General features: G+C 64.0%; 76 protein-coding genes, 4 tRNA genes and 21 pseudogenes (1 of these 101 running past the window's edge). 52 read left to right on the top strand and 49 right to left on the bottom strand.

Annotated elements, in window-relative coordinates; genetic code table 11:
- From BAY1663_RS02055 to BAY1663_RS02000, 12 genes and pseudogenes are all read right to left on the bottom strand, one after another.
- Positions 1–1203, bottom strand: a pseudogene (locus BAY1663_RS02055) (hypothetical protein); it reaches 97 nt to the left of the window's first position.
- Positions 1097–2407, bottom strand: coding sequence for a glycosyltransferase family 4 protein (locus tag BAY1663_RS02050; RefSeq protein WP_037037595.1), 1311 nt, complete (start codon positions 2405–2407; stop codon positions 1097–1099). The pseudogene BAY1663_RS02055 and the gene BAY1663_RS02050 overlap by 107 nt, the downstream one beginning before the upstream one ends.
- 64 nt (positions 2408–2471) lie before the next feature.
- Positions 2472–2978 carry a transcription/translation regulatory transformer protein RfaH gene (rfaH, locus tag BAY1663_RS02045; RefSeq protein ID WP_037037593.1) on the bottom strand — a complete coding sequence of 169 codons (507 nt, stop codon included), beginning with the start codon at positions 2976–2978 and terminating at the stop codon, positions 2472–2474.
- 52 nt (positions 2979–3030) lie between these two features.
- Positions 3031–3774 carry a WbqC family protein gene (locus BAY1663_RS02040; protein ID WP_037037591.1) on the bottom strand — a complete coding sequence of 248 codons (744 nt, stop codon included), beginning with the start codon at positions 3772–3774 and terminating at the stop codon, positions 3031–3033.
- Positions 3775–3804: 30 nt separating this feature from the next.
- The gene (locus BAY1663_RS02035; RefSeq protein WP_037037589.1) at positions 3805–6015 is read right to left on the bottom strand and encodes a polysaccharide biosynthesis tyrosine autokinase; all 2211 of its coding nucleotides are present in this window, start codon (positions 6013–6015) and stop codon (positions 3805–3807) included.
- Between the two features lie 51 nt (positions 6016–6066).
- Positions 6067–6998: pseudogene (locus BAY1663_RS02030) on the bottom strand (glycosyltransferase).
- 3 nt (positions 6999–7001) lie between these two features.
- Positions 7002–8530, bottom strand: a pseudogene (locus BAY1663_RS02025) (lipopolysaccharide biosynthesis protein).
- A gap of 11 nt (positions 8531–8541) precedes the next feature.
- On the bottom strand, positions 8542–9735 hold the full coding sequence (locus tag BAY1663_RS02020; protein ID WP_037037588.1) for a DegT/DnrJ/EryC1/StrS aminotransferase family protein: 1194 nt from the start codon (positions 9733–9735) through the stop codon (positions 8542–8544).
- A gap of 66 nt (positions 9736–9801) precedes the next feature.
- Positions 9802–10518 carry a hypothetical protein gene (locus BAY1663_RS02015; RefSeq protein ID WP_051497053.1) on the bottom strand — a complete coding sequence of 239 codons (717 nt, stop codon included), beginning with the start codon at positions 10516–10518 and terminating at the stop codon, positions 9802–9804.
- A 970-nt stretch (positions 10519–11488) separates the two neighbouring features.
- Positions 11489–11565, bottom strand: a tRNA-Met gene (locus tag BAY1663_RS02010).
- A gap of 151 nt (positions 11566–11716) precedes the next feature.
- Positions 11717–11793 (bottom strand) — tRNA-Met (locus BAY1663_RS02005).
- 56 nt (positions 11794–11849) lie between these two features.
- Positions 11850–12029 carry a hypothetical protein gene (locus BAY1663_RS02000; protein ID WP_037037617.1) on the bottom strand — a complete coding sequence of 60 codons (180 nt, stop codon included), beginning with the start codon at positions 12027–12029 and terminating at the stop codon, positions 11850–11852.
- 166 nt (positions 12030–12195) lie between these two features.
- On the opposite strand from BAY1663_RS02000, the gene BAY1663_RS23225 reads away from it, so the two are divergent.
- Together BAY1663_RS23225 and BAY1663_RS01995 are read left to right on the top strand one after the other, a co-directional pair.
- Complete coding sequence (locus BAY1663_RS23225; protein ID WP_256206500.1) at positions 12196–12579, top strand: hypothetical protein; 384 nt, start codon at positions 12196–12198, stop codon at positions 12577–12579.
- A 58-nt stretch (positions 12580–12637) separates the two neighbouring features.
- Positions 12638–13612 (top strand): tRNA-dihydrouridine synthase, encoded by a 975-nt coding sequence (locus BAY1663_RS01995; protein WP_037037585.1) that lies wholly within the window; start codon positions 12638–12640, stop codon positions 13610–13612.
- A gap of 123 nt (positions 13613–13735) precedes the next feature.
- Here the strand turns inward: BAY1663_RS01995 and BAY1663_RS01990 are convergent, their stop codons facing one another.
- Positions 13736–14482, bottom strand: coding sequence for an SDR family oxidoreductase (locus BAY1663_RS01990; protein ID WP_037037583.1), 747 nt, complete (start codon positions 14480–14482; stop codon positions 13736–13738).
- 131 nt (positions 14483–14613) lie between these two features.
- Between BAY1663_RS01990 and BAY1663_RS01985 the strand changes: the two genes are divergently transcribed.
- Positions 14614–15060, top strand: a complete 447-nt coding sequence (locus tag BAY1663_RS01985) for an Hsp20 family protein (RefSeq protein ID WP_037037615.1) — start codon at positions 14614–14616, stop codon at positions 15058–15060.
- Between the two features lie 123 nt (positions 15061–15183).
- Here BAY1663_RS01985 and BAY1663_RS01980 read toward each other — a convergent pair.
- Together BAY1663_RS01980 and BAY1663_RS01975 are read right to left on the bottom strand one after the other, a co-directional pair.
- Positions 15184–18155 (bottom strand): annotated as a pseudogene (locus BAY1663_RS01980) (EAL domain-containing protein).
- Between the two features lie 52 nt (positions 18156–18207).
- Positions 18208–19089 carry a LysR family transcriptional regulator gene (locus tag BAY1663_RS01975; protein WP_037037614.1) on the bottom strand — a complete coding sequence of 294 codons (882 nt, stop codon included), beginning with the start codon at positions 19087–19089 and terminating at the stop codon, positions 18208–18210.
- Between the two features lie 147 nt (positions 19090–19236).
- Between BAY1663_RS01975 and leuC the strand changes: the two genes are divergently transcribed.
- The 14 genes and pseudogenes from leuC to BAY1663_RS01905 all read left to right on the top strand — a co-directional run bounded on the left by leuC (position 19237) and on the right by BAY1663_RS01905 (position 35716).
- Entirely contained in the window at positions 19237–20664 is a 1428-nt protein-coding gene (leuC, locus tag BAY1663_RS01970; RefSeq protein ID WP_037037582.1) for a 3-isopropylmalate dehydratase large subunit, read from the top strand.
- 11 nt (positions 20665–20675) lie between these two features.
- Positions 20676–21323 (top strand): 3-isopropylmalate dehydratase small subunit, encoded by a 648-nt coding sequence (gene leuD / locus BAY1663_RS01965; protein ID WP_037037580.1) that lies wholly within the window; start codon positions 20676–20678, stop codon positions 21321–21323.
- A gap of 94 nt (positions 21324–21417) precedes the next feature.
- A complete protein-coding gene (leuB, locus tag BAY1663_RS01960) occupies positions 21418–22500 on the top strand; it encodes a 3-isopropylmalate dehydrogenase (RefSeq protein ID WP_037037579.1) in 1083 nt (360 codons plus the stop codon).
- 53 nt (positions 22501–22553) lie between these two features.
- A complete protein-coding gene (gene asd / locus BAY1663_RS01955; protein WP_037037578.1) occupies positions 22554–23666 on the top strand; it encodes an aspartate-semialdehyde dehydrogenase in 1113 nt (370 codons plus the stop codon).
- A gap of 138 nt (positions 23667–23804) precedes the next feature.
- A complete protein-coding gene (locus tag BAY1663_RS01950) occupies positions 23805–24815 on the top strand; it encodes an aspartate-semialdehyde dehydrogenase (protein ID WP_037037576.1) in 1011 nt (336 codons plus the stop codon).
- Between the two features lie 144 nt (positions 24816–24959).
- A pseudogene (locus tag BAY1663_RS01945) lies at positions 24960–27700 on the top strand (FimV/HubP family polar landmark protein).
- Between the two features lie 2 nt (positions 27701–27702).
- Positions 27703–28566: a tRNA pseudouridine(38-40) synthase TruA gene (truA, locus tag BAY1663_RS01940; protein WP_037037574.1), complete on the top strand. Its 864-nt coding sequence runs from the start codon at positions 27703–27705 to the stop codon at positions 28564–28566.
- A 91-nt stretch (positions 28567–28657) separates the two neighbouring features.
- Positions 28658–29281 carry a phosphoribosylanthranilate isomerase gene (locus BAY1663_RS01935; protein WP_037037572.1) on the top strand — a complete coding sequence of 208 codons (624 nt, stop codon included), beginning with the start codon at positions 28658–28660 and terminating at the stop codon, positions 29279–29281.
- 214 nt (positions 29282–29495) lie between these two features.
- Positions 29496–30388 (top strand): annotated as a pseudogene (gene accD, locus BAY1663_RS01930) (acetyl-CoA carboxylase, carboxyltransferase subunit beta).
- Positions 30385–31683: a bifunctional tetrahydrofolate synthase/dihydrofolate synthase gene (gene folC, locus BAY1663_RS01925; RefSeq protein WP_037037570.1), complete on the top strand. Its 1299-nt coding sequence runs from the start codon at positions 30385–30387 to the stop codon at positions 31681–31683. Before accD ends, folC begins: the two are co-directional and overlap by 4 nt.
- Entirely contained in the window at positions 31667–32275 is a 609-nt protein-coding gene (locus BAY1663_RS01920) for an SPOR domain-containing protein (RefSeq protein WP_037037569.1), read from the top strand. Before folC ends, BAY1663_RS01920 begins: the two co-directional genes overlap by 17 nt.
- A 120-nt stretch (positions 32276–32395) precedes the next feature.
- Complete coding sequence (locus BAY1663_RS01915) at positions 32396–32908, top strand: CvpA family protein (protein WP_037037567.1); 513 nt, start codon at positions 32396–32398, stop codon at positions 32906–32908.
- 67 nt (positions 32909–32975) lie between these two features.
- Complete coding sequence (gene purF / locus BAY1663_RS01910) at positions 32976–34481, top strand: amidophosphoribosyltransferase (protein ID WP_037037565.1); 1506 nt, start codon at positions 32976–32978, stop codon at positions 34479–34481.
- Between the two features lie 23 nt (positions 34482–34504).
- Positions 34505–35716: an O-succinylhomoserine sulfhydrylase gene (locus BAY1663_RS01905; RefSeq protein WP_037037563.1), complete on the top strand. Its 1212-nt coding sequence runs from the start codon at positions 34505–34507 to the stop codon at positions 35714–35716.
- 116 nt (positions 35717–35832) lie between these two features.
- On the opposite strand, the gene gspD is transcribed toward BAY1663_RS01905, so the two are convergent.
- Both gspD and BAY1663_RS01895 read right to left on the bottom strand, forming a co-directional pair.
- A complete protein-coding gene (gene gspD / locus BAY1663_RS01900; protein ID WP_037037560.1) occupies positions 35833–37767 on the bottom strand; it encodes a type II secretion system secretin GspD in 1935 nt (644 codons plus the stop codon).
- A 3-nt stretch (positions 37768–37770) separates the two neighbouring features.
- Positions 37771–38412 (bottom strand): type II secretion system protein N, encoded by a 642-nt coding sequence (locus BAY1663_RS01895; RefSeq protein WP_037037558.1) that lies wholly within the window; start codon positions 38410–38412, stop codon positions 37771–37773.
- A gap of 262 nt (positions 38413–38674) precedes the next feature.
- On the opposite strand from BAY1663_RS01895, the gene BAY1663_RS01890 reads away from it, so the two are divergent.
- The 3 genes from BAY1663_RS01890 (at position 38675) to BAY1663_RS01880 (ending at position 41606) form a co-directional block, all read left to right on the top strand.
- Positions 38675–38750 (top strand) — tRNA-Val (locus tag BAY1663_RS01890).
- A gap of 36 nt (positions 38751–38786) precedes the next feature.
- Positions 38787–38863, top strand: a tRNA-Asp gene (locus BAY1663_RS01885).
- A gap of 607 nt (positions 38864–39470) precedes the next feature.
- Positions 39471–41606 carry a bifunctional diguanylate cyclase/phosphodiesterase gene (locus tag BAY1663_RS01880; protein ID WP_037037557.1) on the top strand — a complete coding sequence of 712 codons (2136 nt, stop codon included), beginning with the start codon at positions 39471–39473 and terminating at the stop codon, positions 41604–41606.
- Positions 41607–41620: 14 nt separating this feature from the next.
- On the opposite strand, the gene BAY1663_RS01875 is transcribed toward BAY1663_RS01880, so the two are convergent.
- Both BAY1663_RS01875 and BAY1663_RS01870 read right to left on the bottom strand, forming a co-directional pair.
- Complete coding sequence (locus tag BAY1663_RS01875; RefSeq protein WP_037037555.1) at positions 41621–41953, bottom strand: protealysin inhibitor emfourin; 333 nt, start codon at positions 41951–41953, stop codon at positions 41621–41623.
- 9 nt (positions 41954–41962) lie between these two features.
- Positions 41963–43008 (bottom strand): annotated as a pseudogene (locus tag BAY1663_RS01870) (M4 family metallopeptidase).
- A 205-nt stretch (positions 43009–43213) separates the two neighbouring features.
- Here BAY1663_RS01870 and BAY1663_RS01865 point away from each other — a divergent pair.
- From BAY1663_RS01865 to BAY1663_RS01855, 3 genes and pseudogenes are all read left to right on the top strand, one after another.
- Positions 43214–44652 (top strand): annotated as a pseudogene (locus tag BAY1663_RS01865) (cytochrome ubiquinol oxidase subunit I).
- Between the two features lie 3 nt (positions 44653–44655).
- On the top strand, positions 44656–45663 hold the full coding sequence (cydB, locus tag BAY1663_RS01860; protein ID WP_037037553.1) for a cytochrome d ubiquinol oxidase subunit II: 1008 nt from the start codon (positions 44656–44658) through the stop codon (positions 45661–45663).
- Positions 45663–45812 (top strand): DUF2474 domain-containing protein, encoded by a 150-nt coding sequence (locus BAY1663_RS01855; RefSeq protein WP_037037551.1) that lies wholly within the window; start codon positions 45663–45665, stop codon positions 45810–45812. Before cydB ends, BAY1663_RS01855 begins: the two co-directional genes overlap by 1 nt.
- 288 nt (positions 45813–46100) lie before the next feature.
- Here BAY1663_RS01855 and BAY1663_RS01850 read toward each other — a convergent pair whose 3' ends face one another.
- Together BAY1663_RS01850 and BAY1663_RS01845 are read right to left on the bottom strand one after the other, a co-directional pair.
- Positions 46101–47147, bottom strand: coding sequence for an AraC family transcriptional regulator (locus BAY1663_RS01850; RefSeq protein WP_037037550.1), 1047 nt, complete (start codon positions 47145–47147; stop codon positions 46101–46103).
- A gap of 1 nt (position 47148) precedes the next feature.
- On the bottom strand, positions 47149–48156 hold the full coding sequence (locus tag BAY1663_RS01845; protein ID WP_037037548.1) for a carbon-nitrogen hydrolase: 1008 nt from the start codon (positions 48154–48156) through the stop codon (positions 47149–47151).
- A gap of 183 nt (positions 48157–48339) precedes the next feature.
- Here BAY1663_RS01845 and BAY1663_RS01840 point away from each other — a divergent pair, with 183 nt between their 5' ends.
- From BAY1663_RS01840 to BAY1663_RS01820, 5 genes and pseudogenes are all read left to right on the top strand, one after another.
- Complete coding sequence (locus BAY1663_RS01840) at positions 48340–50370, top strand: NADPH-dependent 2,4-dienoyl-CoA reductase (RefSeq protein ID WP_037037547.1); 2031 nt, start codon at positions 48340–48342, stop codon at positions 50368–50370.
- Between the two features lie 56 nt (positions 50371–50426).
- The gene (locus tag BAY1663_RS01835) at positions 50427–50846 is read left to right on the top strand and encodes a nuclear transport factor 2 family protein (RefSeq protein WP_037037545.1); all 420 of its coding nucleotides are present in this window, start codon (positions 50427–50429) and stop codon (positions 50844–50846) included.
- A gap of 199 nt (positions 50847–51045) precedes the next feature.
- Positions 51046–52404, top strand: coding sequence for a hypothetical protein (locus BAY1663_RS01830; RefSeq protein WP_037037544.1), 1359 nt, complete (start codon positions 51046–51048; stop codon positions 52402–52404).
- Positions 52405–52409: 5 nt separating this feature from the next.
- On the top strand, positions 52410–53357 hold the full coding sequence (locus tag BAY1663_RS01825) for a 1-aminocyclopropane-1-carboxylate deaminase/D-cysteine desulfhydrase (protein ID WP_051497052.1): 948 nt from the start codon (positions 52410–52412) through the stop codon (positions 53355–53357).
- Positions 53358–53378: 21 nt separating this feature from the next.
- Positions 53379–54481 (top strand): annotated as a pseudogene (locus BAY1663_RS01820) (cyclic nucleotide-binding domain-containing protein).
- A gap of 188 nt (positions 54482–54669) precedes the next feature.
- On the opposite strand, the gene BAY1663_RS01815 reads toward BAY1663_RS01820, so the two are convergent.
- On the bottom strand, positions 54670–56064 hold the full coding sequence (locus BAY1663_RS01815) for an MATE family efflux transporter (protein ID WP_037037543.1): 1395 nt from the start codon (positions 56062–56064) through the stop codon (positions 54670–54672).
- A gap of 118 nt (positions 56065–56182) precedes the next feature.
- Between BAY1663_RS01815 and pdxB the strand changes: the two genes are divergently transcribed.
- From pdxB to BAY1663_RS01775, 8 genes and pseudogenes are all read left to right on the top strand, one after another.
- Complete coding sequence (pdxB, locus tag BAY1663_RS01810; protein ID WP_037037541.1) at positions 56183–57325, top strand: 4-phosphoerythronate dehydrogenase PdxB; 1143 nt, start codon at positions 56183–56185, stop codon at positions 57323–57325.
- 91 nt (positions 57326–57416) lie between these two features.
- A complete protein-coding gene (dnaX, locus tag BAY1663_RS01805) occupies positions 57417–59435 on the top strand; it encodes a DNA polymerase III subunit gamma/tau (RefSeq protein ID WP_037037539.1) in 2019 nt (672 codons plus the stop codon).
- 20 nt (positions 59436–59455) lie between these two features.
- Complete coding sequence (locus tag BAY1663_RS01800; RefSeq protein WP_008567825.1) at positions 59456–59782, top strand: YbaB/EbfC family nucleoid-associated protein; 327 nt, start codon at positions 59456–59458, stop codon at positions 59780–59782.
- A 28-nt stretch (positions 59783–59810) separates the two neighbouring features.
- Positions 59811–60409 (top strand): annotated as a pseudogene (gene recR / locus BAY1663_RS01795) (recombination mediator RecR).
- 186 nt (positions 60410–60595) lie between these two features.
- A complete protein-coding gene (locus BAY1663_RS01790) occupies positions 60596–61585 on the top strand; it encodes an ABC transporter substrate-binding protein (RefSeq protein WP_037037538.1) in 990 nt (329 codons plus the stop codon).
- 96 nt (positions 61586–61681) lie between these two features.
- Positions 61682–62428: an ABC transporter ATP-binding protein gene (locus tag BAY1663_RS01785; RefSeq protein ID WP_037037536.1), complete on the top strand. Its 747-nt coding sequence runs from the start codon at positions 61682–61684 to the stop codon at positions 62426–62428.
- A pseudogene (locus tag BAY1663_RS01780) lies at positions 62425–63197 on the top strand (ABC transporter permease). The gene BAY1663_RS01785 and the pseudogene BAY1663_RS01780 overlap by 4 nt, the downstream one beginning before the upstream one ends.
- Before the next feature lie 16 nt (positions 63198–63213).
- Positions 63214–63909, top strand: a complete 696-nt coding sequence (locus BAY1663_RS01775) for a transporter substrate-binding domain-containing protein (RefSeq protein ID WP_037037534.1) — start codon at positions 63214–63216, stop codon at positions 63907–63909.
- A 176-nt stretch (positions 63910–64085) separates the two neighbouring features.
- Here BAY1663_RS01775 and BAY1663_RS01770 read toward each other — a convergent pair whose 3' ends face one another.
- The 4 genes and pseudogenes from BAY1663_RS01770 to hemN all read right to left on the bottom strand — a co-directional run bounded on the left by BAY1663_RS01770 (position 64086) and on the right by hemN (position 67530).
- Positions 64086–64694, bottom strand: a complete 609-nt coding sequence (locus BAY1663_RS01770) for an SCO family protein (RefSeq protein WP_037037531.1) — start codon at positions 64692–64694, stop codon at positions 64086–64088.
- A gap of 51 nt (positions 64695–64745) precedes the next feature.
- Positions 64746–65293: pseudogene (locus BAY1663_RS01765) on the bottom strand (adenine phosphoribosyltransferase).
- 26 nt (positions 65294–65319) lie between these two features.
- A complete protein-coding gene (fnr, locus tag BAY1663_RS01760) occupies positions 65320–66054 on the bottom strand; it encodes a fumarate/nitrate reduction transcriptional regulator Fnr (RefSeq protein WP_037037529.1) in 735 nt (244 codons plus the stop codon).
- Between the two features lie 93 nt (positions 66055–66147).
- Entirely contained in the window at positions 66148–67530 is a 1383-nt protein-coding gene (gene hemN / locus BAY1663_RS01755; protein WP_037037526.1) for an oxygen-independent coproporphyrinogen III oxidase, read from the bottom strand.
- A 206-nt stretch (positions 67531–67736) separates the two neighbouring features.
- Between hemN and nadE the strand changes: the two genes are divergently transcribed.
- On the top strand, positions 67737–68564 hold the full coding sequence (nadE, locus tag BAY1663_RS01750; RefSeq protein ID WP_037037524.1) for an ammonia-dependent NAD(+) synthetase: 828 nt from the start codon (positions 67737–67739) through the stop codon (positions 68562–68564).
- A 28-nt stretch (positions 68565–68592) separates the two neighbouring features.
- On the opposite strand, the gene BAY1663_RS01745 is transcribed toward nadE, so the two are convergent.
- The 12 genes and pseudogenes from BAY1663_RS01745 to ccoN (BAY1663_RS01690) all read right to left on the bottom strand — a co-directional run bounded on the left by BAY1663_RS01745 (position 68593) and on the right by ccoN (BAY1663_RS01690) (position 80661).
- The gene (locus BAY1663_RS01745) at positions 68593–69309 is read right to left on the bottom strand and encodes a sulfite exporter TauE/SafE family protein (protein WP_037037521.1); all 717 of its coding nucleotides are present in this window, start codon (positions 69307–69309) and stop codon (positions 68593–68595) included.
- Positions 69302–69514, bottom strand: a complete 213-nt coding sequence (gene ccoS, locus BAY1663_RS01740) for a cbb3-type cytochrome oxidase assembly protein CcoS (protein WP_037037518.1) — start codon at positions 69512–69514, stop codon at positions 69302–69304. Before ccoS ends, BAY1663_RS01745 begins: the two co-directional genes overlap by 8 nt.
- 66 nt (positions 69515–69580) lie before the next feature.
- Positions 69581–71995, bottom strand: coding sequence for a heavy metal translocating P-type ATPase (locus tag BAY1663_RS01735; RefSeq protein ID WP_037037516.1), 2415 nt, complete (start codon positions 71993–71995; stop codon positions 69581–69583).
- 7 nt (positions 71996–72002) lie between these two features.
- Entirely contained in the window at positions 72003–72503 is a 501-nt protein-coding gene (locus BAY1663_RS01730) for a FixH family protein (protein WP_037037513.1), read from the bottom strand.
- A gap of 12 nt (positions 72504–72515) precedes the next feature.
- Positions 72516–73927: pseudogene (gene ccoG / locus BAY1663_RS01725) on the bottom strand (cytochrome c oxidase accessory protein CcoG).
- A gap of 136 nt (positions 73928–74063) precedes the next feature.
- Positions 74064–74981, bottom strand: a complete 918-nt coding sequence (gene ccoP, locus BAY1663_RS01720; RefSeq protein WP_037037510.1) for a cytochrome-c oxidase, cbb3-type subunit III — start codon at positions 74979–74981, stop codon at positions 74064–74066.
- The gene (locus tag BAY1663_RS01715; RefSeq protein WP_037037610.1) at positions 74982–75167 is read right to left on the bottom strand and encodes a CcoQ/FixQ family Cbb3-type cytochrome c oxidase assembly chaperone; all 186 of its coding nucleotides are present in this window, start codon (positions 75165–75167) and stop codon (positions 74982–74984) included.
- A 6-nt stretch (positions 75168–75173) separates the two neighbouring features.
- Positions 75174–75785, bottom strand: a complete 612-nt coding sequence (gene ccoO / locus BAY1663_RS01710) for a cytochrome-c oxidase, cbb3-type subunit II (protein ID WP_037037507.1) — start codon at positions 75783–75785, stop codon at positions 75174–75176.
- A gap of 14 nt (positions 75786–75799) precedes the next feature.
- Positions 75800–77226, bottom strand: a pseudogene (ccoN, locus tag BAY1663_RS01705) (cytochrome-c oxidase, cbb3-type subunit I).
- 352 nt (positions 77227–77578) lie between these two features.
- A pseudogene (gene ccoP, locus BAY1663_RS01700) lies at positions 77579–78513 on the bottom strand (cytochrome-c oxidase, cbb3-type subunit III).
- A gap of 99 nt (positions 78514–78612) precedes the next feature.
- A complete protein-coding gene (gene ccoO / locus BAY1663_RS01695) occupies positions 78613–79224 on the bottom strand; it encodes a cytochrome-c oxidase, cbb3-type subunit II (RefSeq protein WP_037037505.1) in 612 nt (203 codons plus the stop codon).
- 13 nt (positions 79225–79237) lie between these two features.
- Positions 79238–80661, bottom strand: a pseudogene (gene ccoN / locus BAY1663_RS01690) (cytochrome-c oxidase, cbb3-type subunit I).
- A gap of 63 nt (positions 80662–80724) precedes the next feature.
- Between ccoN (BAY1663_RS01690) and BAY1663_RS01685 the strand changes: the two are divergent.
- Entirely contained in the window at positions 80725–81417 is a 693-nt protein-coding gene (locus tag BAY1663_RS01685) for an alpha/beta family hydrolase (RefSeq protein WP_037037502.1), read from the top strand.
- A 139-nt stretch (positions 81418–81556) separates the two neighbouring features.
- Here the strand turns inward: BAY1663_RS01685 and BAY1663_RS01680 are convergent, their stop codons facing one another.
- The 3 genes and pseudogenes from BAY1663_RS01680 to acnA all read right to left on the bottom strand — a co-directional run bounded on the left by BAY1663_RS01680 (position 81557) and on the right by acnA (position 86212).
- Entirely contained in the window at positions 81557–82819 is a 1263-nt protein-coding gene (locus tag BAY1663_RS01680; RefSeq protein WP_371257576.1) for a methyl-accepting chemotaxis protein, read from the bottom strand.
- Positions 82796–83125: pseudogene (locus BAY1663_RS25770) on the bottom strand (PAS domain-containing protein); the annotation flags it as partial. The gene BAY1663_RS01680 and the pseudogene BAY1663_RS25770, both read right to left, overlap by 24 nt.
- 411 nt (positions 83126–83536) lie before the next feature.
- A complete protein-coding gene (gene acnA / locus BAY1663_RS01675; protein ID WP_037037496.1) occupies positions 83537–86212 on the bottom strand; it encodes an aconitate hydratase AcnA in 2676 nt (891 codons plus the stop codon).
- Positions 86213–86401: 189 nt separating this feature from the next.
- On the opposite strand from acnA, the gene rlmM reads away from it, so the two are divergent.
- Positions 86402–87451, top strand: a complete 1050-nt coding sequence (gene rlmM / locus BAY1663_RS01670; protein WP_037037493.1) for a 23S rRNA (cytidine(2498)-2'-O)-methyltransferase RlmM — start codon at positions 86402–86404, stop codon at positions 87449–87451.
- 65 nt (positions 87452–87516) lie between these two features.
- Positions 87517–87765 carry a sulfurtransferase TusA gene (gene tusA, locus BAY1663_RS01665; protein ID WP_037037490.1) on the top strand — a complete coding sequence of 83 codons (249 nt, stop codon included), beginning with the start codon at positions 87517–87519 and terminating at the stop codon, positions 87763–87765.
- Between the two features lie 126 nt (positions 87766–87891).
- On the opposite strand, the pseudogene BAY1663_RS01660 reads toward tusA, so the two are convergent.
- The 4 genes and pseudogenes from BAY1663_RS01660 to coxB form a co-directional block, all read right to left on the bottom strand.
- Positions 87892–88715 (bottom strand): annotated as a pseudogene (locus tag BAY1663_RS01660) (cytochrome c oxidase assembly protein).
- Positions 88706–89064, bottom strand: a pseudogene (locus tag BAY1663_RS01655) (hypothetical protein). Before BAY1663_RS01655 ends, BAY1663_RS01660 begins: the two co-directional pseudogenes overlap by 10 nt.
- Positions 89065–89213: 149 nt before the next feature.
- Positions 89214–91745: a cytochrome c oxidase subunit I gene (gene ctaD / locus BAY1663_RS01650; RefSeq protein WP_037037487.1), complete on the bottom strand. Its 2532-nt coding sequence runs from the start codon at positions 91743–91745 to the stop codon at positions 89214–89216.
- The gene (gene coxB, locus BAY1663_RS01645; RefSeq protein WP_037037485.1) at positions 91742–92659 is read right to left on the bottom strand and encodes a cytochrome c oxidase subunit II; all 918 of its coding nucleotides are present in this window, start codon (positions 92657–92659) and stop codon (positions 91742–91744) included. Before coxB ends, ctaD begins: the two co-directional genes overlap by 4 nt.
- Positions 92660–92806: 147 nt before the next feature.
- On the opposite strand from coxB, the gene BAY1663_RS01640 reads away from it, so the two are divergent.
- Positions 92807–93274 carry a DUF2231 domain-containing protein gene (locus BAY1663_RS01640; RefSeq protein ID WP_037037482.1) on the top strand — a complete coding sequence of 156 codons (468 nt, stop codon included), beginning with the start codon at positions 92807–92809 and terminating at the stop codon, positions 93272–93274.
- A 129-nt stretch (positions 93275–93403) separates the two neighbouring features.
- Here BAY1663_RS01640 and BAY1663_RS01635 read toward each other — a convergent pair whose 3' ends face one another.
- Together BAY1663_RS01635 and BAY1663_RS01630 are read right to left on the bottom strand one after the other, a co-directional pair.
- A complete protein-coding gene (locus tag BAY1663_RS01635; RefSeq protein ID WP_037037472.1) occupies positions 93404–93817 on the bottom strand; it encodes a CopD family protein in 414 nt (137 codons plus the stop codon).
- Positions 93818–93943: 126 nt separating this feature from the next.
- On the bottom strand, positions 93944–94795 hold the full coding sequence (locus tag BAY1663_RS01630; RefSeq protein ID WP_037037470.1) for an ion transporter: 852 nt from the start codon (positions 94793–94795) through the stop codon (positions 93944–93946).
- A gap of 216 nt (positions 94796–95011) precedes the next feature.
- Here BAY1663_RS01630 and moaA point away from each other — a divergent pair, with 216 nt between their 5' ends.
- The 11 genes and pseudogenes from moaA to BAY1663_RS01575 all read left to right on the top strand — a co-directional run bounded on the left by moaA (position 95012) and on the right by BAY1663_RS01575 (position 114105).
- Complete coding sequence (gene moaA, locus BAY1663_RS01625) at positions 95012–96007, top strand: GTP 3',8-cyclase MoaA (RefSeq protein ID WP_037037468.1); 996 nt, start codon at positions 95012–95014, stop codon at positions 96005–96007.
- Between the two features lie 474 nt (positions 96008–96481).
- Positions 96482–99967: pseudogene (smc, locus tag BAY1663_RS01620) on the top strand (chromosome segregation protein SMC); the annotation flags it as partial.
- Positions 99968–100150: 183 nt separating this feature from the next.
- Positions 100151–100968: pseudogene (zipA, locus tag BAY1663_RS01615) on the top strand (cell division protein ZipA).
- Positions 100969–101330: 362 nt separating this feature from the next.
- On the top strand, positions 101331–103700 hold the full coding sequence (gene ligA / locus BAY1663_RS01610; protein ID WP_037037466.1) for an NAD-dependent DNA ligase LigA: 2370 nt from the start codon (positions 101331–101333) through the stop codon (positions 103698–103700).
- Positions 103701–104583: 883 nt separating this feature from the next.
- Positions 104584–105651 carry a hypothetical protein gene (locus BAY1663_RS23215; RefSeq protein WP_128576022.1) on the top strand — a complete coding sequence of 356 codons (1068 nt, stop codon included), beginning with the start codon at positions 104584–104586 and terminating at the stop codon, positions 105649–105651.
- The gene (locus BAY1663_RS01600; protein WP_051497051.1) at positions 105648–109580 is read left to right on the top strand and encodes a glycosyltransferase; all 3933 of its coding nucleotides are present in this window, start codon (positions 105648–105650) and stop codon (positions 109578–109580) included. Before BAY1663_RS23215 ends, BAY1663_RS01600 begins: the two co-directional genes overlap by 4 nt.
- A gap of 478 nt (positions 109581–110058) precedes the next feature.
- Positions 110059–111279, top strand: a complete 1221-nt coding sequence (locus tag BAY1663_RS01595) for a flagellin (RefSeq protein WP_037037462.1) — start codon at positions 110059–110061, stop codon at positions 111277–111279.
- 81 nt (positions 111280–111360) lie between these two features.
- Positions 111361–111735: a flagellar protein FlaG gene (locus tag BAY1663_RS23210; RefSeq protein ID WP_037037606.1), complete on the top strand. Its 375-nt coding sequence runs from the start codon at positions 111361–111363 to the stop codon at positions 111733–111735.
- A gap of 66 nt (positions 111736–111801) precedes the next feature.
- Positions 111802–113196, top strand: a complete 1395-nt coding sequence (gene fliD, locus BAY1663_RS01585; protein WP_037037461.1) for a flagellar filament capping protein FliD — start codon at positions 111802–111804, stop codon at positions 113194–113196.
- A 183-nt stretch (positions 113197–113379) separates the two neighbouring features.
- Positions 113380–113766: a flagellar export chaperone FliS gene (fliS, locus tag BAY1663_RS01580; RefSeq protein ID WP_037037459.1), complete on the top strand. Its 387-nt coding sequence runs from the start codon at positions 113380–113382 to the stop codon at positions 113764–113766.
- A gap of 153 nt (positions 113767–113919) precedes the next feature.
- The gene (locus tag BAY1663_RS01575) at positions 113920–114105 is read left to right on the top strand and encodes a hypothetical protein (protein WP_371257574.1); all 186 of its coding nucleotides are present in this window, start codon (positions 113920–113922) and stop codon (positions 114103–114105) included.
- A gap of 68 nt (positions 114106–114173) precedes the next feature.
- On the opposite strand, the gene BAY1663_RS01570 is transcribed toward BAY1663_RS01575, so the two are convergent.
- Positions 114174–114455 carry a pyrimidine/purine nucleoside phosphorylase gene (locus BAY1663_RS01570; RefSeq protein WP_037037457.1) on the bottom strand — a complete coding sequence of 94 codons (282 nt, stop codon included), beginning with the start codon at positions 114453–114455 and terminating at the stop codon, positions 114174–114176.
- Between the two features lie 94 nt (positions 114456–114549).
- On the bottom strand, positions 114550–115263 hold the full coding sequence (locus tag BAY1663_RS01565; RefSeq protein ID WP_037037456.1) for a 4'-phosphopantetheinyl transferase: 714 nt from the start codon (positions 115261–115263) through the stop codon (positions 114550–114552).
- Positions 115264–115343: the final 80 nt, after the last annotated feature.

Genomic DNA, 115343 nt, shown 5'->3' with positions numbered 1-115343 from the left:
AACAAGGTGGCGGTGGTCACTTCCAGCACATCGGTGGCCCAGGCCACCAGGCAGAGGCAGAAGACGATGGGCAGCAGCGCATTGCGCAGGCGCGGCCCCCGTTCCTGCAGGCGCAGCAGCAGTGGGAACAGCAACAGGTACAGCAGCACGCCGAATACGCCGAGCATCCCCCACAGGTACAGCGCGGTGTTGTCGGCGATGCTCAGCAGCTCCAGCCCCGGTACTCGATAGATCTGGCCGGCGCTGCCCACCACGCCCGAAGCCGGCTCCCCACCAGCCCCAGCCCTCGCCGGTGATCACCGCGATGAAATTCGGCCAGCTGTTGATCAGGCGGTCGGCGAAGGACGCCAGCAACGTGCCGTTGTTGGCCGCATTCGGGTCCAGGCTCAGCAGCAGGCTGGCGATCGGCAGCGCCAGGCCCGTCAGCACCGCGATGAGGAATGCCGAGGCGCTGGCGAAGCGGTATGCCGTGACGACCAGCATCAGCAGGGTCAGCGCATAGGCGGCCGCGGTGGACTTGTTGGTGGTCAGCACGATGCCGACCAGCGCAGCGGCATACAGCACCAGCCTGAGCAGCCGCGACCGGATGAAGGCGGCGATGAACAGGCTGTAGATGGCGATCATCACCGACAGGGCGGTGGACATCCGGGCGAAACCACCGATGCGGTCGATATCGTCGAACGCCCAGGAGCGGTTGGCGCTCAGTTCGACCTCGCCCACCATGTAGCTGTAGCCCTTCCACGGCACGTTGGTGAGCAGGTCGAGGGCGATGCCGGCGAACGATGCGATCAGGCAGAAGCCGATGATTCTGCGCAGCAGCGACAGGCGCAGTTCCAGGTGCCGGCCGCAGATCAGGCCGAACAGCAGTGGAATGTAGATGAACAGGCTGAAGCCGATGTTGCGCAGCTCCGCGCCATGCATCAGTGCCAGCTGGCTGGAGGTGAGCAGCCCCAGCAATGCCAGCCAGAACAGCGGCCAGCCGCGGTAGCGCAGCAGTTCCAGGCACAGCGCGGCGAGGCAGGCGACCTTGGGCAGGTACAGCAGCCAGGAAATGCCCAGCATGTCGAAGTAGTAGCGCAGCGCGCCGGAGAAGGTCTCAGTCAGCAGCAGCGAGGCGACGACCAGCGTCAGCAGCGTCGGCTTGTCGAATGCCAATGGATTCGAGTCGCGGCGTCGCGGGGTGATCAACAGGCTCTGGTTCATGGTGGCTACTCGTTCCCTGAAGTGTCTCGTGCAGGATGGACTGGTACTGGTCCAGCATGCGTTCCATATCCAGCATTGGCAGGACGCTGGCGCGGGCCTGGTTGCCCAGCTTTCGGCGCAGATCGCAATCGATGTACAGCCAGAGCATGGCGATGCCGAGCGAGTCCGGGTCGTCCGGCGAACAGAGCAGGCCGTTGTATTCGTCGCGGATGATCTCCGGCAGCCCTCCCATGCGAGCGGCAATGACCGGCAGGTGGTTGGCGCAGCCTTCGACGGCGACCAGGCCGAACGGCTCGGCCCAGCGCGAGGGCACCACCAGCACGTCGATGCTGCGCATGAATTCATCGCTGTCGCAGTAGCCGAGGAAGCTGACCTTGGCCGGGTCGGCCATGGCCCTGAGCCCGGCCTCGTAGTCCAGCTTGCCGCGCCCGGCGATGTGCAACTGGGCATCTATCTCCAGGCGCTGGAATTGTTCGATCAGCCAGCCGACGCCCTTGTTATCGGAGAGCGTGCCGATGTAGCCGAAGCGCAGCGGGTAGTTGGCCTGCTTATTCGGCGGGCGATCCTGCCCTGGGTTGGCCGGCGTGCAGTTGTGCACCACATGCTGACGGGCTCGGGCGAAGTAGCCCTGGCCGACGACGCGCTCGAGCACGAAGCGGCTGACGCCGATCACCGTCGCCACCTGCGCAGAGGCGGCCGCGTGCCTGAGGCGCAGGGCCGAGCACAGGCCGCACTGGAGTTGGCAGCTCTTGCCGTGGTTGAACATGGTGTCCTTCGGGCAGAGCAGATACAGGTCGTGCAGCACTTGGACGATGGGCAGGCCGGCGGCGCTGATCTCGTCCCAGGCGGAGATCGACCAGCCGGTGAGGTTGCTGCTGAGCACGATGTCCGGCCGTTCGCGGGCGATCACCTCGCGTACGTAGCGGCGCATGCCGGCGTTGTAACGGTCGCGGTAGTGCCATCCGAGTCGGGCGAGGCGCGAGGGGCGCTGCTGGGTGTAGTGCCAGTAGCCGTTTTCCAGCCCGGCGCGGTAGACCGGCACGCCGTCCTGGATCTGCAGGTGCAGGCCCGCTTCCGGCCCCGTGGCCAGTACCACCACCTCGCACCCGCGCCGCTGCAGCCCCTCGACTTGCTGGCGGAGCACGATTTCCGCCCCGCCACCGATATGCGGGGCGTAGAACGCATTGAGAAATAGGATCTTCATCGATCGACTCGCTGTTCGAACCTGTCGGGCCGCCCTGGAGCGCTTGCCGGTGCTGCGCTTGGTCTCAGGCGAAGCAATGGAGATAGCGGGTCGGCACCCGGACTTTCTGTTCGCGCTGCAGCAGCTTGAGCAGGATGACCGAGCGCTCCTCGCCATCGCTGCTGACGAAGATGGCTTCGATGTCGCCGAAGCCGCCGCCGCTGAGCTGCACCCGCTCGCCGGGTTTGAATGCCGCGGCCGGTGTGCCTTCGGGCTGCGCGAGGCGCCGGCGCAGCTGTTCGATCAGTTCATCGCGCACCGGTATCGGTTGGCCGCCGAAGGTCACCACCCGGCTGACTCCGCGCGTCGAGCGGATCGGATACCAGTTGTCGTGGAGGCAATCGAGGCGGATGAACAGGTAGCCTGGAAACAGCGCTTCATCAGCCCTGGCCTGGCCCGGGCGTAGCGGGGGATGTGTCTTGAGCGGCCGGTAGCATTCGAAGTGCTGGCGGCGCAGGTGTTCCTCGGCGCGTGCTTCCTGTCGCGGTTTGGTCTGGATCAGGTACCAGCGGGGTGCATCGTTCGGTGACATGAGGCGTTCCTTTCCTTGTTGCCTGCGTTTGTCCGGATGAGCTGCAGAGCGGTCAGGCCAGACTCAGCGTCGGCCGTTTTTCCTGGCCCTCCACCACGCAGAAGCGCTGGAGGAGTTCCTTGATCTCGTCACGGCTGTTGAACATCAGCACGTCGATGATCGACAGCGACGGTACGAATGGATGCTTGAACTGCGCGTAGGTGATGTCGTCCATGCGCAGGAAGCGCAGCAACAGGCCATCGGCACGGAAGCGGGCGGGGCAGTACAGCTCCAGGCCGCCGATGGGGTTGAGATACAACTCGCCGTCCATGCGATGGCAGATCTGGATGACCCGGTCCTGCATCTCCATTTTGGCCGGCAGCCCGAGGCTGGAGCCGCAATAGATCGGGGTCTCGATGTCCAGGTAGGCGCAGAGGCGACGAATCGAGTTTTCGGTGAACAACGCCAGGTTGCGTTCGGGGTATTGCAGGATGTCGCGGAGCAAGGGCAGCACCTGCTCCCGCTGTGGCGCCTTGGCGTAGCAGCGTTCGAGCATCCGCAACAGCGCATCGGCCTCGCGCTCGAAGTCATCGCAGAGCCAGCGCTGGTTGACGCTCTCGGCCTGGTGGCCTTTCTTCAGCGGGAAGGTGATCAATTTGGGCTGGCCGTTGACCAGCACCCGGTTGCGATTCATCCATGAGCCCTTCATGTATTGCAGGTCGTCCCCCAGCACGAAGACGTCACTAATGGCGATCAGTTGAAAGTAGCCCAGATAGGGGAAGAGGTAGGGCTGCATCATCGCGACGGTTCTGAGCACGGCACATCTCCTTGGTGAGTGTTCCCTGTTTCAGGCTTTCTGGGTGTAGCTGTAGTAGCCGTAGGCGCCGCTGTCGTAGGGCGAGGTCGACGCCTTGCGTTTCACGGCATTGAGGATCACACCCTTGAGCAGCACGCCGTTCTGCGCGAGGCGGCGCTTGGCGGCATCGATCTGCGCGCTGGTGCTCAGGCCGAAGCGGGCGACCAGCAGGCTGGTGCCGGCTTGCTGGGCGACCAGTACCGCGTCGGTCACCGCCAGTGCCGGTGGCGTATCGATGATGATGAAGTCGTAGAGCTTCTCCGCTTCCCTGAGCAGCCTGGAGAAGTTGTCGTGCATCAGCAGCTCGGAGGGGTTCGGTGCGGTGAAGCCGGCCGGGATGAAGTGCAGGTTCTTCTGTTCGGTGCGATTGGTGACCTGGGCCAGACTCAGGCCGGAGGCCAGCGCATCCGATAGCCCGTTGCGCGGGCTCATGCCGAACAGGGCGTGCAGGTAGCCGCGGCGCATGTCGGCATCGATCAGCAGCACGCGCTGGCCGGTCTGGGCGATCACCGCCGCCAGGTTGCTGGAGACGAACGACTTGCCCACCGAGGGAGTCGGGCTGGTGATCATCAGCACGTTGTTGCGCGCCTCAAGCATGGCGAACTTGAGGCTGGTGCGCAGGCTGCGCAGCGACTCGACCGCCAGGTCGCCGGGTTCGGTGAGGCTGAGCAGCCTTACCTTGCCGTCGCGTGCCTTGCGGGTGCGGTCGAGCTGCTCCTGCCGGGGGGTGTAGGGCAGGCCGGCATATACCGGCACGCCGAGCTTCTCGATCACGTCCGGGCTCTCCACGCCGCGGTAGAACGCCTGGCGCGTCAGGATCACCGCGGCGGAGACGAGCAGGCCGATGAAGATGGCGATCGCCACCACCAGCGGCCGCACCGGTTTGGCCGGTTTCTCGATCATCGAGTAGGCATTGTCGATGATTCGCACGTTGCCGATGGTGCCGGCGCGCAGGATGTCCTGTTCCTGGGCCTGGTTCATCAACAGCGTGTAGGTCTGGGTGGTGACTTCCATGTCACGCTTGAGGCGCAGCAGCTCCTGCTGCGTCATGGGAAGGGCGTCGACTTTCTTCAGCAGTTGGGCCTTCTGCGCCTGCAGCTCGTTCATTTGCGTCATCAGCGTGCGATAGGTCGGGTGCTCATGGGTGTAGAGGCGGTCGTATTCCACGCGCTTGAGGGTGAGCTCGGAGAGCTGCGTTTCCAGCGCGACGATCTGATCCAGCACCCCCTTGGTCTCGATGCTGATGTCCACCGACTTGGCGCTGGTCTGGTAGGCGTTCAGCGCGTCCTCGGCCCGCTCCAGCTCCTTGCGTACCTGGGGCAGTTGCGAGCGAAGGAATTCCAGGCGCTGGGCGGCTTCGGCCGAGCTGCGCTGGATGTTCTGGTGAACGTAGAGCCGGCTGATTTCATCCAGCACACGGTTGGCCAACTGCGGGTCCGGGTCTTCCAGGGACATATAGATGATCCCGGAGTCCTTGCCGGCCTCGCCGACCTTCAGGCGCTTCTGGTAGTCCAGCGCGGTGGTCTGCGGGCGGTTCCTGAACAGCACGAACTCGGTGCCCGGGTTGGCGGCCAGCTCGGCGATCTGCACCTTGAAGCCCTGGCTTTCCACGGCCTGGCCGATCCGCCCGCGCAGGATCAGCTGCGTGTCGTCGTCGTAGAGGCTGTAGTTGCCGGCGGTGCCGGCGACCAGGGTGAGTTTCTGACCGAGATAGGCATCGGGCACGTCCAGCTGGAAAACCTCGAGCTTCTCGCCGCCCCAGGCGTAGCCGTCCAGGCCGAACAGCGGCGCGGCCAGGGCGCCGTCGGTCGACGGGTCATGCCTGCGCGCCAGGTAGCTGCCGATCAACGGGAAATGTCGCGGCCTGGCGGTGATGTAGAGTTTGAGTCCCTCCACCGCCTTGCCCAGTACTGCGCGCGATTTCAGCAGGGAGATCTCGGTGGTCGCCTGGGATACCGAGTCGGGCCTGGGAACGATCTCCGGCACCCCGGTGATGGCGCCTTTCTTCGGTTCGATCTGAATCATCGCGCTGGCCTGGTAGATCGGCGTGGCGACCAGCGCATAGGCGATGCCCAGCGCGGCGAACAGCCCGGTGATGCTGGCGATCAGCGCCTTGTGGTCGTAGGCGGTGCGCATGATGCCGGCGAGATCGATGCGGTTGTCTGTGTCATATTCCAGCGAAGAGCGGGTCAAGGCAGTCATCGGGGATCCTTCCTCATGGTGCGATAGGGCGGTGGGCTTCGTTGGGGACGTTCAACTCTTGGCCAGCCTCGGGCTCAATTTGCGCAGCAGGTTGAGGCTGATGTTCTGGGTAATGCCGGACAGCGCGCGAATCTTGCTGAGCGGGGAAATCAGCGAGAGGCACTCGCCGAAAACCTGGATCAGGAAATACTCGTAGAGCGCGTGGTTGCCGATGCGGTTGTAGTAGCGGGCCAGCGAGTAATGGGCGTGCATGGCCATCTGGATGCGCTGCTTGCTCGGCTGCATCGAGAAGATGCCACCTTCATGGATGCGGTAGCGGCGGGGCTGATCTCCTCCATGAACTTGCCCTTGCCATAGGCGCCGAGCAGCGACCACCAGCAGATGTCCAGCACTTCCACGCCAAGCAGTTCCGGGGGCAGCTCCTGGATCAGGTTGCGAAAGCACACGGTCAGCGTCGAGACCGGGCGAGCCTGCATCAGCTCCAGCGCGGTGGCGTCCTTGCGGTACTTCCCGGTGAGCTGCGGCGTCTGGATGATCCCCTGGCTGTTGAACATGAACGCGTCGTGATAGGTCATCACGTAGTCGCGGTGCCGCTCGAGGAAGTCCACCTGCAACTGCAGCTTGCGCGGATCGGTCCAGTAGTCGTCGCCCTCGCAATAGGCGATGTACTTGCCGGCGGCACGGGCGAACAGCCGGGTACTGAAGGGCACGCCGAGGCTGAACTGGTTCTGCGTCTGGTAGATCGGTTTGATGATGGCGGGATAACGCGCCGCGTAATCGGCGATGACCGCGGCGGTGGCGTCGGTCGAGGCGTCGTCGTGGACGATCACCTCGAAAGGGAAATCCGTTTCCTGCTGGAGAAAGCTCTCCAAGGTCTTCCTGATGAAAGCGGTATGGTTATAGGCCAGGCAGACGATGCTCAGCAATGGCTCGGTCTTGCCTGCCCATCGTTCCATCAAGGCGTGCTCGTTCTTCAATTCCATTTTTCAGACGCTCGGTTTGGTTATCAGTACAAACAGCTTGAGTACCAGTGGTCTCGAACTGGCTGCCACCAGCAACAGGCAGATGGTTCCGCTCACGGCAAGTGCCACCAGGATGTCGAAACGGTTGTCGCCGACGAGCATGGCGAACAGCGGTTCGCCGAGCACCAGCCCGAGGGCGGTCATCGCGGTGATCCGCAACAGTTCCATCATCCAGGTGCGATGCAGGCCGGCGGCGTAGCGCCGGTGCACCACCGGCGGCCAGGCCAGGAACGTCGCCAGGCGCAGGAAGAACCACGCCAGTGCCGCGCCGTAGGCGCCATGGGCGAGGGCGGCGTAGACCACCAGCGGAACGCTGAGGGCGGTCGAGACCACGCTGTACCCGATGTGCAGGCGCAGCTGTCCATAGGCGTACTGCAGGTAGAACTGGAACGCCCCGGCCGCCATGAGGGCGCTGCCCAGCACGTACCAGGCCAGGATCGGCTCGCTCCAGTCGGCGGCCTGCGGATCGCCGGTCCAGGCGAAGATCAGCGCCCTGGCGTGGTAGGCGATCACCGCCGCGAGCGGGAACAGCAGGCTGCAGACGAAGCGGCTGGCGTTGAGGTAGAGCGCCTCCATGTCGGCGATCCGCCCCTCGGCAACCAGCATGGTCATGCGCGGCAGCAGCGTCTGCACCAGCGGGTTGGTCAGCGTCATGATGCCGGTGGTGATCAGCGCCACCAGCGAGAAATAGCCGTATTCCTCGAGCTGCAGCACCCGCGACAGCAACACCTTGTCCAGCTGGGTCAGGATGATCCACAGCAGCGAGGTGAAGAACATGCCGCCGGCAAACGGCAATACCGGCCTGACCACCCGCCAGTCCAGGCCGGTGAACAGGCCGGGATTGGGCAACTGGACGTAGGCCTTGGCGGCGAAGGCGAGGACCTCCACCAGGCGACCACGGCCTGGAACATGAAGAAGTCCAGCGGCTCCTGGGATACCTGGGCGACCAGCAACAGCCCGCCGAGATAGCGCAGGGTGGCGATCGTCATGTTCGCCGCGTTCAGCCAGCCATGCAGCTCCACACCCTGCAGACCGCTCTTGTACAAGGTGGCGTACAGGCGCATGCCGACCATCAGGCCCATCAGGCTGATGCATTGTCCGATCGTGTCGGTACTCAGCTCACGGGCCTGCAGCCAAGTCTGGGCGATCCAGCCGCTGGCCAGATAAATGGCGAGACAGGCGGCCAGCGCGATGGGCAGCAGCAGCAGTTCGAAGGCGCGCAGCAGGCGTCCGGCCTCGCCGCCACGGACGAGATTCTCGTGCTCACCGCGATAGTGCGCTACCTGCCGTACCAGTGCCGGCGACATGCCCGCATCGAGCAGTTGCAGCCAGGCCTGGAGGACGGCGAAGAAGCCGATCAGGCCATAGGCCTCGGCGCCCAGGTACCCCAGGTAGAACGGCAGGATCAGGATGCCGATCAGCAGGGCATAGGCCTGGCCGAGGTAGTTCAGGCCGGTATTGCGTATCACCGACAACCGCTTGGGATCGGACATGGCGCGCGGGCCTACCTGGATTGCTCGGGGAAAGCACAGGCACTGGTGCCGGGTACCTGCTCGGCGACATTCAGCATGCCCAGCGCCTCGACGAACGGCTGGAACAGGATTCGGCTGGATTGCGCGCTATGGATCGATTCCTGGACCAGCGTCTGCATGACGCTTTCCTGCACCTTGCGCGACAGTCCGGGATAGATCGGCAGGCACAGCACCCGGCGGCTCAACGCCCGTGAGCGCGGCTGCGGCTGCTGGGGTTGCAGGTACTCGAGGGTGTCGAGCGAGGGATAGAAGTAGCGGCGCGGATTGATGCCGTTCCCGTTCAACTGGCTGCGGCAACGCAGCAACTGGTTTTCGTCGGCCAGGGCAACGGGGAAGTAGCTGTAGTTGCGCTGGCAGCCCTGTTGCAGCTGTTGCAGATCGAAATGGTCGCCGAGGCCCTTCTCGTAGCGGTGGCCGATTTCGGCCCGGCTCTCGAGGATGAGCTCGATATCGTCGAGTACGCACATGCCCATCGCCGCCGAGAACTCGTTGAGCTTGGCGTTGATGCCGATGCCGTCGATGCGGTCGGTATCGACGATGCCGAAGTTGCACAGCAGGCGTATCCGCTCGGCGATCTCGTCGTCATTGGTGACGATCGCGCCGCCTTCGATGGTGTGGAACAGCTTGGTCGCATGGAAGCTCAGGGTGCTGATGTCGCCCCAGTTGTAGACCGATCGCCCACGCTGGCGTACGCCGAAGGCATGAGCCCCGTCGTAGACCACCTTGAGGCCATGGCGGCGGGCGATCTGCTCGATACGCTCGACGTCGCAGGGGTTGCCGAACACATGGGTGGCGACGATGGCACTGGTGTCGCTGGCCAGGTTCGCCTCGATCCGCTCCGGATCGAGGTTCCAGGTTGCCGGGTCGATATCGGCGAAAATCGGCCTGATGCCTTCCCATTGCAGCGAACTGGTGGTGGCGACGAAGCTGAACGGCGTGGTGATCGCGCTACCGCTGATCCCCAGCGCCCGGTAGGCGATCTGCAGCGCGATGGTCCCGTTGTTGGTGAGGATGATGTTCCTGACCCCGAGGTACTCCTTCAGCCTCTGCTCCAGCGCGGTCACCAGGGGGCCGTGGTTGGTGAGCCATCCGGAGTTGTAGATCCGATCCACGTAAGCCTTGAACTTGTTTTTGTTGCCCAGGTAAGTCTTGGTCACATTGATCATGGGGATTTCCTTATCAAGGATGCGTCGCGCCGCTTGCCGGCGGGCCCGGAGCGCGGTGGTGCCCGCTCAGACCGGTTGTTGCTCGCCAAGCGTGCTGGCACGGCGCGCCCGGCGCTGGTTGTGCTTGAGGATCATCCGGGTCAGCAGGCTGCCGGCGTGGGGGTCGCCGTAATGGAAGATGGCCGTGGCCCGGAGATAGGCCGGGTCGCAGGGCTCGTTGGCATGCAGGGAGCGATAGCCCCAGAACAGGTAGAGGTTGCCCGGAACCAGTTGCAGGCGCTGTGGCTTGAGCAGACCGAGGCGTATCGCCCGGGTGATCAACATGCGGCTCAGGCGGTTCTGCAGCAGGGTCTTTTCCAGAACGTTGAACAGCACGTACGAGCGAATCCGGCGCAGGTTGGGAAACAGCAGCAGATCGCCGCGCCTTTCCCCTTCCTGCGGGATTTCCACCGGCACCAGGGCCGTGACCAGCGAGGCGTCGAAGTGGTAGCAGTTCGATTCCCTGCGTCCCGTCTGGCCTTGTAGGCAACGCATCACCAGATAGATCCTGTCGCTATGGGCCGGCTTACCCGCGCCGAACTGGTAGACGTCGGCCAACAGGCTCTTGAATTCCGGCGCGGCACCCAGCACGGCCAGCAATGAACCGGCTACTTCCGCTCCGTCGTGGTGAGCGAAATACTCACCCCGATGGAGGCGTGCCTGTTCCTTCACTTGTTCGCGCAGTTGCGACAACTGCTGGGGGGTTAGATAACCGGGGATACAGACATAGCCGTTTTGCTCCATTTCCCAGGCGAGCAATGCCTTTTCCTTATATTCAAGGCTGCGAAATGTAGATAACACGTTTATCTCCCTGCACGCGGGCCAGGCGAAACGGTGGTAGGCAGATAAGAAGGCATTCCTGTTGAATGGGTGCTTCCTGCGATTACCTAACTATCTGTATTCAAAGGAGGAAGAATGATTCGAAAGAACTTCTGCACAAGGCAGCCAGCAGCGCTCGCTTAGCGCAACATATGAGGCGCCGACAAGAACAGGCATGAAGCAGGAGTTTTGGGCAAAGCTACCGCCATCGGCATATATATGCCGTGGTGAAGTTTTACTTATAAGTGCCTGCCTTTTGGTAATTATCCGCTCGGCAGTTCGCTCCATCCTGGTTGTTTGCCAACATCAGGCAAAGCTACCGCACTCTGGTATTTGCCCGAGGCCAATCAAGAACCAGGTGGCGAACGAAAGTGTCCCAACACACTTGGCGGCTGTTTTTTCAGGCAGGGGGATTTAATTCTTTCGCCGCAGAACTTGACCTTTCCTGTTGGTCTTAAACTGCTCTGCACCGTGTTGCTCCCTGTGGGCAATAGGTATCCGTCATAACGAAACCGAAGTCAAGACGGTTAGCCAATTTTTTGTTATTTTCCTGATTGAAGGTTTTTTGGTTCTGATAACTATTTGATTTATAAGGATGATGTATTTTTGGCGGATGTTTGCGGCATGGCACCCAATGGCAAGATGGCGATCACCGCTAATGTTTATTCTTCTCAACAAGGGTGGCTAAGTTGATCGCGGTGCTTGGTTAATGCTCGGGGAACTTTATAAGTACGCTTCTCTTGCTACCAAGCGTAATAACTCTGGCATTGGCTCGAGTCATTGCGTGAGGGATTTAATTCGTTCGTGCGATGCCAGGAGGAATTAGCTCTGGCATGAGGGGAAGGATGCCGGAAACGAAAAAGGCCACTCGAATGAGTGGCCTTTTTCGTGGTTTTGGTTGCGGGAGCCGGATTTGAACCGACGACCTTCGGGTTATGAGCCCGACGAGCTACCAGACTGCTCCATCCCGCGTCTGTGGGGGCGCATTCTACAGCCAATCCATGCGTTGTCAACCGGGATGTTTGAAAAAAGTTTTTCCATTCAAGCGGTTAGGTCGGCAAGTGATGGCAGGTAGCGAGATTGCGGAAACAAAAAAGGCCACTCGTCGAGTGGCCTTTGAAATTGGTTGCGGGAGCCGGATTTGAACCGACGACCTTCGGGTTATGAGCCCGACGAGCTACCAGACTGCTCCATCCCGCGACGCGCATTCTACAGCTTTCATTCCGGCTGTCACGGTTTAATTGAGAAAAAGCCCCTCAGGCGCCCAGGTGTGCCGAAACCCTGTGGCTCCCGGCATGAGCATGGCGGCGGATGGAAGGTTGCACGGGGCGCGGTGGGTGGTGACGGCGTGCGATACGCAGCATGCCCCAGAGCATGGCGAGTGCCACGGATATCCAGCCCAGGATCATCATCGCGAGTATCAGTGCAGGTGTCATGGCCATGGCTTCCTTCTCTGCAGTCTGAACGGTCATCCTTGTAAATCGGACCCTGGCCGCCGAAGACGGTTCCGGCCGGGCCACCGGTCGTCGATGGCCCAGGCAACCGCACTCCACTGCCCGCCCGTTGCCTATAACGATGAGAGGCGAGGTGGAGGTAACGACCATGCGTGTTCTTGTAGCGGCCCTGGTGTCGATGCTTGTCGCCGTGGGCGCCGGTGCGCAGGACGCCCCGTTTTCCGATCTGCCTTGGTGCAAAACACCGGCGCTGTCGATCGGGGTGCAGCCGGGAGCGGTTCCATGGGAATGGGGAAGGGCATCGAATATCTGGATGACGAGAAGGCGGATGAACGCGACGATTCGGCGCAACGTCGGTCTTCATCGGTGCCGCCGCGTTCAAGAACGGGTGAACCCGGTCACGGTGACAACGAAACGGATATGGAACATCACCCGCGCCCCCGGCTGGAGCGGCACCGCGATCGATAGCGGAAGGCCGGATACGTGCCGTGCGGCCCGGGAAGCTGTGGTGAGGCGGGACGCCGTGCGGTGATTCATAAATCCACCGGGCCTCCGTACAATGCCGTCCCTTTTCGGCAGATGAATCCGCAATGCAAATCGCTTTGGCACCCATGGAAGGCCTCGTCGACGAGATCCTCCGTGATGTCCTGACCCGCGTCGGTGGGGTCGACTGGTGCGTGACCGAGTTCATCCGGGTTTCCGATCGCCTGCTGCCGCAGAACAGCTTCCGCAAACTCGCCCCTGAACTGGAGAGCGGCGCCGTCACCCGCGCCGGTACGCCGCTGCGGGTGCAGTTGCTCGGTTCCGACCCAGCGTGCCTGGCGGACAACGCCGCCTATGCCTGCACGCTGGGCGCGCCGGCCATCGACCTGAACTTCGGCTGCCCGGCGAAGACGGTGAACAAGTCGCGCGGCGGTGCCGTGCTGCTCAAGGAGCCGGAGCTGCTGCATGCCATTCTTCGCGAGGTGCGCCGAACGGTGCCTGCGCATATTCCGGTGACCGCCAAGATGCGTCTGGGCTTCGACAGCCCGGATGCTGCGCTCGATTGCGCACAGGCATTGACGGCGGGTGGGGCGGAGCAACTGGTGGTGCATGCGCGCACCAAGGCGGACGGCTACAAGCCACCGGCCCATTGGGAGTGGGTGGCCAGGGTGCGGGACGTGGTGGATGTGCCGGTGTACGCTAACGGTGATATCTGGTCGCTGGCCGACTGGCATCGTTGCCGGGAGGTCAGCGGTGTCGACGACATCATGCTCGGCCGCGGGCTGGTTTCGCGACCGGATCTGGCCCGGCAGATCGCCGCGGCGCGGGCGGGACGGGTAGCACCCGAGATGGGCTGGGACGAGTTCCGGCCCATGCTGGTGGATTTCTGGCAACAGGCGCGGGGCAAGCTAGCGCCGCGCTATGCGCCCGGCAGGCTCAAGCAGTGGCTGGCGCTGCTGACGCGTACCTATCCCGAGGCCGTGGCGTTGTTCGCCGAGCTGCGCAGGGAGAACGATTGCGCTCGCATCGATGCGCTGCTGGGCGTCGATACCACCGTCATCCGGCAGGCCGCGCTGGGGTAGGGGATGGAGCAAGCGATGCCGTAGCGCATCCCCTGCTCGAAATCCTGCGTGATGCCCGGCATCTGTTCGTTGGGCTTGGCTGCGCTCAACCCAGCCTACGGGGATCGTCGAGCGGTGTTGCGGTCAGCGCCCGCCGCTGACGTCCAGCAGCGCGCCGCTGGTATAGCTGGCCTGCTCGCTGGCGAGCCAGAGGATCGCCTCGGCGATTTCTTCTGCCTGGCCGCCGCGGCCCATGGGTACGCTCGCCTTGACCCGCTCGACCCGGTCCGGCTCGCCGCCGCTGGCGTGGATTTCGGTATGAATGACGCCGGGGCGCACGGCATTGACGCGTATGCCTTCGCCGGCCACTTCCTTGGCCAGGCCCAGCGTCATGCTGTCGATGGCGCCCTTGGCTGCCGCGTAGTCGATGTATTCACCCGGCGCGCCGAGGCGCGCGGCCACCGAGGACAGGTTGACGATCGCACCGCCCTGGCCGCCATGGCGGGTGGACATGCGCTTGATCGCCTCGCGCGCGCAGAGGAAGCTGCCGATCACGTTGGCACCGAGCACGCGTGTCCAGCGCGCCGCGTCCATCTGTTCCAGGCGCATCTGCCGCTCCAGCATGCCGGCATTGTTGACCAGCACGTCCAACTGCCCGAACTCGTGGTCGAGGGCGGCGAACAGTTCCAGCACCTGGTCCTCCTCCGCGACGTCGGCTTTCACCGCGATGGCATGGGCGCCCAGCGCGCGAACTTCGTCGAGCAGCCAAAGCGCCGCGTCCTCGCGCTGGCGATAGTTCAGGCACAGGGCGTAACCCTGGCGAGCCGCCAGGCGCGCGGTGGCAGCGCCGATACCGCGGCTGGCGCCGGTGATGAGCATGACCTTGGGCATGGAGGGTTTCCTGATCAGAAAGTGTACGAAGTGGCTCTTGAAATCTTGCACAGGGTTCCTATCTAGCAATGTGGAATGCCGAATTCGGGTTCCGCCTCATGACTTTGCTGAAATCTCAGGAGGTTTGCATCATGACTTCTTTTTCCATGGCTCCGTTGTTCCGCCAATCGGTCGGCTTCGACCGCTTCAACGACCTGTTCGAGTCGGCCCTGCGCAACGATTCCGGCAGCTCCTATCCGCCCTACAACATCGAGAAGCACGGCGATGACCAGTACCGCATCGTGATCGCGGCCGCCGGCTTCCAGGAGTCGGACCTCGACCTGCAGGTCGAGCGCAGCATGCTGACCATCAGTGGCGGTCGGCGCGAAAACGAGGCGCAGAACGTCACCTACCTGCACCAGGGCATCGCCCAGCGCGCCTTCAAGCTGTCGTTCCGCCTGGCCGACCATATCGAGGTGAAGGGGGCCGCGTTGAACAACGGCCTGCTGAACATCGATCTGGTGCGTGTCGTGCCGGAAGAGGCCAAGCCCAAGCGCATCCCGATCAATGCCGAGCCGCGGCCGGCGCTGGAAGGCTGATCCGGGGGCTTCTTGTAGGCGTCTGGGGGACGCCCAGTCCTCGCTGCGATGCTCTGCTGCGGCGGATCGCCGGCAAGCCGGCTCCTACAGCGATTCGGGGCGCTGCGGCGCCCTTTTTCGTGGTTAGCGGCCAGCCTCCAGCAGCTCGCGGAAGCAGGCGACGGGCAGCGGGCGGCTGAACAGATAGCCCTGGTAGAGGTGGCAGCCCTGCCGCTGGAGCAGGTCCAGCTGGGCCCGTTGCTCGACGCCCTCGGCGATGACCTCGAGGCCCAGACTGGAGGCCATGGCGACGATGGCGCGGATGATTTCCGCATCGTTGCCATCGGCGATCGCGTCGCGCACGAACGACTGGTCGATTTTCAGCAGGTCCACCGGCAGACGCTTGAGATAGGTGAGCGACGAATAGCCGGTGCCGAAATCGTCCATGGCGAAGCCGATGCCGAGTTTTCGCAGGCGGCGCATCTTGGCGATGGTGTCGTCCAGGTGCTGGATGACGATGCTTTCGGTGATTTCCAGTTTCACCATCTGGCGCGGCAAGCCACTTTTGTCCAGGGCCAGGACGACGCGTTCGACGAAGTCGTTCTGGCGGAACTGCCGCGGGCTGATATTGATGCACAGGCTGAAAGCGGCAGGATCGACCAGGCCGTCTTCGATCAGTGCCGCGCCGATTCGGCAGGCCTCGTCGATAACCCAACTGCCCACCTCGGGCAGCAGGGCGCCTTCTTCCAGGACCTGGATGAACGCCGCGGGCGTCTGCATGCCCTGCCGCGGGTGCTGCCAGCGTAACAGCGCCTCGCGCCGATGATCTGGCCGTTGCGGGCATCCACCTGCGGCTGCAGGTGCAGCTCGAATTCGTTGCGTAGCAACGCCTGACGCAGTTCGTTCTCCAGCCGCAGGCGCGCGCTGGCGGCTTCCTGCATGGTGTTGCGGAACAGCTGGATGGCGTTGCGCCCGGCGTCCTTGGCCCGGTAGAGGGCGATGTCGGCGCGCTTGAGCAGGTCGGCCGGCGTCGCCCCGTGATCGGGAATCAGGGCGATGCCGATGCTCGGCGTGACCTGCAGGCGGTGGCCTTCGAACTGCATGGGCTCGGCGAGCAGTTTGCGCAGCTTCTCCGCCACCTGGCGGACATGGCGGGTGACTTCCGAGCGTCGGCCGGTGAGACCGGTCAGCAGCACGACGAACTCGTCGCCGCCGAGCCGCGCCACGGTGTCCTCCTGGCGAATGCTGGCTTCCAGCCGCGCGGTGACCATTCTCAGCACGGCGTCGCCGACCGGATGCCCGAGCGAGTCGTTGATGTGCTTGAAATGATCGAGGTCGAGGAACAGCAGGGCACCCCGCAGGTCGTGGCGCTGGTGCAGCGCGCTGTGCTGGGTCAGGCGGTCCATCAGCAGTGCGCGGTTGGGCAGGTTGGTCAGCGGGTCGTGGTAGGCCATGTGATGGACCTGCGCCTGCGCCGCCTTGAGCTCGCCGATGTCGCGGGCGGTGAGCAGCAGGCAGTCCATGCCGTCGAGTTCGATGGGTTCGACCGAGACCTCGATGTGCTTGATCCGCCCGTCGCGGTCCATGCCACGCATTTCACGGTTGCTCAGGCGCCCCTCGCGCTCGATCGCCTCGATGATTTCCTGGCGCTGGGACTCGGGCCAGACGCGCAATTCGTGCGCGGTGCGGCCGATCACCTCGTCCATGCGATAGCCGGACAGCCGGCAGAAGCCTTCATTGACCTCGATGTAGCGGCCGCTGGCGCGCTCGGTGATGGTGATGGCGTCCGGGCTGGCGCGAAACGCCTTGGCGAACTTCGCTTCGCTCGCGCGCAGCGCCGCTTCGGCCTGCTTGCGTTTGGTGATGTCGCGAAAGGTGGTGATGATGCACAGCCTGCGCTCGACCCGAATGAAGCGGCTGGACACCACGCAGGTGATCGATTCGCCATCGCGCGAGCGGAACTCGGCCTCGGCATTTTCCAGCGATTGCTCCGCGGTCAGTTGTGCGTAAAGCGTCTGGCGCCGCCGCTCATCGCGCCAGAAGCCGATTTCCGGCGCGGTGCGGCCGACGATGTCCTGCGGCTGCCAGCCGAAGGTCTTGCTGAAGCTGGGGTTGATTTCCAGGAAGCTGCCGTCGCGGATGCGCGAGACGCAGATGGGGTCCGGGCTGCCCTGGAACAGCGTGGCGAATTTTTCCTCCGAGGCGCTCAAGTGCTGTTCGCGCAGCACGCGCTCGGTGATGTCCATGATGATGCCGGCCATGCGCAGCGGGCGGCCTTCGGCGTCCCGGTAGAGCTTGGCGGTGCTTTCCAGGTGCCGGGTGCCGCCGCTTGCCGGCTGGGCGCGGTAGATGACCTGGTACTGCTCGATGCGGCCCGCGAGCAGATCGCTGTAGGCGTGGCGCATCTTCTGCCGGTCCTCGGTCGGTACATGGGCGAAGAACTCGCGGAACGAGCCATGATAGGGGCCTTCCATGGTCCCTTGCAGGTCCGAGGCGCGCGCCGATGCATAGAGCATGTCGCTGGGAATATGCCATTCCCAGGTGCCCAGCTGGACGGACTCGAGGGCCAGTTGCAGCCGCTCCTGGCTCTGCTGCAGCGCCTCGGCCTGCTGGCGCTGTTCGGTATTGTCGCGAATCACGCCGATCAGCATCGGCTGTTCGGCCGCTTCGGCGCCGTGGCGCTGCCCGGTGAGTTCCAGCCAGTGCAGGCTGCCGTCCGGCCAGCGGACCCGGTGTTCCAGGCGCAGGTGCCGGTCGTCGTTGTGCAGTGCCGCCTCGAAGACCTGGCCGACCGTCTCGCGGTCCTCTTCGGCGACCAGCTCCAGGTAGCCGGCGATGCCTGTGGCGAACTCCGGCCCGCCATCGAGCCCGAACAGGTCCTGGCTGCGGGGCGACCAGTAGAGCCTGCCGGTTTTCAGCTCCCAGGCCCAGACGCCGAAGCGGGCATCACCGAGCACCGCCAGCAGGTGAGCGGTGTCGTTCCAGGGATGCCCTTGCGGGATGGCGAGGTCGAACGGGCGGGTGCGGGAGCGAGACGAGGCGCTGTGGTTGCGGTCTTCCTGGTTGTGCGTGGCAGATGAAGACGGGGTGTCGGCGATGGACGAGTGATCGGTCATTTATGGCCGTTCCGCTTATTGTTATGGATCGACGTTATCCGTTGGCCAGGGCTCAGCGCAAGCGGTCCTTGTCGGCATCCAGCAGGGCCATGAAGGCCTTGGCGGCATTGGAAAGGGTGCGTTCGGTGTGCAGGATGTAACCCAGTTGCCGTGACAGCTGGATGCCCGGCAGCGGCAGGCGCACCACCTGCTCGTCGAGCATGCTGCGCGGCAGCACGCTCCAGGCGATGCCGATGGAGACCATCATCTTGATCGTCTCCATATAGTTGGTGCTCATGGCGATATTGGGCGTCAGCCCCTCACGCTCGAACAAGCGCTGGGCGATGTGGTGGGTGAAGGTATTGCCGCCGGGGAATACCGCCGGATGGCCGGCTACATCGGCCAGGGTGATGTCGGGCTTCTGCGCCAGCGGGTGCTCGGGCGCGACGACGAAATCCAGCGGGTCGTCCCAGACCTTGACCGCCTGGATGGGCGCGGCCGTCTGCGGGGCCAGGGTGATGACCGCGAGTTCTGCACGGCCATGCAGTACTTCTTCGTACGCTATTTCCGAATCCAGGAAGCGGATATCCAGACTCACCTGTGGATGCGCGCGGGTAAAGGCGCGCAGCAGCGGCGGCAAGCGATGCAGGCCGATGTGATGGCTGGTCGCCAGGCTCAGGCGCCCGCCGATGTCGCCGTTGAGGTTGGTCAAGGCGCGGCGGGTGTCGTCCAGTACATTGAGTATCTGGTAGGCCCGCGGGAGCAGGGCACGGCCGGCTTCGGTCAGGCTGATCTCGCGGCCCAGGCGGTCGAACAGGCGCACGTCGAGCTGCATTTCCAGTGCCGCGATGCGTTTGCTCACGGCTGGCTGGGTCAGGTGCAGACGTTCCGCGGCCAGCGAGAAGCTGCCGGTTTCCGCGATGGCGATGAAGGCGTTGAGGTTGGCGAGATCCATCATTCCCCTCGCGTTGATGGTGATTCCTGTAAGGAATGCTTTGGATAAAAAATATGAATTTGAGTAATTCAATGCAAGCCCATAGCATCACCCTCATAAGCGCAAGGGCTATTCGCCCCGCATAGAAAGCAGATGAGGAAAAGTCCGATGGCCGGCAAGACGCTCTACGACAAGCTCTGGGAAATGCACGAGGTGAAGCGGCGCGACGATGGTTCGTCGCTGATCTACATCGACCGTCACATCCTCCACGAAGTGACCTCGCCGCAGGCCTTCGAAGGGCTGCGCCTGGCCAACCGCAAGCCGTGGCGCATCGACGCCAACATCGCCACCCCGGACCACAACGTGCCGACCACCAAGGGCGAGCGTCAGGGCGGCCTGGAAGCCATCGCCGACGAGGTCTCGCGCATCCAGGTGCAGACCCTCGACGAGAACTGCGATGACTTCGGCATCCTCGAATTCAAGATGAACGACGTGCGCCAGGGCATCGTCCACGTCATCGGCCCGGAGCAGGGCGCGACCCTGCCAGGCATGACCGTGGTCTGCGGTGACTCGCACACCTCGACCCACGGCGCCTTCGGCGCGCTGGCCCATGGCATCGGTACCTCCGAGGTCGAGCACGTGCTCGCCACCCAGTGCCTGGTGGCCAAGAAGATGAAGAACATGCAGGTGCGCGTCGAAGGCCAACTGCCGTTCGGCGTCACCGCCAAGGACATCGTGCTGGCCGTGATCGGCAAGATCGGCACCGCCGGCGGCAATGGCCACGCGCTGGAATTTGCCGGCAGCGCCATTCGCGAGCTGTCCATGGAAGGCCGCATGACCCTCTGCAACATGGCCATCGAGGCCGGTGCCCGCGTGGGCATGGTCGCCGTGGACGAGAAGACCATCGCCTATGTCGAAGGGCGCCCGTACGCACCGAAGGGCGCCGATTGGGACAAGGCCGTTGCGCTGTGGAAGGGCCTGGTTTCCGATGCCGATGCCGTGTTCGATACCGTCGTCGAGCTCAAGGCCGAAGAGATCAAGCCGCAGGTCAGCTGGGGCACTTCGCCGGAGATGGTGCTGGCGGTCGACCAGAACGTGCCGGACCCGGCCGTCGAGGCCGATCCGGTCAAGCGCGACTCCATCGTCCGTGCGCTGAAGTACATGGGCCTGGCGGCCAACCAGCCGATCACCGAGATCAAGCTGGACCGCGTGTTCATCGGCTCCTGCACCAACTCGCGGATCGAGGATCTGCGGGCCGCCGCCGAAGTCGCCAAGGGGCGCAAGGTCGCCGCGAACGTCAAGCAGGCGATGGTGGTGCCGGGCTCGGGCCTGGTCAAGCAGCAGGCCGAGGCCGAGGGGTTGGACAAGATCTTCCTCGAGGCCGGCTTCGAGTGGCGCGAGCCGGGCTGCTCCATGTGCCTGGCGATGAACCCGGACAAGCTGGGCAGCGGCGAGCATTGCGCCTCGACCTCCAACCGCAACTTCGAAGGCCGCCAGGGTGCCGGCGGGCGTACCCACCTGGTCAGCCCGGCCATGGCCGCCGCCGCGGCGGTGACCGGTCACTTCATCGATGTGCGCGAACTGATCCAGGCCTGAGGAGAGAACCGATGAAAGCCTTTACCCAACACACCGGCCTGGTCTGCCCGCTGGATCGCGCGAACGTCGATACCGACCAGATCATTCCCAAGCAGTTTCTCAAGTCCATCAAGCGCACCGGCTTCGGCCCCAACCTGTTCGACGAATGGCGTTACCTGGACGTCGGCCAGCCGAACCAGGACTGCTCGCAGCGTCCGCTGAGCCAGGACTTCGTGCTGAACTTCCCGCGCTACCAGGGCGCCAGTGTGCTGCTGGCGCGCGAGAACTTCGGCTGCGGCTCCTCCCGCGAGCATGCGCCGTGGGCGCTGGACGAGTATGGTTTTCGCACCATCATCGCGCCGAGCTTCGCCGACATCTTCTACAACAACAGCTTCAAGAACGGCCTGTTGCCGATCGTGCTGAAGGAAGAGGAGGTGGACGAGCTGTTCCAGCAGGCCGAGGCGACCGAAGGTTACCAGCTGACCGTCGACCTGGCCGCGCAGACCGTGACCCGACCGGACGGCAAGCAGTACCGCTTCGAGGTCGATGCCTTCCGCAAGCACTGCCTGCTCAACGGCCTGGACGATATCGGCCTGACTCTGCAGGACGCCGAGGCGATCAAGGCCTTCGAAGTTCGCCATCAGCAGAGCCAGCCCTGGTTGTTCGGCGCGATCAAATGACACGAGCTTGAAGCCGGAAGCCGAAAGCTGGAAGTAACAGCGCTCGGCTTCCAGCTTCTGGCTTTCAGCTTCAAGCTTTTCCGAAGGAAATGTTATGTCCAAACAGATTCTGGTTCTCCCCGGCGACGGCATCGGCCCGGAAATCATGGCCGAGGCGGTCAAGGTATTGCAGCTGGCCAACGACAAATTCCAGCTGGGCTTCGCGCTGAGCTATGACGAGCTCGGTGGCGCGGCCATCGACAAGTACGGTGTGCCGCTGGCCGACGAGACCCTGGAGCGCGCGCGTGCCGCCGACGCCATCCTGCTCGGCGCGGTCGGCGGGCCGAAGTGGGACAGCATCGACCCGGCCATCCGTCCGGAGCGCGGCTTGCTGAAGATCCGTTCGCAGCTGGGCCTGTTCGGCAACCTGCGCCCGGCGCTGCTCTATCCGCAGTTGGCCGATGCCTCGTCGCTCAAGCCGGAAATCGTCGCCGGGCTGGATATCCTCATCGTGCGCGAGCTGACCGGCGGCATCTACTTCGGCCAGCCGCGTGAGAGCAAGCTGCTGGAAAACGGCGAGCGCATGGCCTACGACACGCTGCCGTACAGCGAGAGCGAGATCCGTCGCATCGCCAAGGTCGGTTTCGACATGGCCATGGTGCGCAACAAGAAGCTCTGCTCGGTGGACAAGGCGAACGTGCTGGCGTCCAGCCAGCTGTGGCGCGCAGTGGTCGAGGAAGTCGCCAAGGATTACCCGGAAGTCGAACTCAGCCATATGTATGTCGACAACGCGGCCATGCAGCTGGTGCGCGCGCCCAAGCAGTTCGACGTGATCGTCACCGACAACATGTTCGGCGACATCCTGTCGGATGAGGCTTCCATGTTGACCGGCTCCATCGGCATGCTGCCGTCTGCCTCGCTGGATGCCAGCAACAAGGGCATGTACGAGCCCTGCCATGGCTCGGCGCCGGACATTGCCGGCAAGGGCATCGCCAATCCGCTGGCGACCATCCTCTCCGTGTCGATGATGCTGCGCTACAGCTTCAACCAGGTGGCGGCGGCCGATGCCATCGAGCGGGCGGTCAGCGACGTGCTCGACCAGGGCCTGCGCACCGGCGACATCTGGTCCGAAGGCTGTAACAAGGTTGGCACCCGGGAGATGGGTGACGCAGTAGTCGCGGCGCTCGCGAAGTTGTAATCTCTTGGCCCGCCTTCGAGGGGTGGGCCACTTAATCTATAGGTGTAGTTGCGATGAAACGTGTAGGTCTGATCGGTTGGCGCGGTATGGTCGGTTCCGTGCTCATGCAGCGGATGCTGGAAGAGCGGGACTTCGACCTGATCGAGCCGGTGTTCTTCACCACCTCCAATGTCGGTGGCCAGGGGCCTGCCATCGGCAAGGAAACCGCTGCGCTGAAGGACGCCTATAGTATCGACGAGCTGAAGAGTCTCGACGTGATCCTGACCTGCCAGGGCGGCGACTACACCAACGAAGTCTTCCCCAAGCTGCGTGAAGCCGGCTGGCAGGGCTACTGGATCGATGCCGCCTCCGCATTGCGCATGCAGGACGACGCGGTGATCGTGCTCGACCCGGTGAACCGCAAGGTCATCGACCAGCAGCTCGATGCCGGTACCAAGAACTACATCGGCGGCAACTGCACCGTCAGCCTCGCACTGATGGGCCTCGGCGGTCTGTTCGAAGCGGGGCTGGTCGAGTGGATGAGCGCCATGACCTATCAGGCGGCATCCGGCGCCGGCGCGCAGAACATGCGCGAGCTGATCAAGCAGATGGGTGCCATCAACGCGGCGGTGGCCGACGATCTGGCCAACCCGGCCAGCGCCATCCTCGACATCGACCGCAAGGTCGCCGAGACCCAGCGTAGCGAAGCCTTCCCGGTCGACAACTTCGGCGTGCCGCTGGCCGGCAGCCTGATCCCCTATATCGACAAGGAACTGCCCAACGGGCAGAGCCGCGAGGAGTGGAAGGCGCAGGCCGAGACCAACAAGATCCTCGGGCGCTTCAAGAACCCGATCCCGGTCGACGGCATCTGCGTGCGTGTCGGTGCCATGCGCTGCCACAGCCAGGCGCTGACCATCAAGCTGAACAAGGATGTGCCGATCTCGGATATCGAGGGGCTGATCAGCCAGCACAACCCCTGGGTCAAGCTGGTGCCGAATCATCGCGATGCCAGCATGCAGGACCTGAGTCCGGCTGCCGTCACCGGCACCCTGAACGTGCCCGTTGGCCGCCTGCGCAAGCTCAACATGGGCTCGCACTACCTGGGCGCCTTCAGCGTGGGCGACCAGTTGCTGTGGGGCGCCGCGGAGCCATTGCGGCGCATGCTGCGAATCCTGCTGGAACGTTGATCGCCTACCCGATGGGTGAAAGAAACGCCGCGACCCGATCGCGGCGTTTTCATTTGTCTCGACGTACCGCTTGGCAGTGCTGCTTGCAGCATGCGGCCATTTCGCTACAGTGCCGGTCCGTAATGCTTGGAGGTGGCGATGCCCTCGCGTGTTGATGTTGCAGTGGTCGGTGCCAGCAGCCTGGTTGGCGAGGCGCTGCTGGAAGTGCTCGAAGAGCGTGATTTCCCGGTCGCGGAGCTGTATCTGCTGGATGCTGGCGATTCCGTCGGGCAGGCGCACGCGTTCAGGGGGCGCAACCTGCGGGTGCGTGATACCGCCGGGTTCGATTTCACCAAGGCGCGCCTGGTATTTTTCGCATGCGATGCGGGCTCGGCCGCCAGCCATCGGGAGGTGGCTGCTGCGGCGGGCTGCCTGATGGTCGATCTGAGCGGCGCTTGCCCGGTGGATGATTTGCCGTGCCTGGTGCCCGAAGTGAATGGTGGATTGCTCGACACATTGCACGATTGTCGTGCCGTTGCCAGCCCGCTCCCCGAGGCCGTGGCGCTGAGCACCCTGCTCGCGCCCGTCCGCCAGCAGCTGGACGTGCAGCGCGTCTCGGTCACGGCCTGCTTGCCGGTTTCCACACGCGGGCGCGCCGGGGTGAACGAGCTGGCCCGACAGACCGCCGAGTTGTTGAATGCGCGTCCCCTGGAGCCGCGGGTTTTCGATCGGCAGGTCGCTTTCAACATGCTGGCGCAGACCGAAGAGGTCGACGCCCAAGGGCATGCTCGGCAGGAGCGGCGTCTGGTCGACGAGCTCCGGCAGTTGCTGGGGCTCCCCGAGCTGGCGGTAGCCGTTACGTTCGTGCAGGCGCCGGTTTTCTTCGGGGAAAGCCTTGTGCTGTCCTTGCTGAGCCGGGAAAGCGTGGATATCGACCGGTTGTCGGCGGCGCTGGACGCAGCGCCGGGCATCGAGCTGGTGGAGGCCGGTGACTATCCGACGGTCGTCGGTGACGCGGTTGGGCAGGATGTCATCTATGTGGGCAGGCTGCGCCGAGGAATGAATGACCCGCGCGAACTCAATTTGTGGATTGTGTCTGATAACGTGCGAAAAGGCGCGGCACTGAATGCCGTGCAGTCTGGTGAGTTGTTGATAAAACACTACCTGTAAAAGATACTTACTCGAAATTCGAAGAATAATTCTAGCCGATGCGCTGAACGGCTTATCGCTGATGGGGAGCCACCACGAGGTGGCGCGGGCAGTGGCATAAGACCCTCTCGAAGTTCGAGAAAAAGATAAACAAGGGATTAAATAATGGTTCGGGTTCGCAATCTGGTGCTGGCAATCGCGGCTGCTACCGCGCTGACTACAGAAATGGCCCATGCGCTTGGGTTGGGAGAGGTCACGCTTCAGTCGTCATTGAATCAACCGCTGGTCGCGGAAATCGAGCTTCTGGATGCCGATAATCTGGCTCCGGGCGAAGTGGTTCCGGTACTTGCTTCCCAGGAGGATTTCAGCCGGGCCGGTATCGATCGTCAGTATTTTCTGACCGATCTGAAGTTCACCCCCGTACTGCGTCCGAATGGCAAGAGTGTCATTCAGGTTTCCTCCAGCAAGCCGGTGCGTGAGCCCTATCTCAACTTCCTGGTAGAGGTCCTCTGGCCCAGCGGTCGCCTGCTTCGCGAGTACACGCTGCTGCTCGACCCGCCCCTGTATTCCCCGGAAACTGCCGTTGCCGTCGCGCCGCAGCTGCCGATCGCCGCCCCGGCGCCGAGTATCGCCCCGGCTCGTCCTGCTCCGGCTCGCCAGCCTGCCGCTGCGCCGGCGGCGACCGGCGTCTCTACGGCTGCCGTCTCGCAAGGTGGCAACGAATACCGCACGTCGGCCCGCGACACACTCTGGGAAATCGCCGAGCAGAACCGTCGTGGTGGAACTGTGCACCAGACGATGCTGGCCATCCAGGACCTGAATCCGAACGCCTTCATCGATGGCAATATCAACCGCATGAAGAGCGGGCAGGTACTGCGCCTGCCTGATGCCGAGCAGATCGGCAGTCGCTCCCAGGCTGAGGCCATCAGCCAGGTTGCACAACAGAACGCAGCCTGGCGCCAGTCCAGAAACGGTGCCGTTGCCGGTACGCGCCAGCTGGATGCAACGCGTCGTACCGAGGCAGGAGCCGCACCGTCGCGTAGCGAGACCGGCGACAATCTGCGCCTGGTTGCCGCCGATGCGGGCAAGTCGACGGCAGGCAGCGATACCGGCTCCGGTGACAACGACCAGGCTCTGCGTGACAAGCTTGCCGTCACCCAGGAAAGCCTGGACTCCAGCCGCCGTGAAAACGATGAATTGAAGGATCGCTTGAATGACCTGCAGGGCCAGCTGGAGAAGCTCCAGCGGCTGATGCAGCTCAAGGATGATCAGCTCGCCAAGTTCCAGGCGCAGTTGGCGGCCGATGGCCAGGCCGTCGATGCGCCGAGCCCCGAAGGGGCTTCGATCGACGGTGATTCCGCCGATCCTGCGGACAGCCCCGCGGCGAGCGGCAACGAGCAACCGACAGGGCAGGGCGCAGCAGCGGTGCCCGCCAAGCCTCCGGCCGCAGCCAAGCCGGCGCCAAAGCCGGCTCCCGCCAAACCGGCGCCAAAGCCAGCACCTGCCAAGCCGGCAGCACCCGTCCGCGAGCCCGAGCCGAAGGGGCTGATCGACGATCTTCTATCCAATACGCTACTGCTCGGGGTTCTCGGCGGTAGCGCGCTGCTATTGCTGCTGGTCGGGCTGATGGCCTTGTCCCGGCGTAACGCATGAAGGAGGCGGAGCTGCAGGAAAGCCTGCTGGCCGATAGCGTCGTGGACAATCTGGAGGTCGGCACGCCGGCATATGCCGACATCGGCGAGGAGCATCGCCAGCCGGCCCCGCTTTCCACTATCGCCGAACCTGCCCAGGCCGTTGACGAGCTTGCGCCGTCGACTGGTGATGCACTGGCCGAGGCAGAGATCTACATCGCCTACGGTCGCTTCAACCAGGCTGCCGAGCTGCTGCAGAACGCCCGCAACGATGAGCCTCAGCGCAGCGACCTGCGACTCAAGCTCATGGAAGTCTATGCGGAGTTGGGTAACCGCGATGGCTTTGCCCGCGAAGAAGCCGAATTGCGTGAGATCGGTGGCGCTTCCCATGATGTCGAACAGCTGAAGCGCAAGTACCCGGCAATGGTCGTAGCCGGCGGCGCGGCCGCAGCGGCGGTGGCTGCCAGCCAGCTGGACGTGGACAGTCTCGATCTCGACGACCTTGACCTTGACGAGCCGGTAGCGCCGGTGGCGGGGCAGGATCTCGATGATGCGTTCGACCTGAGCCTGGATGATCTGGATATCGATCTGAACGATGAGCGTCCGACTGTCGAACCCGTTGCCAAGCAAGAAGATGACCTCTCTCTGGATGACCTGATGTTGGATGAAGAGCCGTTGGCCACGACTGGTTCGCAGGCGGCGAGCGATTTTTCCTTCGATCTCGAGGATGAGGCTGGGCAAGATCAGGCTCGTTCCGATGAGCTGGCAGATTTTTCTTTCGATCTGGAGAACGAGGCCGACAAGTCCCTGGCCGATGAAGACTTTTCGCTGAACCTGGATGGCGAGTCTGCAGGCGCCCCGGCTTCTGCCGATGGCGATGAGCTCGACTTCGCATTGGCTGAACCCAGCGCTGGCGCAGCCGAGCTGCCGGACGATTTCGACCTTTCGCTGGAAGATGCGCAGCTCGAACCCCAAGCCGACAGCTTCGCCGAACAGCTGGAGGAAGTGGAGGCCGAACTGCAGGGCTTGTCCCATGACCTGGAGCAGCCGGCTCAAACCACGGTGGCACCAGCTGCCGCTGCCGCCGACGAGCTGGACGAGGATTTCGATTTCTTCTCCGATACCGACGAAACCACCACCAAGCTGGATCTCGCCAGAGCCTATATCGACATGGGCGACGCCGAAGGTGCGCGTGACATTCTCGATGAGGTCATTACCGAGGGTAGCGATGCACAGCAGCAAGAGGCGCGAGAGATGCTCGCCAAATTAGCCTGACCATGACCCAAGCAGTACCCGAAGCGGCAGCCGACAAGGCTGCCGTTGGCATTTCCAGAATCGCCCTTGGTATCGAATACAAGGGTTCCCGCTATCGCGGTTTCCAGCGCCAGCGTGCAGGCGTTCCCTCGATCCAGGAATCACTCGAAACCGCCTTGAGCAAGGTGGCCGGCGGTCATCCCGTCGTGCTCAGCTGTGCTGGACGGACCGATGCGCTGGTCCATGCGAGCGGCCAGGTCGTGCACTTCGATACCCCTGTGCAGCGCAGCATGCATGCCTGGACGATGGGGGCGAACATGAATCTGCCGCCGGATATCAGTGTCACCTGGGCCCAGGAGATGCCGAGTCACTTCGATGCGCGTTTCAGTGCCATGGCCCGTCGTTATCGCTACGTGATCTACAACGATCAGATCCGGCCGGCTCATCTGGCCGAAGAGGTGACCTGGAATCATCGCCCACTGGACATCGAGCTGATGCGTGCCGCGGCCAGGGCGTTCGTGGGAACCCACGATTTCAGTGCGTTTCGTGCGCGGCAATGCCAGGCCAAGTCGCCGATCAAGACCATTCATCATCTCGAACTGCTCGAATATGGCCGCCTGATCGTCATGGATGTGCGCGCCAATGCATTCCTGCACCATATGGTGCGCAATTTTGCCGGCGTGCTGATGACGATAGGTGCCGGCGAACGGCCGGTGGAGTGGGCCCGTGAGGTTCTGGAGTCGCGCATACGCAGGCAGGGAGGCGTCACGGCGCATCCCTATGGTCTTTATCTGGTCGAGGTGGAGTATCCCGAGGAGTTCGTCCTGCCCAAGCGCTTTCTCGGGCCGCATTTCCTCTCCGGCTTGCCGGACTGCGCGCGTCGATGATCTGCCTGCGGAATGACGTTGCGCCTATTTGCTTGCAGGCCCTGGGGCTTTTGTTACCATCCGGTTTCTTTACCAACAGGTAGGCATCCGTTTGTCAGTCGTTCGCAGCAAGATTTGTGGAATCACGCGTGTCGAGGACGCACTGGTCGCCGCCGAGGCCGGGGCCGATGCCATTGGCCTGGTGTTCTACGCCCGCAGCCCGCGCGCGGTTAGCGTCCAGCAGGCACGCGCGATCATTGCTGCGCTGCCGCCGTTCGTCACGACCGTGGGGTTGTTCGTCAATGCCAGTCGCTGCGAGCTCAACGAGCTGCTCGAAGCCGTACCGCTGGATATGCTGCAATTTCACGGCGATGAGTCGCCCGCCGATTGCGAGGGCTACCACCGCCCGTGGTTCAAGGCGCTGCGGGTCGGCAATGGTGAGGATATCGCCGCGCAGGTCGCACGTTATCCGAACGCCAGTGCCATCCTGCTCGATACCTTCGTTGCGGGCGTGCCGGGTGGTACGGGAGAACGTTTCGACTGGTCGCTGATCCCGCCTGCCTTGTCCAAGCCGCTGATTCTTGCCGGGGGGCTGACCGCGGACAATGTCCAGCAGGCCATCGCCCAGGTTCGTCCCTACGCGGTGGATGTCAGCGGAGGAGTGGAGGCGAGCAAGGGCATCAAGGATGCGGACAAGGTCGCGACGTTCATCCAGCGTGTGCGCTCGTCCATGTGACGCCAGGGCAGCCGTGACCGTCCAGTAACGAGTCGCTGGCGTGGCCAGCACCGGGTTTGGCGATTTCCGCCGGTCGGCGGGGTTGGAATTTCGCGAGTGCGCCATCCGGCGTATCGCTCACGCGGCTGGGAGGGCTTGAACGCCTCCGGTCGCAACGATGAATCTGCCTGCAGCGCACCTGCGCTCGGGACTGGAAGCTTTGGAGAACAAGAGCATGAGCAACTGGCTGGTAGACAAACTGATCCCTTCGATCATGCGTTCGGAGACGCAGAAGAGTTCGGTGCCTGAAGGTCTGTGGCACAAGTGCCCGTCCTGCGAGGCGGTGCTGTATCGCCCCGAGCTGGAAAAGACCCTCGATGTATGCCCGAAGTGCCAGCACCACATGCGTATCGACGCCCGCACCCGGCTCGACATGTTCCTCGACGCCGAAGGGCGCGAAGAGATCGCCGCTGACCTGGAGCCCGTCGACCGCCTCAAGTTCCGCGATAGCAAGAAATACAAGGACCGTCTCTCCGCTGCACAGAAGCAGACTGGCGAGAAGGATGCCCTGGTCGCCATGAGCGGCAAGGTCGTCAACGTTCCGGTCGTCGCCTGTGCGTTCGAATTCTCCTTCATGGGTGGATCGATGGGGCGATCGTCGGCGAGCGTTTCGTTCGTGCCGCCAACGTGGCGCTGGAGAAGCGCTGCCCGCTGGTGTGCTTCTCCGCCTCGGGCGGCGCCCGGATGCAGGAAGCGCTGATTTCCCTGATGCAGATGGCCAAGACTTCGGCGGTGCTGGCGCGCATGCGCGAAGAGGGGCTGCCGTTCATCTCCGTGCTGACCGATCCGGTCTATGGCGGCGTTTCCGCCAGCCTGGCCATGCTCGGCGACGTCATCGTCGCAGAGCCGAAAGCACTGATCGGCTTCGCCGGCCCGCGCGTCATCGAGCAGACCGTGCGCGAGAAGCTGCCGGAAGGCTTCCAGCGCAGCGAGTTCCTGCTGGACCATGGCGCCATCGATCTGATCATCCCGCGCTCCGAGCTGCGCTCGCGCCTGTCGCGCCTGCTGGCGCAGATGCAGAAGCTGCCGTCCCCGAGCGAGCCGGCCCAGGTAACGGCCACTGCATGACCGCCCGGAGTCTGGCCGACTGGCTCGGCTATCTCGAGCAGCTGCACCCCACCGCCATCGACATGGGCCTGGAACGGGCCCGCGAGGTCGCGGCGCGGCTTGGCCTGACGCGGCCGGCTCCGCAGGTGGTCACCGTTACCGGCACCAACGGCAAGGGCTCCACTTGCGCGTTCATCGCCTCGCTCATGAGTCGTCAGGGGCTCAGGGTGGGCACCTACAATTCGCCTCATCTGCTGCGCTACAACGAGCGCGTGCAACTTGCCGGCCACGAGGCCAGCGATAGCCAGCTCTGTGAGGCTTTCGCAGCGGTCGAGGCGGCGCGCGGCGAGGTTTCGCTGACCTATTTCGAGATGGGTACGCTTGCCGCGTTCTGGCTGTTCGAGCAGGCCCGGCTGGATGCCGTGGTGCTGGAGGTCGGTCTTGGCGGCCGCCTCGATGCGGTCAATCTGGTCGATGCCGACCTAGCCGTGATCACCAACATCGGCCTGGATCATGCCGATTGGCTGGGCGACAGTCGCGAAAGCGTCGCCTACGAAAAGGCTGGAATCCTGCGTGCAGGCAAGCCGGCGCTCTGCGGCGACCTGGATGTTCCGGCGTCGCTGTTGGAGCAGGCCGAGGCGCTGCACGCGCCGCTGCTGCTGCGAGGGCGCGATTTCGACCTGGCGATCGATCCCGAGGCATGGCACTGGCGTGGTGTCGGGCCGGCGGGGGAGCCTCTGGAACTGCACGGATTGCCGTTGCTGAGCCTGCCCATGGAAAACGCGGCGCTCGCCTTGCAGGCCTATGCCTTGCTTGGTTTGCCCTGGGATTGCGCAAGCGTGGCCGAGGCATTGCTGCAGACGCACGTGGCCGGTCGTCTCGATCGCCGCCGGCTGGCATGGCAGGGCCGCGATGTCTCGCTGCTGCTGGATGTCGGACACAACCCGCATGCCGCCAGTTACCTCGCCCAGCGCCTGCAACCACTCGTGGGGCGCAGGTTCGCGGTGTTCGGCCTGCTGGCGGACAAGGACCTTGATGGTATCGTCGCCGCCTTGCACGCGTACATCGATGACTGGGCGGTGACGCCCCTGCCGACCCCGCGTACGCGGGCGTCTGCCCAGTTGGCCGAAACCCTGCTTGAGCACGGCGCATCGGTCGGCGAGTATGCAAGCGTTGCGCAGGCACTGGCGGCCCAGTGCGCCAAGGCCGGTGACTCGGACGAGGTGCTGGTCTTCGGTTCTTTCTACTGCGTGGCCGAAGCGCTGGCGTGGTTGCAAGGGCAGGTTGAGGAGAAGGGGCATGGCATTGCTGGATAAGGGATTGCTGCAACGCATGGTCGGGGCGCTGGTGCTGATTGCGCTGGCGGTCATCTTCGTGCCGATGCTGTTCACTCGGCAGGACGAGCTGCGCCATGTGACCGTCGATGCCCCGGCGATGCCTGCGGCCCCGGGAGGCGCGACCATCGAGATGCAGCCGGCCGAAGTGCCTGAGCCGCAATCGGTGCCCGAGGGCTTCGAGATCATCGAGGAAGAGGCTCCTCAGGACGCCTCGCCGGCTGCGACTGCCGAAGTTTCCGAGCCCGCCAAGCCCATCGAGCCGATGGAGCCGGCCGCACCGGCGAAGCCGCTCGAGCCTGCCGCGGCCGAGCCCCGCCTGGACAGCAACAACCTGCCGGTCAGCTGGTCGATTCAACTGGCCAGCCTGTCCAATCGCGCCAGCGCCGAAAACCTGCAAAAGACCCTCCGGTCCCAGGGCTACAACGCCTATATCCGTACGGCGGATGGCATGAACCGCGTCTTCGTCGGGCCGCTGGTGGAGCGCGCCGAGGCCGACCGCCTGCGTGACCAGTTGCAGCGACAGCAGAAACTGGATGGCTTCGTCGTGCGCTTCAAGCCCGAGGACAGCTGAAAACCGGGCATCGACGGCGCGTAGCCGGTGCCGCCGTGTCTGGCTGGGGATTTTCGACGCTTACCCCCAAGGTCGCGCTCTGCTAAAATACGCCGCCTTTCCTCCTTTGCAGAAGACGCCGTGGCTTTCACCTGGGTCGATTGGGTCATCATCGTTGTCATCACCCTATCCAGCCTGATCAGTTTGAAGCGTGGCTTCGTGAAGGAAGCGCTTTCGCTGCTCACCTGGATCGTTGCCGGCGTGGTTGCCTGGATGTTCGGTGGTGCGCTGTCCCATCACCTTGCCGAATACATCAGCACGCCCTCGGCGCAGGTCATTGCGGCGTGCGCGATACTCTTCGTAGCCACCCTGCTGGTGGGGGCCTTGGCGAATTTCCTGATCGGCGAACTGATCAGGGTTACCGGGTTGTCGGGAACCGATCGTTTTCTCGGCATGGTATTTGGCGCCGCCCGCGGTGGGTTGCTGGTCGTGGTACTTGCCGGCCTGTTGAGTCTGGCGCCGGTGCAGCAGGACCCGTGGTGGCGTGAGTCGACACTGTTGCCCCATTTTCTATTGATCGCCGACTGGTCGAAGAACCTCATTCTCGGGTTCAGCGGCCAGTGGTTCGCCAGTTCGCTCAACCCGTCCGGTTGAGCCATTTCTACGGATGCCCGGCCTGTCGTGGTATCCGGTTAGCCTGTAAAACTGAGAGGTTCCTTGCATGTGTGGCATTGTCGGCATCGTCGGTAAGTCGAACGTCAATCAGGCGCTGTATGACGCGCTTACCGTACTGCAGCACCGCGGCCAGGACGCAGCCGGTATCGTGACCAGCCATGACGGCCGTCTGTTTCTGCGCAAGGACAACGGACTGGTCCGCGACGTATTCCAGCAGCGCCACATGCAGCGACTGGTCGGCAACATGGGTATCGGCCATATCCGTTATCCCACCGCCGGCAGCTCCAGTTCCGCCGAGGCCCAGCCGTTCTACGTCAACTCGCCGTACGGCATCACCCTGGCGCACAACGGCAACCTGACCAACGTCGACCAGCTGACCAAGGAAATCTACGAGTCGGACCTGCGCCATGTGAACACCAATTCCGATTCGGAAGTGCTGCTCAACGTCTTCGCCCACGAGCTGGCGGTGCGCGGCAAGCTGCAACCAACCGAGGAAGACGTCTTCGCCGCGGTGAGCAAGGTGCATGAGCGCTGCCGTGGTGGCTATGCGGTGGTGGCGATGGTGACCGGCTACGGCATCGTCGGCTTCCGCGATCCCAATGCGATCCGCCCGATCGTCTTCGGCCAGCGGCATACCGACGAGGGTGTGGAGTATATGATCGCCTCGGAAAGCGTGTCGCTGGACGTGCTCGGCTTCACCCTGATCCGCGATCTGGCCCCCGGCGAGGCGGTGTACATCACCACCGACGGCAAGCTGTTCACCCGCCAGTGCGCGGAGGCGCCGAAGCTTGCGCCGTGCATCTTCGAATACGTCTACCTGGCGCGCTCCGATTCCCTGATGGACGGCGTCTCGGTGTACAAGGCGCGCCTGCGCATGGGCGAGAAACTGGCCGACAAGATCCTGCGCGAACGCCCCGAGCACGATATCGACGTGGTCATCCCGATTCCCGACACCAGCCGCACCGCCGCGCTGGAGCTGGCCAACCGCCTGGGCGTGAAGTTCCGCGAAGGCTTCGTCAAGAACCGCTACATCGGCCGGACCTTCATCATGCCGGGGCAGGCCGCGCGCAAGAAGTCGGTACGCCAGAAGCTGAACGCCATCGACCTGGAGTTCCGCGGCAAGAACGTGCTGCTGGTGGACGACTCCATCGTGCGCGGCACCACCTGCAAGCAGATCATCCAGATGGCCCGTGAGGCGGGTGCGAAGAACGTCTACTTCTGTTCGGCGGCGCCGGCGGTGCGTTACCCGAACGTGTATGGCATCGACATGCCCAGCGCCCACGAACTGATCGCGCACAATCGCACCACCGAGGAAGTCGCCGAGCTGATCGGCGCCGACTGGCTGATCTACCAGGATCTGGAAGACCTCATCGATGCGGTGGGCGGCGGCAAGGTCAAGATCGAGCACTTCGACTGCGCGGTATTCGATGGCAAGTACATCACCGGCGACATCGACGAAGCCTATCTGCACAAGATCGAGCAGGCGCGCAACGACCTGAGCAAGGCCAAGACCAACGCGGTCAGTGCCATCATCGACCTGTACAACAACTGATTCACGCCTGAGAGAAGACGACCATGACAACTGAATGGGAAGCCGGGCGGCTGGACAGCGATCTCGAAGGCGTTGGGCTCGATACCCTGGCCGTGCGGGCGGGGCAGCGGCGCACGCCGGAAGCCGAGCACGGCGAGCCATTGTTCTTCACGTCGAGCTATGTCTTCCGCAGCGCCGCCGATGCGGCTGCGCGCTTTGCCGGCGAGGTGCCGGGCAATGTCTATTCGCGCTACACCAACCCGACGGTGCGTGCCTTCGAGGAACGCATCGCCGCGTTGGAAGGCGCCGAGCAGGCGGTGGCCACGGCGTCCGGCATGTCGGCCATTCTCGCCACGGTGATGAGCCTGTGCTCGGCGGGCGACCATGTGCTGGTGTCGCGCAGCGTCTTCGGCGCGACGGTCTCGTTGTTCGAGAAGTATTTCAAGCGCTTCGGGGTGGAGGTGGAGTATGTGCCGCTGACCGATTTCCCGGCCTGGGAATCGGCCTTCAAGGCCAATACCAAGCTGGCATTCGTCGAGTCGCCCTCCAATCCGCTGGCCGAACTGGTGGACATCGCCGCCCTGGCCCGGCTCTGTCATGCCAAGGGTGCGTTCCTGGCGGTGGACAACTGCTTCTGCACGCCGGTGTTGCAGCAGCCGCTGGCGCTCGGCGCGGATATCGTCATCCATTCGGCGACCAAGTACATCGACGGCCAGGGCCGTTGCCTTGGCGGCGTGGTTGCCGGGCGTAGCGAGCAGATGAAGGAAGTGGTCGGCTTCCTGCGTACCGCCGGGCCGACGCTCAGTCCGTTCAATGCCTGGGTGTTCCTCAAGGGCCTGGAAACCCTGCGCCTGCGCATGCAGGCCCATTGTGCCAGCGCCCAGCAGCTCGCCGAATGGCTGGAGCAACAGCCGGGGGTCGAGCGCGTCCACTATGCGGGGCTGCCCAGCCATCCGCAGCATGAGCTGGCGAAGCGGCAGCAGAAGGGCTTCGGTGCGGTGCTGAGCTTCGAGGTGGCCGGAGGCAAGGAGGGCGCCTGGCGCTTCATCGACGCCACCCGGTTGATCTCGATCACCGCCAACCTGGGCGACAGCAAGACCACCATCACCCATCCTGCCTCGACCACCCACGGTCGGCTCTCTGCCGAGGAGCGGGAGAACGCCGGCATTCGCGACAGCCTGATCCGGGTCGCGGTGGGCCTGGAAGACGTCGCCGACCTCAAGGTCGACCTCGCCCGGGGCCTGGCGGCGCTCTGAGCGCACCCCTACAACAAAAGCACCAGGCCGCCAGCCTGACCTACGCACCCGGCGACGCCGTTAGGCAGGGGGCGTTGGGCCAGGCTCGATCTCGAAGTCCCTGAGTACCACCGTCCTCACTGGCGCAGGTCGATCGCTGGCGCCGGCTCGCCCTGGCCGTCGAAAAGCTGCGAGGGGTTGGCCGGCAGGATGGTCGGGCTCGCCGAGTCCGTCTCGATCACCCGGATGTCGCTGTACTTCTTGCCGGACAGGGCCGCCAGGCCGGCGCGGTCGCGGATCACCGTCGGGCGCAGGAAGACCATCAGGTTGCGCTTGATGTGGGTTTCCTGGGTCGAGCGGAACAGGGCGCCGAGCAGCGGGATGTCGCCCAGCAGCGGCACCTTGGCATTGGTGCGGGTCACGTCGTCCTGGATCAGGCCGCCGAGCACGATCACTTGGCCATCCTCGGCGAGGATGGTGCTCTTGATCGCGCGCTTGTTGGTCACCAGGTCCACCGCCTGGGCGGTCAGGCTGGCGCTGGGGGCGATCGAGGAAATTTCCTGCTCGATCTGCAGCCGCAGCGTGGCGCCTTCGTTGATGTGCGGCGTGACCTTGAGCGTGACGCCGATGTCCTGGCGCTCGATGGTGGTGAAGGGGTTGGTGGCCCCCGAGGCGTCGGTGGTGTAGGAGCCGGTCTGGAAGGGCACGTTCTGGCCGACCAGTATTTCCGCTTCCTGGTTGTCCAGCGTCAGCAGGCTCGGGGTCGACAGCAGGTTGCTCTTGCTATTGGACGAGAGCGCCGTGATCAGCGCGCCGAAGCTGCGGCTGCCGATGCCGATGATCGCGCCATCGGGCAGGTTGCTCGGGATTTCGTTCTCGTTGATGGCGTTCAGTACGCTACCCACCGAAATTCCGGTATTGCCGAAGTTCACCCCGCCGGCACCGCCGGTGCTACCGCGTGCGTCGATGGCCCATTGCACGCCGAGGGCGTCGGTGATGTCGCCGGAAACCTCGACGATGGCGGCCTCTACCATGACTTGCGCACGCGGGATGTCCAACTGGCGGACGATGCTTTCCAGGGTGCCGATCAACTCCGGATCGGCCAGCAGCACCAGGGCATTGAGGCTCTCGTCGGCGCGGATCAGGATGTTTTGCGGCCTGCCGCTCGGGGTTTCGCCGCCTTCGGGGGCCGTCAGGCCCTCGGAGATGTCGCCGAGGGTTTCAGCCAGCGACTTGGCGTCGTTGTGACGCAGGCGGATCACGCGCGTGTTGGCCGAGCGCGTCGTCGGCGTATCCAGGCTCTGGGCCAGCGCGGCGAGCTTGCCACGGGCGCCGCGGGGGCCGATGAAGATCAGCCGGTTGGTGCGCGAGTCGGCGATGATCTGCACGCCGGATGGGCTTTTCGCTTCGCCGCGGATCAGCGCGTTTCTCAATACTTCGGCGATGTCCACCGCCCAGCCGTGCTGAAGGTTGAGCACCCCGTAATCGCCGCTTTCGGCCTGGTCGAGTTGGCGCACCAAGTCCTGGATGCGAGCGATATTGGCGCTGCGGTCGCTGATGATCAGCGCATTCGCCGAGGAAACCGCAGCGAGGTGACCGTATTGCGGAACCAGCGGGCGGATCAGCGGAATCAGCTCGGCGGCGGAGGTGTGCTGCACCCGGATCACTCGTGTCTCCAGCTGGTCGCCACCGGTGGGGCCGCCACCGGCCTCGGCCTTGGCTTCGGCATTGGGCACGATGCGGGCGACGTCACCCTGGGTGAGAACGCTGAAGCCGTGCGTCGCCATCACCGAAAGGAACAGCTGGTAGACCTCGCTCAGCGACAGGGTCGCGTTCGAGACCACGCTGACCTGGCCCTTGACCCGGGGATCGACGATGAAGGTCTGCCCGCTGAGTTGGCTGATCTGGTCGATGAACGCACGGATATCGGCATCCTTGAGGTTTATGGTCCAGCCGTCCTGCTGGGTGCCGCTCGGTTCGATACCCGGTTCGGCAGCGAGCAGGGGCAGGGGGGCGGCCAGCAGGCCGGTGGCGAGCAGGACAAGCAGCGGGCGCGAGAGAGGCTTGGGCATCGGTCAATCGTCTTCCGTGGGCTGGTCGTTGGCGGGCGCGGGATCTGTCTGGTCCACGGCTTCTTCGAGTTGCTGGCGCAAGGCGTCCATCTGTTGCTGCATCAGCTGTGCATCCTCGGTTTGTGACTCGGCAGGGGATTGTTCGTCCAGATACGCTTCGGGCGGTTCGTCGGGGATGTAGGTCGTCGGGCGAACCTGGGGAAAGTGCAGGGTTTCGACATGGCCGTTGCGCAGGATCTCCACCCGATCCGGATACACGGCATGCAGGCTGATGCCGCTGTCCAGTGCCTCGCCCTGCCAGTAGAGCCGGGGTGGCTGGCCTTCGAGCTGGATGATCGCGCTGGAGCGTTGTGGCTCGGCATGCACGAAGCTGCCGCGCAGGGTCAGGCCGATGTCGCTAGCGGAGGGCGCGTAGCCCGGCGCTGGCGCGGCGGAGCCGAAGAGCGTTTCCAGTCGCTGCAGGTCAGGACGAGCGAAGTTGCCAAACGCCTGCTCGCCGCCGCCTGTCGGGGCTGAGGCTCGAACCAGGTGCAACCCGTGCTGAATCTGCATGGCCAGGTAGACGGCGAAGGCGCACAGCAACAGGGCGCTGATGATCCAGGGGACAGGGGGCCGGTAGTTGCGCAGCTTTCCTGGCAATGACAAGCGAAATACTCCGTGGCGCTTTGTTGTGGGTTCCCTTTGCGGGCCAGCCTCGGCCCAGGCGTTGCTGTTCTTCCAGGCGCAGCCGTGGCCTTGGCGCGGTGAAATCCTCAGGACACTGACAGCGTTGGCGAGGCATGGTGCCCTGGGGCGGTTACAAAGCTGTGCGGCAATTGTAGTTGACTGTGCTTTTTCGAAAAAAATTCAATGCTGTTGTTGACTTACAGGTGGTGGGTGAGTAAATTGCGCGCCTCGCAAGGCGATCGGCTGATTAGCTCAGCTGGGAGAGCACCTGCATCACACGCAGGGGGTCGGCGGTTCGATCCCGTCATCAGCCACCAATCCTTGCGAGATACGGACGAAAGTCCGGCCGACGCGCAGCGGTAGTTCAGTCGGTTAGAATACCGGCCTGTCACGCCGGGGGTCGCGGGTTCGAGTCCCGTCCGCTGCGCCATATATCTTCGCCGTTTCCATGAAGCGGTGGAACATTGAAAGCTGCCAAGGGCAGCTTTTTTTGTGCCTGAAAAAAGTCTATATCCCGTTATGTGTTGCAGAGCCTCGCTGGAAGTACCTGCCTCGGATTTCCAGCAACAGCTGATATTCGAGCGATCAGGCGCTCGCGGGTAGGTTGGCGCTGAGCGTAGCGAAGCCCAACTGGGGTTGGGCAAGAACGTGTTGGGCTTCGTCGCTTCGCTCCTCAACCCAACCTACGGCGCTGCTTTTGTGGGAGACCGCGCCCGTTCCCGACAGGCGGGCGGCATTCATCACATCCCTGTGAATTGCCCGACCTCGGGACGATGCTTTCGAGCTTTCGAGCTCGCCCGGCAGGAGTGCCCTATTCTGGGGTGTGTTTGGCATAAGTGCACCGAGATGGCACTCAGTATCCCCGCCTATGCTACCCAATGACCCAAAACAGGCCGCTGTTGCAGGCTGGAGCAGTTCTTGCTCTGTCAGTGCCAGCCGTCTCGCTGCGGATTTGCAATGGGCGGTCGCCAAAAATCGAAAACTCATCCGCTCCGCCCAGATGCTGCGCGGAGTCATTTTTTGTTGCCTGCTCACCGATGACCCATAAAGACACTTCCAGAATCACCCGCCGCGGCAGTCTGCTGAGCAGTGAGGTGCTGGATCGCTCCCGCGTTCTCGACACGCTGGTGAACAATCTCGAAGGCATGGCCTATCGCTGCCTCAACAATGGGCAATGGACGATGATCTTCGTCAGCCAGGGCTGCCTGGGCTTGTGCGGCTACAGCGCCGCCGAACTGGTCAACGACACGATGGTGTCCTGGGAGCAGATCACCCATCCAGATGATCGCGCGCGGGTGAGGCGCAGCGTCGAAACGGCCATCGACGGGCTGGGGCGCTTCACCGTGCAGTACCGCATACGTACCGCGGCTGGCTACTTCAAATGGGTGATGGAGCGTGGCGTCGCGGTGCCGGACGAGCAGGGCGAGATCGTCATCGAAGGGTTCATCGAGGACATCACCGGGCAGAAGGCGGTACTCGAAGCCCTGGAGCAGGCCGAGCTGCGCTATCGCAGCATCTTCGAGAACGCCAGCGAGGGAATCTTCCAGTCGACCCGCGATGGCCGTTACCTGGCCGCCAACCCGGCGTTGGCGCGAATCTATGGGTACGACACCGCAACCGCACTGGTCGCCGACCTGGCCGACATCGAGCGGCGCCTGTATGTCGAGGGCGGGCGCCGCGAGACGTTCTGCCGGTTGATGGAACAACAGGGCGAGGTGCTCAACTTCGAGTCCGAGGTCTATCGGCGCGATGGCACGCGCATCTGGATTTCCGAGAATGCCCATGTCGTGCACGGCGCGAATGGCGAATTCATCTGCTATGAAGGCACCGTGCAGGACATCTCCGAGCGCAAGCACTACCAGCAGCAGCTCGAACGCCAGGCCAACCACGACCTGCTGACCGGCCTGCCCAATCGCATTCTGCTCAACGACCGCATCGAGCAGGGGCTGGCCCGCGCGGCGCGGCTGGGCTACTACCTGCCCCTGGTCTTCATCGACCTGGACAACTTCAAGTTCATCAACGACGGCCTCGGGCATGTCGCCGGCGACGAGCTGTTGAAGAGCATCGCCAAGCGTCTCGCCGGTAGCCTGCGCAGCTCCGATACGGTGGCGCGGGTCGGCGGTGACGAATTCGTGCTGGTACTCAACGATCATTACCGCATCAGCACGGTGATTTCGCTGCTGGAGCGGATGCTGAACGAGATTCGCCGCCCCGTGACCCTCGCCGGCCGCGAATTCCAGGTCGGGGCAAGCCTGGGGGTGGCGATGTTTCCCGATGACGGCGAGGATGCGCAGAGCCTGCTCAAGCACGCCGATATCGCCATGTATGCGGCCAAGAAGCGTGGCCGCAACAATTTCCAGTTCTTCACCCACGACCTCAACCGGATCGCCGACGAGCGCCTCAACCTGGAGGCTGCCATGCGCCTTGCCCTGGAGGGCGACGAATTCACCGTGCACTACCAGCCCAAGGTCGATGCCGCGTGCCGCATCGTCGGGGTCGAGGCGCTGGCGCGCTGGACGCATGCCGGGCTGGGGGTGGTCGGGCCGGACCGCTTCATCCCGATCGCGGAGGAAAGCGGGCTGATCATGCCGCTGACGCTGGCCATCCTGCGCCGTGCCTTCAGCGCCGCCCGCAGGTGGAACGAGGGGCGCGCCACGCCGCTGCTGGTGGCGGTGAACCTCTCGCCGCTGTTGTTTCTCGGCGACGATATCGTCGAGCGGATCGCCGCACTGCTGGAGGAGATCGGACTGTCGCCGGCACTGGTGGAGCTGGAGATCACCGAAACGGTATTTCTCGGCGACGGCGCGCGTGCGGTGGCGATCCTAACCGAGTTCAAGGCGCTCGGCTTCCGCCTGGCCATGGACGATTTCGGCACCGGCTATTCGTCGCTCAGCTATCTGCGGCGCTTCCCGCTGGACATCATCAAGATCGACCGTTCGCTGGTCACTGGCCTCGAGCACGAGGACGAGGTGGCGATGATCGCCCGCGCCGCCATCTCGCTGGGCAAGAGCCTGCGCAAGACGGTGGTCGCCGAAGGCGTGGAGAACCGGGCGCAGTTCGAATTCCTTTGCCGCCAGGGCTGCGATGAGTTCCAGGGCTTCCTGCTCTCGCGGCCGTTGCCCGAGGCGCAGGTCACCGCCTTGCTCGCGGCCGGCGGCGTGGTGCGGCTGTAGCGCCGTTCGCCACTTCAGCGCGCAGCGTTGGACGTGGTGCCGTCCCGCCAGAGCTGCACCAGCTCCTGCGGGGCGCGTTCCTCGGGAATCTGCAGGATCATCTCGGCGTCGACATCCTCGCGCCGATAGTGCAGTTCGATCCGGTAGTAGCGCTGGTCGCCGGCGCCGGCGGTCTTGCTGGCGACCGGCAGGCAGCGCTCGAGCAGCGTGCAGATGTCGCGACGCTGGGCGGTGTCGCAGCGGGCGAACTCGATCTGTCGCGGCCGCGTCAGGCCCGGCAGCGCGGCGAATCCACCCTGGCGCGACAGGCGTAGCGAGCTGTCGGGTCCCAATTCGGGCATCTTCATGCCGCCTCCTCAGTGTGGCTCGACGCCGACGTCGGCCCAGGCCTGGCGCAGCGCCTCGAACGGCTGCGACTGGGCGCCGAACACGCGTCCGGCATGGGCCAGGGTCAGCCCGGAAAAGGCGGCGAAGTCGGCGTCGTTGGGTAGTTGCGGGTCGCAGATGGTGTCGTACCAGATGCGCCCGGCCTGTTCCCAGGCATAGCCGCCCAGCGTGGTGGCGGCCAGGTAGAAGGCGCGGTTGGGGATGCCGGAGTTCAGGTGCACGCCACCGTTGTCCTCGCGGGTCTCGATGAAGTCGCGCATGTGCGCCGGCTGCGGGTCGCGGCCGAGCAGCGGATCGTCATAGGCGGTGCCGGGATGGGCCATCGAGCGCAGGGCGACACCCTGGACCTTGTCGGTGAGCAATTCGGCGCCGACCAGCCAATCCGCCTCCGCGGCCATCTGGCCCAGGCTGTGCTGCTTGGTCAGCACGCCGAAGACGTCCGATATGGATTCGTTCAGCGCCCCCGACTGGTTGAAGTAGACCAGCGCGGCCTCGCTCTCGATCAGCCCGTGGGTCAGCTCGTGGGCGATCACGTCCAGCGAGCGGGTGAAGCGCTGGAACAGCTCGCCGTCGCCATCGCCGAAGACCATCTGCTCGCCGTTCCAGAAGGCGTTTTCGTAGCCCTGCCCGTAGTGCACGGTGCCGATCAGCGGCATGCCCAGGTCGTCGATCGAATCGCGCTGGAACACCTGCCAGAAGAAGTCGTAGGTCGCGCCGAGCCCGTCGTAGGCCTCGTCGACGGCCGGGTCGCCGCTGGCCGGCTGGCCCTCGCGGCGCCGTTGCACGCCGGGCAGCTGCATGCGCTGCTCGGCGTCGTGGATGCGCCGTTGCGGGTGCCGGGCGTGCGCTGCTCGCCAAGCTCGGCGATAGCGGTGGGGCGTGGCGGGCCGGGGTTGGGCAGCAGGCTGTGCAGGTGGTCGAGGGTGATGCGGGCGCAGCCGCGCTGGTAGGCGGAACCGCGATCGACGATGCGGTCGAGGATATACGGCGGGATGAAGGTGGAGCGGGTGTGCATCGGCGCTACTCCTCGTCTGGCGATGCTGCTTTGACCGTCAGCATAGCCCGGCCTTCGGCAGCGGATGCGGACGCCGACCGAAGGCCGGACAGCGGCGTGCTACTGGCGGACGGGCGCACCCTTGGCGTCATCCGCTGTCACTTGTCCTGAACCCCGTGCCACCGGCCCGGTGCCGGGCGGGAGATCACTCGACGAGGAGTTGCCCATGTTCGGTCTGGAAGCACTGGAGCTCGCGCGGATCCAGTTTGCCTTCACCATCTCGTTTCACATCATCTTTCCGGCGATCACCATCGGCCTGGCCAGCTATCTCGCGGTGCTCGAAGGCCTCTGGCTGAAGACCCGGCAGGAGGTCTACCGCGACCTCTACCATTTCTGGCTGAAGATCTTCGCGGTCAACTTCGGCATGGGGGTGGTCTCCGGGATCGTCATGGCCTATCAGTTCGGCACGAACTGGAGCGCGTACTCCGAATTCGCCGGCAGCGTCACCGGGCCGCTGCTCACCTACGAGGTGCTGACCGCCTTCTTCCTCGAGGCCGGTTTCCTCGGCGTGATGCTGTTCGGCTGGAACCGCGTCGGCCCGCTGCTGCACTTCTTCTCCACGGTCATGGTGGCGGTGGGCACGCTGATCTCGACGTTCTGGATTCTCGCCTCGAACAGCTGGATGCATACCCCACAGGGCCACGAGATCATCGATGGGATCGTGGTACCGGTGGACTGGCTGGCGATCATCTTCAACCCGTCCTTTCCGTACCGGCTGGCGCACATGGCGGTGGCCGCGTTCCTCGCCACGGCGTTCTTCGTCGGCGCCTCGGCGGCCTGGCAACTGTTGCGCGGGCGGGACAACCCGGCGGTGCGCAAGATGCTGTCGATGGCCATGTGGATGGCCCTGCTGGTGGCGCCGGTGCAGGCGCTGATCGGCGACTTCCACGGGCTCAACACCCTCGAATACCAGCCGGCGAAGATCGCCGCGATCGAGGGCCACTGGGACAACTCCTCGGGCGAACCCACGCCGCTGCTGCTGTTCGGCTGGCCCGACATGGAAGCGGAGACGACCCGCTACAAGCTGGAGATTCCCTACCTCGGCAGCCTGATCCTCAACCACAGCCTGAGCGAGCCGATCCCGGCGCTCAAGGATTTCCCGCCCGCGGACCGGCCGAATTCGACGATCGTGTTCTGGACCTTCCGCATCATGGTCGCGCTCGGCCTGCTGATGATCGCCACCGGTATCTGGAGCCTGCTGCTGCGCCGTGGCGGGCGGCTGTACGCGTCGCGGCCGTTCCTGCGTCTGGTGCTGTGGATGGGACCTTCCGGCTGATCGCGATCCTCGCCGGCTGGTACACCACCGAGATCGGCCGCCAGCCCTGGGTGGTCTACGGCCTGATGCGCACCGCCGATGCGGTGTCCAGCCATGGTGCCGGGCAGTTGGGACTGACCCTGGCGATGTTCGTCATCGTCTACTTCGCGGTGTTCGGCGTCGGCATGCTCTACGTGTTGCGCCTGGTAGCCAAGGGCCCGGTGCTCAGCGAGGGGCGCGGGAAGGGTGTCGGCGGGCCCGGCGAGCAGCGCACGCCGATGCGGCCGATATCCGCCGCGGACGAGGCGATCCACCATGAGCACGGCGATCAACTGGGCGAGAGGAATTGAGCCATGGGTATCGATCTTTCACTGATCTGGGCGGTGATCATCATCTTCGGCATCATGATGTACGTGGTGATGGACGGCTTCGATCTGGGCGTCGGCATCCTCTTTCCCTTCGTCCAGAACGGCGCCGAGCGCGACGTCATGATGAACACCGTGGCGCCGGTCTGGGACGGCAACGAGACCTGGCTGGTGCTGGGCGGCGCGGGGCTGTTCGCGGCGTTTCCGCTGGCCTATTCGGTGGTGCTCTCGGCGCTCTACCTGCCGATCGTCTTCATGCTGATGGGACTGATCTTCCGCGGCGTGGCGTTCGAGTTCCGCTTCAAGGCCAGCAGGCGGCGCCAGCACATCTGGGACAAGGCCTTCATCGGCGGCTCGCTGGCGGCGACCTTCTTCCAGGGCGTGGTGCTGGGCGCCTTCATTAGCGGGCTGCCGGTGGAGGGCAGGAGCTATGCCGGCGGCGCGCTGGACTGGCTGACGCCGTTCTCGCTGTTCTGCGGCCTGGCGCTGATCATCGCCTACGCGCTGCTCGGCTGCACCTGGCTGATGATGCGCACCGCGGGCGACCTGCAGAAGCGCATGCACGACATCGGCGTGCCGCTGGTATGGGCGGTGCTGGCGGTCACCGGCATCGTCAGCCTGTGGACGCCGCTGACCCATCCGGACATCACCGAGCGCTGGTTCAGCCTGCCCAACCTGTTCTGGTTCATGCCGGTCCCTCTGCTGGTGCTGCTGTGCACCTTCGGCCTGCTGCGCTCGATCCAGCGCTACGCCAACTACACGCCGTTCCTGCTTACCCTGGCGTTGATCTTCCTCGGCTACAGCGGCCTGGGCATCAGCCTGTGGCCGAACATCATCCCGCCGTCGGTGAGCATCTGGGACGCCGCCGCGCCCGCCCAGAGCCAGGGCTTCACCCTGGTCGGTGCGCTGCTGATCATTCCGCTGATCCTGATGTACACCGCCTGGAGCTATTACGTGTTCCGCGGCAAGGTCAGTGCCGAGGACGGTTACCACTGATGAAGGACGGGAACGAGCCGCAACAGAAGCCGCTCTGGCAGCGCATGAGCTGGCTGGTGCTGATCTGGAGCGGCAGCGTGCTGGCGCTCGCGGTCGTCGCCTGGCTGTTGCGCCTGGCGATGAACGCGGCGGGCCTGGCCGCGCCTTGACGGCACCTGCGCCGGGGTTGGGCATGATTGCGCACGGGCTGCGCCGTTTTATGGCATGGGCGCTCGCTGGCACGGGTAATAGCGTCACCAATCGTTCATTTGCAGGCTGTAGGTTGTCTGGCACGAACCTTGAATTTCCTTGTGCAAGTTGCCAAGCCACTTTGCAGACTAGAGACGGAAGCTTTCCTATGGACGATTACCAGGACGAATTGCTCGAATGGCACGCGGCGGAGCAGGATTGCCCCGATTCGGCGGAGGATGCGGTCGAGCTATAGGGAGCCTGAGACTTCAGGTCTGCTCGGCCGGGTGCCGCTGGGTGCGCCGATAGTCGCCCGGCGTCTGCCCACTCCAGCGTTTGAAGGCACGCTGGAAGGCTTCGGCCGAGGAGAAGCCGAGCAGCCAGGCGATCTCGCCGAAGGCCGATTCGGTATCGCGGATATAGGCCATCGCCAGGTCGCGGCGCGTATCGTTGAGGATCGCGCGATAGCTGGTGCCTTCCTCGAGCAACTTGCGCCGCAAGGTCCAAGGCGGCATCTGCAGGCGCCCGGCGATCTGCTGCAGGTCCGGCTCCTGCCCCTTGAGCAAGGGGCCGAGTAGCTGTGCCACCCGCTCGCGCAGGCTGCGGGTACGGGTGCGGCGCTCCAGTTCGTTCTCGCAGAGTTTCAGCAGATGGCGCCAGGTGCCCGGGCAATGCTCCGGGTTGCGCAGGGCGAGGGTGGCCTTGTCCAGGTGCAGCTGGTTCGCCGCGGCGGCGAAGGTCACTGGGCGACCGAACAGCGCTTCGTAATGCGCGGCATACGCCGGTGCCTCGAACTCGATGTGGATCGCCGTCGGTACCAGTGCCTGCCCGGCCAGGCGCGCGAGCTGCGCGACCCAGCTGGCCAGCACGGTATCCACCACGAAGCGGTTGTAGGCGTTGTAGGGGCTGATCGAATAGAAGCGCAGCCAGGCGCCCGAGGCGTCTTCATGGAAGCTGGAATGGCCGCGGTAGTTGGACGCGTAGAGGGGCTCGAAGCGGATCAGCGCTCGCGCGGCTTCGCGCACCGTCGGCGCCTGCGCGGCGGCGATGCCGGCCAGGCCGAGATGCCCCGGCTTGCGCAGGCGGCCCATCTCCAGGCCGAGCGCGGGGTCGCCGGCGAGCTGGATGGCCGCGTGGCCCAGGCGCATGTAGCGCGGAATCGACAGCCGTGCCTGGGGTTCGGCGAGGCGTTCGGCATCCAACCCGTAGGCTTCCAGCAGCGGCCGGGCATCCAGGTCGCGCAGCTGCAACGCCTCGGCGAGGCTGTGCACGAAACCCACGGACAGATCCCCCAGCCGCACCCGTTGCGCATTCATGTCAGTCACCGAGCCAGAGATTGCTTATCTGCACCGGGATGCCAGGCCCGGGCGGGGCGGGGCGGCGGGGCGAGCCGAGCAGGTTCCAGGGCAGGCCGAGGGTCCGCACGGCCATGTGCGGAATGGCCTCGGGCAGGCCGTCGAATGTGCCGTCGCAGTGGGCTTGCGGGTTCGCCGGCGCGCCGGGAATGGCCAGCAGCTGCGCCGTGGCGGGTATTGGCTGCAGATAGGCGTCGCAACCCAGCAGCACCGCCAGCGCGCCGGCCGGGGTATCGATGGTTGGCCGCGGCCCGATGACGGGCGCGATGCTGTAGCGGCGCTCGTAGCGGCTCAGCGCATGCTTGTACTGCAGCGCTCCGAGCGGCTTGCCGTGGGCGTCGAAGGTCAGGCTGACCTGCCGCAACGGCCCCTTGCCGGCCCGCAGCCGCTCGCCATCCAGATAGGGCTCGGGCAGCACGATCGAGCCGGCCACCAGGGTCACGCCGAAGCGCGCGGCCAGTTCGCCGAAGATACGCTGGTAGTCCTCGGCCATCCGCCGGGCCTTGAGCTGCAGCACGGCGCCGGTGCGCCGATCGTCGCCCTGGTGGCCGGTCAGTGCGCGCAGGTAGTGCCCCGGGTTGCTCAGCGCCATCCATTGCATGGCATCGCGCAGGGTGCGGGCCTGCTGCACTTCCGGCTTCTCACCGAGGGCGAACAGCCCCGTGCCGACGTGCTCGGGCAGCACCACGATGGTCTTGTCGTTGAGCAGGCCGGCGTCGGCGGCCTGCTGCAGGTAGGTGGCGAACTTCAGCTGCAGGCGCTCGCGGCTCTGGTAGTCGGCCGGCTGCAGCCGTGTCTCGATGCCGAGCAGGTTGCCGGCATCGCCCGGCTGGCCGCGGCTGTCGATCGGCAGGGTGCGCAGGTCCGACAGCAGCGGACCGCTGCGGCGGTCGCGCGTCCAGTCCAGGTAAACGGCGAACGCGGCGCCGGCGAGCACCAGCAGCAGGAGTAGTTTGATCGAGGTACGCATGGGCCTGGCGACAGTCGATGGACGGCTCAGCCTAGGCAATGCAGGCCATATTGCCAAGCCGTTTTGCGCTGAAGGATCAGAAAGTTGTCACTTTCGATCATTGAGCGGGGCGCAAGTGCTGTTTATCGTCGCTGCATACCGACCGCAGCCCCATGAGGCTCGGCGCTTCGATGAGGACAGACCATGACCGCTTTCCCGAATCTGCTGGCTCCGCTCGACCTGGGTTTCACCACCCTGCGCAACCGTGTGCTGATGGGCTCCATGCATACCGGCCTGGAGGAGATGCCCAACGGCTTCGAGCGGATGGCGGCGTTCTTCGCCGAACGCGCCCGCGGCGGCGTCGGCCTGATCGTCACCGGCGGTGTCGGGCCGAACGAGGAAGGCTCGGTGCGCGCCGGTGCGGCCAAGCTGTCCACGCCGGAGGAAGCCGAGGAACACAAGGTGGTCACCCAGGCGGTGCACGAGGCGGGCGGCAAGATCTGCATGCAGATCCTGCATGCCGGGCGCTACGCCTATAGTCCGCAACTGGTCGCGCCGAGCGCGATCCAGGCGCCGATCAACCCGTTCACGCCGCGCGAGCTGGACGAGGAGGGCATCGAGAAGCAGATTCGCGACTTCGTCAACTGCGCCAGCCTGGCCCAGCGCGCCGGCTACGACGGCGTCGAGATCATGGGCTCGGAAGGCTACTTCATCAACCAGTTCCTGGTCGCCCATACCAACCATCGCAGTGACCGCTGGGGCGGCAGCTACGAGAACCGCATGCGCCTGGCCGTGGAGATCGTGCGCCGCGTGCGCGAGGCGGTCGGCCGCGACTTCATCATCATCTTCCGCCTGTCGATGCTCGACCTGATCGAAGGCGGCAGCACCTGGGAAGAAGTGGTGCAACTGGCCAAGGCCATCGAGCGGGCCGGCGCGACGCTGATCAACACCGGCATTGGCTGGCACGAGGCACGAATTCCGACCATCGCCACCAAGGTGCCGCGCGCGGCCTTCACCAAGGTCACCGCCAAGCTGCGCGGCGAGGTGGGCATTCCGCTAGTCACCACCAACCGTATCAATACCCCGGAAGTGGCCGAGCGGGTGCTGGCCGAGGGCGATGCGGACATGGTGTCGATGGCGCGGCCGTTCCTCGCCGATCCGGAATTCGTCAACAAGGCGGCCGCCGGCCACAGCGAGCGCATCAATACCTGCATCGGCTGCAACCAGGCCTGCCTGGACCACACCTTCAGCGGCAAGCTGACCACCTGCCTGGTCAACCCGCGCGCCTGTTACGAAACCGAGCTGAACTACATCCCGACCACGGCGGTGAAGAAGATCGCCGTGGTCGGTGCCGGACCGGCGGGGCTGGCGGCTGCCAGCGTCGCCGCCGAGCGTGGCCACCGGGTGATGCTGTTCGATGCCGCCGGCGAGATTGGCGGCCAGTTCAACGTCGCCAAGCGCGTGCCGGGCAAGGAGGAGTTCCACGAGACCCTGCGCTACTTCCAGAACCGGCTGCAGGAAACCGGCGTCGAGCTGCGCCTGAATACCCGCGCCAGCGCCGAGTCGCTGCTGGCCGAAGGCTTCGACGAGATCGTCCTGGCCACCGGCATCGTCCCACGCACCCCGGAGATTCCCGGCATCGATCATCCGAAGGTGATCGGCTACCTGGATGCGATCCTCGAGCGCAAGCCGGTCGGCCAGCGCGTCGCGGTGATTGGCGCTGGCGGCATCGGTTTCGACGTGTCGGAATACATCACCCACGACGGGCAATCCACCAGCCTGGATCGCGAGGCCTTCTGGAAGGAGTGGGGCATTGATCTCGGCCTGTCGGTACGCGGCGGCGTCGCCGGCATCCAGCCGGCGCCCCATGCGCCCAGGCGTCAGGTCTATCTGCTGCAGCGCAAGAAATCCAAGGTCGGCAACGGCCTGGGCAAGACCACCGGCTGGATTCACCGTACCGGGCTGAAGAACAAGCACGTGCAGATGCTCAATGCGGTCGAGTACCTGCGGATCGACGACGCCGGGCTGCATATCCGCGTGGCCGAAGGCGCGCCACAGGTGCTGCCGGTGGATACGGTGATCCTCTGCTCCGGGCAGGAGCCGCTGCGCGAGCTGCAGGCGGGTCTGGAAGCCGGTGGCGCGCGCGTGCACCTGATCGGCGGTGCGGACGTTGCCGCCGAACTGGATGCCAAGCGGGCGATCAACCAGGGCAGCCGCCTCGCCGCCGAACTCTGAAGCCGACGCCCCGTCCATGCGGGGCGTTTCGCCTACCCGACCCGGAGCAATGGCCGATGAATAACACAGTCGTACTACAACCCGAGGCCGCCGCCAGCCTGCAGGCCTGGCACCGGATGGTCGCCGCCGGCGACTTAGGCGGCCTGCCCGAGTTGCTGCATCCGCAGGTGGTGTTCCGCTCACCGATGGCCTACAAGCCGTACGAGGGCGCGGCCATGGTCAATCTGATCCTCACGACGGTGCTCAGGGTGTTCGAGGATTTTCGCTATCACCGTGAGCTGGCCAGCGCACAGGGGCGGGATGTTGTCCTCGAGTTCAGTGCCCGCGTGGGTGACCGTGAACTCAAGGGCATCGACATGATTCGCTTCGACGAGGCGGGCAGGATCGTCGACTTCGAGGTGATGGTCCGCCCCATGAGCGGCTTGCAGGCTCTCGGCGAAGAAATGGGGCGCCGGCTCGCGGCATACATGGGATGAGTTAGACGCTCATCGCAAAATCGGCAGGGCCACCCATCGCCCCGCGCCGCGATGGCCGGGGCACTGCCAACCCAGTCACATTGCCTGCCCGAAGTTTTCCCCTAAACTTGCCGCACCAACGAGACGGTGCCGGCTTTGCAAGGCCGTGCCGCCCCGGAAATCGCTGCTCGCAATTGCGGGCGATAGAAGGATGTCGAGCATGCAGAACAAACCGCAGATGGTCGAAGCCGTGCTGTTCTACGGCGACGACGGCATCTGCAAGGAAATGCTGTTCCCGGAATTCGAAGCGGTCCTGGACGGCGTGGTCAACCTGCCCGAATTTGCCGACCGGCAGATGCGTGCGGCCTACGTATTGATCAATCCGCGGCTGCAGGTGCGCGCCGCGGTGTTCTTCTGTCTCGACTTCAACGAGGACGGTTCCGCCGACGATGGCTGGAACATCCCCCTGCGCCAACTGGCCGAACGCACCGGCCGCGGCCCGGACATGGGGGCCGGGCCGATTCGCCTGGCCTGCCGCAGCCAATGCCCGGTGTCCTGGCACCAGATGCACATGTGGGACCCCAAGGTAACTCCCGAGCGCAACGACCTGCTGTTGTTGCGCGAGCGTGTCAAGCGCAACCAGCTGGGCCTGCTGGTCGAGGACGAGGCGCCACTGGCGGTACCGGCCGAGCGCTTGCAGATGGTTGCCGAAGATACCTGGTACGCCGCCGACGCCGCCAAGCAGAAGCTCGCCAAGCGCGCGGAGAAGCTCGAGCAGGAGCAGCGTCAGAAGGCTGCGTTGCTGATCAAGCAGCAGCGCCAGCGCATCGCCAACCTCGAGCGCCAGCGCGAAGAAGAGGTGCTCAAGCTGCGTACCGGCGCGGACAAGGAGCACAAGCGGCTGCAGGATGAGATCCAGGCATTGCAGCAGCAACTGCAGCAGCAGGCCGAGATCAACAGCGGCCTGCATGCGCAGATCACGGCGCAGGCCGCGAGCTTCCAGAAGGCGCGCGAGGAGATGAGCAAGCAACTGCGCACGCTGGAAATGAATGGCCGCGTGGAAGCGGGCGCCGCCCGTGAACAGTTCGAGTATGAAGCGCAGGCACGCATTGCCGCGGCGGTCGCCGAATACAAGGAGCAGGTGGCGATCCGCGACGTGGAACTTGCCTATCGCAACGAGCTGGATGCGCAACTGGAGGAGGAAGTCCAGCGCCTCAAGCGCGAATGCGAGACGTTGAGTCGCAGTGGCGATCAGGTGCTGGAGGAGCTGTCGCGCCAGGGCGTGGTGTTCACAGCCTACCATCCGGGCGCCGGGCACCTGACCATCGCATTGCCGGACCTGGCCCGCTACCGGGCCAATCCCCTGGCTTATGCCGCCGCCAAGTGCTTCGTCTCCGAGGACCAGTATCGCCAATGGCTGGAGCACTATCAGAAGCCGGCATGCGTGGCCACGCTGCCCAGCGGCGAGCGTTGTGCAATGCCCCTGGACAAGATCGATACGCCGAGCCGCTTCGTGATCGGCGAGTCCAATTGCTGTGCCCGCCACGGCAAGGAAGGCCGGCAGCGCACCGGCAGCTGAGCGTTTTGTCCTTCACGCACTCTCCCCACGCCTTCGCCGGCCCCTTGCGCTTGCAGCGCTTGCCGCTGGATTGGCTGCAGCGCGCCGGCGTCGAGGTCGCCGTGCTGCGCCTCGACCAGGTGGATCCGGAGCTGTCCGGCAACAAATGGTTCAAGCTTACCCGGCACCTCGATGCGGCATGCGCAGCCGGGGCGCCGGGGTTGATCAGCCTGGGTGGTGCGCACTCCAATCATCTGCATGCCCTGGCGGCTGCCGGGCGTCGCTTCGGCTTCGCCACCGTTGGCCTGCTGCGCGGGCACGAGCAGGAGACGCCGACGATAGACGACCTGCGTGCCTGCGGCATGCGCTTGCACTGGCTGGGCTACGGTGGCTATCGGGCGCGCAATCTGCCGGGCTTCTGGGCACCATGGCTCGAGCGTTACCCCGGGTTCCACTGTGTTCCTGAAGGCGGGGGCGGCCTGGCCGGGGCACAGGGTTGCGTCGTGCTGGTTTCGCAGCTGCAGTCGCTGCTGCCGACGATTGGCTGGGAGCATTACGATGCGACCTGGCTGGCGGTGGGTACCGGGACCACCCTGGCCGGTCTGGTCATCGGCGAGGCGGGTCGGCATCCGCTATTCGGCGCGCTGGCCGGGCCGCCGTCACACGCGGTGGATGTCCGTCTGGCCCAGCTGTTCGCCGAGGCTGGCGTTGCCAATGGCGGCTACGAGCTACTGGATGCGAGCCGTGGTGGTTTCGGCCGCTTCGACGCCGAGCTGGCGCATTTCATCCAGGCCTCGGAGTACGAAGGCGGCGTGCCGCTTGATCCGGTCTACACCGCCAAGGCCATGCTGGCATTGCGCCTTTACGTCGAGCGCGGTTATTTTCCGCCAGGTACGCGGCTCGTCTTCATTCACACCGGCGGGCTACAGGGACGCCGGGCTGCCGAGGCGCAGCTGCGACGGTTAATGGGCTGACGGACCTTTGGATATTCCTGGATGAACAACCCCCTGCACCCTGATCAGTTGCGCAACCTGATTCCGCTCAACACGCTGTCGCCCCGCCAACTATGGGAGCTACGAGCCCGGCTGGCGCCGCAACCGCTGGCCGCTGGACAGGTGCTCGAATACGTCGGGGCACAGCCGTCCGCCCGCTATTTCCTGTTGTCCGGCAGCCTGGCGCTGGTCGATGACGAGGGCCACGAAAGCCGCCTGCGGGCTGGTACGCCCGCCGGCTGTCACAGCCTGCCGCAGTCCCGTCTCCAGCACGTGCGCGCGCTGGAAGACTGTCGGCTGCTGGCTGTGGACAATTCGGAGCTGGAGCGCCTGCTGTCCTGGCGCCAGGCCCACCAGGATGTACTGTTGCAACTGAGCATGGATGGCGAGCTGGGCGACTGGCTGGAGCCGCTGCTGGACAATCCGCTGTTCGCTCAGGTCCCGCCGGCGAACATTCGCAGCATGCTGCAGCGGTTGGTGGCGGTCGAGCTTTGCGCCGGGCAGCCCCTGTTGCAGGAAGGCGAGGCCGGTGATTGCTGCTATTTTCTCAAGAGCGGCCGGGCCGCGGTGACCAAGGGCACGGGGGCCGAGCGGCAGTTGCTGGCCGAGCTGGAGCCGGGAGCCTGTTTCGGTGAAGAGGCGTTGCTCGAGGATCGTCCACGCAATGCCAGCGTGAGCATGCTCGAGGATGGCTGCGTGCTGCGCCTGGCGCGCGCCGATTTTCTCGAACTGCTCAAGCGCCGGTGGTCAGCGAGGTCGGCCTGGACGAGGTGGCCGACCTGCTGAGCTGCGGAGCGCAATGGCTGGATGTGCGCCTGCTCGACGAGTACGAGCGCGGCCACGCCATGCAGGCGCTGAACATGCCGTTGCATCTGCTGCGCTTGAAAACGCGCTTGCTGGATCATGCGCGCATCTATCTGTGCTACTGCGAGAGCGGCAAGGGCAGCGCCAATGCGGTGTTCCTGCTGACCCAGCTCGGCTTCACCGCCTATGCATTGCGCGGCGGCCTCCAGGCGTTGAGCGCCGAGGAGCGGGACGGATTGCTCTGGGAATGCGGAACGGGCTATCTGGCCCGTTCCGACGGACGTATCGAGCGCAGCCTGTGAGTGCCGGCCCCTCCAGGCTGTCGTCCTGCGCAGCCTGCCGGGGGCGGGGGACCCTCGCTGACCGGCCGAGGTCCGAGCCAGCTTGCTGGCGATCCGCCGTAGCTTCGATGATCGCCAGCAAGCCGGCTCCTACGGGCTCGGTGTGCGCCTTGCGGCCGACCGGCGCCCGCCACTTGCCGCTGATGCTTTCAAGCCATTGTCCTGCGCAGCGCGACATGCCGGCGGATTTCGCGGCGCGCGCTACGGGCCAGGCGCACGCTGAGTAGCAGCGCCGCGCAACTCAAGCCGGCGATCAAGCCTTGCCAGAGGCCGCTTGGGCCACTGGCGGCGCCGAGGTGGTCCGTCAGCCCCAGCAGGTAGCCCACCGGCAGGCCGATGCCCCAGTAGGCGAACAGGGTGTAGATCATCGTCATGCGGGTGTCCTGGTAGCCGCGCAAGGCCCCGGCGGCAGTGACCTGCACCACGTCGGAGAACTGGAACAGCGCCGCATAGAAGAACAGTCCGGCGGCTACGGCGATCACGGCCGGGTCGGGCGTGTAGATTCGCGCGATCTGCTCGCTGAACAGCAGCATGAGGCTGGCGGAGAAGCACGCATAAACCAACGCGGCGGCGATACCCACGCCGGCCACGAAACGTGCGTCCCGCGGCGCGCTGCGGCCCAGTGCCTGGCCGACGCGCACGGTCACCGCCATGCCCAGCGACAGCGGAATCATGAAAATCAGCGAAGTGAAGTTCAGCGCGATCTGGTGGCCGGCGACCACGGTCGCGCCGAGACCGCCAATCAGCAGGGCGATCACGGAAAAGATGCTGGCTTCGGCGAATACCGCGACGCCGATGGGCACGCCGACCGCAAGCAGGTGGCGGAGCATCGGCCAGCGTGGCCATTCGAAATGGGAGAACAACTGGCTCGCCTGGTAGTAGGCGGCGCGTTTCACCCAGAAGCTCATCGCCAGCAGCATGAACAGCATCACCAGGGCCGTGGAGACGCCGCAGCCGACCCCGCCCATCGCCGGTACGCCAAGCTTGCCGTAGATGAAGATGTAGTTGAGCGGAATGTTCAGCAGCAGTCCGAGAATGCCGATGACCATGCTCGGCCGGGGATGGCCCAGGCCGTCGCTGAAACAGCGCAGGACCTGATACAGCGCCACGGCCGGGAAGCCGCAGGCGACGGCGCGCAGGTAGGCGATGGTCGGCTCGATCAGGGCGGGCGCCACGTGCATGCGATGCAGGATCGGTTCGGCATTCCACATCAGCAGCGCACTGAGCGTACCGATGCTTGCGCCCATCCACAGCGCCTGGCGGACCAGCGGGCCGATCTGTTGTTGCTGCCCGGCGCCGAAGCGCTGGGCGACGTTGGGCGTGGTGGCCAGCATGATGCCGCTCACCAGCAGGTATACCGGCACCCAGATGGAGTTGCCCAGGGCCACGGCCGCGAGGTCCTGCGGGCTGACCCGCCCGGCCATGACGGTATCGACGAAGCCCATGGCGGTGCTGGCCAGTTGAGCGATCATCATGGGCAGGGCGAGGGCGAAGAGGGTGCGCAGTTCGAGGCGTACCCGTCTGAGTCTGAGCTCAGTGGGCATTGCAGATAGTCCGGTTGTATACAACGAGCGCGCTAGTCTACCGTTCATGAACGCAGCCAGGAAGGCGGCAAAGCAGAGCCTGCCGGGCTAGAATGGGGGCGATTGCAACGGAGCCCTCATGCGTATTCTTGCCGACGAAAACATTCCATTGGTCGAAGCCTTCTTCGCGGGCCTCGGCGAGATCCGCCGCATGGCCGGCCGCAGCATCAACCGCGCGGCACTGGAGCAGGCCGATGTGCTGCTGGTGCGTTCGGTGACCCGGGTCGACCGCGAGTTGCTGGAAGGCACGCCGGTACGCTTCGTCGGCACCTGTACCATCGGTACCGATCATCTGGACCTCGACTATTTCCAGGAGGCCGGCATCGCCTGGGCCAGTGCGCCCGGCTGCAATGCGCGGGGCGTGGTCGACTACGTGCTGGGCAGTCTGCTCGCGCTGGCCGAAATACGCGGCGAGGCGCTCGACACCCGGCGCTTCGGCATCGTCGGTGCCGGCGAGGTGGGTGGGCGCCTGGTGGAAGTGCTGCGTGGGCTGGGCTGGGACGTGCGGGTCTGCGATCCGCCGCGCCAGGCACACGAGGCCGGCGGCTTCGTCTCGCTGGACGAGGTACTCGCCGAATGCGACGTGATCAGCCTGCACACGCCGCTGAACATGCAGGGCGAGCATCCGACCTTCCATCTGCTCGACCGGGCACGGCTGGCGCGGCTGCGACCGGGCGCCTGGCTGATCAACGCCAGCCGCGGTGCGGTGGTCGACAATGCGGCCCTGCTGGAACTGCTGTTGCAACGCCCGGACCTGGAAGCGGTGCTGGACGTCTGGGAAGGCGAGCCACAGGTCGACGTCGAGCTCGCCGGGCTGTGCCGGATCGCCACGCCGCACATTGCCGGCTATAGCCTGGACGGCAAGCTGCGGGGCACGGCGCAGGTCTACACGGCCTTTTGTGCGGCGCGAGGGCTGGAGCCCGAAGTCGAACTCGCGCAGTTGATGCCAGGCGCTCCACTGGCGGGCATGACCTTCGCTTCCACGGCGCAGCCGGCCGACATGCTGGCGACCTTGTGCCGGGCGGTATACGACCCGCGCCGCGACGATGCGGATTTTCGCCGCAGCCTGTGCGGCGACGAGGCGCAACGCCGCACCGGGTTCGACCTGTTGCGCAAGCACTACCCGCCGCGTCGGGAAATAGACGGGCTACAGGTACGCATCGAGGGTGTCGATGCTGCGCTCGAGCAGGTGGTGCGGGCGCTCGGTGCTCGCTTGTCGTAGACGGGCACGCCCGAACGAGCGCTGGTCGGATGCAATTTGCGGTCTGCTCCGCTAGCATTACCCGTCTTCTGCTTTATCCCGCGATGGTGTTATGAGTTATCAGGTCCTTGCCCGTAAATGGCGTCCGCGCTCGTTCCGCGAAATGGTCGGCCAGACGCATGTGCTCAAGGCCCTGATCAATGCGCTGGACAACCAGCGCCTGCATCATGCCTATCTGTTCACCGGAACCCGCGGAGTGGGCAAGACCACCATCGCGCGGATCATCGCCAAGTGCCTGAACTGCGAGACCGGTATCAGCTCGACGCCCTGCGGCGAATGCTCGGTCTGCCGGGAGATCGACGAGGGGCGTTTCGTCGACCTGATCGAGGTCGATGCTGCCAGCCGCACCAAGGTCGAGGATACCCGTGAGCTGCTGGACAACGTGCAGTACGCACCGAGCCGCGGACGCTACAAGGTCTACCTGATCGACGAAGTGCACATGCTCTCGTCGCACTCGTTCAATGCGTTGCTCAAGACCCTCGAAGAGCCGCCGCCGCACGTCAAGTTCCTGCTGGCGACCACTGACCCGCAGAAGCTCCCGGTCACCATCCTCTCGCGCTGCCTGCAGTTCTCCCTGAAGAACATGCCGCCGGAGCGGGTGGTCGAGCACCTGACCCATGTGCTGGGTGTCGAGAACGTTCCCTTCGAGGAAGACGCGCTCTGGCTGCTCGGGCGTGCGGCCGACGGTTCGATGCGCGACGCCATGAGCCTCACCGACCAGGCGATCGCCTTTGGCGAGGGACGGGTGCTGGCAGCGGATGTGCGGGCCATGCTCGGCACCCTCGACCATGGCCAGGTCTACGGCGTCCTGCAGGCCCTGCTCGAAGGCGACGCCAGGGCGATGCTAGAGGCGGTTCGCCACTTGGCCGAGCAGGGGCCGGATTGGGCCGGCGTGCTGGCCGAGATGCTCAACGTATTGCACCGCGTGGCGATCGCCCAGGCATTACCGGAGGCGGTGGACAACGGCCAGGGCGATCGCGACCGGGTGCTGGCCCTGGCGCAGGCGCTGCCGGCCGAAGACGTGCAGTTCTACTACCAGATGGGGCTGATCGGCCGCCGCGACCTGCCGCTGGCGCCCGACCCGCGCAGCGGCTTCGAGATGGTGCTGCTGCGCATGCTGGCGTTCCGTCCGGCGGACACCGGCGACGCACCGCGAACGCCACTAAAGAACCTGGGGATCAGCCCGGCCACAGCTGATTCCGGACCTGCAGCGGTGGCCGGCACGGTCCCGACTGACGTGTCGCGTCCTGTTCCATCCAGCGCGCCGACCGTGGCCCCGCTGCCCGCAGCCATGCCGGCGTCGCCTGCCGTTGTCGATGACAGCGCCGCCGCGCCGCCTGCGCCCGAGGTGCCGCTGCCCGTCGCCGATATCCCCGCTGCGCCGCCGCCCGAAGTGGATACGCCGCCGGTTATCGATGTGCCGTGGAGCGAGCCGCCGAATGTGCCGCCGGTGGCGGTGGAAGCCGCCGCCGTTATCCCTGAAGCGCCGCCACTCGAGGCCGAGCATGTGGCGGCGGTGGTGCAGGTGGAGGAGCCGGACGATGACGAGCCGCCGCTGACCGGCGAGGATTATTTCGAAGTCGAGAACCAGGCCGAGGCCTATCTCGACGAGCTGGTACAGGCGCAGGCCGAGTCGCAGGCCGTCGAACCGCTGCCCGCGGTCGAGCCGGCCACCGGCCTGGCGGCCGAGTGGCTGGAGCTCTATCTCAAGCTCGGCCTGTCCGGTCTTACCGGCAGCATCGCGGCCAATTGCACGCTGATTTCCGTCGAGGGCGATCGCTGGCTGATGCACCTCGATCCGGCGCAGAGCGCCTTGTTCAACGCCACCCAGCAACGGCGCCTGAACGAAGCGCTCAACCAGTACCATGGACGTACGCTGAAGCTGGACATCGAGCTGCGCAAGCCCGAGCAGGAAACCCCGGCGCAGGCCGCCCAGCGCCGCCGCGCCGAGCGTCAGCGCGCCGCGGAGCGCTCGATCCAGGCGGACCCGCTCGTCCAGCAGCTGATGCAGCAGTTCGCCGCGGTCATCCGCGAAGGCACCATCGAACCCGTAGAACACTCCGAACCCTGAACGAATTCGAGGTATTACCCATGATGAAAGGTGGCATGGCCGGCCTGATGAAGCAGGCGCAGCAGATGCAGGAAAAGATGCAGAAGATGCAGGAAGAGCTGGCGAACGCCGAAGTTACCGGTCAGTCGGGAGCGGGGCTGGTGAGCGTGGTGATGAATGGTCGGCATGACGTCAAGCGCGTCAGCCTCGACGACAGCCTGATGCAGGAAGACAAGGAAATCCTCGAAGACCTGATCGCCGCGGCGGTCAACGACGCCGTGCGCAAGATCGAGCAGAACAGCCAGGAAAAGATGGCCGGCATGACCGCCGGGATGCAGCTGCCGCCCGGATTCAAGATGCCGTTCTAAGAAAGCAGCTTCCAGCTTCGAGATTTCCATGAGCTTCAGCCCCCTGATTCGCCAACTCATCGATGCACTGCGCATTCTTCCCGGTGTCGGCAGAAGACTGCGCAGCGCATGGCCTTGCAGCTGCTCGAACGCGACCGTAGCGGTGGCCTGCGCCTGGCGCAGGCGCTGACGCGGGCGATGGAGGGGGTTGGCTATTGCCGCCAGTGCCGAACGCTGAGTGAGGACGAGCTGTGTCCGCAATGCGCCGATCCGCGGCGGGACGACTCGCTGCTGTGCGTGGTGCAGAGTCCGATGGACGTCTTCGCCGTCGAGCAGACCGGTTTTCGCGGCCGCTATTTCGTGCTCAAGGGGCACCTGTCGCCGCTGGACGGCCTGGGGCCGGAGGCCATCGGCATTCCGGAATTGCTCGCACGGGTCGCGGGAGGAGCCTTCAGCGAGGTGATCCTGGCCACCAATCCCACCGTCGAAGGCGAAGCGACCGCGCATTACATCGCCCAGCTGCTCGTTCCCAAGGGGCTGACCATCAGCCGTATCGCTCATGGCGTGCCGCTGGGCGGCGAACTGGAGCTGGTCGATGGCGGCACGCTGGCCCATGCCCTGGCGGGGCGCAAGCCGATCAGTCTGTGAGCATCTGCATAGCCCAATATTGCAACGACCGAGCGCTATAACCCCGAGCAGTATGGATATAGCACTTGGGTAGTGCCGTTATGCCCATGATTCGGGTAAAGTTCTAAGCCATAAAAGTTAGATAGCCAAATCGAATAATAGGCTTCGATTTGGTTATATGACATGGCTGCCCGAATCGAGGTTGAAATGAAAGCAAAGCATTGGCTGGTTCCGGCTCTTCTGCTCCTGAGCGCATTCGCCCAGGCCCAGGAAAAGCTCAAGGTTGGCTACATCCGGGTGATGGACGACGCGCAGGCGATGGTCGCCCACGAGGCCGGGTTGTACAAGAAGCACGGCCTGGATGTCGAACTGATCGAGTTCAGCTCGGGCACCGATCTGATCAAGGCCATCGTTGGTGGCCAGCTGGACACAGGCGTACTGGGATTCACCAATGCGGTGGCCTGGGCCTCCAAGGGCGCTGACCTGAAAGTGGTGGGCGGTGCGCAACAGGGCTATCACTCGATCCTGGTGCGTGAGGATACGCAGATCCAGGATGTTGCCGACCTCAAGGATCACAGCCTGGCGTCGCAGCGCGAGGGCAGTACCGCCGACGCGGTGCTGCGCGGCGTGACGCTGAAAAACGCAGGCCTCAAGCCGAGCGACGTGAACATCATGGGCGTCAGCCCCGCCGTGGCCGTACAGTCGCTGGTATCCGGCCGGGTCGACGCGGCCTTCCTGTTCGAGCCCTATGACCGCATCGCGCAGCTGGTGGCGCCGGTTCGCCAGGTCTACGAGATCGGCGAAGTCTGGCCGTTCCCCTGCATGGTGGTGATCACCTCCGGCGATACCCTGGCCAAGCGCAAGGAGGCCGTATGGAGTTCGCTGGATGCCCAGCGCGAAGCCATCGACATGCTCGAGAACCAGCCGGCCGAGGCGGCCAAGCTGATCGCCGGCTATTTCATCGCCGAGCCGACCCTGAAGACCCTCAAGCGCGGCGAGCTGGCCCGCGAGGTGGTCATCGAGGAGGCGATCGCCACCCAGACCTTCAGTTCCAAGCTGGGCGAAGAGGATCTGGCGCGCATTCAGGAGCTGGCGGACATCCTGCAGGAGCAGGGATCGTTGAAGACCCGTGACGGCAAGCCGTTCGACACCCGGGCGATTCTCGATCTGTCCTGGCAGGAAAGCCGCGCACTCTGATCGCTCCGGTTTCGCCGAGTACCGCACAGCCCGGCTTCCGTCGGGCTGTTTCCGTGTCGCCCGCATTGCCGGGTACCTTCGTTTTTTTGGATTCATATGCAGCTCAGGTTTGAAGAAGTAGACAAGCGCTTCGGGCAGCTCGAGGTCATCAAGGGGTTCAGTGGCGAGTTCTCCCAGGGGGAGCTGGTTGCATTGGTCGGTCCGTCCGGCTGTGGCAAGTCGACCCTGCTGCACCTGGTGGCGGGGCTGGAGAAGCCCACCGCCGGCCGCGTGCTGGCCGACGGCAAGCCGATTCGCGAGCCGAACCCAAGCCGTACCCTGGTGTTCCAGGAACATGCCCTGTACCCCTGGCTCAGCCTTCAGGCCAATGTCGCCCTGGCCCTGGAACTGCAGGGTGTGGACAAGACGGCTGCGTTCGCACAGGCCCAGGGCTGGCTCGAGCGCGTCGGCCTCAGCGGCTTCGAGCACTATTACCCGCACCAGGTATCCGGCGGCATGCGTCAGCGCACGGCCCTGGCTCGGGCGTTCATCGCCAAGCCCGAGGTGTTGCTGCTGGACGAACCCTTCGGTGCGCTCGATGCGTTGACCCGCATGGCGCTGCAGGATGTGTTGCGCGAGCTGATCGAGGAACACCAGCCGACCGTGCTGCTGGTCACCCATGATGTCGACGAAGCGCTTTACCTGGCCGACCACGTGCTGGTCTTCAGCCCCCGGCCGACGCGGGTGCTGAAGACCTTCAACTTCACCCATTGCGAGAAGAGCCACGACTTGTCCGAGTTCGCTGCCGAGCGCAAGGAAATCCTCAGCCTGCTGGGCATCAAGACGGAGATCGCGCACGCATGAGCCAGGCACGTCGTCTTACCGGACCCAGGAAATACCTCGCTGTCGTCCTGGCGATCCTGTTCATTCTGCTGATCTGGCAAGCCGCCGCCTGGAGCCTCCCGGCATTCCTCATGCCGGGCATCCCGACGGTCTTCGAGCGGCTCGTCACAACCATCCAGCAGCCGGAGTTTCGCGAGGGGTTGTACGGCAGCATGAGCCGCCTGGGCAGCGGCTACGGTTTCGCCCTGTTGTTCGGCACCGGCTTCGGCCTGGTCGGCGGGGTGCTGTTCTTCTTCCGCGAGATCCTGCGCTCGGCCATCGTCATCCTGCAGTCGATTCCCTCGATCGCCTGGGTACCGTTGTTCCTCATCGTCATGGGTTTCGGCAACCTGCCGATCATCGTGGTGGTGGCGCTGGCGGCCTTCTTCCCGATGGCGCTTTCGGTGATGAACGCCACCGAGAGCGTGCAGCCGGTGCATGTTTCCGCCGCACGGGTCATGGGGGCCTCGCGCTGGCAACTGCTGCGACGGGTCTATCTGCCGGCGGTGATGCCGGAGCTGATCACCGGCGCCCAGCTGGCCTTCGGCAATGCCTGGCGTGCCTGATCTCGGCGGAGATGCTGATCGGCTTCGGCCAGGGCCTCGGGCGTTCGCTGGCGTATTCGGGCGAGATCGCCGACATGGTCGGCGTGATGATGAACATCCTGGTCATCGCCATTCTCGCCACTCTGATCGATCAGGTGGTGCTGGAGAAATTCAAGCAACGGATGTTGCGCTACCAGTACGTCTGAGGTCGGAATCGTGCCTGTGTCGCTGCGTTCCGGTCTCTTGCTGATTGCCTTGCTGGGACCGCTGCCGGCGCTCGCCGAGCCGCTGCGCGCGGCATTGCCCGGCGGCTATCGGGTGTTGTCGAGCAGCGCGACGGAGAGTTTCGAGCCGGCGCTGGTGGAGGCGTTGGCCGAAGCACTGGGACAGCGGGCGGAGTTCGTCACGGCGGTCGACGAGGCCGAGCTGCAGCTGGGCGCGAGAGAAACCGGCGCGCTCTACTACCGCGCCGTTCCTGCTGCATTGGCCGCGACCGAGGGCGGCCCCGGCTCCTGGTCCGACCTGCGTAGCCAGCCATTCTGCGTCGCTGCCGGCAGCCCCTATGCGCGGCTGGTGGCCGAGCGTTTCGCCGCGCTGCCGCGGGAGTATCCGAGTGCTGCGCATGCGTTGATCGGCCTCAAGCTGGGTGAGTGCCAGGCGGTCGTCGATGATCAGGCCCTGCTTGCCGACTTGGCTACGTTACCTGAGTGGCGACGCTACAAGCGGCTGCTGCCGGCCTTGCCGGAGGTGGAGCAGGTGCTGCGGATCAGCACCGACGATGCGGCCCTGCAAGTGAAAGTCGATGCGCTGATCGAGCGCTGGCGCGAGGAAGGGCGACTGGGCGAGCTGACGCAGCAGTGGATCGATGAAGTGGCGTTCCAGGCTTATGTGCTGGCCGATACCCTGGATTGCCATTAGATCACTGCCCGTCCTCGAGAGCATCGCCCCGAGGTCGGGCCTCCCACCAAAGCGGCCCGTGCACCCCCCCGGGCCCTGTGGGCGCGCCCCCGAGGCTGGGCCGCAAAAGCAGCCTGAGTACCCCGGACCCTGTGGGAGGCGCGCCCTCGCGGCGATGCAGGCCGCAGGCCTGCTGTTCAGCGTTCGCTCTCGATGATCCGTGGCAGAGCCTGTTGCAATCCTTCCAGCTTCAGCGGTGCGCGGATATGCCCGCGCAATGTGCCGTCAGGTGCGACCAGCGCCAGATTGCCGCTGTGACTGACGCTGTAGTCGCCCTGGGTCTCGCTGGCGGGGACGAAGGGCAATCCCAGCGCCTTGGAAAGCCGCTGCAGTTGCGCCATTTCACCGGTCAGGCCGCTGAATCCGGCACGGTAGTAATCCAGGTAGGTTTTCAGCCGTTTTGGCGTATCGCGCGCCGGATCGGCGCTGATCAGCACCAGTTGCAGCTGCTGGCGATCGTCTGCCGGTAGGCGGGCGAACAGGCGGCGCATGTCGCTCAGAGTGGTCGGGCAGATATCGGGACAGGCTGTGAAGCCGAAGAACAGGATGTGCCAGCGTCCTCGGAGCGAGGCGGTGCTGAATGGCTGGCCGTCCTGGTCGACCAGCTCGATGTTGGGCAGCGTGCGAGCGCGGGGCAGCAGTAGGAGGTTGGCCTCGTCGAGCAGTGCCTCGCGGTCCAGGGCGAAGGCCGGGCTGGCGAACACCAGCAGGATGATCAGCAGGCTGCGAAGGCGCGTGTCGAGCATGGCGGGGCTCCCGGTGTCGAGTCGGCAGGAGCGCCTGGAGACCTCGCGCTATCAGCGGTCGTCCAGGGCGAAAGCCGTCAGCGTAAAGGTCGGGATGCCGATGTCCTGGAGTTTCTGCGAGCCTCCCAGTTCGGCAGATCAATGATCGCGGCGGCCTCATGGATGCTGGCGCGCATGCGGCGGACCAGTTGCGCGGCGGCGAGCAGGGTGCCGCCGGTAGCGATCAGATCATCGAACAACAGGACCGAATCGCCTTCGCAGAGGCTGTCGGCATGGATCTCCAGGTGGGCTTCGCCATATTCGGTGCAATAGGACTGCGATAGCACGTCCGCAGGCAGCTTGCCTTGCTTGCGAAAGAGTACCAGCGGCTTGTTCAGCTCGTAGGCGAGGATCGAGCCGATCAGAAAACCCCGCGCGTCGAGCGCGCCGATGTGGGTGAAGTCGGCTTCCACGTAGCGCTGGATGAAGGTGTCGGCGACCATGCGCAAGGCCTTCGGCGACTGGAACAACGGGGTGATGTCGCGGAAGACGACGCCAGGGCTGGGAAAGTCGGGAACCGGGCGGATCAGGGTCTTGATGCTGAATTCGTCGAAGATCATCGAACTGCTACTCCAAACGCGCTGACTCAGACATCCATGTTGCCGCCAGCCAGGGCGCACAGTCCGATGGAGTCCAGGATGCGTACTTCCTTGCCTTCGGCTTCGAGCAGGCCGTTCTGCTGGAAGCGCGTGAATACGCGCGAGACGGTCTCGACGGCCAGGCCCAGGTAGTTGCCGATTTCATTGCGCGACATCGGCAGGCGGAACTGGTTGGCCGAGAAGCCACGTGCGCTGAAGCGCGCCGATAGGTTGATCAGGAAGGTGGCGATGCGCTCATCGGCGGTCTTCTTCGACAGCAACAGCATCATCTGCTGATCGTCGCGAATCTCGCGGCTCATGATGCGCATCAGCTGGCGGCGCAGTTGCGGCAGCAGCACGCTCAGCTCGTCGAGCCGCTCGAAGGGAATCTCGCAGACCGAGGTGGTTTCCAGCGCCTGGGCCGTCACCGGGTAGCTCTCGGTATCCATGCCGGAGAGGCCGACCAGTTCGCTGGGCAGGTGGAAGCCGGTGATCTGCTCCTCGCCGCCGTCGGTCACGCTGAAGGTCCGCAGGGCGCCGGAGCGCACGGCGAAGACCGAGCTGAAGGCGTCGCCCTGGCGGAACAGGGTCTCACCCTTCTTCAGAGGACGGCCGCGTTTGACGATATCGTCCAGGGCGTCCATGTCTTGCATGTTCAGCGACAGGGGCAGGCAGAGCCCGGAAAGGCTGCAATCCTTGCAGTGAGCTTGCCGCTGCGAACGGACCTTGGTCGACTCGGACATAGGGGGCTTCCTGGAAACCTGGATACAGCGCACAAGGTTAACCCAGCTCGCCATCCATAGCCAATCGGCCCGAGGGTCGCAGGGCGGGGAAACCTAGATGACCCGTGAGTAGCTGTAGCCGGTCTGTTCCGGCAGGTAGTGGTCGAACAGCATGCAGACCGCACGCACGAGCAGGCGCCCGGCCGGCTGGACGATCAGGTGGGTATCGGTCAGCTCGACCAGTCCGTCCGCGGCCATCTGTTCCAGCATCGGCCAGGCTTCACCGAAGTAGTCCTTGAAGTCGATGCCGTAGCTGCGTTCGATCTCGGCGAAACCCAGTTCGAAATCGCAGAGCAGCGCCTGGATGACGCTGCGGCGAATGCGGTCATCCTCGTTGCAGCGCAGACCTCGGGCGGTCGGCAGCTGGTCCTGATCCAGACAGCGCTGATATTCGGCGATGTCGGTACTGTTCTGGCAGTACAGGTCGCCGACCTGGGTGATGGCCGATACCCCCAGGCCGACCAGGTCGCAATGGCCATGGGTGGTATAGCCCTGGAAGTTGCGTTGCAGGGTGCCGTCTTCCTGCGCCATGGCCAGTTCGTCGTCGGGCAGGGCGAAATGGTCCATGCCGATGTAGCGATAGCCGGCATCGGTGAGCTGCTCGATGCTCTGCTGCAGCATGGTCAGCTTGTCGACGGGCGCGGGCAGGTCGGCGGTATTGATGCGGCGCTGCGCGGGGAAGCGTTCCGGCTGGTGGGCATAGTTGAAGATCGATAGGCGGTCCGGTTGCAGCTCGATGATCGCGGCCACGGTTTTGGCAAAACGCTCGGGTGTCTGCAGCGGCAGTCCGTAGATCAGGTCGATGTTCAGCGAACGGTATTGCAGGGTGCGTGCGGCCTCGATGATGGCCCGGGTCTGTTCCAGCGTCTGCATGCGGTTGACCGCGCGCTGGACGTCTGGATCGAGGTCCTGCACGCCGATGCTGATGCGGTTGAAGCCCAGTTCGCGCAACAGCCCGATGGTCGGCCAGTCGGCCTCGCGAGGATCGACCTCGATGCCGAAGTCGCCGTGGTCGTCATCCTGCAGGTGGAAGTGCTTGCGCAGATGCGCCATCAGGCGGCGCAGTTCGTCGTGGCTGAGGAAGGTTGGCGTACCGCCGCCGAAGTGCAGTTGTTCGACGATCTGGTCGGACCCGAGATGGCAGGCGATCAGCTCGATTTCCTTTTCCAGCCGTTCCAGATAGGGAAGCGCGCGGCCGCGGTCCTTGGTGATGACCTTGTGGCAGTTGCAGTAATAGCAGGCGTTCGCGCAGAACGGCAGGTGGACATACAGGGAAAGCGGCCGCGACGCCTGGCGACTGCTGCGCAATGCGTGCAGCAGATCGAACGAGCCGACCTTGTCGTTGAATTGGACCGCGGTGGGATACGACGTATAGCGCGGGCCGGCCTGATCGTAGCGACGGATCAGGTCGGTATCCCAGCGAATGGAGTCGAGCATGTGGCTTTCCCGGTCATGACAGCGGTGGCTGGATTCTAGGTGGAGGGCTCTACGACAGACTTGACCTGTATCAAACTTGCCCCGACCCTAGCCGGCAGGGCGAGGACGAGCGGCAACGCACGAAGATTTCCTCCCGAGCGTGGTCCGATGACCATGCAAGTGTTTCTATTCGATTCAACCGAGCCCCCGGGCCAAAGGAGAGATTCATGCACAGTCGCCAGCAGGAAATCGCGGCCGCCCTCAAGGTCTGCGCGCCCTTCAACAGGGTGGAGTCGGTTCAGGCGGAGATCGAGCGCCGGATACGCTTCATCCAGAACTGCCTGCGCGAATCCGGCATGAAGACGCTGGTGCTGGGTATCAGCGGCGGCGTCGACTCGACGACCGCCGGCCTGCTGGCGCAGCGTGCGGTCAAGGGCATGCGCGATGCGGGGGAAGGGGATGACTACCGCTTCATCGCGGTGCGCTTGCCCTATCAGGTCCAGCACGACGAGCACGAGGCGCAACTGGCGATCGAAACCATCCAGCCCGATGAATGCCATACCGTGAACATCGGTGCGGCGGTAAAGAGCGTGGCGGCGGCTACCGAGGCACTGGAAGGCCTGAGCGCGCAGATGCGCGACTTCGTGCTGGGCAATACCAAGGCGCGCATGCGCATGGTGGCGCAGTACACCATCGCCAATGCCCACCGGGGGCTGGTGATCGGTACCGATCATGCCGCCGAGGCCGTGATGGGCTTTTTCACCAAATTCGGCGATGGCGCCTGCGATCTGACGCCGCTGGCCGGATTGGTGAAGGGGCAGGTTCGGGAACTGGCGGCGGTGCTCGGCGCTCCGGAGCAGTTGGTGCACAAGGTGCCGACGGCGGATCTGGAGGAGCTCTTTCCGGGCAAGCCGGATGAGGCGGCGCATGGCGTCAGCTACCGCGAGATCGATGACTTCCTGCAGGGCCGGCCGGTATCGGAGGAGGCCGCGCGCATCATCATCGAGACCTACGACAAGACGGCGCACAAACGCCAGCTGCCCAAGGAGCCCTGACGCTCGGGCTCTTCACGCCCGGTGTCGCTTAGCCTTCGTGGACGTGTTCGGCCGGCGCGGCTCCATGCCCCATCAGCCATTGCTGATGGGGGCCGGGCATGGTCCAGATGCCGAACAGAATGACCAGCACGCCGCCGGCGACACGCACGCCGCGCTTGCGCAGCAGCGCGGTCAAGCGCTCGGCGGCCAGGCCGGTCGCGAGCAGTACCGGCCAGGTGCCGATGCCGAACGCCAGCATCAGCAGGGCGCTGTCCAGCGCATCGCCCTGGCTCGCCGACCAGAGCAGGGTACTGTAGACCAGCCCACACGGCAGCCAGCCCCAGAGTGCACCCAACAGCAGGGCCTGCGGCAGGCCGGTCACCGGCAGCAGCCGGCTGGACAGCGGCTGGATATGCCGCCAGAGCCCCTTGCCCAGCGCTTCGACGCGCGTCAGCCCGCTCCACCAGCCCGCCAGATAGAGCCCCATGCTGATCAGCAGCAATGCGGCGAACACGCGCAGCACCATCGCGGCAGGGCTGCTCGCCACCGCCCAGCCGGCGAGGCCGATGAGCAGGCCGGCGGTCGCATAGCTCAATACCCGTCCCAGGTTGTAGGCGAGCAGCAGGCGCAGGCGCTTGGCTCGTTGTTCCGGCGGGATGGCCATGGTCAGTGCGCCCATCAGCCCGCCGCACATGCCAAGACAATGCCCACCGCCAAGCAGGCCCAGGACCAGCGCGGAAAGCAGCAGCGGTAGCAGTTCACTCACGTTGGCTGTGCTCTTTCTGGCTGGTGGGAGTGGCCGCTGGGTCGCCTTCGGTCGGTCGTTGCGGCTCGTCATCGTCGAAGAGGATGCTGTGGGCCGGGCCGTCGAGGTCGTCGTACTGACCACTGTCCACCGCCCAGAAGAACACCCAGATCGCCAGGGCGACGAGCACCACGGCGACGGGGATCAGGATATACAGAGCGGCCATGGGAACCTCCGGAGACTACTCAAGCGAAAGGCTGCAGCTGCGCGTGTCGTCGTGGCAGCGAGGCGGTCAGTTGGTTTGACGAGGCTGCCTGGCGAGCCGCAGCGCGTTCAACACCACCAGCAGGGAGCTGGCCGACATGCCCAGTGCCGCCCACAGCGGTGTCACCCACCCGATCGCGGCGAAGGGCAGGACCAGGCCATTGTACAGGCTTGCCCAGGTCAGGTTTTCGATGATGATGCGACGGCTGCGGCGGGCGACGGTGAATGCCTGCGCCAGGCTGCCGAGGCGGTTGGATAGCAGCACGGCATCGGCGCTGGTCTTCGCCAGGTCGGTGGCGGACCCCATGGCGACGCTGATGTCGGCAGCCGCGAGTACCGGGACATCGTTGATGCCGTCGCCCAGCATCAGCACCCGATGCCCCTGCGCCTGCAGCTCTTGCAGCCTGGCCAGTTTGGCCGCGGGAGTCATCCCGCCTTCGGCCTGATCGATACCCAGCTCGCGGGCGATCTGCCCGACCGTCGGCGAACTGTCGCCGGACAGCAGCAGCGTCCGCCAGCCGCGCTGGCGGCAGGCATCGAGCAAGGCCGGGGCATCGTCGCGAAGGCGGTCATCGAGCACCAGCCAGGCCAGTGGTCCCCGGGCATCGCCGAGCAACAGCCATTGCCCATGTTCGCCGGGGATGGACGGTGCTGAGCCGCCATAACCTTCGGCGACGAAGCCGGGCTGGCCAATGCGCAGGCTACGGCCGGCCGCGCTGCCGCACAGGCCCAGGCCCGGTACCGTCTCGACCGATTCGGCGGCCTGCGGTGCGCGGCCGAAGGCTCGTGCGATGGGGTGTTCGGAGCGATTTTCCAGCGCCGCGGCCAGCGCCAGACAGGTGTCGGCATCCAGTTCGCCCAGCGGGTGGACGGCGCTTAGCGTCAGGCGGCCCTCGGTGAGCGTGCCGGTCTTGTCGAAGACCACCGTGTCGATATGGTTGAGGCCTTCGAGAACATGGCCGCGGGTCAGCAACAGGCCGAGCTTGTGCAGGGTGCCGGTCGCGGTGGTCAATGCGGTCGGCGTGGCCAGCGAGAGCGCGCAGGGGCAGGTGGCGACCAGTAGCGCAAGCACGATCCAGAAGGCCCGTTGCGGATCGATCTGCCACCACACCAGGCCGACGATACTGGCCACTAGCAGCACCACCAGCAGGAACCACTGGGCGACGCGATCGGCCAGTTCGGCGAGCTTCGGCTTGTCGGCCTGGGCGCGTTCCAGCAGGCGGACGATGGCCGAGAGGCGGGTGTCGTCGCCCAGCGCCTGGACTTCCAGGGTCAAGGGGCCCTCGACGTTCAGCGTGCCGGCGGTGACGCTGTCGCCCACGCCGCGCGGCAGGGGCAGGTATTCTCCGGTCAGCACCGATTCGTCGATGCTGGACTGCCCGCCGAGGATGGTGCCATCGGCGGGGATCAGTGCGCCGGGTTGCACCAGGACATGGTCGCCGAGTCGCAGCTCGCTGAGCAGGATGCGGTCGCTATGGCCATCGGCGTCGAGTTTCAGGCACGACGCCGGCAGCAGGTTGATCAGTTGCGCCGTGGCGGCGGCGGTGCGTTCGCGGGCGCGCCGCTCCAGATAGCGGCCGGCGAGCAGGAACAGGGCGAACATGCCCACGGCATCGAAATACAACTCGCCCTGGCCGGTTATCGTCGACCAGATGCCCGCGAGATAGGCGCCACCGATGGCCAGTGAAACCGATACGTCCATGGTCAGGTGACGGGTACGCAGATCGCGCAGCGCGCCCTTGAAGAAGTCGGTGCAGCAGTAGAAGACGATGGGCGTGGTCAGCAGCAGCGCGGTCCAGCGCAGGGTGACGAAGAAGCTTTCCGAGAGGTCCAGGTTGAACTCGGGCCAGGTCGCCATGGTGGCCATCATCACCTGCATCCACAGCAGGCCGGCGACCCCCAGTTGGCGCAGCGAGCGACGGTTCTCGCTGGCCAGGCGTTCGGCGGCCTGGTCGGCCTGGTAGGGATGCGCGGCGTAGCCGATTCGCCGCAGCTCGCCCAGCAACTCGCTTAGCGGTAGCTCGGCATCGCTCCAGCGTACGTTAAGGCGGTGATTGGACAGGTTGAGGCTGGCCTCGGCGACGCCCTGCAGGTTGCGCAGATGGCGTTCGATCAGCCAGCCGCAGGCGGCGCAGCTGATGCCTTCGATCATCAGTGACGTGCTTGCCAGTTCACCCTGATGCTGGACGAAGGGCTGCTGCACGTCCTCGCGATCATACAGCGCCAGCTCTTCGCCGAGCTCCTGGGGCAAGGCCTGCGGATTGATCGCGGTGTCGCTGCGGTGCAGGTAGTAGTTTTCCAGTCCGCCCTTGACGATGGCTTCGGCCACCGCCTGGCAGCCCGGGCAGCACAAGGCCCGCGTCTCACCCAGCACGCAGGCCTGAAAACGGCTGCCGGCGGGAACCGGCAGACCACAGTGGTAGCAGGGGAGGGGCTTTGCCATCAGCGACTCAAGGGGTCAGTTCGAGTGCGCGGCCGGCTTCGATGGTTTTTTCCTCATACAGGCGCCATTCCTGTTCGCCCTCGCGACCGAGCAGCTCGATGAAGCGCCGGCCGGTGATCTCCTCCTGCAACTGGCCCTGATAGAAGCCGTCGCCCTGCGGTTGCAGGATGACGCGGCGATCGCGTTCCGGTTGCGTGGGCGACAGCAGGTTGAGCACCAGTTGCTGTGGCTGGCTCGCACCGCTGAGCTGGATCTCGGCGAGCCCGCGCTCGTCGTTGAGGACGAGGCGGGCGCGCATCTGCAGGCGCTCCGCCAGCTTCTCTCGTTCCAGGGACTGGTTGATACCCTTGCCGGCATCGTAGTAGTTGTCGGCGACGAGAGAGTCGGCGTTTCGAATCGCGATGGTCAGCATCGTCAGCCCGAGGACGACCGAAGCCAGCAGGATGGCGATGACGAACCAGGCCCAGAACTGGGTGTACCAACGCGTTTGTTCGTTTTCGGAGCGCATGTATGACCTTGCTTAGCGGATGCTTGGGCCGATGAAACGGCTGTCGGCATCGTCGTTGATCGATTCGTCATCTGCCGAACGGACATGGAAGACGATCACATTGGTGCTGGACGGCAGCTTCTCGGGCGCGATGGAGAGTTCGACCGGGATGGTGACCAGCTCGCCCGCTTCGGCGCGGATCTCGCTACGGCCCTCGTAGACCAGGCCTTCCAGGCCGGATGCCTCGATCACGAACGTCTGCTCGCGCTGAGCCTTGTTCATGACCTTGAGGGTGTAGACGTTTTCGATGTTGCCCAGCTCGTTCTCGCGGTAGAGCACCCGGTCCTTGAGCACGTCCAGTTTCACCAGCGGGCGATCATACACCGCATAGGAGAACAGGCTCATCATGGCCAACAGCGCGATGGCATAGCCGATCAGGCGCGGCCGCAGCAGATGGGTCTTCTGCCCGGACAGGTTGTGCTCGGTGGTGTAGCTGATCAGCCGCGCGGGTAGTTCATCTTGTCCATGATCGCGTCGCAGGCATCGATGCACGCCGCGCAACCGATGCACTCGATCTGCAGGCCATCGCGGATGTCGATGCCGGTGGGGCAGACCTGCACGCACATGGTGCAGTCGATGCAGTCGCCGAGGCCCACCGCCTTGTAGTCGGCGTCCTTCTTGCGCGGGCCGCGCTTCTCGCCGCGGCGCGGATCGTAGGAGACGATCAGAGTGTCCTTGTCGAACATCACGCTCTGGAAGCGCGCATAAGGACACATGTAGATGCATACCTGCTCGCGCAGATAGCCGGCGCTGCCATAGGTGGCCAGTGTAAAGAAACCGATCCAGAACGCTGCCCAGCCATTGACGTTGAGGGTGAGCAGGTCGGGAACCAGCTGGCGGATCGGGGTGAAGTAGCCGACGAAGGTAATGGCCACCAGGATACCGACGGCTATCCAGATCGCATGCTTGGCAAGTTTGCGAAGGAACTTGTTGGCACTCATCGGCGCCTTGTCCAGCTTCATGCGCTGGTTGCGGTCACCCTCGGTAACCTTTTCTGCCCACATGAAGACCCAGGTGAAGACACTCTGCGGGCAGGTGTAGCCGCACCAGACGCGGCCGGCGAATACGGTGATGAAGAACAGGCCGAAGGCGCAGATGATCAGCAGCCACGACAACAGCATGAAATCCTGGGGCCAGAAGGTTGCCCCGAAAATGTGGAATTTGCGGTCCGGCAAGTCCCACCAGACGGCCTGGCGGCCATCCCAGTTGAGCCAGACGGTTCCGAAGAAGAGGATGAACAGCGCCGCGCCACCGACGCGTCGCAGGTTGCGGAACAGCCCGCTGAAGGCTCGGGTGTAGATCTTTTCACGCGCAGCATAAAGGTCGGCTGACGCTTCGGCCTTGGACGGGGGGGTTACATCACGAACGGGGATATGCTCAGTCATCAAGTGCGTACCACGGCTGAAGGTGGGTGTCCTGGCTGATACGTGCGACCAGGATCATTTTTCTGTCCAGCTGCGAATGGTACGCCCGGAGGGTCGAGGCCAGGTGCGACAGGTCGTCGCTCCTGGCCTCTGTGGATCACTGCTCCGGCTGCTGCGACAGACTGTAGACGTAGGCTGCCAGCAAGTGCACCTTGTCATTGCCAAGGATTGCTTCCTGGGCCGGCATGCGGCCATTGCGACCGTGGCGCAGGGTCTGCTGGATCTGGGCGAAGCTCGAACCATACAGCCAGACATTGTCGGTCAGGTTCGGCGCGCCCATGGCTGCAGTGCCTTTGGCTTCCGGTCCATGACAGGCTACACAAGTGCTCACAAAGATTTTTTGACCCTGCTCAATGTCGACGCTGATACCCTCAGGGGTATCTCGGCCGGAGAGGCTGCGAACATAGCCGGCGACGTTGCGGATGCCTTCTTCGCCAATCGCGTCCTTCCATGCCGGCATGGTGGCCTGACGGCCGTGCAGGATGGTGGTCTTGATGGTTTCCGGCTCGCCGCCCCACAGCCAGTCGTTGTCGGTCAGGTTCGGGAAACCGTAGGCGCCCTTGGCATCGGAGCCGTGGCAGACGGAGCAGTTCGAGGCGAACAGGCGGCCGCCCATCTTCAGGGCCTGCGGGTCCTTGGCGACTTCCTCTACCGGCATGGCGGCGTATTTGGCGTACAGAGGGCCGTACTGTTCGCCGGCCTTGTCCATTTCGCGCTGCCATTCCTTGACCTGGGTCCAGCCACCTTCATAGCCGGGCAGGATGCCTTTCCAGTTGCCCAGGCCGGGATACAGTGCCAGGTAACCGAGGGCGAAGATCACGGTGCCGACGAACAGCATGAACCACCAGCGTGGCAGCGGGTTGTCGTATTCCTCGATGCCGTCATAGGAATGGCCGACGGTTTCTTCAGTGCTGTCGGGGCGTTGTCCCTTGCGTGTTGCCAGTAGCAGCCAGACCAGCGCGGCAATGGTGCCGAGGCTCAGCAGGGTGACGTACCAACTCCAAAACGAGGTCATTTATTTCTTACTCCTGGAAGCTTCTTCATCACGCTTCTTGGCGTCGGTCTCCTCGTCTGCGAAGGGCAGGTTGGCGGCTTCGTCGAAGCTTTTCTTGCGTTTGCTGCTGTAGGCCCAGAGCACGACGCCGATGAAGGCGACGAATACCAGAATTGTGCCCAGGCCGCGAAGAGTCCCGATTTCCATCATGCGTTACCGTTTGTTGGTGAGTGCAGTGCCGAGTACTTGCAGGTAGGCCACCAGGGCGTCCATTTCGGTCTTGCCCTTGACGGCATCCCGTGCGCCGGCGATGTCTTCGTCGCTATAGGGAACGCCGAGGGTGCGCAGGGCCGACATCTTCTTGGCGGTGTCCTTGCCGTCGACGGCGTTTTCGACCAGCCACGGGTAGGACGGCATCTTCGATTCCGGCACCACGTTGCGCGGGTTGTACAGATGCGCGCGGTGCCAGTCGTCGGAGTAGCGGCCGCCGACGCGGGCCAGGTCCGGACCGGTACGCTTGGAGCCCCACAGGAACGGATGGTCGTAGACGCTTTCGCCAGCGACCGAGTAGTGGCCGTAGCGCTCGGTCTCGGCGCGGAACGGACGCACCATCTGCGAGTGGCAGCCAACGCAGCCTTCACGGATGTAGATGTCGCGGCCTTCCAGTTGCAGCGCGGTGTAGGGCTTCATGCCTTCGACCGGCTCGTTGACGCTGTCCTGGAAGAACAGCGGGACGATCTGGGTCAGACCGCCGATGCTCACCGCCAGGATCATGAACAGGGTCAGCAGACCAACGTTCTTCTCGAGTTTTTCGTGCTGTTTCATTTAGTTTCGGATCCTCAAGCGATCTGCGCGGCAGCGTCGTACTGGGCTGGCTTGGCGGCACGCACGGTGCGCCAGGCGTTGTAGGCCATCAACAGCATGCCGGTGAGGAAGAAGGCACCGCCGAGGGCGCGGACGATGAAGCCGGGATGGCTGGCTTCCAGCGCCTCGACGAAGGAGTAGGTGAGGGTGCCGTCCTCGTTGATCGCACGCCACATCAGGCCCTGGGTGATGCCGTTGACCCACATCGAGGCGATGTAGAGCACGGTGCCGATGGTGGCCAGCCAGAAGTGGGCGTTGATCAGGCCAATGCTGTGCATCTGCTCGCGACCGAACACTTTCGGGATCAGGTGGTACATGGAGCCGATGGTGATCATTGCCACCCAGCCGAGGGCGCCGGCGTGTACGTGGCCGATGGTCCAGTCGGTGTAGTGGGAGAGGGCGTTGACGGTCTTGATCGCCATCATCGGGCCTTCGAAGGTGGACATGCCGTAGAACGCCAGCGAGACCACCAAAAAGCGCAGGATCGGATCGGTGCGCAGCTTATGCCAGGCGCCGGAGAGGGTCATCATGCCGTTGATCATGCCACCCCAGCTCGGCGCCAGCAGGATGATCGACATCACCATGCCCAGGCTCTGCGCCCAGTCCGGCAGGGCGGTGTAGTGCAGGTGGTGCGGGCCGGCCCAGATGTAAAGGGTGATCAGCGCCCAGAAGTGAACGATCGACAGGCGATAGGAATACACCGGGCGTTCGGCCTGCTTGGGCACGAAGTAGTACATCATGCCGAGGAAGCCGGTGGTGAGGAAGAATCCCACGGCGTTGTGGCCGTACCACCACTGCACCATGGCATCGGTCGCACCCGAGTAGAGCGAGTAGGACTTGAACCAGGTGACCGGGATTTCCAGGTTGTTGACGATATGCAGCATCGCCGTCACCAGGATGAAGGCGCCGAAGAACCAGTTACCCACATAGATGTGCTTGGACTTGCGCTTCATGATGGTGCCGAAGAACACCAGGCGTAGGTGATCCAGACGATGGCGATCAGGATGTCGATCGGCCATTCCAGCTCGGCGTATTCCTTGGTGCTGGTGAAGCCTTGCGGCAGGGTGATGACCGCCAGCACGATCACGGCCTGCCAACCCCAGAAGGTGAAGGCCGCGAGGCTGTCGGAGAACAGCCGTGCCTGGCAGGTGCGCTGGACCACGTAGTAAGACGTGGCGAACAGTGCGCTACCACCGAAGGCGAAGATCACCGCATTGGTGTGCAAGGGTCGCAGACGGCCGAAGCTCGTCCACGGTAGGTCGAAATTGAGCCAGGGCCACACCAGCTGCGCGGCGATGAAGACACCCAGGCCCATCCCAATGATTCCCCATACCACCGTCATGATGGCGAATTGGCGAACCACCTTATAGTTATAAGCAGTCTCACTTATTGCTGTGCTCATGCAAGGCTTCCACGCTAATGGCATTTTCGAAGGCAAAAACGGCGGCAAGTATGGAGAAAGCAGGGGGGCAATGCAAACGACGCCAGGGCTGTCTTCTACCGCCAAGCCCCTGATTTCAAGCGTTTTCCATGCGCTCCGCAGGGACGTTTTGCACCGGGCCGGTACGCCGGGAATCACGGCTTCGCCTTATCGTTCTAGGCAGTGCGGCGAACCGGAAGGAGAAGCTTAGGAGTGCAAGCGTAGAGGGGGAAGGACGTTGGTCGGCGGCTGATGCGACAGATGGTCGCAGTGCTGCAGATGTTGCGTGGAGACAAGGCGGGAAGGGCGGCACGAGTGTACCGCCCTTTGTGACTCACTGCTTGGCGAGTCGTTCCGGCTTTTGCGACAAACTGTAAACGTATGCGGCAAGCAGGTGGACCTTGTCCTCGCCCAGGTACTGCTGCTGTGCCGGCATCTGGCCGTTGCGGCCATGGCGGATGGTCTGCTGCAGCTGCCCCAGGCTCGAGCCGTAGATCCAGCCGGCGGCATTGGTCAGGTTCGGCGCACCCAGTGCGGCCATGCCTTCACCACCCTGGCCGTGGCAGACGGCGCAGGTCTGGGCAAAGACTTGCTGGCCAGCGGCGAGGTCGGCCTCGGTGCCTTCCGGCAGTGGCAGGCCGGCGAGATCCTGACGGACGAAGGCGGCGACATTCTTCACGCCTTCTTCGCCGATAGCCTGGCCCCAGGCCGGCATCGCGGCGGTACGGCCGTTGAGGATGGTGGTCTTGATCGAGACCGGATCACCACCCCAGCGCCATTCATGGTCGACCAGGTTCGGGAAGCCCATGGAGCCCTTGGCGTCGGAGCGTGGCAGATGGAGCAGTAGTTGGCGAACAGGCGCGCGCCCATCTTCACTGCCTGCTCGTCCTGCGCGACCTGCTCCACCGGCATGGCGGCGTACTTGGCGAAGATCGGCCCGTACTTCTCGTCGGCCTGAGCGACTTCGCGCTGCCACTGCTTCTCCTGGGTCCAGCCGTCCTCGTAGCCCGGCAGGACGCCTTTCCAGTTACCCAGTCCCGGATAAAGGACCAGGTAGAGGATGCCGAACACCAGCGTGCCGATGAACAGCAGGAACCACCAGCGCGGCAGCGGGTTGTCGTATTCCTCGATGCCATCGAAAGAATGTCCCATCGTCTTGTCCGTAGTGCCGGCCGGCTCGCCCTTGCGGGTGGCGAAGATCAGCCAGAACAGAGCGACGATGCTGCCCAGCGTCAGCAGGGCGATGTATCCACTCCAGAAATTGCTCATGTTCTACTCCTGGACAGCCCGAGCAACTCTAGCTGTCCGCGATTGAAGTCCCTGATGGCCGCCCTTGGCGGCGCATCCTTTCTTAGGTGGGTAGCCGTTTTACCGCTTGTTGGTCAGCGCGGTGCCGAGTACTTGCAGGTAGGCCACCATGGCGTCCATCTCGGTCTTGCCCTTGACGGCATCCTGAGAGCCAGCGATCTCTTCGTCGCTGTAAGGCACGCCGAGGGTGCGCAGGGCCGACATCTTCTTGGCGGTGTCCTTGCCATCGAGGGTGTTCTCGACCAGCCACGGATAGGACGGCATCTTCGACTCCGGCACCACGTTGCGCGGGTTGAACAGGTGCGCGCGGTGCCAGTCGTCGGAGTAGCGGCCGCCGACGCGGGCCAGGTCCGGACCGGTACGCTTGGAGCCCCACAGGAACGGATGGTCATAGACGCTTTCGCCAGCGACCGAGTAGTGGCCGTAGCGCTCGGTTTCGGCGCGGAACGGACGCACCATCTGCGAGTGGCAGCCAACGCAGCCTTCACGGATGTAGATGTCGCGGCCCTCCAGTTGCAGCGCGGTGTAGGGCTTCATGCCCTCGACCGGCTCGTTGACGCTGTCCTGGAAGAACAGCGGGACGATCTGGGTCAGGCCGCCGATGCTCACCGCCAGGATCATGAACAGGGCCAGCAGGCCAACGTTCTTCTCGAGTTTTTCGTGCTGTTTCATTTACGTCGGCTCCTCAGGCGATCTGCGCAGCAGCGTCATACTCAGCCGGCTTGGCCGCCTGAACGGTGCGCCAGGTGTTGTAGGCCATCACCAGCATGCCGGTGAAGAAGATCGCACCACCGATCATCCGCACCACGAAGCCCGGGTGGCTGGCTTCCAGCGCTTCGACGAAGGAGTAGGTCAGGGTGCCGTCGTCGTTGATCGCACGCCACATCAGGCCCTGGGCGATGCCGTTGACCCACATCGAGGCGATGTAGAGCACGGTGCCGATGGTGGCCAGCCAGAAGTGGGTGTTGATCAGGCCGATGCTGTGCATCTGCTGGCGACCGAACACTTTCGGGATCAGGTGATACAGCGCGCCGATGGAGACCATGGCGACCCAGCCGAGGGCGCCGGCGTGTACGTGGCCGATGGTCCAGTCGGTGTAGTGGGACAGCGCGTTGACGGTCTTGATCGCCATCATCGGGCCTTCGAAGGTGGACATGCCGTAGAACGCCAGCGAGACCACCAGGAAGCGCAGGATCGGGTCGCTACGCAGTTTGTGCCAGGCACCGGAGAGGGTCATCATGCCGTTGATCATGCCGCCCCAGCTCGGAGCCAGCAGGATCAGGGACATCACCATGCCCAGGCTCTGCGCCCAGTCCGGTAGGGCGGTGTAGTGCAGGTGGTGCGGACCGGCCCAGATGTAGACGGTGATCAGCGCCCAGAAGTGGACGATCGACAGGCGATAGGAATACACCGGGCGTTCGGCCTGCTTGGGCACGAAGTAGTACATGATCCCGAGGAAGCCGGCGGTGAGGAAGAAGCCCACGGCATTGTGGCCGTACCACCACTGCACCATCGCATCGGTCGCACCGGCATACAGCGAGTAGGACTTCATCGCGGTGACCGGGATTTCCAGGTTGTTGACGATGTGCAGGATCGCCACGGTCAGGATGAAGGCACCGAAGAACCAGTTACCGACATAGATGTGCTTGACCTTGCGCGTGGCCAGCGTACCGAAGAACACAATCGCATAGGCTACCCAGACGATGGTGATCAGAAGGTCGATCGGCCACTCCAGCTCGGCGTATTCCTTGGAGCTGGTGAAACCCAGCGGCAGGGAGATCGCGGCCAGGAGGATGACCAGTTGCCAGCCCAGAAGGTGAACGCGGCCAGTTTCGGCGCGAACAGGGTGGTCTGGCAGGTGCGCTGGACCGAGTAGTAGGACGTCGCGAACAATGCACAGCCGCCGAAGGCGAAGATCACCGCGTTGGTGTGCAAGGGGCGTAGACGGCCGAAGCTGGTCCACGGAAGGTCGAGGTTCAGGAAAGGCCAGGCCAATTGTGCTGCGATGAAAACGCCGAGCCCCATCCCGACGATTCCCCACACCACCGTCATGATGGCGAATTGGCGGACCACCTTGTAGCTGTAGGCGGTACTGGTTGCTGTGTTCATGTATGGGCTTCCATCCACGGGTAATGAGCAGTTTTTTTCTTTCTAATAGAAAGCGAGGCAAGGATGGGGAAAGGGCAATCTGCTGGTATTGACCCGGATCAATACACACAAGGCGGCAAAGGGCATTCCGTCAGTTGGAATCGGCCGCAGGGCGCGGCTTGCGCGAGCCTGATTCTGGCCCATGGCGCTGGCGCGCCGATGGACAGTCCGTTCATGCAGAAAATGGCTGAACGCCTTGCCGCACGCGGGATTGCGGTGTGTCGCTTCGAGTTCGCCTATATGGCCGAGCGCCGCACCAGCGGGCGCAAACGACCACCCGCTCCGCAGGCACAACTGCTCGATCAGTGGCGGGAAATCCATGCCTTGGTGCGACAGCAGGCCACAGGACCGCTGGCCATTGGCGGCAAGTCGATGGGCGGGCGCATGGCCAGTCTGCTGGCCGATGAGCTGGGTGCCGATGCACTGATCTGCCTGGGTTATCCGTTCCACCCGGCCGGCAAGCGGGACAAGCCACGGGTGGCGCACCTGGCCACGCTGCGGACGCCAACGCTGATCGTGCAGGGCGAACGCGATGCGCTGGGGGATCGCGAGACGGTGCAGGGCTACTCGCTGTCAGCGGCGGTCGCGTTGCACTGGCTCGCCGCCGCGGATCACGATCTGAAGCCGCTGAAGCGCTCCGGCCTGACCCATGAGCAGCATCTGGACAGTGCGGCCGATGCGGTCGCGGCATTTCTGCGGGGCGTGGCGCAGGCCTGACGGGCGAAGTGCGAAGACGTCGTAGGTTGGCGCTGAGCGCAGCGAAGCCCAACAGGGATGAGCACGAACCTGTTGGGCTTCGTCGCTACGCTCCTCAGGCTGCGCGCCCCGCCCCAACCTACATGGCGCCTTGGCGCGGTCAGCGGTTGAAGCGTTCCACCAGCGAGTATTGCCCTTCGGCGGTGACGGCCAGCTCTTCGCTGAGCAGCGCCGAGCTGCGGGCATCGCCCGTGGTCTGATCGGCCAGGTGGGCGATGGTGCTGACGTTGTGACTGATTTCCTCGGCGACCGTGCTCTGCTGTTCGGTGGCCGAGGCGATCTGCGTGGTCATGTCGATGATGTTGCCCATGGCGTCGTTGATGCCGGTCAGGGCCTGGTCCGCCTGCAGGACCTGATCGACGCCGCGGGTGGCATGCACGCGGCCTTGCTCGGTGGTTTCCACCGCATGGCGTGCCTGTGTCTGGAGCCGCTCGATCAGCTGGTGGATTTCCCCGGTCGCCTCGCTCGTGCGTTGGGCCAGCTGGCGCACCTCGTCGGCGACCACGGCGAAACCGCGGCCACTGTCGCCGGCGCGCGCTGCTTCGATCGCCGCATTGAGTGCCAGCAGGTTGGTCTGGTCGGCGATGCTCTTGATCACGTCCACCACGCTGCCAATCGCTTCGCTGTCGTGGGCCAGCTGATTCACGGCCTCGCCGGTACGGGCCACCGAGTCGGACAGGTGCTGGATCGCCTTGCGGGTTTCGGCGGTGACGTCCCGCCCGTGCATGCTGAGCCGGCTGGCCTGCTGGGTGGCCTCGGCGGCTAGCGCGACATTGCCGGCGACCTCCTGGGTGGTGGCCGCCATCTCGTTGATGGCGGTCGCGACCTGTTCGGTTTCCTGATGCTGCTGCGCCAGGCCGTTGGCGCAGTTGTGGGCCAGCGAATCGGCTCTCTTGGCCTGGGCCTGGAGCTGCACGGCACTGTCCTGCAGGCGGGTCAGGCAGGTCTTCAGGTGCGCCTGCTGACTGAGCATCGCCATTTCCAGCTGGGCCTCCACGCCGCGGCTGTCGGTGTACATGCGGGCGATCAGCGGATCGCTGGTGGTCTGCCGCGCCAGTTGCAGCAGGCGCTTGAGGCCTCGCTGCTGCCAATGCAGTCCGGCCAGGCCGAGTGGAATGGAGAGCAGCGCGGCCAGCGCGAAGCCCATGGAGTGATCGAGCCAGGCGCCGATGAGAAAGCCGATCTGGCTGACCAGGATGAACGGTAGCCATTTGGTCAGCACCGGCAGCCAGACGTCGCGCCGGGGCACACCGCTCTTGCCGGCATTGATCCGGGCATAGAGCGCTTCGGCCCGCTGTACCTGTTCGCGACTCGGCTTGGTACGCACCGATTCGTAGCCGATCACGGTGCGCTGGCTATCCATGACCGGGGTCACGTAGGCGTTGACCCAGTAGTGGTCGCCATTCTTGCGACGGTTCTTGACGATGCCCATCCAGGGCTTGCCCGCCTTGAGCGTGAGCCACATATGAGCGAACACCGCGGGCGGCACATCCGGATGGCGGATCAGGTTGTGCGGTGCGCGAATCAGCTCGTCCCGTTCGAAACCGCTGACTTCGGCGAAGATGTCGTTGCAGTAGGTGATCCGGCCCTTGAGGTCGGTGGTCGAAACCAGCCGCTGCTGGTCGGGGTAGGCATACTCGCGCTGGGTTACGGGCTGGTTATTACGCATCGAAAATCACGCCAAGGGTATTCGAAAGGATAGAAGCGCCTGATTTTTCTGTTTCTTTTTCAGGGCTGACCGTTGAGTCGGCCGTGATTGGGCGATCTTGAGCGAGAGGTTGATCCGTCGATCAGTTTTTTCCACGTGCTCCGGATAGATAGGCGACCAGCGGAAGGTTGGGCTTAATCTTTCTGCAATCTTGCGTGGCTACCGTCAGAACATGTCCGGGCGTCTCTCGTCACGAGAGCGGCGACGCGGCGGTCATGGAGCCGGACACGGCAGGACGCGAGCAGCGGAGTGGCAGGGCAGCTAGCGATCAGATGCCAACGGAATGGCGGACGCCGGTGCGAAGGGATGCGCACCGGCGTTTTCGTCTGTGTCCGCGGGCGGCGAGAGACGTCTCCCTCGCCGCCTCGCCAATCAGCTGCCGATCAGCTGCCGCAGCACGTGATGCAGGATGCCGCCGGCCTTGAAGTACTGCACCTCGTTGAGCGTGTCGATACGGCACAACACCTGGAACGTGCTGCTCGACCCGTCGCGATGCTCCACATCCACGGTCAGGAGGTGGCGCGGCTTGATGTCGGCATCCAGGCCCCGGATCGAGAGCCTTTCGCTGCCGTCCAGGCCGAGCGAATGACGCGTCTGTTCGCCGACGAACTGCAGCGCCAGCACGCCCATGCCGATCAGGTTGGAACGGTGGATGCGCTCGAAGCTCTCGGCGATGACCGCCTTCACTCCCAGCAGGTTGGTGCCCTTGGCCGCCCAGTCGCGGCTGGAGCCGGTGCCGTATTCCTTGCCGGCGATCACCACCAGCGGCACGCCTTCGGCCTGGTAGCGCATCGCCGCGTCGTAGATCGACAGCTTTTCTCCGCTGGGCTGATACAGCGTATTGCCACCTTCCTCGCCGCCGAGCATCTCGTTCTTGATACGGATGTTGGCGAAGGTGCCGCGCATCATCACCTCATGGTTGCCACGGCGCGAGCCATAGGAGTTGAAGTCTTCCGGCTTTACGCCCAGCGACTGCAGGTATAGCCCCGCCGGCGAGCTGGCCTTGATGTTGCCGGCCGGGGAAATGTGGTCGGTGGTGATCGAATCGCCGAACACCGCGAGCACCCGCGCGTTCTCGATATCCGCGGGCGGTGCCGGTGGCTGGCCGATGCCTTCGAAGAACGGCGGGTTCTGCACGTAGCTCGAGGCGGCGTTCCACTGGTAGGTATCGCCGGCGCTGACCGCGATCTTGCGCCACTGCTCGTCGCCGCTGAACACGTCGGCGTAGCGGCTGCGGAACATCTGGCCGTCTATCCTGCCGACGGCTTCGGCGATTTCCGCAGTGCTCGGCCAGATGTCCTTGAGGTACACCGCTTGATCCTGCGCGTCGTAGCCCAGCGGGTCCTTGTCCATGTCGATGCGCGTGGTGCCGGCCAGGGCGAAGGCCACCACCAGCGGCGGCGAGGCCAGCCAGTTGGCCTTGACCAGCGGATGCACCCGGCCCTCGAAGTTGCGGTTGCCGGAAAGCACCGAGGAGACGATCAGGTCGTTGTCGGTGATCGTCTGGCCGATGGCATCCGGCAGCGGGCCCGAGTTGCCGATGCAGGTGGTGCAGCCGTAGCCGACCAGGTTGAAGCCGAGCTGATCCAGATACGGTGTCAGGCCGGCGCGCTCCAGGTAATCGGTCACCACCTTCGAGCCCGGTGCCAGCGACGACTTGACCCAAGGTTGGCGCTTGAGTCCGCGCTCGACGGCCTTTTTCGCCACCAGGCCGGCGGCCATCAGCACGCTGGGGTTGGAGGTATTGGTGCAGGAGGTGATGGCGGCGATCACCACGGCGCCATGCTTGAGCGTGAAGTCCTCGCCGGCCACGGCGAACAGCCGGTCCACCTGCTGCTTGCGGCCGCTGGTTTCCAGCAGCAGGTCGAAACTGGCGCCGATGTCGCCGAGCGATACGCGGTCCTGCGGGCGCTTGGGGCCGGCGACGGAAGGCCTGACCTGGCTCAGGTCCAGCTCCAGGCTGGCGGTGAACAGCGGGTCCGGCGAAGTGCTGTCGCGCCACATGCCCTGGGCCTTGCTGTAGGCCTCGACCAAGGCGATGCGCTCCTCGTTGCGGCCGGTCAGGCGCAGGTAGTCGATGGTCACCTGATCCACCGGGAAGAAGCCGCAGGTGGCGCCGTATTCGGGTGCCATGTTGCCGATGGTGGCGCGGTCGGCCAGCGGCAGGTGATCGAGCCCCGGCCCGTAGAATTCGACGAACTTGCCCACCACGCCGTGCTTGCGCAGCATCTGAGTGACGGTCAGCACCAGGTCGGTGGCGGTGACGCCCTCGTTGAGCCGGCCGGTCAGGCGGAAGCCGATGACTTCGGGAATCAGCATCGACACCGGTTGGCCGAGCATCGCCGCCTCGGCCTCGATACCGCCGACGCCCCAGCCCAGCACGCCGAGGCCGTTGATCATGGTGGTATGCGAGTCGGTGCCGACCAGGGTATCGGGGTAGGCGTAGGTCGCGCCGTCTTCCTCGCGGGTCCAGACCACCTGGCCGAGGTATTCCAGGTTGACCTGGTGGCAGATGCCGGTGCCCGGCGGCACCACGCGGAAGTTGTCGAAGGCCTGCTGGCCCCAGCGCAGGAACTCGTAGCGTTCGCCGTTGCGCTGCATCTCGATCTCGACGTTGCGCCCGAAGGCCTGCTCGTCGCCGAAACGGTCGACCATCACCGAGTGGTCGATCACCAGGTCCACCGGCGAGAGCGGATTGATCTTCTGCGGATCGGCGCCGGCCTTGGCCACCGCATCGCGCATCGCGGTCAGGTCGACCACCGCCGGTACGCCGGTGAAGTCCTGCATCAGCACGCGCGCGGGGCGGTACTGGATCTCCTGTTCGGAGCTGCGGGTGTGCAGCCATTGGGCCAGGGATTCGAGGTCGGTGGCATGGACGGTCACCTCGTCTTCCCAGCGCAGCAGGTTTTCCAGCAGCACCTTGAGCGAGATCGGCAGGCGGTCGATGTCGCCCAGACGGGCTGCCGCGTCGGGCAGGCTGTAATAATGGTAGGTCTTGCCGGCGACCTCGAGGCTGCGGCGGCAATTCAGGCTATCCAGGGAAGGCATTCCTCGTCTCCTTGTGCCCACACGATACGGGCTGATGACTGAGTCTTCGAAACGTAGGGGTCTTTTGACCCTAGCTCTTCGGCAGGGCTTTCGCTAATGCACTGGACCGGACCATACAGGCGAGGGTTCCCCCGCTCGGCTATCATGCGCGGCTTTGGCTGCGGCCCGACGCGCTCACAGGAGTCGACCATGAATACATTGCTGCTGCATTGCCGCCCCGGCTTCGAAGGCGAAGTCTGCGCCGAGCTCAGCGAGCAGGCGGCGCTGCTGGGCGTGGCCGGCTATGCCAAGGCCAAGCCGGATAGTGCCTGTGCCGAATTCGTCTGCGCCGAGGCGGGTGGCGCCGAACGGTTGATGCGCAGCCTGCGTTTCGCCGAACTGATCTTTGCCCGCCAGTGGGCGCGCGGCGAATACCTGCAACTACCGGAAGTCGATCGCATCAGCGTGCTGCTGGCGCATCTGGCCGATTATCCGGTGTGCGGCAGCCTGTGGCTGGAGGTGCTCGATACCAACGAAGGCAAGGAACTCTCCCCGTTCTGCCGCAAGTTCGAGACACCGCTGCGCAAGGCTCTGGTCAAGGCCGGTCGCCTCGACGAGCGCGGCGAAGGCCCGCGCCTGCTGCTGACCTTCAGGAGCGGCCGCGAGGTGTTCGTCGGCATCGCCGAAGCGAACAACAGCGCGCTCTGGCCGATGGGTATCCCGCGCCTGAAGTTCCCGCGCCAGGCGCCGAGCCGTTCGACGTTGAAACTGGAGGAGGCCTGGCACCACTTCATCCCACGTGTGCAATGGGATGCACGCCTGGCGGCCGGCATGAGCGCGGTCGACCTCGGTGCCGCGCCCGGTGGCTGGACCTGGCAACTGGTCAACCGGCATATGAAGGTCAGTGCCGTGGACAACGGACCGATGAACGCCGAACTGATGGATTCCGGGCTGGTCGAGCATTTTCGTGCCGACGGCTTCACCTTCCGCCCGCGCAAGCCGGTGGACTGGATGGTCTGCGACATCGTCGAGAAGCCGGCGCGCAACGCGGCCTTGCTGGAAACCTGGATCGGCGAGGGGCTGTGCCGCGAGGCGGTGGTCAACCTCAAACTGCCGATGAAACAACGCTACGCCGAGGTGAAGCGCCTGCTGGAACGCATCGCCGACGGCCTGGCCGAACGCGGGGTGAAGGCCAGCATCGGCTGCAAGCAGCTGTATCACGATCGCGAGGAAGTGACCTGTCACCTGCGGCGTCTTTGATCGCCGAAAGGATGACCTGTCCGCGTGCTTGCGCGACAATGCTGACCTGTTTTCCGGAGCCTGCAATGACCCAATCAGCCGAAATGACCGCCGACGCCGTACTCGACGCCAGCGGCCTGAACTGCCCCGAGCCGGTGATGATGCTGCACAACAAGGTGCGCGACCTGGCGGCTGGCGCCTTGCTCAAGGTCATCGCCACCGACCCCTCGACCCGGCGCGACATTCCCAAGTTCTGCATCTTCCTCGGCCATGAACTGGTCGAGCAGCAGGAAGCCTCGGGCACCTATCTCTACTGGATTCGCAAGAAGAGCTGAGGTTCGCGGGTAGGTTGGTGCTGAGCGTAGCGAAGCCCAACGGGGGGTGGCATGAATCTGTTGGGCTTCGTCGCTGCGCTCCTCAACCCAACCTACGCGCTGAATACGGAGCGCACCCTACGGCTTTCAGATTTCCTCGCTCGCCGTACGCGCCTGCTGCCGGCGCCACATGCGGCCGAGCCAGCGCCAGGCGATCCAGCCGCCGCCGAGCAGGTAGACCAGCCCGCCCGGCACCCACATGATCAGGCCCGCCAGCTGCTGATCATCCACCGAGCGACCTTCACCGTAGAACGAGACCGTGCCGAAGGTGAGCAGCGCGCCGAGCAGGCCGGTGTGCATCAGGGTCAGCAACACCGCCAGCAGCGCTTGCGGCACCTGCTTCGGGTTGGCGCGCAGCACCGACCACCAGAACAGCCAGCCGCTGAACAGGAAGCAGGCATGCTCGAAGGCGTGCCACCAGAGGTTGTCCAGCGCCAGTACGTAGAGCCTCGGCGTGTGCCAGATCCAGATCACCGCGCCATGCAACAGGGCCAGCAGGGTCGGGTAGCGGCCGGCGCGCAGGATCGCCGTCCATAGCGGCTGGCCAAGCCGGCCGCTGATCCCGCGCCATTGCGGCAGTGGCCGGGCCAGGGCCCATAGCGGCGCGATCATCACGATGAACAGCATGTGCTGGGTCATGTGCCAGCTGGTACTGGTCTGCGCCCAGTCGTCGATGGGGCCGAACACGGCCAGCACCATCAACAGCATCGCACCATGGAAACACAGGGCCTCGTGGCGCCGCGCCGGCACGCGGCGCGCACCGAGGGCATACAGTGCCCAGCTGCGCCACTGAGCAGGGCGGCCGACAGCAGCGGGACGCGTTCGCCCAGTTGCGTATCGAACAGCCCATGGGCCAGTGCCGGCGCTGGCAGGCTGAGCAGTAGGGCGAGCACCGCCATGTTCACAGGCATGGCGGGATTCGCAGCAGGGGCGCGCCGACGAAGAGTGTCGCCAGTGCCGCGACCAGATGGACGCTGGCGGTCAGCCGGGTGACGAACAGCTGTCGCTCGTCCAGCTCGTGTGGCACCCGGGACAACCGCCAGAAATAGTGTGCCAACCACAGCAGCAGCGTCACGACGCACAGGCTGAGCAGGCCGAGGCTGCCGTTCAGCCAGTTCCATGCGCCGTGCCGGGGATCGGGCGGGGCGACCGCGCAGATCACCGCCTGGCCACCGTAGATCGCGACGAACCAGAGGCTCCAGATGATCAGCCGAGCGGGATCTGCACTGGATGGAAAGGTGAAGTGCGGGCGTGTTTCATCAGGCTCTGTCCCCATTGCGTGTTGCTCGAAGTGCCGAGGTGTTCTGAAGGTCTGTAGGAGCGGACCGTGCCCGCGAATATTCCAGCGCGCAAACCTCGCGGGCATGGGCCCGCTCCTACTATTCGCAACAGCCACTCAGGCATAGCCTTTATCCGGCGCCTCCCCAGGTCGGCGGGAACAGCACGATCGCCGCGTAACTGGTCCACAGCACGCCCAGGTTGTAGTACCAGAGCTGCTCGACCACCACCGGCTCGTACGGTGCCGCGTCGCCGACGTAGCCGCAACCGACGCGCCAGGCCTGCAGGCCGGTCAGCACCGCGGCCAGCGCGCAGTGACCGATGCTGTAGGCCAGCATGACGAACACCAGCGCATCGTGGGCCGTTGCGGTCGGCGCCAGTGCCGCGTCGAGCAGCAGCCATAGCAGCAGCGCCGATTGCACCAGCGCCAGCAGCGCGAGCAGCGCCAGTTGCCCCAACAGGCCGCGATGCGTACCGGCGCGCAGGCGCTTGATCAAGCGGTGCAGCCAGAGCGTGCCGGCGCTCAGCAGCAGCGCGCTGGCCAGCATCGCCCCGCCGTTGAGGCCGCTCTGCGGCACCTGCCACTGTGGCGCTACCGTCCACAGGTAGAACCAGCCGAACAGCAGCGACAGATACAGCGCGCCGTTGGCCAGCAGCGTCACGCCCATGCCCCACAGGCCCGGCCCGTCGAAGGTGCGCGAGTGCAGCGGTGGCTCGCCGGGCTGGGTGCGCGCATCCGGCGCGGCGGCCGGGTGCGCGCCGTTCTCCCAGGACCAGCGCAGCAGCACCAGCAGCGTCGCCACGGTCGCGCCCAAGGCGATCCAGTAGAACTTGCCCAGCAGGCTCAGGCAGAGCGCGGCGAGGAACACCGAGGCAATGAGCGGCAGCCAGCTGTTACCCGGCAGGTGAATGATCTCGCGCGCCTTGCCGGTCAGCGGATCGCTGCCCCAGGTTTCCCGGCGGCCATGGTCGATCACCGTCAGCGCGTGCTCGCCATGGGCGATGCTGTCCGGCAGGTCCGGTGCCTTCCACAGTGGGTGGCGGTCGCTCACGTCCGGCAGGCTGACGAAGTTGTAGGCGCTGGGTGGCAGGCTGGTGGCCCACTCCAGGGTATCGGCGTTCCACGGATTCTTCGGCGCCGCCACGCCGAAGCGGAAGTGCAGGACGATATCCAGCAGGATGGTGGCGACGCCGGCGGCCATGATGAAGCTGCCGATCGACGAGATCAGGTTGGGCAGGTCCCAGCCCAGGCCCGTGTCGTAGGTATAGACCCGCCGTGGCATGCCGATCAGGCCGGTCCAGTGCATGATCAGGAAGGTCGTGTTGAAGCCGATGAAGAACAGCCAGAAGCCCCAGCGGCCGAGCGACTCCGAGGGCATCCGCCCGGAAAAGTGCGGCAGCCAGTAGTACAACCCGGCCATCAGCGGAAAGACCATGCCGCCGACCAGCACGTAGTGCATGTGCGCGACGACGAAATGGGTGTCGTGCACCTGCCAGTCGAAGGGCACCAGCGCCAGCATCACCCCGGTCAGGCCGCCGGCGACGAAGACGATGAGGAAGCCCACCAGCCAGAGCATCGGCACCTTGTAGATCGGCCGTCCCAGCCAGAGCGTCGCCAGCCAGGCGAACACCTGCACGCCGGTGGGGATCGCCACCAGCATGCTCGCCGCCGAGAAGAACGCCTGGGCCAGTTGCGGGATGCCGACGGTGAACATGTGGTGCACCCACAGGCCGAAGCTGATGAAGCCGGTGGTCAGCACGCCCAGCACCACCCAGCGGTAACCCACCAGCGGGCGCTGGCAGAACACCGGGATCAACGTCGAGACGATGCCCGCGCCGGGCAGGAAGATGATGTACACCTCCGGGTGGCCGAACAGCCAGAACAGGTGCTGCCAGAGCACCGGGTCGCCGCCGCGGGCGACATCGAAGAACGGCATGCCGGCGGCGCGTTCCAGCTCCAGCAGGATGCTACCGAGGATCAGCGGCGGGAAGCCGACCACGATCATCATCGCCATCACCAGGATGTACCAGGCGTACAGCGGCATCTTGTGCAGCGCCATGCCGTTGGTGCGGGTGCGCAGGATCGACACCACCAGCTCGACCCCTGCCGACACCGCGGATATCTCGACGAAGGTGATGCCCAGCAGCCAGAAGTCCGAATTCACCCCCGGCGTATGCGCCGAACTGGACAGCGGCGTGTACATGAACCAGCCGGCCTTGGGTGCGACGTCGAGAAAGATGCTCGACAGCAGGATCAGCCCGCCGAACAGGTAGCAGTAGTAGCCCAGCGCGGAGAGGCGTGGAAACACCAGGTCGCGGGCGCCGATCATCTTCGGGATCAGGTAGACCGCCAGGCCCTCCATCATCGGCACCGCGAAGAGGAACATCATCACCGTGCCATGCATGGTGAAGACCTGGTTGTAGACGTCCGGCTCCATCAGCTCGTAGCCGGGCAGGGCGAGCTGGGTGCGGATCAGCATCGCCAGCAGGCCGCCGACCAGGAAGAACAGGCCGCCGGTGACCAGAAAGCGCAGGCCGATACTGGTGTGGTTGACGATGGTCAGCGCGCGCCAGCCGCGTGGGTTGCCCCAGACCTCGTTGAACTGGTCGTGCAGCTGGTCGGGATCGGTCGCGGGGGCGCCGCTCTTGTGCACCGGGCTCATGGTCGGCTCTGTTCCTGTTTCGTGGTCGGCCCCAGTGTTTCCAGCCAGTCGGCGAGCTGGCCGAGGGTTGCATCGGAAAGGTCGTCGTGGCTCGGCATGGCGATGCCGTGCTTCAGGCTCTGGTGCTCGCGCAGCCAGCGGCGCAGGCCGGCGCTGTCGTTGGCGATGACGCCGGCACCGAGGGTCGGGCGCGTGGCCAGGTCGCTGAGGTCCGGCGCGCGGTTGCCGGCGCTGATCCCGGCGACGCGGTGGCATTGCCCGCAGCGCTCGGTGAATACCTGCCCGGCGGTGCCGGCGGCCGGGGAATGATCGAGCGCTGCGCGGGCGTCGAGCCAGCCTTCGAAGGCGCCGGCTTCGAGCGCTTCGACATGCAGGATCATGTGCGCGTGCTGGCTGCCGCAGAATTCCGCGCACTGGCCACGGAACACGCCGGCTTCGCTGGCCTGCAGACGCAGGGTGTTGCGCCGCCCGGGGATCATGTCGAGCTTGCCGCCCAGGCGTGGCACCCAGAACGAGTGGATCACGTCGGCGCTGGTCACTTCGACGTCCAGCGGACGGCCCACCGGCAGGATGAGTTGGTTGGCGGTGACCACGCCGCTGTCCGGGTAGCGTACTTCCCACCACCACTGATGGCCGATGACCTCGATGCGCAGCGGCTGCTCGCCGTCGACGGGTAGCGGCAGCATGCTGCGTCCGGCCGGGATGCCGAACGCCAGCAGGGCGACGATGCTGGCGGTAGGCAGGACGATGCCGCCGCCGATGATCCAGCGGAGGTTGATGCGCCGGGCTTCATCCGCGCCGATTACCCGCGACGGGCGCAGCATGGCGTAGATCCACAGCCCGCTGACGACGACCAGCACCAGCACCGCGAAAGCGAGCATCGCCCACCAGACGTGCGCCACCTCGCGAGCCATCGGCCCGGCCGGAGACAGGGCCGACTGCGGACCGCCGCAGGCGCTGAGCCAAGGAACTGCCAGCAGCGCTGTGGTCCATTGGAAAAGAACGCCGCTGCGTCTCGATGGCCTGGCGGCCGGTTTCACTTCAGCCTCGGGGAGGGCCGGATGGCCACAGAGCGCGAGTCCATCAACAGCAACGCCGCGATTGCCGGCCACCCGTTGCATCCGATGATGATCCACTTTCCGGTGGCGGCGCTGCTGGGGCTGGTGCCGGTGGATCTGGCCTACCTGTGGACACTCGACGCGTTCTGGTGGCGCGCCGGCCTCTGGCTCGCCGGCGTCGGTGCGATCGGTGGCTGGGTGGCGAGCATCGCCGGGCTGATCGATCTGCTTACCGTGCCGCAGATCCGCCGCAAGGTCACCGCCTGGTGCCATGCGATTCTCGCGGTGATGATGTTGTCGCTGGCTTCGCTGAACTGGTTGCTGCGCTACCAGGGGCTCGCCAACGGCGACAGCGATGTCATGTGGGGGCTGTATCTCTCGCTGCTGACGGCGGTGCTGATCGCACTGGCGGCCTTTCTCGGCGGGCGGCTGGTCTACGAGCATGCCGTCGGCGTGGACCTCGGCGACTAGCCACGACCGGCTTGCGGATGCGCAGCGACCAGCCGAGGCGGCCCCGACCGCCTGCCGGGAAAGCGGAGCGGGTGAGGGCTGGATGGTGGGGGCCGGACGATCGATCATGCGTGGCGGTCGTTCCTGGGGTCAGAAGGGCTTGGCCAGCACCAGCCAGAGGGTGAGTGCGATCAGCAGCGGAACCAGCACGCCCAGGGCCAGGCACTGATGGGTGACGCCGCGCTCCGGCTCGCGCTCGATGCGCAGCACCAGGACCCCGCTCAGCGCATGGCAAAGCGCCATGGCCGTCACCACCGTCAGCTTCATGATCAGCCAGCCGGCAAGCGTGCCGTCACGCAGGAACAGCGCCGTACCGGAACCGATCGCCAGCAGCGCGGCCGGTGTGCTGATGAGGGTGAAGACCATCCGCGTGAGGTGGGCATGATCGCGATAGAACAGCTGATCACCGCGCCGGGTCCCGGCCGCGATCAACGCCGGCAGATAGAGCAGCGAGCCGCACCAGCAGAGCAGGGCGGCGAAGTGCAGCAGTTTGAGCCAGGGCATCCGATCTCCATCCTGCCTGATGCGAATCTGAGGATGTGACAGCCCCCGGCCGGGGCAGTTCGTCGCCGAACGGCCGTAGCGGTGGTGGGCAACAGCGTTGGCGGGAGGTGCTTGTCGCGGCGCGGGTCAGTCCTGCGACTCCAGCTCGCGGCGCTCGAACAGCGGGCTGCCGCAGCGGCTGCAGAAGGCCGCGTTGGCTTCGTGGGTGAGCTTGTCGCAGGTCGGGCAGTTGTGCTGCAGGCTGTCCTGGCGCATCGCGTTGGCCAGCTCGGCGGTGAAGATCCCCGTGGGCACGGCGATGATCGAATAACCGGTGATCATCACCAGCGTCGCCAGCGCCTTGCCCAGCGAGGTGTGCGGAAAGATGTCGCCGAAGCCGACGGTGGTGAGGGTCACCACTGCCCAGTAGATGCTCATGGGAATGCTGCTGAAACCGTTCTCCGGGCCCTCCACCACATACATCAGGGTGCCGTAGATGATGACCAGCGTGGTGACGCTGAGCAGGAACACGATGATCTTCTGCCGGCTGCCCTGCAGCGCGACCAGCAGGTAGTTGGCCTGGCTCAGGTAGGGGGTCAGCTTGAGCACGCGGAATATCCGCAGCATGCGGATCACGCGGACCACCAGCAGGTACTGCGCATCCGGCAGCAGCAGGGCGGCGAACGCCGGCAGTACCGAGAGCAGGTCGACGGCACCGTAGAAGCTGAAGATGTATTTGCGCGGCTGGGGATGCGTGTAGATGCGCAGGGCATATTCGACCGCGAAGATCGTGGTGAAGCCCCACTCCAGATTGCTCAGCAACAGCGCATGGCGTTCGTTGAACGAGGAAATGCTGTCGAGCATCACCACCACCAGGCTGGCAAAGATGATGACCAGCAGCCAGGTGTCGAAGCGCTTGCCGGCCCGGGTGTCGGTGAAAAAGATGATGATGTAGAGCCGTTCCCGCCATGACGGGTTATTCAGGGCATCGTTGTTCATCCGCCGCGGTCTCTCCTAATGCCAGTCCGAAAGTTGCCCGCTCGACGTGTTGCCGGGCTGTCCATATCGATGCCTATCATTGCCCGAGGTGCCATGCACAGGGCGCCGGCGTCGTGATCGCGCCGGCGATACGGCACCATTCGTAAAGCGGCTTTGCCTGATTCGCTATTACCGCATAGTCTGCATGTAGGTGCAGCAAGCAGTTTGGAGAATGCAATGCCCGATTCCCAGTTGGTCGACCCCTTCGGCCGGCGTATCACCTACCTGAGGCTGTCGGTAACCGACCGCTGCGATTTCCGCTGCACCTATTGCATGAGCGAGGACATGGTCTTCGCGCCGCGCGCGCAAATCCTCAGCCTCGAAGAGTTGTACGCCGTTGCCGATGCCTTCATCGGCCTGGGCGTGAAGCGTATCCGCGTCACCGGTGGCGAGCCCTTGGTGCGCAAGGGGCTGGTCGGCCTGCTGTCGAGTCTCGGGGCCCGCGAGGAGTTGGAAGACCTGGCCATCACCACCAACGGCTCGCAATTGCACAGCCTCGCTCCGGCCTTGCAGGCGGCGGGCGTGAAACGCCTGAACATCAGCCTCGATTCGCTCAAGCGCGAGCGGTTCGCCGAACTGACCCGCCGCGATCGGCTGGAGCAGGTGCTCGAAGGCATCGAGGCCGCGCGCCTGGCGGGTTTCAGCCGGATCAAGCTCAACAGCGTGGTGCAGAAAGGGCGCAATGACGATGAGATCCTCGACCTGCTGGATTTCGCGATCGCCCGCGGATTGGACATCAGCTTCATCGAGGAGATGCCACTGGGCAGCGTCTCCAGCCACCAGCGCCAGGTGACCTTCTGCTCCAGCGACGAAGTCCGCGAGCGCATCGAGGCACGGTACACGCTGGTGCGCAGCAGCCATACCACCGGCGGCCCGTCGCGCTATTGGCAGGTCGCCGGCAGCAACACCCAGGTCGGCTTCATCTCCCCCCACAGCCACAACTTTTGCGGCAGCTGCAACCGTGTCCGTGTGACGGCCGAAGGCAAGCTGGTGCTTTGCCTCGGCCATGAAGGCGCGCTCGACCTGAAGAGCCTGATGCGTCGCTACCCCGGCGACAGCGAGCGCCTGCGCCAGGCGCTGGTCGATGCCTTGCAGCTCAAGCCGGAAAAGCACCATTTTCGTACCGACGAGCAGGTGCAGGTGGTGCGTTTCATGAGCATGACCGGCGGCTGATGCGGTTTCCGGCGGCCTGCCGTGAAGCTCAAGAGCATCGCCCCGGGGTCGGGCCTCCCACAAAAGCAGCCGGTGCACACCTACCCCGTGGGAGGCGCGCCCTCGCGGCGATGCGGTTTCCGGCGGCCTGCCGTGAAGCTCAAGAGCATCGCCCCGAGGTCGGGCCTCCCACAAAAGCAGCCGGTGCACACCTACCCCGTGGGCGCGCCCTCGCGGCGATGCAGGCCGCAGGCCTGCCCAAAGCACCGCCCCGGGTCTGCCCTCCTGCAAAAGCACCCTATACACCCCCGAGCCCAGACTTCCCTGAAGCCAACGCCATACCTGTGAAACCGTCTGCATCTGCCCGTGCAAGCCTTCCTGACCGCCATGATAAACTCCGCCGTTTTGCGCCAGATCCACTCGATGCCAGGAATCCCGATGTTCACGGCGACCCTGCTTGTTCATCCTCACGCTGACTGCCACGGATAGGCCCGCATGCGACTGAAAAGCATCAAACTCGCCGGTTTCAAGTCCTTCGTCGATCCCACCACCGTCAGCTTTCCGAGCAACATGGCCGCGGTGGTCGGGCCCAATGGCTGCGGCAAGTCCAACATCATCGATGCGGTGCGCTGGGTGATGGGTGAAAGCTCGGCGAAGAACCTGCGCGGCGAGTCGATGACCGACGTCATCTTCAATGGCTCCAACACGCGCAAGCCGGTGACCCAGGCGAGCATCGAGCTGATCTTCGACAATGCGGACGGCAGCCTCACCGGCGAATACGCGGCCTTCGCCGAAATCTCCATCCGTCGCCGGGTCACCCGCGACGCGCAGAACACCTACTTTCTCAACGGCGTGAAGTGCCGCCGGCGCGACATCACCGACATCTTCCTAGGCACCGGCCTCGGCCCGCGCAGCTACTCGATCATCGAGCAGGGCATGATCTCCAAGCTGATCGAGGCCAAGCCGGAGGACCTGCGCAACTTCATCGAGGAAGCCGCCGGCATCTCCAAGTACAAGGAGCGTCGGCGCGAGACCGAGAACCGCATCCGCCGCACCCACGAGAACCTGGCGCGCCTGACCGACCTGCGCGAGGAGCTGGAGCGCCAGCTCGAGCGCCTGCACCGCCAGGCGCAGTCGGCGGAGAAATACCAGGAATACAAGGCCGAGGAGCGCCAGCTCAAGGCGCAGCTCTCGGCCCTGCGCTGGCAGGCGCTGAACGAACAGGTCGGCCAGCGCGAGCAGGTCATCGGCGACCAGGAAGTGGCCTTCGAGGCGCTGGTGGCCGAACAGCGCAATGCCGACGCCAGCATCGAGCGCCTGCGCGACGGCCATCACGAACTGTCCGAGCGCTTCAACCAGGTGCAGGGTCGCTTCTATTCGGTCGGTGGCGACATCGCCCGCGTCGAGCAGAGCATCCAGCATGGCCAGCAACGCCTGCGCCAGCTGCAGGACGACCTGCGCGAGGCCGAGCAGGCGCGCCTGGAAACCGAATCACACCTGGGCCATGACCGCACGCTGCTGGCGACCCTGGGCGAAGAACTGGCCATGCTCGAGCCCGAACAGGAGCTGGCCGGCGCGGCCGCCGAGGAATCCGCCGCCCAACTGGAAGAAGCGGAAACGGCGATGCAGGCCTGGCAGGAGCAGTGGGAGCGTTTCAACCACAACAGCGCCGAACCGCGCCGTGCCGCCGAGGTGCAGCAGTCGCGCATCCAGCAGCTGGAGCAGAGCCTCGAACGGCTGGCCGAGCGCCAGCGGCGGCTGGATGACGAACGCGCCTTGCTGGCCGGTGATCCCGAGGATGCGGCAATGCTCGAACTCGGCGAGCAACTCGCCGCCAGCGAGCTGAACCTGGAAGAACTGGCCGCCGCCGGCGAAGCGCTCAACGAGCGCCTGGAGCAATTGCGCGAACGCCTGCAGCAGGCGACCCGCACGCAGCAGCAACTGCAGGGCGAGCTGCAGCGCCTCAATGGCCGCATCGCCTCCCTGGAAGCCCTGCAGCAGGCGGCGATGGACCCCGGCAAGGGCGTTGCCGAGTGGCTGCGCAAGCAGAATCTGCAGCAGCGTCCGCGCTTGGCCGAGGGCCTGCGGGTCGAGCCGGGCTGGGAGCTGGCGGTGGAAACCGTGCTCGGCGCGGACCTGCAGGCGGTGTTGCTGGACGATTTCTCGAACATCCAACTGGACGATTTCGACCAGGGCGAGCTGCACCTGGCCGCCCCGGGCAGCGCCGGCGCGCGGCGTCCGGGCAGTCTGCTCGACAAGGTCGAGTCGCGGCTCGACCTGGCGCCCTGGCTGGGCCAGGTCCGGCCGGTTGAATCGCTGGAGCAGGCACTGGCCGCGCGCCCGGGGCTGGCCGAGGACGAAAGCCTGATCAGCCGCGACGGCTACTGGGTCGGCCGGCATTTCCTGCGGGTGCGCCGGGCCAGCGAGGCGGAATCCGGATTGCTCGCCCGTGGCCAGGAACTGGAACGCCTGCAGGCCGAGCGCGCGGAGCGCGAAGCCGGCCTGGAGGCGATCGAACAGGACATCGCCAGCCTGCGCGAGGCCCATTCGCGCCTGGAGGAAGAACGCGAAGAGCAGCGCCGCCGCCAGCAGGACGAGGCGCGCCAGCAGGGCGAACTCAAGGCACAGCTTTCGGCCGGGCAGGCACGGCTGGAGCAGCTGGCCTTGCGCCGCCGACGGCTCGACGAGGAGCAGGCCGAGCAGGCCGAGCAGCGCGAGATCGAGACCGAACAGCTGGGCGAGGCGCGCCTGCACCTGCAGCAGGCGCTGGATGCCATGGCCCTGGACACCGAACAGCGCGAAACCCTGCTCGCCAGCCGCGACGGCATCCGCGAACAGCTCGACCACATCCGCCAGGAAGCGCGGCAGCACAAGGACCATGCGCACCAGCTGGCGCTGCGCGTCGGCTCGCTCAAGGCCCAGCACGATTCCACCCGGCAGGCGCTGGAGCGCCTGGAGCAGCAGTTCGAGCGTGTCATCGAGCGCCGCGAGCAGCTCAGCCTCAACCTGGAGGAGGGTGAGGCGCCGCTGGAAGAACTGCGCATGAAACTCGAGGAGCTGCTCGAGCGGCGCATGGGCGTCGAGGACGAACTCAAGCATGCGCGTCTGGCGCTGGAAGACGCTGATCGCGAACTGCGCGACGCGGAGAAGCGGCGTACCCAGGCCGAACAGCAGGCGCAACTGCTGCGTGGCCAACTGGAGCAACAGCGCCTGGGCTGGCAGGAGCTGAGTGTCAGGCGCAAGGCGCTGCAGGACCAACTGCACGAGGATGGCTACGACCTGCACGGCGTGCTCGCCACGCTGCCGGCCGAAGCCAGCGAGCAGGCCTGGGACGCCGAACTGGAACGCCTGGCCCAACGCATCCAGCGCCTCGGGCCGATCAACCTGGCGGCGATCGACGAGTACCAGCAGCAGTCCGAGCGCAAGCGCTATCTCGATGCGCAGAACGACGACCTGGTCGAGGCGCTGGATACGCTGGAAAACGTCATCCGCAAGATCGACCGCGAAACCCGCAACCGTTTCAAGGAAACCTTCGATCAGATCAACAGCGGATTGCAGGCGCTTTTCCCGAAAGTATTCGGCGGCGGCAACGCCTATCTGGAACTTACCGGGGAAGATCTACTCGATACCGGGGTGGCGATCATGGCGCGCCCGCCCGGAAAGAAGAACAGCACCATTCATCTGCTTTCCGGGGGTGAGAAAGCACTGACCGCGCTGGCGCTGGTATTTGCCATATTCCAGCTCAATCCGGCGCCGTTCTGCATGCTCGACGAAGTCGATGCACCGTTGGACGATGCCAACGTCGGCCGTTATGCGCGACTGGTGAAGGAAATGTCTGCGACCGTGCAATTCATCTATATCACCCATAACAAGATCGCGATGGAAATGGCCGATCAGTTGATGGGCGTGACCATGCACGAGCCCGGTTGCTCCCGTCTGGTTGCGGTCGACGTGGAACAGGCGGTGGCCTTGGCCGAAGCTAGGATTAAAGCCAGCGAATTGAGTGTTTTTGATACAAGGAAGGCCATAAAAAGAGAACTACCGCACGGTGCAAATGTACCGTTCGTCGTGCTAGCTTAGAGCACAATTTTTGCGATGCGCTGAAGCGGTCCCAGGTGACGGCTTGTTGCGTCTTTATCATCGGATTCAGAGGTCAATGCATTAATGGATATCGGTCTGCGCGAGTGGCTGATTGTCATCGGCATCATTGTCATCGCCGGCATTCTGTTCGACGGCTGGCGCCGCATGCGCGGTAGCAAGGGCAAATTGAAGTTCAAACTGGACCGCAGCCTTTCCAATCTTCCCGACATCGATGAAAACAACGAACTCCTCGGTCCGGCGCGTGTGGTCAACCGCGATCACGAGCCCTCGCTGGACGAGGGCGACATGCCCGCCATGAATGCCCGGGAGTCGAACAAGAAGCGCCGCCACGACGAGCCCTATCAGGGCGACCTGCAGCTCAGCACCGACGAGCCCGTACCGACCTGCTCGATCCGGTGGTCGGTGACGACGATGAAGCCGAGGAGGCGCCGCAGAAGGAGCAGGCCCCCGTCGAGGAAGTGCTGGTCATCAACGTCATTGCCCGCGACCCGCATGGCTTCCGTGGGCCGGCGTTGCTGCAGAACATTCTGGAGAGCGGCCTGCGCTTCGGCGAGATGGACATCTTCCATCGCCACGAGAGCATGGCCGGCAATGGCGAGGTGCTGTTTTCCATGGCCAACGCGGTCAAGCCCGGCACCTTCGACCTGGACGACATCGATCATTTCACCACGCCGGCCGTGAGCTTCTTCCTCGGCCTGCCTGGTCCGCGCCATCCGAAGCAGGCCTTCGATGTCATGGTCGCCGCTGCCCGCAAGCTGTCCCAGGAGCTCAACGGCGAGCTCAAGGACGACCAGCGCAGCGTGCTCACCGCCCAGACCATCGAGCACTACCGCCAGCGTATCGTCGAGTTCGAGCGCCGGCAGATGACCCTCAAGCGCTGAGCGTCCTCGTCCTGCAGGAGCACCTGGGGCGCCAGGTCCTTGCTGGCGAACCGTTATCCTGCAGCGGGCCCGGTGATCGCCGGCAAGCCGGCTCCTGCAGCGCCTTCAGGCTCGAAAGCATCGCCCCGAGGTCGGGCCTCCCACAAAAGCAACGAGCAACCAGCGAACCCCGTGGGAGGCGCGCCCTCGCGGCGATCGCAGGCCGCAGGCCTGCCGCTCTTCCACATCGAGCCCCCGAAAACCCTGGAAGGCAGCACATACCTGCCGCCAATTCCGTAATCGGCTAAAATCCCGCGCCTCCCTATCAACCAAGCGCGCTGATACTGTCTGAATCAGCATTGCCACAGCCACGGCTTCGCCATATGCCTTCCGCCCAAACCGCTGCCGAGCGCATCGCCGAACTGCGCAGCGAAATCGACGCTCACAACTACCGCTACTACGTCCTCGACGAGCCCAGCGTTCCGGATGCCGAGTACGACCGGCTGTTCAACGAGCTGAAGGCGCTGGAGGCCGAGCACCCGGAGCTGGTCACGCCCGAGTCGCCGACCCAGCGAGTAGGCGGCGAGGCCTTGACGGCATTCGGCCAGGTGCGCCATGAAGTGCCGATGCTCAGCCTTGGCAATGCCTTCCAGGAGCAGGACCTGATCGATTTCGATCGCCGCGTGCGCGAAGGGCTGGACCTGCCATCCGGCGACCTGTTCGGCGATGGCGCGCAGGTCGAATACAGCTGCGAACCCAAGCTCGACGGCCTGGCCGTGAGCCTGCTCTACGAGAACGGCCACCTGGTGCGTGGCGCCACCCGCGGCGACGGCAGCACCGGCGAGGACATCAGCGCCAACGTGCGCACCGTGCGTAACATTCCGCTCAAACTGCATGGCACTGGCTGGCCGGCGGTGCTCGAAGTGCGCGGTGAAATCTACATGCCCAAGGCCGGCTTCGAAGCGCTCAATGCGCGACAGCTGGAAAGCGGCGGCAAGCCCTTCGCCAATCCGCGCAACGCGGCGGCGGGCAGCCTGCGGCAACTCGATTCGAAGATCACCGCTGGCCGCCCGCTGGAGTTGTGTGCCTATGGCGTGGGGCGCAGCGACGGTGAACTGCCGGATACCCATATCGGCATCCTCAAGGCGCTCAAGGGCTGGGGATTGCCTATCAGTCGCGAATTGACGCTGGCCAGGGGCGTTGCCGAATGCCGGGCCTATTACCAGTCCATCGGCGAGAAGCGCGACGCGCTGCCCTACGAGATCGACGGTGTGGTGTTCAAGGTGAATTCGGTGCGCCAGCAGCGCGAACTGGGGTTCCGTGCGCGCGAGCCGCGCTGGGCCATCGCCCATAAATTCCCTGCGCGCGAAGAAATTACCGAGCTGCTCGGTGTGGAATTCCAGGTCGGCCGCACTGGCGCCATCACCCCGGTGGCGCGGCTGAAGCCGGTGCAGGTAGCAGGCGTCACCGTCTCCAATGCCACCTTGCACAACATGGACGAAGTGGCGCGCCTGGGCGTGATGATCGGCGACACCGTGATCGTGCGGCGTGCCGGCGACGTGATCCCGCAGATCCTCGGCGTGATCGTCGAGCGCCGCCCGGCCGATGCCCGCGCCGTGCACGTCCCCGAGCATTGCCCGGTGTGCGGCTCGGCAGTCGAGCGCACCCAGCTGATCAAGCGCAGCAAGGGCCGCGAGTCGGTCAGCGAAGGCTCGATCTACCGCTGCGTGGGCCGCCTGGCCTGCCAGGCCCAGCTCAAGCAGGCGATCATCCACTTCGTCTCGCGCCGCGCGATGGATATCGACGGGCTGGGCGACAAGATCGTCGAGCAACTGGTCGACAAGGGACTGGTCAATTCGCCGGCGGATCTCTATTGCCTGACGCCTGAACAGGTCATCGAGCTGGAAGGCTTCGCCGAGGTTTCCACGCGCAACCTGCTCAACGCCATCGACGCGAGCCGCAAGCCCAGCCTCGCACGCTTCATCTACGCCCTGGGCATACCTGACGTTGGCGAGGAAACCGCCAAACTGCTGGCGCGGGCGCTGGGGTCGCTGGAACGCATCGGCCGTGCGCTGCCCGACGTGCTCGTCTACCTGCCCGATGTAGGGCTCGAGGTGGCGCACGAGATCCACAGCTTCTTCGAGGACGAGCACAACCGTTCGGTGATCGAGTTGCTGCGAAAGCGTGGCGTAGAGCTGCAGGAGGAGGGCGAGGTACATCCCGAATTCACCGCTTGCGCAACCCTGGCCGGCCTGCTCGACAGACTGAACATTCCCTTCATCGCCAGCACCGGCGCGCAGCGCCTGGCCGACCGTTTCGCCAGCCTGGAAGCGATCATCGCCGCCGACTGGCTCGACCTGCGCCAGGTCGAACGCCTCACCGAAAAGGCCGCACGCTCACTGCGCGACTATTTCGACAACCCCGAGAACGCCGAACGTGCCCGCAATATCGAGGCTCAGCTACGTGAATTCGGCATGCATTGGGGCAGCGCGAAGAAGACCGCCGAAGGCCTGCCGCTGGCCGGCCAGACCTGGGTGCTGACCGGCACCCTCGAAGCCATGAGCCGCGACGAAGGCAAGGCCCGCCTGGAAGCCCTGGGCGCCAAGGTCGCCGGCTCCGTTTCGGCGAAGACCACCTGCGTCGTGGCAGGCCCGGGCGCTGGCTCGAAACTGACGAAGGCCAACGAGCTGGGACTTGCCGTGCTGGACGAGGCGGCGTTTCTCGAGCGGTTGGTGCAGTTGGAAGAAGTTTAGGTGGTTGAGCTGATCACTAGGTTGGATTGTGCAGTGACGAAGCTCAACGATGCTGCTCACTCCACCGAGAGCGGATCAGTCGCCGAAAAAAGCTCCGCGCTTATGGCTCAGGGTCAATTTATCCCATGGCCGTGCAGTCACCATTAGTAATCCGGGGCATCATACGAGCAGTGCGTAAGTTGCTGTCGCTTCGGTAGCGATGATGCCATTGGCATGAGGCAGTGATCAACCTATCCCCTGTCGCCTCTGTTCGGCAAGCATGTCTACGACAGCATGAAATCCTCGTTGATGAAAATGGACTATCCGTTGCGTGTGCAGGGGTGAATTGCCGAGTACGCATATTCCGTGGCGCAGAATCTGGCCCAGCAAGGGCCCACCGGCAGTAGCATGGTCGATCAAATCGACAGAGCGGCACGGATTGTCCATAGCTTCCTTGATGTCCTTTGTTGGCATGTTTCGTGCCTATCAATCGTGTGCGTCAATTAAAGGGCATCTCAGGCGGAGTGACTTAGTGTTTAGCGATGAATCCATTTTTATATTTGGATGCACCGGCCCGTTTGAACGCGCAAGGGGTCAATGCCTGCTGAAAAAGTTTAAACATAAATGCGTAGTAATCTTTTCAGCAGTACGAGATGCAACAGAAGTTCAATGCCCTGCGCGCGTTACTTTCTCGGCAGCGTATGGTGCCGGCGTCCGACATACCAGTACAGGCTGCTTCTTCCTGCCGAGCAGCCGACATCTACGCGGTGGAAATGCGCGAAGGACCGCATCCGCACTCGCTCAAGGCGTCGAACACTTGGTCTGCTTGCGCCGGCATGGAGGCCGCTGAGGCTTTGTGCTGGGGCGCCACTTAAATATCCACTGATCCTTTCTGGATACTGATATGACCCTACAACCGTTGAACGAGAAAGACTGGAGTGCCACTCACCTAGTATTGTCCGAGCGGCCACAACTCTTCGATAACCCCGGTGTTGCGCGCCTGCGTCGGGCTGTGGAGGACAGCTTTGCCGCACGCCATCTTGCAGGGCGCGAGGTTGCCGAGGCTGCTCCAGGGGTTCGCGGGGCTTGGGAGGCTATTCGTGCCTTCGCGGCGATACCTGCACTGGGTAATCTGGGGCAACTGCTGGACTTCTGTACCGAAGGTCTCAAGCCCGAAGGGCGCATGGTTCTAGATCTACGCTCACCAAGCCACTGGCAGGCTGCTTTCGGTGATTCGCCTACTGCTTGGCCTGAGAACATCCGTGACGATCCTTCCGTGGCTCTCTGTTCGCCTGCTACCTTACTCGCCGCTGCAGATGCACGTGGCTTGAGCTTGGTGGCGCTGGAGCCCTATGGCGGTATTTGGGATAACGCATTGCTCTACTTGCGTTTGGAGCACCCTCTAAAGTGGCTGCGTCTGTTGTCTTGGCTCGACAGTGATGAGACCTTCTTCGAATTGGCCTTACTGCTGGAACAGCAAGTGCTGGCGAGGCTGGGAACCTCGCTCAGTGGGCGCTACTTAGTCGCCTTGGCGAAGCGCAGAGATCCTGCCGGTAATGCCGCTTGGGCCGAAGTGCTGGCTGCCCGCGAGACGGTTCTTGCCGACTCGTCTCTGACTGGTATTGAGGGGCTCCTCCAACAGCGCCCGAATGCCTTTGCCATCGGTACGGCGGGACTGCTTAGCTCTCTACGTACCCGACATTTCCTGTTCCTCCTACAGCAAGCCCTTGCATTCCATCGTCCAGATTTCGCTTTCGAGCAATGGCTGGTTCCCCAGGTTACCGAGCAATTGCGACGATGGCAGCAAGCTCAGTCTATTGATGCTCGGAACATGGCCATCACCCGAGGCTGGATGGTGGAGCAGTCGCAGCGGCTGCGTCAGGGCGTGGACTTGGTCTCGGGCCTGGAATACCACTTGGCTACTGCGCTGTTGCGCGACTACTTCAAGACCCATAGCGGAGTTAGTTCGTGAAAAGTCCTGCAATAGTTAGCTTTCTCTGGGAGTCTCAGCTGGGAGTCCTTCGAGAGTTCTTTAAGCGCAACGGTTCGATCACCATCGTCACCCTAACCCCATACGTGACTCAGAGCTTGGTAGAACTGGTGAAGGAGGTTGGCGGCGCCCTCTTCATTATGGATCGAGAACTGAGCAACACGGGTGCTCAAAATGCGCGTGCCGAATGGGAAGCCCTCCGCCAGATCTACGGTCAGTATTTGGAGAAGATGCTACCTGCCGTTCTGGCAACTGAGCAGAGTGATACCTTGGCAAATATTATCGGCTCCCGACTGGACGCCGAATTACCGATGTTGATGACATTGCTTCATGGTTTGGATTTGGCCCAGCAGAACTATGATCTGTGTTTGATGGTTAGTAACGAGGACGTGATGCCGATGGCCAAGGTGGCCATGCATTGGGCCAGGGCTCAGAACATTCCTTCTTTGCACCTATCCCATGCTTTGGCTCTGAACGATCCCTATACCGTGCATTCGCAACTGGTAGCGGATATCCATGCTGTCTATGGGCAGCGAGGTCTAGAAGGATATCTGGACTATGGTGTGCCAGCAGAACGCATGCGAGTTACTGGCAATCCGGCCTGGGACAAGTTCTCTAAACTGGCCAATGAGCGAGCAACACACGAGGCTGAGTTGCGGAAGCGGCATGGATTGCGGGATGGTGAACCTATCGTAGTGTTCGGCACCACTTGGGCCTCTAGTCTCACCGCCCATGGTGATGAGCGTATCTTTGGGCAAACGGTAGGCCAGTTCATTGATGCTTGTGAGGCTCTGCACGATGCGGGCTTGAGTTTTAATCCCGTTATTAAGGATCGACCACCGAACTTCCATTTCGGCGAGCGGCGTTTCAAGGAGTTGCTAGTTGAGCATGGTGCAGATCCGCACCGTTATTTCTACTTAATAGAAGATGGCCCGCTTTGGGCGGCCTGTGCCGACGTACTGGTGGCAGTGGACTCCAACTATTGTGTCGAGGCGCTGCTATGCGGTACCCCTGCGATTAACCTGCATCATCCGGCCAACACTTTATTCGGCCCCTGCTATGACGCAAATTCTGGTGTTCTGGACGTGGAAGCTTCTGAACTGGGTGAGGCAGTCCAGAGGCTGTTGCAGGATGTATCCTTTCGTAAGTGGCAGCAGGTAAAGGCTGCCAGCCGAGCACCCTATTTCAACTTGGGGATCGATGGCATGGCCACGGCCCGGGTGGCCGAGTTGATGAGTGAGATGTCCGTTGGATTGGTATCTAGACCGTCGGCCTCGCTTAATTACTGGCTGGAGAGCCGTGCCCCCACACCGATTCAGGAACGGCTGATCGAGAATTATGTACGGGGCAACAGTGGTGGCCCAACAGTATGCATCTTTGTGCTTGATCTGGTTGGTGATTCGGTCGGGCTGATGAGTACAATTAAAAGCCTGAATGCGAAAGATCATATTTGTATCGAGTTGAAGATCGTGGCATTGAGCGTTGGTGGCGCCGCGGATGTGCTTCTGTCGCCTGATATTCATCTGGTAGAGGTTGATAAAGAAAGTTACATAGATGCACTCAATGATCAACTGGCGGCTGCGACTGGCTTTGATTGGGTAATGATGGTCAAGGCAGGCGAGGAGTTCACCTCGAGTGGCCAACTTATCGCGCAGCTGGAACTCGTGCAGACACCCGATTGCCGAGCCATCAGCTTCGATGAAATCTATCGGCAGGATGACGCCCTTGGCGCCGCTTGTCGTCCTTCTTTCAATCTGGACTATCTACTCAGTTTTCCCGCTGGCATGGCGCGGCACTGGTTGTTTCGGCGCGAGGCCGTGCTTGAAGTTGGCGGTTTCGATCCTTCCTTGAAAGAAGCTCTGGAGTTGGACCTTATCCTGCGCCTGGTCAATCAGGGCGGCTTGGCTGGATTGGGGCATATTTCCGAGCCTTTGCTGATCACGGATATACCAGCCCTGGCCAATGTCGAGGACGAGCGTCAGGCAATCGTTCGTCATTTGCAGGCGCGTGGTTACTCCAATGCTCAGGTAACGGCAGCCAAACCTGGCCGCTACCACTTGGAATACAAGCACGCTGGTAGTCCTGTGGTATCGATACTGATCCCGGCAGGTGCTCATTTGAGCAGGCTGCAGCGCTGCCTCGAGGGGGTGTTGGGAAGCACGACCTACCAGGCGTTCGAGGTTCTGTTGATCGAGAGCCACCCGCAGGATCAGGCGGTACACGAGTGGTTGCTGGCCCTGACGGGACTGCAGGAGGCCAAGCTGAGGGTCGTTCAGCCTGCGAGTCGGAATATGGCAGCGATGTTGAACCAGGCGGTTAATCAAGCTTCGGGTGATTATCTGCTGTTCTTGGCACCCGACACGGCAATTGTCGAAGAAGACTGGTTGGACAATCTGCTCAACCATGCCCAACGGGCTGAAGTGGGCGGGGTAGGGGGTAGGCTGCTGACGCCAGACGGCAAGATCGCCCAGGCGATGCAGATTCTCGGATTGCAGGGGCCATTGGGCGATCCGTACGTTGGTGAAAAACTCGACGAACCGGGATATATGCAGCGCTTGCAGGTGGATCAGAACGTCAGCGCATTGAGTCAGGATTGCCTGATGCTTCCGCGCGATCTGTATGTCCAGCTGGAAGGATTGGATGAGGAGGGGATTCCCTTACCTTACGCAATGACGGATCTATGTCTGCGAATCCGGGAGGCTGGATACTTGCTGGTGTGGTCTCCAAGCGTGCAATTGATGCTCGACCGCCAAGAATCTACCGAGGTAACCGCACAGCAACAGGATGCCATGTATGCCAAGTGGCTGCCGCAGCTGGCACGTGATCCTTCCTACAACCCCAATTTCTCCTTGGTGCAACCGGGCGGCTTCAAGCTGGCAGATACGCAGATTTCCTGGCGACCGCTGGATATCTGGCGTCCATTACCTGTGGTGCTTGCCCATCCGGCCGATACCATGGGTTGCGGACATTATCGTGTCATGCAGCCATTCAATGCCCTGCGTGAGGCGGGAATGGTCGACGGTGCGCTGTCAGTTGGCTTGATGCACGTCGTGGACCTGGAGCGCTACAACCCCGATGCCGTGATCCTGCAACGGCAAATCGGTGAAGAGCGCCTGGAGGCCATGCGACGGATCAAGGCGTTTTCCCAGGCATTCAAGGTCTACGAGCTGGATGACTACCTACCGAACCTGCCGATGAAGAGCGTCCATCGTCAACATATGCCTAAGGATATCGTCAAGTCCTTGCGCCGTGGTTTGTCCTATGTGGATCGCTTCGTTGTTTCTACGGATGTGATGGCGGAGGCGTTCGCCGAATTCCATCCGGATATTCATGTGGTGAAGAATCGGCTTGATCCGCGTTGGTGGGGCGGGTTGTCAACGGGTGCTCGTCGAACTTCCAGTAAGCCTCGTGTCGGCTGGGCGGGTGGCGCTAGCCATACGGGCGATCTGGAGATGATTGTCGATGTGGTCAAGGAGCTGGCGGATGAAGTGGAATGGGTGTTCTTCGGCATGTGCCCGGAGAAGCTGAAACCTTATATCCATGAGTTCCACGAAGGAGTAGCGATAGAGCGTTACGCCAAAAAGCTGGCCAGTCTGAATCTTGACCTGGCACTGGCGCCGGTCGAGCAGAACCTGTTCAACGAATGCAAGAGCAACCTGCGTTTGCTGGAATATGGCGCCTGCGGTTTCCCGGTGATCTGTAGCGACGTGCGTTGCTATCAGGATGGTTTGCTGCCGGTAATGCGGGTGAAGAACCGCTTCCGTGATTGGATGGATGCGATCTGGGCCCATATCAACGACCTCGATGCAGCGGCCAAGGCCGGGGACGAGCTGCGTGCTGCTGTGCTGGCTGGATGGATGCTCGAAGGGGAGAGTCTCGAAGCCTGGCGTAAGGCGTGGCTGCCGGACTAAGCCTGTGCGAGGGTAACGCAGCGTAGAGCGGAAGCTATGCCGGTTCGCTAATCGGCATGGCTCTTGGCAGGCGTTCTCGGGCCAATGATCGAAATCGTCCCTAAATCCGTTCGATGTGACCGCGCACAGCAGAGCGCTCATTCTACCGAACGGCTTCCACGGCGCAGGCTGGTGCTCCATTTATCCCGGCTGAACACTCCACGCTGCCCACCTGGCTATGAAGCAGAAGCCGTAGCCTCTTCGGGACGAGGCTTTGTTCTCAGGTTTTTTGTCGGTCTGCCGAAAAGCTGTGCGGGGCGGCTGTGCAGGCATTCGGGGAAGTCAAGGGTGAAGGAAAATTTTTCTCGCTACCCCCTAAAGCTTTCGATACCGACGCCGACATAACTCTCGAATGCGAACTTTATGGGTGCCTGGGTATGTCCCTCCCCAAGGTCGCACACTCAGGCAAACAAGCTAGGTCCGATGGAGGACAAACATCATGGCTTTGACCGTCAACACTAACGTTGCTTCCCTGAACACTCAGCGCAACCTCAGCAACTCCGCCAACGCGTTGCAAACCACCATGCAGCGCCTGTCCACCGGTAGCCGTATCAACAGCGCCAAGGACGATGCCGCCGGTCTGCAGATTTCCAACCGCTTGGGCAGTCAAATCAGTGGTCTGAATGTTGCGGTCAAGAATTCCAACGATGGTATTTCCATGGCGCAGGCTGCTGAAGGTGCCTTGCAGCAGTCGACCAACATTCTGCAGCGTATGCGTGATTTGTCCCTGCAGGCGGCCAATGGCTCCAACAGTGACTCCGAACGCACTGCACTGAATGATGAAGTCACTCAGTTGAAGAAAGAATTGGACCGCATCAGCAACACCACCACCTTTGGTGGGCGTCAGTTGCTGGATGGCTCGTTCGGTGTGGCAAGTTTCCAGGTGGGCGCTGCTGCCAATGAGATCATCAGTGTCGGTATCGACGAAATGAGTTCGAAATCGCTCACTGGTACTTACTACGAAGGGAGTTTTGGTTCCGGGGCTACGGTGGCCAGTGGTAGTAGTATTAGTGCCGGTGAAGAGACTATTGATATTGTCCTCTCTAAGGCTGATGGCACTACAGAAACGAAGTCCGTAAAAGTTTCCTTTAAAGAAGGGGATACTGCGGAAGATGCGACGAATAGAATCGCTGCAGCTATCAACGATGCAAACGTTGGTATTGGTATCCTGAAGAACAGTGACGATGAATTGACTGTCATTACTAAAGGTAATGGCGCGACTGGCAGTGGGGCCGCCTCTGTACTGGCCTCCGTAACGATGGCTTCCGGAGGAAGCACTGGGGTGAACTGGGCTGGTATTGCCAGCGGTTCTGCTCCTGCCAAAGTAGACAGTGCTAATGATGCAAACACCATCAAGGAAATTGATATCAGTAGTGCGGCTGGGGCGCAGTCTGCCGTCTATATCATCGACGATGCCATCAAGCAGATCGACTCCCAGCGTGCCGAGCTCGGTGCGGTGCAGAACCGTTTCGAGAACACTATCGCCAACCTGCAGAACATCGGCGAAAACGTCTCGGCAGCGAAAGGCCGTATCCAGGATACTGACTACGCCGCCGAAACCGCTGCACTGAGCAAGAACCAGATCCTGCAGCAGGCCGGTACCGCGATCCTGGCCCAGGCCAACCAGCTGCCGCAGGCGGTGCTGAGCCTCCTGCAGTAAGCTGAACAGGTAAGTCTGCAATAACTGCGGGAGGAAGTGCTTGGGCGCTTCCTCCCGTTTTGCCGTTGCGAGGTGACGAAAATGGATATTGCGCTTTCGGCTCAACTGCCTGCTGTTGCTACCGCTGTTCAGGCGCAGGGGCAACAGCTGACTGGGTCGCGAGGAGTGGCCGACAGGCAAGGCGATGCCCAGGTTGCTGGTAAGGCTGCTTCATCCGAGCAGCAGGTTGTTACGGTTGCATCGCTCGGGGAGGCTGTGTCGAGCATCAAGGATTTCGTGCAAAGCATCCGCCGCGATCTGAATTTCGATCTGGATGACTCCACAGGCAAGATGGTGGTCAAGGTGACGGACTGCGCCACGGGCGAAGTGGTGCGGCAGATTCCGACTGAAGAAGCGCTGCGTCTGGCCGAAAACCTGGAAGAGGCCCGCAGCCTGTTGTTCAAGGCGCAAGCGTAGCGGCGCGTTTCTTGCTGTCGTTAAGTTTTGGCTTTCAAGCGTCAACCCTATGACGAGGTGGTGAAGATGGCAGGTATCACAGGCATTGGTTCAGGCATGGACATCGATGCGATGGTCGGTGCATTGGTCGCTGCGGAAAAGGCTCCGAAAGAAGCGCAACTGACCCGCCTGGAGACTGCGACTACGACCAAGATTTCCGCCTTGGGTACGCTGCGTACGGCCTTGAGCAGTTTCCAGACGGCGCTCAAGGGGCTGAATGACGTCAAGTTGTTCGAGAATCGTTCTGCCAAATCCTCCAATACGGATTTGCTGACGGCCACTGCCAGCAAGACCGCTCAGTCAGGTACCTACAGCGTCAAGATCGAACAGTTGGCGACGGGAAGCAAGACGGCTACCAAGGCCCTGGAAAGCGATTTCACGGCAGGCGCTGCCGGTACCTTGACGGTCAAGGTAGGCGATGGAGAGGGCATCGATGTCGAAATTGGCGAAGGCGCTTCGCTGACGCAGGTGAAGGACGCGCTGAATACGGCCCTCAAGGATTCCGGCGTTACCGCCAACCTGCTTACCGACCCCAGCACAGGCAAGACTCGTCTGGTGATGTCTTCTACCAATACGGGGGAGGGCAAGGACGTTTCGATCAGTACTAGTGCAGGGTTGGACGCGTTTGCCATCGATACTGGAAGCGATGCGACCGCGGAGGTGGGCGGGGTTCTGGAGCGTGCGCAGAATGCCAAGTTCACCATCGATGGTCTGGCACTGCAAAGCGCGACCAACAAGGTGGAAGGCGCTATTCCCGATGTAACGTTGAATCTGGTTGCGACGGACAAGGACAAGACCGTCACGGTTACGGTTGCCCAGGACCAGGATGGCGTTACCGCCAACATCAAGAAGTTCGTCGATGCCTACAACAACCTGATCAAGACGACCAATTCACTGACCAAAGTGACCAAGGTGGGCGAAGATGGTCAGCCACTGACTGGTGGATTGGTCGGCGATTCCAGCGTTCGCAGCATTCTATCCGGTATCCAGAACGAGCTGATTTCGGTGGGGGGGAGCGATGGCGTGCGGATGTTGGCCGATCTCGGCATCACTACCCAGAAGGACGGTACGCTGGCGATCGATAACGATAAGCTGAAAACTGCGCTCGAGAAGAATTTCGATGCCGTCGGGGGCTTCTTCACGGGTGAAACCGGTTTGATGAATCGGCTCAATAACCGGGTCGACGGCTTCAACCAGACCGGTGGCATCCTGGCGCAGCGGGTTTCCGGACTGGAGGCGACCAATGCTGACATCAAGGCCCAGCGGGAAAAGCTGAACCTGCGGATCGAATCGATGACGACCCGTCTTTATTCCCAGTTCAACGCGATGGATACGCTGGTCGCTCAGTTGTCCAATACCAGCAGCTGGCTGGAAAATACGCTTTCCAGCCTGCCAGGCGTCGTCAAGAAGAGCAGTAAGTAAGCGCTGTGTTCTGCCCTGACGACGCTTGCAGGGTGAGCCGGGCTGCGCTGCGCTTCGCTTCGCTTCAGCCACCGGGGCGGCAAGGGGCGGCAGGGCTGAAACCTTTGTCGATTGTCTGCTAAAGCTGCGTGGGTGAATGCCGATATAAAGGATAGTCCCGCCACATATCGGAGCAGAATTCCCATGTATGCCATGGCAGCCATGAAGCAGTATCAGTCCGTCAACACCAATGCACAGCTCGTGGATGCAAGCCCGCATCGCCTGATCCAGATGCTGATGGAGGGTGGGCTTACCCGTCTTGCCCAGGCGCGCGGTGCCATGGAGCGGGGCGATGTGGCCCTGAAGGGGACCCTGATCGGCAAGGCCATCGATATCGTCGGCGGACTGCGCGAGGCCTTGAACCAAGAGGCGGGTGGCGAGATTGCGGCTAACCTGGATAACCTCTATGCCTATATGGCTTCGCGGCTGATCGAGGCGAACCTGAAGAACGATTCGGCGATCATCGATGAAGTGGCCGGGTTGTTGCGGGAAGTGAAGTCCGGTTGGGATGGTATTGCCCAACACGGTTGATCATCATTGTGCGGGTATCCTGAAGCCTCCACCATCGACTCTTCGGAAAGGGCATATGCAACCAACTCTCCAGGCGCTTGCGTCTCTCCAGAATGCCCTGCGCGAGGCGCTGGTTCAGCAGGACTGGGCGGCTATAGGTGCGTTGGATGCACAATGTCGCGCATTGATAGGAGAGGCGGGTGCCAGCGATCCAGCCTGCGTGAACCGCTCGAGGAGCTGTCGCGGCTATATGCCGAACTGCAGCGGGCGGCGCGCGCCGAGCGTGAGCGGATTGCCGGCGAGTTGACCCGGCTCAATCAGTCGAAGCGGGTCGATCAGGCGTACAAGACGTTCGGCTGAACACCCGCGAGATCGTTTCACCACCGCTGGTGGAAAACGCTTTGCGGTTTCCACCCCGCGCGTCGCTTTTAGCGGTATTCGCACAAGTAGGCAGTATCCGCAGCCACTTTCAGCTGGAACTTGCTGTTCGCCGGTACGGTGAACTGGGTGCCGCTGGCGAAGGTTTCCCATTTGTCGCTGCCGGGCAGCTTGACGTCCAGGCTTCCGGCGATCACGTGCATCACTTCCAGCTGGCCTGTGCCGAACTCGTAGTCGCCTGCAGCCATCACGCCGATGGTGGCGGGGCCAGCTGCCATATCGAACGCGATGGATTTGACAGTGCCGTCGAAATACTCGTTGACCTTGAACATGCCGATTACCTGAGTGGGTAAAAAAGGGTGGCCAGTATGCCCAAGCGGTACGAGGGCGTCATCTGTCAGCTGAGCCCGGTGGCTTGATCGGTTGCTAGGCGCGGATGCTGACCAGGCTGAGCAGGTAGCCGTCGAACTCGGCGAACTGGCCTTCAAGTTCGGCGCCATGGCGCCAGGTGTCGGAAAGGTCGATCAGCAGGCGCAGGCGCGCATCGCCTTCGGGAGTGGTTGCGAGCAGTTCGGCATCCTGGAAGTAGAAGCGCTGCTGCACCAGCGGGTAGAGCGCCTTGAACAGGCTTTCCTTGAGCGAGAAGGTGCGTGTCACGAGGTGGGCACGTTCCTGGTCGGGCAGGGCGGCGTAGCCGTTCAGTTCGGCGGGGGTGAGGATTTCCCCGGCCAGGCGGTCGGCCCGCGCGCTGTTCAATACGCATTCGATATCCAGGCCCAGCCCGCGCCAGCGGTCGTTGCGCGCTGCGACGGCACCGGCCCAGCCGGCACCGTGGGTGATGGAGCCTACCATGCCGGCCGGCCACTGCGGTGAGCGATCTTCACCCACGGCCGGAATGCCGGGGAAGCCGGTCAACCGGCGTAGCGCTTCGCGGGCGCAGAGACGGCCGGCGAGGAATTCCGTCTGCCGTTTGCTGACGCCTTTCTGCTCGGGGATTTGCCAGCGGATGAAATCTTCGGGATCGAGCAAGGCCGGATCGAAACGCGTGCTCAACAGACACACTCCAGCCAGCGGCCGGGGGAGGGGCCAGTGGTCCGTTGGGGGCGTGCAGCAGAGCGGTAATGGAGGCTGGTCGTTCATGACGGCTATTTTGCCTCAAAGTGGCCTGAAAGCATCGCCCCGAGGTCGGGCCTCCCACAAAAGCGGCCGGTGCACCGGAA

Source organism: Pseudomonas sp. BAY1663 (assembly GCF_000582595.1).
In the GTDB taxonomy this organism is placed as follows: domain Bacteria; phylum Pseudomonadota; class Gammaproteobacteria; order Pseudomonadales; family Pseudomonadaceae; genus Stutzerimonas; species Stutzerimonas stutzeri_AF.
This window is presented reverse-complemented; position numbering and strand designations above follow the sequence as displayed.

Coding starts and splice junctions, on each gene's coding strand:
- ligA (WP_037037466.1), top strand. CDS start 101,331: ATGCCTTCCGCCCAAACCGCTGCCGAGCGCATCGCCGAACTGCGCAGC.
- pdxB (WP_037037541.1), top strand. CDS start 56,183: ATGCGTATTCTTGCCGACGAAAACATTCCATTGGTCGAAGCCTTCTTC.
- BAY1663_RS01850 (WP_037037550.1), bottom strand. CDS start 47,147: ATGAATGCGCAACGGGTGCGGCTGGGGGATCTGTCCGTGGGTTTCGTG.
- BAY1663_RS01950 (WP_037037576.1), top strand. CDS start 23,805: ATGCCCTCGCGTGTTGATGTTGCAGTGGTCGGTGCCAGCAGCCTGGTT.
- gspD (WP_037037560.1), bottom strand. CDS start 37,767: ATGCCCAAGCCTCTCTCGCGCCCGCTGCTTGTCCTGCTCGCCACCGGC.
- leuC (WP_037037582.1), top strand. CDS start 19,237: ATGGCCGGCAAGACGCTCTACGACAAGCTCTGGGAAATGCACGAGGTG.
- coxB (WP_037037485.1), bottom strand. CDS start 92,659: ATGGCTCGCGAGGTGGCGCACGTCTGGTGGGCGATGCTCGCTTTCGCG.
- rfaH (WP_037037593.1), bottom strand. CDS start 2,978: ATGTCACCGAACGATGCACCCCGCTGGTACCTGATCCAGACCAAACCG.
- hemN (WP_037037526.1), bottom strand. CDS start 67,530: ATGCTCGACTCCATTCGCTGGGATACCGACCTGATCCGTCGCTACGAT.
- BAY1663_RS01640 (WP_037037482.1), top strand. CDS start 92,807: ATGGCCACAGAGCGCGAGTCCATCAACAGCAACGCCGCGATTGCCGGC.
- BAY1663_RS01800 (WP_008567825.1), top strand. CDS start 59,456: ATGATGAAAGGTGGCATGGCCGGCCTGATGAAGCAGGCGCAGCAGATG.
- asd (WP_037037578.1), top strand. CDS start 22,554: ATGAAACGTGTAGGTCTGATCGGTTGGCGCGGTATGGTCGGTTCCGTG.
- BAY1663_RS01975 (WP_037037614.1), bottom strand. CDS start 19,089: ATGGATCTCGCCAACCTCAACGCCTTCATCGCCATCGCGGAAACCGGC.
- BAY1663_RS01770 (WP_037037531.1), bottom strand. CDS start 64,694: ATGCTCGACACGCGCCTTCGCAGCCTGCTGATCATCCTGCTGGTGTTC.
- BAY1663_RS01730 (WP_037037513.1), bottom strand. CDS start 72,503: ATGCGCTCCGAAAACGAACAAACGCGTTGGTACACCCAGTTCTGGGCC.
- fnr (WP_037037529.1), bottom strand. CDS start 66,054: ATGTCCGAGTCGACCAAGGTCCGTTCGCAGCGGCAAGCTCACTGCAAG.
- truA (WP_037037574.1), top strand. CDS start 27,703: ATGACCCAAGCAGTACCCGAAGCGGCAGCCGACAAGGCTGCCGTTGGC.
- BAY1663_RS01830 (WP_037037544.1), top strand. CDS start 51,046: ATGCAGAACAAACCGCAGATGGTCGAAGCCGTGCTGTTCTACGGCGAC.
- rlmM (WP_037037493.1), top strand. CDS start 86,402: ATGAATACATTGCTGCTGCATTGCCGCCCCGGCTTCGAAGGCGAAGTC.
- BAY1663_RS01840 (WP_037037547.1), top strand. CDS start 48,340: ATGACCGCTTTCCCGAATCTGCTGGCTCCGCTCGACCTGGGTTTCACC.
- ccoO (WP_037037505.1), bottom strand. CDS start 79,224: ATGAAACAGCACGAAAAACTCGAGAAGAACGTTGGCCTGCTGGCCCTG.
- ccoS (WP_037037518.1), bottom strand. CDS start 69,514: ATGGCCGCTCTGTATATCCTGATCCCCGTCGCCGTGGTGCTCGTCGCC.
- BAY1663_RS01680 (WP_371257576.1), bottom strand. CDS start 82,819: ATGGATAGCCAGCGCACCGTGATCGGCTACGAATCGGTGCGTACCAAG.
- BAY1663_RS01845 (WP_037037548.1), bottom strand. CDS start 48,156: ATGCGTACCTCGATCAAACTACTCCTGCTGCTGGTGCTCGCCGGCGCC.
- BAY1663_RS01575 (WP_371257574.1), top strand. CDS start 113,920: ATGTCGCGCATTGATAGGAGAGGCGGGTGCCAGCGATCCAGCCTGCGT.
- BAY1663_RS02015 (WP_051497053.1), bottom strand. CDS start 10,518: ATGGAGCAAAACGGCTATGTCTGTATCCCCGGTTATCTAACCCCCCAG.
- BAY1663_RS01990 (WP_037037583.1), bottom strand. CDS start 14,482: ATGCCCAAGGTCATGCTCATCACCGGCGCCAGCCGCGGTATCGGCGCT.
- BAY1663_RS01635 (WP_037037472.1), bottom strand. CDS start 93,817: ATGCCCTGGCTCAAACTGCTGCACTTCGCCGCCCTGCTCTGCTGGTGC.
- BAY1663_RS01995 (WP_037037585.1), top strand. CDS start 12,638: ATGCAAATCGCTTTGGCACCCATGGAAGGCCTCGTCGACGAGATCCTC.
- acnA (WP_037037496.1), bottom strand. CDS start 86,212: ATGCCTTCCCTGGATAGCCTGAATTGCCGCCGCAGCCTCGAGGTCGCC.
- nadE (WP_037037524.1), top strand. CDS start 67,737: ATGCACAGTCGCCAGCAGGAAATCGCGGCCGCCCTCAAGGTCTGCGCG.
- BAY1663_RS23225 (WP_256206500.1), top strand. CDS start 12,196: ATGCGTGTTCTTGTAGCGGCCCTGGTGTCGATGCTTGTCGCCGTGGGC.
- BAY1663_RS01785 (WP_037037536.1), top strand. CDS start 61,682: ATGCAGCTCAGGTTTGAAGAAGTAGACAAGCGCTTCGGGCAGCTCGAG.
- BAY1663_RS01715 (WP_037037610.1), bottom strand. CDS start 75,167: ATGGAAATCGGGACTCTTCGCGGCCTGGGCACAATTCTGGTATTCGTC.
- BAY1663_RS01875 (WP_037037555.1), bottom strand. CDS start 41,953: ATGAAGATGCCCGAATTGGGACCCGACAGCTCGCTACGCCTGTCGCGC.
- ccoP (WP_037037510.1), bottom strand. CDS start 74,981: ATGACCTCGTTTTGGAGTTGGTACGTCACCCTGCTGAGCCTCGGCACC.
- BAY1663_RS01855 (WP_037037551.1), top strand. CDS start 45,663: ATGAAGGACGGGAACGAGCCGCAACAGAAGCCGCTCTGGCAGCGCATG.
- leuB (WP_037037579.1), top strand. CDS start 21,418: ATGTCCAAACAGATTCTGGTTCTCCCCGGCGACGGCATCGGCCCGGAA.
- BAY1663_RS01920 (WP_037037569.1), top strand. CDS start 31,667: ATGGCATTGCTGGATAAGGGATTGCTGCAACGCATGGTCGGGGCGCTG.
- dnaX (WP_037037539.1), top strand. CDS start 57,417: ATGAGTTATCAGGTCCTTGCCCGTAAATGGCGTCCGCGCTCGTTCCGC.
- BAY1663_RS01790 (WP_037037538.1), top strand. CDS start 60,596: ATGAAAGCAAAGCATTGGCTGGTTCCGGCTCTTCTGCTCCTGAGCGCA.
- BAY1663_RS01905 (WP_037037563.1), top strand. CDS start 34,505: ATGACAACTGAATGGGAAGCCGGGCGGCTGGACAGCGATCTCGAAGGC.
- BAY1663_RS01985 (WP_037037615.1), top strand. CDS start 14,614: ATGACTTCTTTTTCCATGGCTCCGTTGTTCCGCCAATCGGTCGGCTTC.
- BAY1663_RS02020 (WP_037037588.1), bottom strand. CDS start 9,735: ATGATCAATGTGACCAAGACTTACCTGGGCAACAAAAACAAGTTCAAG.
- BAY1663_RS01835 (WP_037037545.1), top strand. CDS start 50,427: ATGAATAACACAGTCGTACTACAACCCGAGGCCGCCGCCAGCCTGCAG.
- BAY1663_RS02035 (WP_037037589.1), bottom strand. CDS start 6,015: ATGACTGCCTTGACCCGCTCTTCGCTGGAATATGACACAGACAACCGC.
- leuD (WP_037037580.1), top strand. CDS start 20,676: ATGAAAGCCTTTACCCAACACACCGGCCTGGTCTGCCCGCTGGATCGC.
- BAY1663_RS01570 (WP_037037457.1), bottom strand. CDS start 114,455: ATGTTCAAGGTCAACGAGTATTTCGACGGCACTGTCAAATCCATCGCG.
- BAY1663_RS01565 (WP_037037456.1), bottom strand. CDS start 115,263: ATGAACGACCAGCCTCCATTACCGCTCTGCTGCACGCCCCCAACGGAC.
- BAY1663_RS01630 (WP_037037470.1), bottom strand. CDS start 94,795: ATGAACAACGATGCCCTGAATAACCCGTCATGGCGGGAACGGCTCTAC.
- ccoO (WP_037037507.1), bottom strand. CDS start 75,785: ATGAAACAGCACGAAAAACTCGAGAAGAACGTTGGTCTGCTGACCCTG.
- BAY1663_RS23215 (WP_128576022.1), top strand. CDS start 104,584: ATGACCCTACAACCGTTGAACGAGAAAGACTGGAGTGCCACTCACCTA.
- BAY1663_RS02050 (WP_037037595.1), bottom strand. CDS start 2,407: ATGAAGATCCTATTTCTCAATGCGTTCTACGCCCCGCATATCGGTGGC.
- folC (WP_037037570.1), top strand. CDS start 30,385: ATGACCGCCCGGAGTCTGGCCGACTGGCTCGGCTATCTCGAGCAGCTG.
- moaA (WP_037037468.1), top strand. CDS start 95,012: ATGCCCGATTCCCAGTTGGTCGACCCCTTCGGCCGGCGTATCACCTAC.
- BAY1663_RS01595 (WP_037037462.1), top strand. CDS start 110,059: ATGGCTTTGACCGTCAACACTAACGTTGCTTCCCTGAACACTCAGCGC.
- cydB (WP_037037553.1), top strand. CDS start 44,656: ATGGGTATCGATCTTTCACTGATCTGGGCGGTGATCATCATCTTCGGC.
- tusA (WP_037037490.1), top strand. CDS start 87,517: ATGACCCAATCAGCCGAAATGACCGCCGACGCCGTACTCGACGCCAGC.
- BAY1663_RS01685 (WP_037037502.1), top strand. CDS start 80,725: ATGGGGAAAGGGCAATCTGCTGGTATTGACCCGGATCAATACACACAA.
- BAY1663_RS01815 (WP_037037543.1), bottom strand. CDS start 56,064: ATGCCCACTGAGCTCAGACTCAGACGGGTACGCCTCGAACTGCGCACC.
- BAY1663_RS23210 (WP_037037606.1), top strand. CDS start 111,361: ATGGATATTGCGCTTTCGGCTCAACTGCCTGCTGTTGCTACCGCTGTT.
- BAY1663_RS01880 (WP_037037557.1), top strand. CDS start 39,471: ATGACCCATAAAGACACTTCCAGAATCACCCGCCGCGGCAGTCTGCTG.
- purF (WP_037037565.1), top strand. CDS start 32,976: ATGTGTGGCATTGTCGGCATCGTCGGTAAGTCGAACGTCAATCAGGCG.
- ctaD (WP_037037487.1), bottom strand. CDS start 91,745: ATGAGCCCGGTGCACAAGAGCGGCGCCCCCGCGACCGATCCCGACCAG.
- BAY1663_RS01735 (WP_037037516.1), bottom strand. CDS start 71,995: ATGGCAAAGCCCCTCCCCTGCTACCACTGTGGTCTGCCGGTTCCCGCC.
- fliD (WP_037037461.1), top strand. CDS start 111,802: ATGGCAGGTATCACAGGCATTGGTTCAGGCATGGACATCGATGCGATG.
- BAY1663_RS02000 (WP_037037617.1), bottom strand. CDS start 12,029: ATGACACCTGCACTGATACTCGCGATGATGATCCTGGGCTGGATATCC.
- fliS (WP_037037459.1), top strand. CDS start 113,380: ATGTATGCCATGGCAGCCATGAAGCAGTATCAGTCCGTCAACACCAAT.